The sequence below is a fragment of the Pseudomonas sp. ICMP 8385 genome (assembly GCF_002699915.1).
Lineage (GTDB): Bacteria > Pseudomonadota > Gammaproteobacteria > Pseudomonadales > Pseudomonadaceae > Aquipseudomonas > Aquipseudomonas gessardii.
This window is the reverse complement of sequence record NZ_LKBY01000102.1, coordinates 115,112-225,380: the sequence shown is the minus strand read 5'-3', so window position 1 is coordinate 225,380 and position 110,269 is coordinate 115,112. Positions and strand designations below refer to the sequence as shown.

Sequence of the window (110,269 nt, the reverse complement as noted above, 5' to 3'; positions counted from 1 at the left end):
CCACACCACGCCGAGCCGTGGGCTGGTGTTGTGGCTGTCGACGTTTTGCCGGGTATTGATGATCTTATTGGTGGTGTCCACTTCAAAACGGTCGTAGCGCAAACCGGCGAGTACTTGCCACTGATCGTTCAGGCGCAGTTGGTCCTGCACATACAGGCCCTGGCTTTCGACTTCGGTGTGGTTGTTGCTGGAGATCCTCATCGGCCCGGTATGGCTCAGGTGCCGGTTGGGGTGGTTCAGATCGAGGCCGGGCACTGTTGCCGTTACCGCGCTGTACAGCTTTGGGTCACGGCGCTGGCTGCCCAGCTCCACGCCGGTCAGCAGGCGGTGTTCCAGGCCAAAGGTGCTGAAGCCACCTTCGAGCTCGACGTTATTGAAGACATTGCGGGTCGTCAGGTCTTGCTGCCAGCGCTGGCGCCCGACCTTGTTGGTCACCGGGTCGTAGCTGGTCTGGTAGGTATTGTCGAAGTCACTGTCGAGCTTGAACACGCCCAGGGTATGGCGCAGTTGCCAGCTGTCGTTAAGTTCATAGGCGAGCTTGGAGCGCAGCGATTGGGTGGTGTCGTCGATGTAGTCGCGAGGGTCGCCGTAGGTGGTATCGCGGCTCACATCGGCCGGGCGCCCGAGCACGCCAGGAATGCCACGGTCCGGGGTACGGTCATAGCGGCTGTATTCGTATTGCACCAGCCAGTTCAACTGCGGGGTCAGTTGCCAGCTGATCGACGGCGCGAACAGTTTACGGTTGCCGCTGACATTGTCGCGAAAACTGTCAGTGTCTTCGTTACCCATGTTCAGGCGCAGGCTGATGTTCTCGCTGGGGTCAGCGCTCAAGTCGGTGTACAGGCTGCGCAGCCCGTTCGTACCGCCCTGGGCTTCGATACTGGAAACGCGCCCGGCCTGGGGCAGTTTGCTGACACGGTTGACGATCCCGCCCTGGCCACCACGGCCGTACAACACGGCGGCGGGGCCCTTGAGTACGTCGATGCGCTCGATGTTGTGCAAGTCGCGCACGTATTGGCTGTCGTCACGGATGCCGTCGAGATAGAAGTCGCTGCTGGCTTCAAAGCCGCGGATACGCAAACTGTCAAAGCGTGTATCGGCGCCGCTGCTGACGTTGGGGATGCCGCTCAAGGCCTGGCCCAGGTCGTTGGTGCCGTAGGCGCGCAGGCTCTCGGTCTTTACCGAATCGATCGCCTGGGGCACATAGCGCACCGGTGTGGCGGTGCGCGTGGCGGTGTGGGTGTCTTTGATGCGCGGGTCGTCCTCGTCGGCTTCGGCGCTGATGGAGGTGGCGGGCAGGGTCGTCGCGGCACTGGCAAATCCGGCGCACAGCAATGCAGAAAGCCCAAGGGTCATGGGCGTCAGGCGAAGGGCAGGCATTAAGGGAGGGCATCCGTAAGAGGGAGAAAAATAACGCGCTAATGATAATGCTTGCTATTTGCGCGCGTGATTCATTCTTGTACTCTTGGGGCGGATAAATGTTTCAAAATGTGTTTTTTGTGGAATTTTACGCCACACTGGAAAATGCGTTACCCACCAGCGGCTTATTCACGGGATGAATTGGGCGAGCGTATAGTTTGCGTAAATAATGGCTAAATAATATCGCTTAGACTTTTTTTGCCTAAATACAGACGATTCACGAAATTGACATGCGGTTCAGGGCACGGATAGGATTCGCCCAACGCCTGTGGCTAACCGCCATGACTTCCCTATAAAAAGGCCCGCGGCACATTCGTTCGTCCGCGGGCCTTTTTTTATCCAGGGAAAGTCGATACAAAAAAAGCCAAATGGAGTCAGGTGTCACAGCGCGTACTCAACCAGTAATAAGGAATAAGAAAATGTTGAATAAACGGATGGGTCTGATTGCTCTGGGGATTTTGAGCGCTACTCAGGCAATGGCAAACGACCAGGAGCAATCCAAAGGCTTCGTGGAAGATAGCCACTTGAACATCGCGGCGCGTAATGCGTATATCAGCCGCGATTACAAAAATGGCAAGCAAGACAAAGCTGAATGGGGTCAGGGCTTCATCGGTAAACTCGAGTCTGGCTTCACCCAAGGCACCGTTGGTGTAGGTGTGGACGTGATCGGTCAGTACGCCATCCGTTTGGATGGTGGCCAAGGTCGCGCTGGCGCTGGTGGTATCGACTTCTTCAAGCAAGGCAACGGCACTGTTGATGCCAATGGCAAGCCAAACCCTGGCCCGGCACCACATGACCTGGCCAAAGGCGGCGCTGCCGTGAAGTTTCGAGTGTCCAACACCGTGCTCAAGTACGGTGATCAGTTCCCTGCCGTACCTGTACTGCAGTACGACAACTCCCGTCTGTTGTCGGAAACCTACACCGGTACTTCGATCGTTTCCAAAGAGATCGCTGGCCTGCAACTTGATGCTGGTCACTTTACCAAGGAAGCTCGCAAGAGCATGGAAGGCACCGACAGCGGTCGCCTGAAGAGCATCGACTACATCGGTGGTAGCTACAAATTCACCGAAAGCCTGTCGGCCGCGCTGTACGCTTCCGACATGCAAGATGTACTGAAGAAGCAATACATCAACGTCAACTATGTGTTGGCCCTGCCACAAGAGCAGTCGCTGACTTTTGACTTCAACGGCTACAAAACCAAGCTGGACAAGAGCTTCGCTCTGGAAAACCAGAAAAACGAAGACGCCCGTGACAACAAGATCTGGAGCCTGGGCGCTACGTGGGCCGTTGGCGCGCATAGCTTCACCGTTGCTCACCAGCGCAGCACCGGTGACACCGGCTACCTGTACGGCGGCTACCGCAACGCTGGCGGCATTGGCGACGGCGGCAACACCATCCTGTTGGCCAACTCCTACTGGTCTGACTTCAACGGTAAAGACGAACGCTCCTGGCAGGTTGGCTATGGTCTGGACTTTAGTGCCTTCGGCGTACCAGGCCTGACCTACAACGTCGCTTACGTGCGCGGTACCAACATTGACGACGGTACCAACCGTGGCGATGGCTCCGAGCGTGAAATCTTCAACCAGTTCAAATACGTCGTACAAGCTGGTCCAGCCAAGGACCTGAGCCTGCGCGCTCGGGCGTCCTGGTTGCGGGTTTCCAACAACGCCAGTGAATACAACGTTGGTGGTAACGAAATCCGTCTGTTCGCCGACTACCCGATCAACGTGTTCTAAGATCGTACGTCGTGCCTGATACCAGGCCATAAAAAACCCCGACGTGTCGGGGTTTTTTTATAGCGGCGAAACGTCAAGCCTAGGCTTTGACCTGCGCCAACTTTTGGCAGTTGGCCTTGCGCGCCGGGTACTGCCCACACTTGCGCAGCACGCTTTGCACCTGCTGGGCATTCTGCAATTGCTGGTTGGCCAGCAGCTTCTCGGTGATAAACAACTCTTCCGAACCCAGGTGGCGCTCGGCTGTGTCGATCATTGCCAGCGCAGCCTTGCCGTCGCCGCGCTTGAGGTAGTAGCTGATCATCAAGTCATAGGTCGAAGGCCCGGCCAGGGACCAGTCCTTGATCGCCTGCAACTCCTTGAGCGCCTCGGCGTTCTTGCCCTGGGCCAGGCGCACGGCGTAGGCGGTGCGGCGGATGTTCGGCTGGTCCTTGACCGGTGAGCGCAAGGCCCGCCGGATAAACGCATCGGCCTCGGGCACCTTGTTTTTGGCCAGGGCCGCAGTGGCGGCATAGGCGTCCTTGTAACCCTGCATGGCCTTGGCCACTGGCGCGGCGTCACGCACCTTTGGCCAACTCGTGGTGTTGACCCGGGCGCGGCGCTCCTTGCGGTACTCGCGTTGCAGGTATTGGCGCAGCTCGGTGTCACGGTCAAGGGCGGACATGTGGGAGCGGTTGAAGTAATCGGTGGTGGCGGTGATGGTATTGGTCAGGCCGTTCTTGACCAGCACGTCCAGCTCCTTGGTAAAGCGGTCGAGGTTGAACTGCTGCAACGAGTCTTGCATCGCGTTCTTGCGGGCGGTGAGAAAGCCCGTCAGCAGCGGCTTTTGTTTACCCTGGAAATCATTCAGCCGTTCCAGGCTATGGGTGGCTGCACGGGGAGCGTAGCCGGCCCGGATCATCAGGTCGGTGCCGAGTAGATCTGCCTGATCTTCCTGGCTGCGGCCCCACGCAGTGCTCCAGACGTTGTCGGAAAAACTGTTGGCCAGCGAGGTATACAGCACAGTATTGCCGATGGTTTTTTGCGTGCCGGCCGGGTCTTTGCTGAACAGTTTCATGGTGCCCGAACTGCGGTCCACCCCGGTGTTGGCCGCCACGGTTGCCAGGGCCACGGTAGAGGCCACCGTGGTAAACATTTCCTTCTGCTGCTGGAAAGCGGCGGCGCGATCATGGTGATGCAGCAGCACATGGCTCATTTCATGGCCGAGCATGGCGGCGATTTCATCTTCGCTACCGACGTTTTCCAGCATGCCCAGGGGCACGAAGATATTGCCGTACGGGTCCGCCGATGGCCCGAAGCTGTAGCTGTCGGTGATCTTCACCTGCAACAGCGGCAACTGCCCCGGCCAGCCCTTGGACAGGCGCGTGACGATGCCCTGCAAGTACACCTGCAGCATCGGGATATCCACCAGGTTCTGCTGGCGTGCCTCGGCGGCAGGCACGGTGCGGCCGTCGTAACTCAGGCGCTGCTGGCCCGCGCGCTGCGGGTCGAGCTTGTAGTACTGGCGCACGTCGGCGTCATTTACATAGTGGCCCTGGACCTGCGACTGGGTTGATGGCCCCACCAGGTTCAGAAACGCCTGGTCTGCACCTTTCAGGGTGGCGCAACCACTGAGCAATGCACTGGCCAGCAATAGATATCCCTTCACCGCGATACTCCTTTATTGGCTGCAGCCGGCGCCGTAGCCGAGCGTGGATTTGTTGTGCGTGTCGCTGGCCAGGCTCTGGGGCATTTGCTGGCACGGTAGCTCCATGACGTTGAGTGGCGGCTCGATGCGCAGGTCTCCAACATCCAGCCAGATTTTCTGGCCGGCCAGTTCCACCTGCACCAGATCCAACGCCTTGTTGAGCTGCAACACCGCAATGGGCTGCTTGGGTGTGTCCTTGCGGGCGATTTCCCGCTGCAGCTTGCCTTGCTCGTCCACCACCTCCACGGGGTCGGCCAGGAACGCCTTGATGACGTGGGTTTCGGCCAGTACCGCCTGGCTGTAGAGCGCGACGAGCAACACGATGAAAATTCTGGTCATCCTTGGTTTCCTTGAGTGAGACGACATGGCGGCACCCTTTAGCGGCCACGGTCGAAGAAGGCTTCGATCCGTTCGCTGAACAGCGCCAATGACAGCAAAACAATACCCAGCACGTTGACCAGGGTGATGTGGTTCAGATACAGCACCCCACACACCGTCAGCAGCATCAGCATGACCAACCCCCACGACGGGTAGGGCGAAGTGAAGAAGCGGACCTCTTGCTGCCGCCAGCGTGTCCAGGCAGGCAAGCCCGCCAGGCGCCGGGCATGCAGGGCCTTGAGCACGATAATCAGCGCCAGCAGCCCAAGCTCCAGCACGTCCACCCAATGCAGGTTCCATCCGGGGAAATTGGCCGGCTCGCGGTCGTAATCCATACCCTTGTTGATCAGGTTGTCCAGGGCCATGGCATGCAGGTAAACCCCGGGGATCAGCCCATGCACGGGCGACTGCACCAGGTCGCCGGTGGAGGTGATACTGGCCCCGACCATCACCAGCCGGTCGCGCAACAAACCGGCCACCAGCGCTTGATCCTCCGGCGCGCTGACCTCCAGGTCGCTGGCCGACAGGGTCAGGCTATACGGGCAACGGGCCTGGGCGGAGTCGTCGAGTTTCCAGAACACCGCCTGGAAAAACTGCGCCACCCAATCCAGCACAAAATTGCGCGGGGGTGCGCAATGCCGGATATCCGCAATCTGCGCCTGCCCGGGTGCCAGCTTCAGGCCCCACTGCACGGCGATCGGCTGCAACTGCGCAGCCGCTTCGGCATCCCGGGGCAGGTCTGCACACGGCCGGTCCTTGCAGAACTGGCGGTACAGCGCCAGGGCCGGGGTCTCCATCAGCCCCAACGCGGTCGGCATCGCCAGGGGGTACTTGTCATCCACCCCCGACCACATCACCAGCCCCGGCTGGCTGAACGCGGCAAATTGCTCGAGGGTATTGGCCTGCCCATTCTCGCCCCGCGTCACCCCGGTATTGGCCAACAGTAAGGGAATACCCCGGCGTTGATAGCGCTCGAACACATTCGCCAACACCTGACTGCCCCGCGTCGGGTCGCCCTGGGAGTGATCGTGGCTGTACAACAAATCCACAAACACCGCCTTGGGCTTGTAGGCCAGCAAGCGCTTGAACAACTTGCTCTGCTCGCTATATGGCATTGGCCACGAGGTGTTATTGCGCATCAGGTAGGCGTCATCGACCAACACCACGGCAATGTGTTGCTGACCGGTGCTGGGGTACTTGCTGGAGAACATCCGGTTGAGCCACTGGGCGGATGCCTTGTCACTGGAGCTGGCCAGGCCGAAGGGGTCGAGCACTGCCAGCAAGACGATAAAAAACGCGAGCAAATAACGGCGGCGATTAAACAGCGGCGGGTTCTTCGACATCCATGTCTCGATAAAAAACGGCGGGTGCTGTTGGGGGCAGGGTTTCCCGCAGCGAATGCATGGGGTTTTAAAGGACGGGGAGGGGGGTGTCAATTAGAAATATGGCTAAGTGCCATCTTATGCTCGCCGCCCTTGGCATCAAGCGGGAGATGACGTCCTCGCTGGGCGCGATTTCACCGTACTCGCGCAGCAGCAGGTTCCTTCGTCAGCAGGCGGGTATCAGTTTTGTGGCGTGGCCCCAGCAGGCGTGCCTGTTGGCAGTGGTGGTCAGGTTGGGGAGTCGGTGACGCGGGGGGGCGATTGATTTGGGGTATAGCCGTGATCCTGCTCATCCCTGTATTTATCGCTGCTCAAGCTTTGACTTGCAAGGGAAAAGGGGACGGATTTATTTTCACGTAATATGCAGGCCGTGAGTACCTCGGGTGGTAAATAGCCAGGTGAGGACGCCGAGGACGTACACGGCAGAGTGGAAAAGGCGGGTACGCTCACCCCCCCAGAAACAACAAAGCCCCCACATTTCTGTGGAGGCTTCGTTTTGTATGGTGCGGCACCAAGAGTCGAATCGCATTGCTATTGAGTTAAAAATCAATGGTTTAAGGTAATAACCTTTGAGGCGCTACCTCTATTTATACCCTGATCGTGGATCAAATAATGGAGGGTGTTCGTTATTGATATGAGCGACTATTCGTGATCTGAAAGAGGAATGAGCTAAAAATTCTTAAATTTCGCGTATGGCATATTGACAGCGTCAATGCCGTTTGGGATATTCGACCCGTTCTTTACGCGTACAAGCTCGGTCTCGGTACCGATGCTTAGTCGGGCGATTAGCCAGACTCTAGAAAATTGCTTGGATTTATTCCGCAGAGAATATCTGCGGCCCTCCAATCGCGGGCTCATTACGGTCCACAGATATTCTCTGCGGCTGTTTCTTGGTAAAGAACCTCTTCTAAATGACAGATCCTCGACTTGCTGCTCTATCATCGATAAAAATAGAGTCATCAAGAGTCGAGTACTGTAAGTCTCACATCGTTCTTCTGTGTGGTGGCCGGTCGCCTGAAAAGGGGCATCCGGACGATCCCACCCCTTCGGTACAGTCGCTACGTCACGCGCTTGAGACAGACCTCAATAATAGAATTGAGTTCTTCAAGCCTGAGGATGTCACTAATTGGCAAGTTGACGCTATCTTTAGAAATCTGATTGATCTCGAGGTGGAGTTGGCTGCAATGTGCTCTCTGGTGGTTATCATACTAGAGAGTCCCGGAGCAATAGCTGAGCTTGGTGCGTTTTCTCAGTTGAAGGAGTTCAACGACAAAATTGTTGCTGTTTGCTCGGAAGGTCACTTTCAGAATGACTCATTCATAAAATTAGGTATTTTTCGACATATCTCAAACGATAAGCGAACTGCAGTAAAAAGTTATCCATTTGAAGTCGGATTTCCACTTACTATAACTGCTGAGATCATAGAGGATGTTGTGGTTGATGTTCAGCGCGAGTTGGACGAACTACCGAAATCGCAGCTTCTTAAAGTATCCAATAGCTCCCATGTTTTTGTTCTCTTGTATGAGCTTATAAAGCTATTTGTTGCCGTTAAAGAGAGCGAGCTATTGGATTATCTTTCCAGGCTAGGAGTTGACGCTGGCAGGGATCAACTAAGGGGCAAGCTTTTTTTGCTTCAGCGATTCAGGCTCATTAGTCTTGAGATTTATAGTGATTCCCAATTTTACGTCGCTAGAAACTCTGAGTTCCACAGGGTTAATTTTTCTGCGAGCTCTTCTGTGCCGATAGATAAGCTACGTATTTCTACAGAGTGTAAAGAGTTCTATAATACTTCGGGAAAAGATAATCACCGGCTTAGAGTTATTCGTCGGCTGTTTGGGGGTGGGAAGTGATCGCCCATAAAACGCTTGAGAAAATGTTGGCTGATTTGTCATTGTCAAGCGAACAGTTAGTACGTGTGGTTTCGAGGGCTCCTTATTCTTATAAAACTTATAGTATTCCAAAAAAGAATGGCGGGTTGCGAATAATCTCTCAACCTGCCAGGGAAACAAAGTATGTTCAACATTGGTTGATTCATAACGTTTTTCATCTATTGCCAATTCATGAGGCCGCGTCGGCATATGTAAAAGGTGCAAGCATTAAAAAGAATGCCGAGGCACACAGAACAAACGAGTACATGGTTAAGCTGGATTTTAAAGACTTCTTCCCGTCTATTAAAATTGATGACCTGATAGCGCACTTTCAGAAAAGCTTGCCTTTTCTTGATTTGCTAGAAATTCGATATATTGCAAGACTGTCATGTATTAATAGAGGGAATGGCGGTGCTCTGAGTATCGGCTCTCCAGCTTCACCAATACTATCGAACTCCATCATGTATGAGTTTGATAGTGTAGTAGCTGATTGGGCATCTCAAAACAAATTTGTTTATACTCGCTATGCTGACGATTTAACATTTTCCACGGCTTTACCTTACGCTTCTGAGTCAGTCGTGCCTGTAATAAAAGATTTGTTGTCTAGTTTGAAATACCCACGCTTAAGCTTGAATGTTGATAAGACGATACATTTGTCTAAGCGAGGGAGCCGCAGGATTACCGGATTAGTAATCACAAACGATGATAAAGTTTCTCTTGGTCGTGATAGAAAGCGAGAAATTAGCGCTCTTGTCCATAAGTATGGTCTGGGACTGCTTGAACAAAAAGACGTGTTTAGGCTTCAGGGATTGCTCGGTTTCGCTGCTGATGTAGAACCGTTGTTTTTATCGCGTTTAGGTAAGAAATATGGGATGAAAACCATATTGAATCTTCTGAGGAAGCGTCAGTGAGACCCGCGGGCATTATTATTCAATCTCCGTGAAAGCGTTCATGGTCTTTCTACTTTGGCGGCGGCTGATATTTTTACGGAGTAACCTCGCTGGGAAAGACTATCATATGCCCTAACAAGGTTTACTTTACTGAAGAAGGGCAGATTGCTTTTCACGTTTGCGGCATCGTCGCCCAATATCAGAAAAACCACTTCATATTCTGCGCTTCGAAAGTTGTCGAGTGGAATGATTTCGCGTGCAGCGTTACTGAAAGTACTCAATACCTTTCTGGCTGATTTTCTAAATTCTCGGTCTCCGAGCAATATCTCTGCGGCGACGCTCCCTTGTGCGAAAAGATGGCTTAGTCCAGCAGATCCCCCTTTGCGATGTTTGACGTGTATGAATTGCTTCTCAGTTGAAAGAAGATCGCACAGTTCAACTGAACTAGTCGATTTGTTGCTTTTGATCAGTCTCTTGTCTAATAGGTGATATCCGTGCATCTGAGAGGCCCTAATATTGTAATCACCTTCAGCCTCTATTTTTGCTTTCTCACCTTCTTGCCACACGTAGACCCCTGGAAATTGAAGTTCAGAAACACCTATATTCGCTAAGCTAGAATTGATTCTCCCTATGAATGAGTTGTCAATTTCATACCAGGTTCCTCCAAATATTATGTTGGTTTTGTTCGCGTTTATTATTTCATAGTAGATGCATTTGTATATTGAGTGATCAAATTCGTTTTCATGTATATCGAAAACATACAAATGATCTCTTTTGACTGACTCGATAGATAATTTTGTATTGTCAATCGTAGATAGATATTTTTCCGATGATACAGTTGGTGATCGATCACTTTTGGCTCGGGTAAAGCTGAAGCCGGTTATCGAGTCCCATTTCTCTATTTCTGGTAGTGTTATAACTATACTCGGATCACGGTCTTTAATTGCTTCAAGCAGAACCCGGTCTAACTGGTCTATGTGTGATTTTTCCTTGATTCTTCTGACGTTGTCTACCCATAGAAAGTCTGTTTTATAATCATCTTTTAGGTAATGGGTTTTTAAATTCTCAGTTATGGTTGGTAAATCGCTGATCTCCATTTCAATACCAAATGAAAACATTGCGTCACCGCCAGAGATATTTTTGAAATCTATACCTGGTTTAGGTGTTCCAGTCACAGCTCTCAATATATCTCTAGATATATCAATGCCAAACACACTAATTTCTGAGTCGCGTGCGGCCTGTGATCTTTTTTGAACCGGTTGGTCTTCTAATGTATGAATATCTACGCTTCTTAAACTTTCGTGATTAAGAGTATTTAAGGCGGTTTTTAGCCCGAAGTCTTGGGCAAAGTTTGCAAGATTTACTAGGTGTCGGCCATAACCAAAAGTTATGGCGAATATGTCGGTATCTGTTTTTATGAATAATACCGCAGAGCTTGATTTGTTTCCGATCTGTATTACGTTGGTTCCGGTAATTGTGTCAACCAATTCGCCCCAATTCGGCCTTTTTTCAACTGTGCGCTTTACATATAAAACTCCTTCTAAGCCAAAATCTGCATCGAGTTCATATGGGACTACGTCCTTATCCAAAACTAGTAGATCCGAGAAACCGTTGATAACGGTATCTGGTTTCATCATGAACACATTTAAGTGACGATATTTCATTCCTGGTATTCTCCCTTCCCTAGGTGATATCTCGTGCATGGCATAACGCTACTCCACCCCTCTGGATATTGCTATAGTTGAAAGAGCTTAGCAATTTTTTTGGAAGGCTGAGTTTTCCAGTGTGGCGAATGTCCATGGTCGTCGAGAGCTGGCTCATTAATGATAGTTGTTCGCGTCTGATGGCGCGGGATTTTTCGATTGGTCACGCCGCAGTGTTCGGCATTACGTATTAAGGAAAAAAGATGAATAAGCCAGACGTTGCACTAATCTATGAAGAGGGCATGCCAAGTGAATTGTATATTGATTTCGAGAAGGCATTGCACAACCCAAATATCCGTATAGCGATTGAGTCTAGGCCCCCTAGTGGACCTCAAGCATGTCTTGAGTGGTTTATTTTTCCAATTGTCGCGGCTTACATAGCAAAACCTTACTTTAAGGCACTTTTTGGGGAGATGGGTAAGGACCATTACTTGCTTCTGAAGGAAAAACTTTCCGAAACAGCAGGCAAGGTGATGTCGCAACCTAAAATAGAGCCAGTCCTCTTAGGATCAGCAGGTAAGCTGAGTACGGAAAATCCATACTCCCTCGCTTTCTCCATATATGCGGAAGCAAATGATGGCAAAAAATTCAAACTACTTCTCCCAAAGAAATCGTCAGTAGAAAACGACTACAACGAAATAGTTAATGTTTTTTTGGATTTCCTATCAGAGTATCATGCAGGAATAAAGCAGCTTGACGAAATTGGTTTTGGCTCTAATGCCAATCCGCCGAGTGGACTTATATTTGTTCGCGTTGATCCAATCACTAAGAGCATCGAATGGCTAGATCACAGACGCAATGGATAATGTAGGGAAGGAGAGCCCGCATAAAAAGATCGGACATCGTCAAAGATGCCTCCGAACTTCCGACGGGCGAGTTTATTCTTGCGAATACTATGACAAGGATTGGAGCTTTTAAAGGTTTTGGCAACCTACTATGGCCTTGATTTTTTTAAAATATGCGCACAAATTTTTTATGTTTTTTATCGGAGTAGTTCGATATGTTTGAGATATTTAACTCTTTAATCGGCCAAGTTGGTGGCGCGGCAATCGTCATTACCGGACTTTCGGCTTGGCTGGGGAGTATTTGGAAGGATCGCATCAGCTTGAGAGAGAAGGCGACTTTTGAAGTTCTTATAGAAAAACTTAAATCAGAGCACTCTCGCCAGACACAGAATCTGGAAAGCGCATTGCAAACCGAGCGTCACCTAGTTCAATTGGGGCATGCAAATCTGATCGAAAAAAGAGCTGTATTTATCGACGAAAGCTACAAGCTTCTCGTTGATCTGCACGAAGCGATATATGAAACTATTCGACCCGATTATTTTGGGAGACAACGACCTTCAATCACGCAGGCATATGAATCGGCATTGCCAAAATTCGATGCCTTCGTTGAGGTTTATGAGAAAAATAAAATTTATTTTTCTAAGGCAACGTCAGAAAGAATTTCAGACTTCTATGTTTCGGCTGCTCAGACATTGGATCAGGCTAGAGTAGCCATGCGGTCAGGGGAGGCGCTGGGGCACGGTGAGACGCCTCACCTTCAAAAATTGTTCGAGAAAGTGAATTACGAAATGCATGAGACTCGGACGGCCGTCGAACAGGAATTCAGACAACTAATGCACGTGCAATGAGTAATATCTATTTTTATAGAGGGGTTTTAATGTTTGGCTTAGACTTATGTCAGTCTTTTTACAACTCTACGGATTGAAAACTTCCAGCCAGAAATGTCAGGGTGTGACCGTTGGTCAGTCGGCCACTTTTGGCCGATTGCTGACCTTCGCCTAACGCTTGAACTGCCAGGATTTCCCTATACGAAGAGTTAGCAAATGGATGGTCAGGAGATAGTAATAGCGCGTCGATTCAGCGTGCTGATTCAGGTGGTGATTTAGAAACCAGTCGAGATGCTTTTGCTGCCAGGTCCATGGATTGTCACGGTGCCAGCGATTAGACATCGCCGCTTGAATGGCCTTTGCTTGGCGTAGGTGACGCTCGCGTGTGGCATGCGACCCGGTCAGTACGCTTGCCAGGAACAGCTCCATATCGAATGGCTTGCTCAAGCTCGTCCCCCGATATACGCCGATACTACGTCGATACGGCCGTGCCCGAGTTCATAGCTGATTTGGTCTCGGGCCGCCTGATCGAGGCGTCGGTCGAGCTGGTAGCAACTGCCACCGTTGATGGGCGCAGGATGCTGGGTGATTTGCTCATAGCGTTCGCACGCATAGGCTGCCCGCAGTTCGTGGAAGCCTTTTAGGTTGTGCGCATGAAGGGTGTCCCGGGCTGGACGGACGATTCGCTTTTGGAAATCGAGGTAGCTTTCGTTCGGTGCAAGCAGGTTGCGGCTGCCGTCGGGCGAGACCTGATCGGCAAACTTCAGCGCGTCACGAATATGATCATCTACCGTAATCCAACGAGGAGCTGATACGCCCGAGCGGCCACCTTTGGTGCCGTCCTGAATGTTGATCTTACCGAATTGCTTGGCTTCACGTTTTAGACGGGATAGGTCCGCCAAAATGGCCTCACGTAAGCGCATGCCGGTGGCTCGCGCTAACTGAGCGATGGCCGCGGCGCGTGGCTTCTGGTGTTCGTAAAGTACGTCGACGATCCGCTGCACGTGTTCGCGGTCTTGGCCTTGTGGAACTGTCGTGCGGATGGTGGTGCGCTGCATTTCCAACGCCTTGCTCGGACTCGGCACCTTCACATACTGATCACCGCGAAGTGCCGCCATGGTTCGGTTGACGCTGGACAATCGGTTTTGTGCGGTGGCGATAGCGAGGTCGCCGCGCTCGACTAAGTGACGTAGATGCGCCGCGTAATCCGACAAGATCTGGCGATCTATCTGCCGTGCATCGTTGAGTCTTGGTCCATCATCTGAGCGACACCAGCGCACAAACGCCTGCCAGCGATCACTGTGCGCCTTGACCGTGCCGTAATGCCCGCCGCCAAACAGATCGCGCAACGCCTGTGGCCCGGCATAACTCAGTTGCCGTCCATATCCAAAATTCCGCCCATCCCGTCTACCTACCAATGCCATGATCAAACTCCTGTCGAAGCCAAATCTTTGAAACTTTCCCCACGTCATCCCGCCACGAATGTTGAGTGTTATCAGGGATCAAGGCCCCTGCGACCTGTGAGGGTTGTCCACTAACGCGGGACTGGCGGCTCTTTACGACCGGGAGCTTGGGCATCTCATGACCTGGCCTCCTGAGCACCTCTGAAGAAGTGGGCGGGTGGAGGCTGCACTGGCTGACGAGACCAATGCCGCGAGATCCTGAGTCGGGTGAAGGCAGCGAAGTGATGACCGGGGCGTGCCTGACTGTCAGTCAGGTGCAGTCCATTCCGTGGGCTGCGGCACCATCATCTGCATCGCTGTTGCTGGTGATTTCGGTGTTTGTCACGCCGATTGTCACGAGGGGGAATGCCGCAAAGCCTTGTACGAGTTGGGCTGCAGCAGCGGTAGGAGCGCCCGTCTCTTTCCGGAAGAAAGAGACGGGCGCAGGTTGGCGCAGTGAAATGGCCAAGCGGATAGGTTGCTGCAGGGCAGCTATGCAAGGGGATGAGTTGCCGCAGTGGGCACACTGGTAAAAGTAGGCATCCATCACATCGCTGTGACCGTGCGAGCCGCCGGACGCTAATCGCACTTTGGGGGAACCACCACCGTGTGGCGTAGCCTTAAAGGTTCTGGCTACCTGGGTTGCTGTCGACGACAGCGATTTGCCCGATCTTTTCTACGCCTGTGGATAATTCGGGTCAAGACTCCAATTTTCGGGAGTTCTGCGGCTGTGGATGAAATTATCCACCGGTGGAAATCAGTGGTTTTCCACAGACAGTTGTGTGGGCTTTAGATTTTTTAAGTGAGGCCCATCCAAGCAGGGCGGCTTTGCAGCCCTGTTTGGATGGACCCGCGTGGACAAGCGGATCGCTGAGATATGAAGACCGAGCGCTTACTCAGTTGCGCCACGTTTTGCTTTTAGGCGAGTGACGTTCGCTCCTGTCTGGTTCGCGAATTCGTGTGGAGTGACATGCTCCTGCCCATTGGCCTCCAGGTACCGGCTCCACCAGTTCATGATCAGCCTGCGCTCCTCAATAAACTCGGCCTTGTGGATGTAAGCGGCACGGACGTTGTTGCGCTCCTTGTGGCTCATCTGCCGTTCAATGGCTGTCTCCGACCACAATCCTGACTCGATCAGTGCGCTGCAGGCCATCGAACGAAACCCATGCCCGCAGATATCGGTTTTGGTGTCGTATCCCATCGTCCGAAGCGCGTTGTTCACGGTATTTTCGGACATGGGCTTCCAGGGTTTGGCATCCCCTGCGAAGACCAATGCGAATTTGCCTGTGAGTGCATGGATTTTTTCGAGTAGCGCCACTGCTTGCGGCGATAAGGGTACTAAATGGATATCCCCAGCCATCTTCGTACCCCTTGTTGAAAAGGGTACTCCCTCCAACGCGGGTCGAGTGTCCGGTATCTCCCAGGTGCCGCGCTTGAGGTCGAACTCGCTCCAGCGTGCGAAACGCAGTTCGCTGGATCGTACAAACACATGCAGTGACAGCATCACCGTCAGACGGGTAAGTGCCCGGCCTTTATAGGTGTCGATCCGCTCCTGCAGTTCCGGCAGTCGCGATAAGGGTAGAGCGGGGCGATGGATCACCCGCGGGGCCTTGATCGAGCCTTCGAGGTCGTAAGCAGGGTTTATGGTGATAAGCCGGAGGCGCTTTGCCTCGCGCATGATGCTCTGCAGGTAGTTTTGTACCCTTAAAGCAACGTCGATCGTTCCGCGCTTCTTGATCGCTTCCAAGGGCTGCATAAGGTCATGGGTGTCGAGATCAACAATGGCGCTTGCGCCGATCAGCGGGAATACGTGGGTTTTGAGGCGGCTCATCACTGTCTTGGAATGGCCTGGTGCCCACTTGGCCGACATTTCCGTGTGCCAGTCCAGCGCAACGCTTTCAAAGGTTCTGCCTTTGATCACGGCTTCCGCCTTGGCTTGGTGCTTGGTCTCTATGGGATCAATGCCATCCGCCAGCATTCGCTTGACCTCCAAGCGCTTGCGACGCGCATCGGCGAGGCCAATGACGGGGTAGTTGCCGAACGAGGTCAGTCCTTCCCGTCCGTCGGGTTTGACGTAACGGAGCCGCCAGCCTTTACGGCCATTAGGTTGGACTAGGAGGTAGAGGCCATCGCCGTCGAAAAGCTTGTAGGCGCGGTCTGTAGGTTTTGCCAAGCGGCAAGCTGCGTCGGAGAGCGGAGCTGTGGTGCGCGACATAAGGGTACTCCCTTTTATCGAAGTGACCTGTATCCCAAACTCTACCCTTAAAACGGTTGGAATCCACCAGTTTCTGACGGAAACCGATGGAACGCCAAAACGAAAAAACCCGCCAGAAGGCGGGTTTTTCGGGGGTTCTAGAGATTTTGAAAGCCTTCTCTGGAACCTTGTATGGTGCCGGCACCAGGAGTCGAACCCGGGACCTACTGATTACAAGAACCATGCTCACAGCATGTAAATCAATAGGTTACGCCATTCTCTGGTACGTGATGGGCTCGCGGAAAGCCAGAAACCATGCAGTCTCTGGCCGTGTTGGTACGCGGGAATCAGTCGGCGGAAGGGGATACGCGGGGAAGGCTGAAGTCGTAGATATCGAGCATGGCTTCGTCGCGGTGGCCGCTGGCGTCTTGCTTCTGCTTGCGGTCGCCAGGTGTGTCGGTGATACCGCGACGCTTGAGGTCGTGCAACGCGAAGCGCTGCTCCTCGCTCAGGACGCCCTCCTTGATCGCTCTGGTGATGAAGCGCTGCCAGGTGCTGTCCAGACTGCTCTTCTGCAGCTGCCCGCCGTGTGCCGCCACGATAATGAAGCGACGCTCTGCTGCGGCTGGAATAGGGTAGGACTGACTGACCCAAACGCGGCGCCTGTACGCTTTGGCTCCTTCCCAGGCAGCCCTGAGCCGAGGCGTCCAGCACACCACGTTGTCACGGCTGCCCTTGCGCCTGTTCGTCTGGACTCCGTCTTCCAGCTCATTCGCATCGGTGAGGGTGACTGTCTCGATGCCGCGCAGGCGGCACAGGTAGGCCAGCTCCATCACGTAGCCCAGGTAGGCCGGGCATGCCCCCGGCTGCCCTCGCGTGAGCTGCCCCATTGCGTGCGCCCTTGTGATCAGTTCCCCCATGACCTTTGGGTTCGGCAGGCGGCGCTGCTTGCGCTCGGCCGGCGCTTCGATGCCCAGTGCAACATTGATTTCCAGGTAGCCGCGGTTGCGGCCCCACTGCATGACTCGTCTCAAGTATCGAAGGACATGCGCTGCCTTGGACGGCGTCCCCTCGTCGGCGATCTGGTCGACCAGGCGTTGCACTAGAGCAGAGGTAAACTTGCGCACTGAAAGTTCGCCGAGTGGCTTCTGCAGTTTGGTCGGGATAGCCAGCAGCACGTCGCGGGAGTACTCATAATCGTCGCGGGTTTTCTTTGCGAGCCTCTTGCATTGAGCGCTTGCGTGAAACTCCTTGCACAGGTGATAGAGGCTTTCCCGGTCGACCCCCTTTCTTTCCTCCATGATCCGGTGCAGGTCACTGAGGGTGGCGGTGCGGCCGGCAATGTTCATGCGCTTGCGGTTGCCGCCTTCGTCTCGCCAGGAGGTGTACCAGGTGCCCTCCCAACGATGATCAAAAAAAACGGCCGCCGGAATGGCGGCCTGGTCAATGTGCGGGGGGATGTTGGGATTGTGCTTCCTGGATCGCCTCATAGAATCTCGACGCCGTATTGTTCCTGGTTACCGGCTTTCAGGCCGCCGGCCTGGTTGATCAGCTCCACGGTGGTCCAGGGACCGGTGCGGCCCCGGAAAATGCGGATGCCCTGCTCGTGCAGGGTCCGCTCCACGTCTGCCCGTCGGGCATATCCGGTAATGCGCTTGAGGTCGTCGAATGTCAGCACACGGGAGACTTCGCTCATGGCTGGGCCTCCAGTGTACTGCCGACGGCCTGTGGCCACCGCCGAGAATCGTAGCTCCGGCCTTCTCGCCGCACGTCGTTACCCATGCTCCCTCCCTAGCCATTCGTGGCGGCGACGCCACTGGTTGCGCATTTCCTCGATCAGCCGGGTGACGGCCTGCTCGCCGCGCTTCTTGAGGTGGGTTTCTTTCAGCTCGGCCACCTTCTCCGGCGTGGTGTTCCCACGCCGGAGCCAGTACCTAGCCTCGCATTCCAGCATGTGCTGGCGTTCGTCCTGGTCAGCCATGGTAGATGGCCACCCCATGCGAAAGCTCCACCACAGTCATCCGGTCGGCTCTGGCCAGGAGGGCCAAGGCGTTGTGGACAGCACGCCAATCGCTCGGCGTACTGCTGGTGTGGATGATTGGCCGCTCAGGCTTGGTAAAGCGCAGGTGTCCGCCGTTGGTGTAAAGGACTGACCAGCCGTTGCCCTGGGCGTACTGGAGCAGCGGCAGCAGGCGTTTAAAGCGACCACAGCGGCGGCCGCCCTGGACCATCAGACGGCGGCTCATGGCGCATTCCTCGCGCCGCAGTTGGGGCAATCCTCGAAGCGTTGGCGGTCACTGAGGAAGCGGCCGCAGCCGTCGCAGTTGAGTCGGTCGCTGTAGCGCTGGGAGCGCGGGCGCTTAAGCTTGGGCAGCTTGAGGCCGACCGAGCGCAGTGCTTGCTTGTGGTCGAGCATGGAGGCCAGCACAACCGGCCGGCTGTGCTGGTCGATGTAGCCTTTCGGCCATGGCAAATAGCCGCGCCCGGTGAAGCCCGCCGCATGCTCCAGGCTCCAGGTGCTGGCGTCCGTCAGGTTGGACGTGGGGCCAATGCCCAGCGCCATCCAGATCAGGCAGTTGCCGTCCCATGCCTGTTTGTAGGCGACGTAGATGCGGTCGTCCGCCGGCGCAGCGGCCAGCGCCTGTTCCGCTGGCACGTCCAGGTACTGATGATCGACGCCGACCTGTGCCCGGGTGCGGACGTACTCCACCGGCCAGGGTAGGTCGGTTTCGCGGCACTCGTACTGCTTGACTGCGGACTCGCGTTTGAACTGCTCGGCCTCGTCCAGGTTCGAGGTGTAGCCGCCGCCCTCGCGCCAGAACATCGCCCGGCTGCCGACGTTGCTGCGGCTGTCCTGCAGGTAGAAGAGGTCAGACATTGGCCACCTCCATGTCGGCGCAGAAAGCTCGCCACTTGGCGGCGTCTTCATGCAGAGAAACTTCAGCCTCTAGCCGCGCCTTCTCTCGAAGAGCCCGGTTCATCCGCCACTCGCATGGTTCAACCAGATACTGGACGACGCGCTCGTCATCGCCGCACTGGTTCAGGCAGTCGCACGGTTCAGCCATGGGCCACCTCCTGATAGTCGATATCGAAGAAGCCCAGTTGGCCCTTGTATGGGAGAAACGGCAGGGGCTTGGCGTCGGCCAGCCCGAAGCCGAACTTGCCGAAGAACCAGGGCGACAGGCAGTCGTCGCAGCAGCCGGTGACTGTGGCCTGGCCGACGATGCCGCCGCGCTCCAGGTCGTTGAAGTGCGGGATGGTGATGCCCTGGTCGAGGGCGAAGAAGTAGGCGTCGTTGTATTCGGCGCTGGTCATGCCCTTGGCGGCGTGGATCAGCACCGTTCCGCGGAAGCGGGTCAGCCAGCTACGGTTTTCGATGTCCTTGTGACCGTTGACGATCAGCCAGGCCCAAGGCTGACGGATGCTCAGTGCTTTCATGCTGCACCTCCGAAGCGGGCCTTGGCCTCGATGCAGGTTTCGGTGCGTGTGTGGCAGATGCCGCAGTTTGTGCAGTGCGCACTGTCGCTGGTGTTGGTGGCCAGCTCGCCGGGGTGTGTGAAGCGTGAGCAGCCGTAGCCGAGTCCGTCACGTTGCTGCTCCTGGATCATGCTGGGGGCCAACCCGATCTTGCGTGCCAGCGACTCGGCCGCCTGGATCGGGCCGGTGGTGCAGCTTGCGGTTGCCTTGTGGCCATTGGCTTTGGCGATATAGGTGCCGGTGCTCTGGCGGACGCTGATGGTGATGGGCGAGGTGTTATCAGTTTGCATGGCGGCTGCCTCCCTGGGCTTTCTTGGCGGCGATGTTGTCCATGTAGCTGGCCCACTCTTCGCGCTTGAGTTGTTGGCGGGTGCGGCTGCAGGCGGCGTGCTTGCGGGTGGATCGAGCCTTGCCGCAGATGTCGCAGATGCTGGGCAGGTCCAGGCGGTGGCTGGCCATGGCTGGGCGCTCACGCATGGGGCACCTCCTTGGTCGAGAACTCGACGAGCCATTGGCGGGCACCGCCCTCCGGCACCTCGCCGTTACGGTCGCCGTTATTGGTGTCGTACAGGGTGTGGCTGATGAACACGTCGACGGCCCCCAGCGTGTGGAACCACTTGGCCACGGCGGTGGAATCGTTGAAATTGGCGTCCCAGATATAGAGTGCGGCCGTCCAGCAGTTGTCGCTGCGCCACATAGCCGCACACTCGCCCAACGAGCCGGCAGTCGGACACCTACCACCAGTCATTTGCTCTTGAATCTGCTCGCAAGTGATCGGTGCTGGGTCTCGCTTGGCGTCAGTCGGCGCATGCTGCGCATTAGGCTGAGGGACCACCAGCATCGGCCAGTCCTCGGGCTGCTGGAGTAATTCCTCGATCAGCTTGAGCTGCTCCTGGGCGCCGGTGACGTAGGCCGGGTCGAAGCCGTTGGGCACGCGCGGGCGACAGCCGGCCAGCCAGATGACTTTTTGGCAGGCGTCGAGCTCGCGGTGGATCTTCTGCAGTTGTTCAACTGACACAAGACGCAGGTCGGCGGCTGCCGTGGTAGCCTTATCGGCGCTGACTTCTTGGGGGTTCACTTGCATGGTGCTTCTCCTTGGGGTTGGTCGGTCTCGGAGGGTTGCCGCCCTCCGGGGCCATCTTTTATGCCGCCACGTAACCGGCGGCGGTCTTACTCAGCAGGCCGGCTTCGGCTGCCTTCTGCATCAGCCTGGTGGCTCTGTCGCTGCCTATCCGCAGACCCTTGGCGACCTGACGTACTGCCACCTTCGTTCCTCTTTCCGTACTGGCTATGAGCTGCAGCAAATCGGTCGGCAGCCCTTCGCTGGCTGTTGGTACCTGCTCCGTTTTCTGGCGTTCCTGTTGCTGTTCCTCGGTCCGTTCCTGTTCCGCTGCTACTGGTACCGGGGCGCGTTCTTGCGCGGGTGCTGGACGTAGGGCGGAAAGGATCAGGGCCGGCACAATCTCCAGCGCAGTGGCGAAGCCGAGGCAGAGCAGGGTGGCCAGTTCAAGCGGCAGGCCAGCGGCCTTGGCTGGTAGGGCCAGTAGGGCAGTGAGCTCTTGCGACGCCTGGTCCCGACGCACCTGAGCGCGCTCCCGTTCTGCGTCGATGCGTGCCATGGCGGCTGTCTCCAGCTCCAGGGCCCGGGTGACCATGCCTCGCTCGCGCAGTGCGTTGGCCTGCTGGTGGACGGCGGCCGTATCGCTGTCGAGCTGCCCGATGCGGGCGGCGTCTGCGTCGCGCTGCTCCACCAGGTCTATCTGGCGTTGTTCCTGGTGGGCCTGGTGCTCGGCGCGGCTGTTGATGATCGAGGACATGAGCCGGTCGTAAGTGGCCCAGCCGGAGACGGCGCCCAGGGCCAGCGCGCAGGCCATCATCAGCAGCGCGCAAAGGGTTCGACGAACGACCAGCAGGCCGAGGGCCAGCGGCCAGGCGACATACTTGAACAGGTCCAGGACAACCGCGGCCGAGGCGAACAGAACGGCGAGCAGGGTGTTGTCGATCAGCGCTGCGATGGCCAGAGCCACCGACGTGGCGGTCACCCCCGCCAGTGCGGCGACCATGGCGAGTAGCGGCCAGCGGTGGTGTTGTTGAAAGTGGTGCATGGTGCTTCTCCTTGGGGATAGGCCCTACCAAGTTGCCGCTCGGCGGGGCCCTCTTGTTTCGAGGCTTAGCCCCAGGCGCGTTTCAGGTGCGACCAAATTTCGTCGCCGTTCTCGATGTACTGGTGCACTTCCTGCTCCGGCCGCCGGTCCAGGCGGAGTACGGCGAGGCAGTCGTCCCAGAGGGCACTGTCGAGCCCGCGCAGATCGGTAAGCGAAAAGGGGAATGCGCTGCCGTTGTAGAGGCCCAGCAAGAAGCGTCCGACGATGCGGCTCTGCCCGGTGCAGCGTTGGGCTACTGGCAGCAGTCGCTGGAGGGCTTCAACGCCGGCGATGCGGACGTATGGGCGTTCTGCCTCTTCCACCGCTAAGCGGTTCAGGTCATCCCGGATACGGTCTTGTGCGGTGCTCATGCGCGCTCTCCCAACTTGGCCACGCGGGCGGCCTCGTATTCGCTTGGCAGAATCTCCACAGCGCCGGTGATCCAGCCGGCCGTTGGTTTGCCGGCTGCGACGTTGGCTTCGTGCTGGGCCTGGTTGATATCGAAACCGAGGCAGAAATAGGCCATTTCCTGGTGCTCAAACTTGATACCTCCGCCGAGCATCAGGTTGCCGGTGTTCACATTCAGCCTGTCCCAGTAGCCATGGGTGTTCAGGCGAGGCGGGCAGTGTTCCTTCCATAACTCGCGCAGGCGCTCGTGCTCGGCTCGAATAGCTGCACGCTGCTCCTTGGTGATGCCCTTGGGTGGTACTGCCTGTTGGCGGAGGCTGCGGTAGCCGTAGTCGTCAGGACGGCACCAGTGGACGTCCAGATCGCGGCTGGCGGACAGCTTCACGCCGCCGGCGAAGAGCGAAGTGATGTCGCGCATCGGGGCGATAGCACCGCCGAACAGCTCGCCCAGCTTGGCCAACTGCTCATTCAGCAGGTCTTTCGCCTGGTAGAACTCCCGGACGATGGCCACCACCTCTGGGGCTTCGGACTTGTAGAAGTAGTTCGACATGGTTGTCCCCTCAGTTAGCCACGACGGCGTGGATGGTCAGGTTGCCCGGCAGGCGGCGCTGCAGACCCTGCAAAAGCGCAATCTGTTCTTCGCTGCATTCGTCGATGCAGATGACATTGGCGCCTTGGCCCGCGAGCCACCTTACCGAGTGCGCCAATGCGTCCGGCGTGCAGTGGCGGCCTACCAGAATCTCTTGCTCGCTTTGCCCGTCGGCCTTGGCGATCTGGCGCAGGCGGATGGTCTTGCCGGTGGCGGGTGCGCCGCGTTCTACGTTCAGTTGCATGGTGCTTCTCCTTGGGTTGGTTGCCCGGACGTTGCCGCGTCCGGGCGTTGGGGTTAGTGCAGGGCCACGGCCAGCAGGGACGGGGCGTAGTAGCCGGCCAGCGCGAGGGCCAGCAAGGTCAGGCCGCTAATGACCAGGGTGAGCAGCGTGTCGCCGCGGTTGCTGTAGAAGTGGTCGTTGTCGTCTTGCATGGTGCTTCTCCTTGGGGTTGATGCCGGCGTTGCCGCGCCGGCGGGGTTATACGAGCTGGAACAGCCAGCAGCGAACCGTCCTTGCCGCGCCGTGGGTGTCGACGGCGATGACTGAGTTGATCGGTTTGTTGGTTTCCAGGAACTTGGGTGACTTGCTGGTCTTGAGCACGCGCTTTAGCTCGCTCAGGTTCGGCAGTTGCTGGCGCTTGTTGGCCGCCGTCTCGACGAACTCGTTGAGGTTGACGGCGAAGAAGGCCGACTTGCGGGAGTGGTTCAGCTTGCCGCCGGGCTCGGCCAGAGGGCCGTTGAGGAACTCGACCATGTCCCAGAACTCACGCACGAGTGGGTGGTCGGCGTTGATGGCCTCCTGACGTTCCTGGGCCATGCGTTCCACCTCGGCATGCACCAGGGCGGCACGTTCGTCGCTAAGCGGTACGACCAGCTGCAGGGCGTCCACCAGGCTGCGCAGTTGTGCGTGGTTCTTGGCGATACGCACAGTGCGGATGCCCGGCAGCGCCAGGAGCTGCTGCTCGTAGCTGGAGGTGCGCTCGTCCAGCAGCTTGAGGACCTTAGCCTCGGGCTGCAGCGCCTTGATGATGAAGCCGCTGAGCTGCTCCACCGGCATGCGTTCCAGGCGCTCGGCGAAGAGCTTGGTTTCCGGTGTCTGGTGCTCGCGGGTCAGATGCACATGGCCCAGGCGCTGGAGGATCGGCTCGGAGGCGTTGACGGCGTTGTTCTGCGCGATCAGCAGAGCGCCACGGAACGGTGGTTCGCGGGTGTCGTTACCGTTGTTCTTCACACCGGTGGACCGCACGCTGCGGCCGTTGTAGGCGGTCTTGAGCTCGTCCCAGTCGAAGTGCTTCACCGGGGCGCCTTCCTTCTGTTCGCGCTCGGACTCGATCAGCACGACCGGCAGGTTGCCGACCTGGGCGAAGTTCCGCGCGCGGCTGGCTGGGGTGGCCTTGGACGGGTCGAAGCCCTCGTATTCGATGCGGCCGGTGAGTTTCCAGAGCAGCTCCACCAGCGTGGTCTTGCCGGAGCCGGCTTCGCCGATCAGCTCCAGAAACAGGTAGGACTTGTGCAACTGGCGGATTTGCTCGGCATACAGGGCGCCCAACCACCAGGTAAGCACGATCACGCCGCGCACGCCAAAGCACCGCCAGAACAGCTCGAACCACTCTTCGTCGTAGTCGGCCAGGTCGGCGTTGATGTGCAGGATAGGGGACAGGCTCTGCGATTTGATGCTCAGGGACCCTACGTCGAAGAAGTCCTCTACGTTGAGCTTGTGCACCTTGCCGCCGGCGATGGCCAGGTCGTTGAACACGTAGACACCGTGTTCGCGGGTGTAGCCGATCCAGTCGATGGTGTTGACGGTCTTGAGGTTGTCGAGCTGGAAGCCGAGCATGCGCTCCAACTGCTGCGGAGTGCCGGTGAACATAGCCCCGTTGCACTCGTTGAGCAGGCGTTTTTTGAACTCTGGTGCGGCAGTTATCTGCGAAGCGGTGAAGGTTGTCTTGATTGCTCGGGTGTCTGGTCGATCCACGCGGAAGTAGTACCAGGCCTCTTGGGTCACGTCGTTGCGCATGTAGTACAGCGCCTGGAAAGCGCAATTAGCGATGCGCACCACGGAGGTACTTTGACGCAGGGCCTTGTCCCGACGTTGCTTGTCGCTGAGCAACTGATCTTCCTGGCGATCAGAGCCTTCCAGCTCGCGGGCGGCGCGCTCGTACTTCTCCAGGTCCAGGTGGAACCAATACAGGCGGGAGCGGTACGTAAAGTGGAATTCCTTGCGCTCGTCCCACTCGTACATGAGCAGGCCCTTTTCCTCGGCCGAGTCGGCCAGCAGCAGGGCGCCTTGGTGGCGGGCCTCGTCGAGGTCTTGCTCGATGCGCTTGGCGCGCTCGTCGTCGCCCTCGATGAAGGCCCAGCGCTGATGCAGGTCATTCCAGTCGGCCTTCTTGGCGCCGCGCTGCGGGATAACAGCGGCGTCGCACTTGAAGCCCAGGGCGCGGGCCTCCTTGGCCCAGCGGCGCATGTTGGCCTTAGCCACCGGCTCGTTGTCCAGCGCCCAGACCAGGTGCGGCAGGCGCTTGTCCGCTTCCTGGCAGGCCTTCTTGAGGGCGCGGATTGATTCCTCGGGGAAAGGGGCACTGCTCATCATAGAGACGGCGGGGATGCCCTGGTGCAGCAGGGCGATGGCGTCGAAGATGCCCTCAACAATGAATAGCTCGTCGACGTCGACCAGGGTGAGCGAAGGCGGGCACCACCAAACGCCCTTGTAGCTCTCGCCCGGTTTGAAACGGGCTTTCTGTTTGCCGAAGCGCTCGGGGCGGTCGATCAGCCTTTCCCAATAGCCGCCCTTGTCCAGGGCGAAGCGCACGGTGGCGCTGCCGGCGCCGATGTCGCGGCTCCAGTAGTTTTCCTGGGTGAACCAGCCGTCAATGAGCTCAAGGCGGAAGCCCCGGGCAAACTGAAGGTAGGCGCGTGCGGTGGCGGTTGGTTCATCGGCGGTGGCCGGCGCCTGCTCGCTCCAGTCGTTGAACAGGTCGCTATAAAGGTCCTTGACATGGACACGGTGGTTGCACGCTTCTGGCCGGCCGCAGATCAGCATCCAGGGCGAGTCGTGGAAGGTGTATAGGGTGTTTTTTCCGCACTTGTGCGATGGGCATTTGCCTTTGCGCATGTAGTTGGTGCCAGCCATATGCTTGAGGCCGAAGTCGGACTCGATACGGCGGAGCACCTCGCCCCTGAGTTTCTCTTGCATCGTCATGGAACTGCCTTAATGGTTGGCGGCAAGGGCGGCTTGCAGCGCGCCGATGGTGCGTTTGTGGCCGGCGAGGGCCGGGTAGTCGTCGAGGATGCGGTTGCTGCGCAGGCCAGCCGGCACGGTGCGGTAGCGGTCGTCATACCAGTGCTCGGTCATGCTCCGGCGCAGCTCGGCGCGCAGGCTGCTGAGCAGCGCTTCAGCCCAGGGTTTGGGCAGGTCCAGCTGGATCGCAACGGCGTTTTGCATGGCGCGTCCTCGGATTACGGATGCAACTTCCCCAAACCCACGGGAGTGGGGCAGGGTGTTTGTGGGTTAGCGTGGGGCCGGGTTGGCCAGGTCTTGCAGGAAGCTATGCAGCCTGTTTGAGCTCGGCACCTGAACGATCTTGTTGGCGCGGCGGTCGTGGAAAACGCAAAAGTCCGGGCCGCTGGCCATGTCTATGCCGATCCAGCGGCGGCCCTTGGGCAAACGCTCGGTCATGGCCAGGTGGACGAGGCGGTCGGCCATGAACACGGGCACGTCCCACACGTCGACCAGGTGGTTGACGGCGCGGTCGAACAGACTGTCGTCGTGCAGGTGTTCCTGCTGGTGGCGCTCGATGAAGGCAGCGGCGTTGCGCTGCATGCCGGTGCGGTAGTCGTTTAGTTGCGTGGCTGTGGGCTGGGCGAGTTCCATGGCTTAGGCCTCCAGGATCGCGAGCATGTCGAGTTGGTTGGTTTTCTCAGCGCTGTCACGGATGGCTTGCATGCGCTTTACCGAGGGGGCAACCGGGAGACGAACCCGGGGGCGGTCCAGGCCCGAGGTGGTTAGTTCGTACTCCCACGACAGGGAGCCGCCATAGGTGGCGCCGCATCCCAGGTTGGTGCACTCGCCATACATGGTCTTGAAGATGGGTGTTTGCTCTTCCGAATTGCGGATACGCATCCGGCTGCCGCATGCCGGGCACAGACATTTGTAACCGCCGCCGTGATTGGTGCTCATGAACTCTCCCCGCCGCGAGTGCGGCATTGGCCGAAGCCGAAAAATGCGACGCTTCGTGCGCCTACTACTGTTCCTGATTGCCCGGGATTTTCCGGTGCAACGTGATAACGGCCCCCACCTCGGCATGCCTGGCGGCAATGTGCGCACGGTGGGCAGCGATGATGTCGGCGAGCTCGGCCTCTTCTAGGCGGCCATCGGCCAATGCCTTGGCAATGATCTGGTCGACCCGGCCCTCGGCTACGTCGGTGACCAGGGAGCGCTGGTAGAGGTCCAGGTTGTCGAGCGGGGTGTCCTCCGGCATGGGGACGAAAACGCCGCCGTAGAGGCCTGACAGGTAGTCGGGTAGGAAGCTGGTGCCGGCGACGCGCTCTAACTGGCGGACCTGCTCGTCGGTCAGCGGCCGGTGGCCGGTGTTCTCGTACAGCTTGTTATCGAACTGTTTGAGGTCCAGCCCCAAGTGGGCGGCAGCGCACTCACGGCCACCAGGAAAGGCGGCGACGGCGGACATTACGGCCTTGCGGCGGCTATCAAGAATCGGGCGTTTCATGTTCTCGTTTCCCCCCTGAGCCGGCCGCACTACTGTGCGACCGTGCCCTCCTTGATGCCGAGCAGGACGGCGGCGCGATGAGACTCTCCGCGCAGACACTTCTTCTGGCCATTGAGCACGGCGTAGACGGTGGAGGGGGACAGGCTGTTTTCCTCAGCCCATTCCTTGGCACTGAGTCCCTGCTTGCTGATCAGGGTCCGTGCCTTTTCTAGCGCTTGCTCGGTGGGGTATCCGTTCGGCATAGTCTCGTTTCGTGTGATTTCGTGTGATGACGGGCGAAGTATTTCCCTCAATTGTGGGAATGTCAACTGCCAATGGAGACGTTTGTGGGAATTGGGGAACGCCTGAAAGAAGAGCGCGAGCGGCTAGGCCTGAGCCAAACTGATTTCGCGGCGCTGGCTGGCGCCTCAAAAAACTCTCAGTACAACTACGAGAAAGGCGAGCGGAGCCCTGATGCGGCGTATCTGGCAGCCGTAGCAGGTGTTGGCCTAGACGTCCTTTATGTCGTCACCGGTGAGCGCGTCCCGAAATCCGCTGGCAGCATCAGCGCCCGGGAAGCCGCGTTGCTGGGTCACTTTCGGCAACTGCCCGAGGGCGAGCAGGCCAACCTGGTGCGGACGGCATCCGCGCTGGCCGCGACCCTCGATTACTAGCGAGGCGCTGCGATGCCCCTGCACTTGGATGAAGACCCCGACTTCGGCGCTCGCCTGCAGGAAGAGCGCGAGCGCATTGGGTTAGAGGTTCACGAGCTCGGCCACCTGGCCGGCAAGCCCGTCAATATCCAGAAGCGCTACGAGAAGGGTACCTCCACCATCCCTATCCGCTATCTGCAGGCTATCGCCCTGCGCACGGACATTTCCGTCCAGTACATACTGACCGGCAAGCGCGGAGGCGCTGCCTTTGATTCCCTACCGCTCAAGGAGTGACGCAATGACCCTAACTGCCTGTAAAGACTGCTCAGCGCAGATTTCCACCGATGCTAAGGCATGCCCCCAGTGCGGCGCGCACAACTCGGCTGCCTTCAAGGGCGCGCGGATCGGCGGGCTGATCTACCTGGGGTTGTTCGCCCTGGCCTTCTGGTGGATATGGGGCTTGATGACCCCCTCGACGAAGGGCCAGGCGGTGACCGAGGCGGACTTCGGCGCGGCCTGGCCGCTGACGGTGCCGGCGGCTGAGTTGCTGTGCGAAGGCTCACCGCCGGCAGCACTGGCGAAGGTGGACGGCAAGCTGTACGCGCTGAACGGCAGCGCTCGCACAGCTGCTGCAGAGAAAGGCTGGCTGGATGGCGCGGCGCTGACCAAACCTAACCCAGAAGTCCCAGGAATCCCGATGGATGTCAGCCCTCTGGTGGAGCGCGCCCAGGCGTTGTGCAAGCGCTGAGTGGTACGCCTCGACCTGGAGCCCGGCCCTAGCGTCGGGCTTTTTTGTGACCTTATGTAGCCAAAGGTCCTATCCGTGCGAGCGGCGGCATACCTGTCGTTATGGTCAATGTTCATTGCCATTAACGGAGTATGCCGATGAGTTGCGAGGTAGCTGTTGCGGATGCGGTACAAGAGATTGACGTAGCGTCGGCGCCTGAGCTTGACGCTCTGATGCCAGATGAGTGGATGATGATTCGGCTCTACCGTGGCCTTGGTGAACACGACCAAGCCTGGGTGAGGCGGGTGCTCTCGGCGTTAGCCGCGCGATCAGTACCCGATTGATTCAAGAAGGCCCCTTTACGGGGTCTTTTGTTTTTCCTGCATCCGCTTCCACTCTCGATCTAGGGCACGCTTGGCAGCTGCTTTGCTCTGGTAAAGGTGGGTGAGCCGGCGGGGCTTGGTTTGGTCGCCCTCGGTGACCTTATGCTGCTGGCCGGTCTTCTCGTCGCGGTACCAGGTTACGAGGCCGGTGTAGTCGCTGTCGTCGTCGGCCAGGCTGGCCAGGTCGTCGCCCTCTGGTAGTTGCGACTCCAGCTCCATGGATGTCGTGAGGCTGTCGGGCGTGAAGCTGTGGCGCAGGTTACCGCCGAGCCAGATGATGGCAGCGATTTCGGCCTTGATACCGGTGAGGCTGTAGGTCTGGTCTGGGATCAGCTCTGGTCGGCCCCTGGCCAGGGTATAGCTGAGCGTGGCGGTACCGCGCTGCAGGCGGTTCCACTCGGCGCGGGCGGCCTGCAGGGCGCTGGCCTGGTCGGTGAAGCTGTGGCGCAGCTCCTTGATGTTCTCGCCGCCACCGGTGATAGCTTCTTTTTTCTCGGCGCTGTTGACCTCGTAGTAGTAGGCCTTGACGCCGGTATAGGCGTCGCGGTCGGCCTGCAGGAAGCGGTGCTGATCGCCGTCTGCCCTGGTGAGGGTGACGTGGGGCAGGGCAAGGCCGCTGGCGGTGGTGGCCTTGCCGGTGGGCAGGAACAGCAGGCGGTCGGCCTTCACGGTGGCGATGGCGTCATGCTCTCGGCCGAGGCGGCTGAGCAGGTTGGCGTCTGACTCATTGGCCTGGTCCAGGTGCAGCAACTCGATGCCGGCGAGCACAGCGCTGACCACGGGGGTAAGGCCCTGAGCGGTGGCGATGGCGCCGATGACCGTGCCCAGGGTAGTGGCGTCGAAGCTGCGCTCTTTCTTGGCCTTGAGGCCGCCGCGTAGGTCCGCGCTGCGGGCGCGGATGCTGAGTATGTCCGGTGCGCCGCTGTGCTCGGTTTCGTCCACGGTGAAGCTGCCCTTGTCGATAAGGCCGGTGTCATCCCAGCCCAGCCAGAGGCGCACGGTGGCGCCCCGAGGAGGGATGGCGAGCAGGCCGTCGTGGTCGCTGAGGGTGATGTCGAGCTGATCGGCCTCCAGACCGCGGTTGTCGGTAAGTTCGATGCTGACCAGGCGTGGCTGCTGCCCGCCGAGCAACAGGGCGGTGATGTCGTTGCCGTTGACCACCACCTTGCAGATGGGCCGCGGGTAGGCGGTGAGCTCGCGGTACTTCTGGGTAGCTTGGCCGAGCAGCTCGCCGGCCTGGTTCAGCAGGCTCACAGCAGGCCCCCGAGGGCACCGCGCAGGATGCCGCCGACTGAGCCGATGAGACTGCCGAGCATGTCGATGCGCCCGTCGTCGATGCGCTTGAGGCTGATGGTGAACTCGTAGCGGCGCGGTGTGCCGTCCTCGAAAAAGACCTGCTGAGTCTCGCTGATCGAGGTGATAACCCAAGTGCCGTAGATGCGGCCGGTGCCGCCGATTAGGGGCCAGGCCTTGCCGGTGTCGGCCATCTTGCGCAGCACGTCAAGGCTGAGGGGCGAGCCGACCAGGCCGGGCAGCAGGGTGCCGGGTAGCGTGATGGTGTCCTCGCCGCGGCCCAGGAACTGGCTGGCAGGGTTGGTACCGATGCGGCTGGTGGAGGAGTGGCGCCATTCGGTGGTGCGCTGGAGCTCCTGGTAGGCGAGCGTGGGCAGTCCGAAAACGAACATGCCGAGGGTCATCATCATGGTGTGTTACTCCTGGTCGCCCAGGCGCGAGCGGATGCGGGCGGCTTTGGCGCGCTCGCGTTCGTCCAGCAGCTGGTTGAGCATGTTGCGCAGCCCGTCAGTGTCGGTGCCCGGGGTGGCGCTGATTTTGATTTCGATGGTGTCGCCCTGGACAACGATGCCGCTGCCCGCGTTGGCCGACAGCGGAGGGCGGTTGTCCATGGCGATGGCGCCGCCGGCAGCCCCGAAGCCAATGGCGCCGGTTGCGGCCATTTGCTTACCCATGTTGTTAACGGCAGTCAGCGGTCCTTGCTGGTTGTTTGTCAGCCCCTGCTCGAGTCCGGCCATGGTGTAGCCGCCCAACTCGGCGAATACGCGCGACGGCGAGTGGATGCCGAGCTTCTCCTTGAACCAGGTAATGCTGCTGTCGGCGGCGCCTGTGATGGCATCTTTCACGGCGGCCAGGCCATTGGTGATGCCTTGCACCATGCCCTGCATGAGCATGGTGCCGAACTCGCTGAATTTGCCGGGCATCTCGACGCCGAAGTAGTTCATCACGCCGGCGAAAGCGCGATAGAACAGGCCCAGCGGGGAGAAGTTGAGGATCAGCGCGGCGATGCCGGCGAAGCCGCCGTTGAAGCCTTCCTTCACCTCTGCCCACAGGCCCAGGAAATAGGCCTTGATGGGGTCCCAATATTTGTAGATCAGGTAGGCGGCGGTGGCGATGGCCATCACGGCTAGGCCGATGGGATTCATCATCAGCGCGCGGCCGAGCAAGAGCACGGTCTTGCCGGCCCACAGCAGGGCGCTACCAAGGCCTTTCAGGGCGGTGACGGCGCCGAGGCTCTTAATGCCGAAGAAGGTGAGTGCGTAGCGGGCCATGGCGAAGGGGCCGAGGAAGCTGGCCATCATCAAAGTTACGCCGCCGCCGATGGCCAGCAGCATGGCCAGGCCTCCCGCGGTCTTGACGAGGGCGGCCGTGAGGCCGGGGTTTTCCTTGACCCAGTTCTTGACGCTGACGGCGAGCTCGCCGAAACCGTTGATGAGTTCCTTGAGCTCGGGCGCGATGGTCGCGCCGATCTCGCTCATGGCGTTGGTCCAGCTGCCTTCTGCTGCCTCAATGGTGTTGGTGAGGGTGCCGAGCTGCTCTTTTACGCGAGTCTGCAGGTCGGCTTGGTCGCGCATCTTGTCGGCGACTTCCTGGTAGCCGGCCAGCCCCTTGTTCATCAGGGTGTTGACCACCTGTAGTGTCTCGGAGTCGTCGCCAAACAGCTCCTTCATCACGCTTGTGCGTTGCACACTGGTGAGCTTCTTAAGTTTTTCCAATTGGGCGAAGAGCTGGTCCATGCCGCCGAACTCGCCCTTGCCGTTGGTGAAGTCGAGGTTGAAGCCGGCCTTCATTTCGGCGAGGGCGGCATTGGCTTTGGTGAAGCGCTTCTCGTCCACTCCGGACTGGAACACTTTGCGTATGGCGTTGCCTGCGGACTCTCCGGCCATGCCGGTCTGATCCATCATCACCAGCAGCGGTGCCAGGGTGTTGGCCGCCTCGAGGCCTTCCTTCTTGATGATGCCCATGACCGGGCTGAGCTTGGTGAAGCCCTGGAGCATGTTGTTGTCGTCGACGCCCAGGTAGAAGGCCCGCTGGATGGTGTCCATCAGGCCCATCATGTCCTTTTCGCTGGTTCGGGTGGCGTCCTGCATCTTGGCCGCGAACTCGGCGGCCTCGGCCACAGGTTTCTGCAGCTGGACGCCCAGGTAGGCTGCTGCCTCGCCGGTACCGCCCAGGATCGATTGGGCGCTGATGCCCTGACGGCGCAGCATGGTCATCATGTCCTGGAAGTCGGCGGTGCTACCTGGCAGGCGGTCGCCCAGGCCGGTGGCCAAGTCGCTGATCTTCTGGAAGTCGGCCGGGACCTGGCCAGTGCTATCCATCATGGCCACCTTGAGTTGGGTGGCGGCGTTCTCGGCCGGTGCGAATGCGTCCACGATGCCCTTGAGAGGCCTGGAGATAGCGTAGGCAGTACCGAGCCCCGCGGCGCCGCCGGCGGCCATGCTGCCGGCAAGCTGCTGTGACTTGTCATACTGGGCGCGGGCGTTGGCGAGGCGTTTGGATTGGGCAGCCAAGCGCTGCATGCGCTGGGTCTGCTCGCTGATCTGCTGATTGGTACTGGCGATGCGGTCGCGGAGCTCGCGCTCGCCCTGCACGAGATTGCGCGTGCTGATCCCAGCGGCGCTGAGCTTGTTGCGCAACCCCTGCAGCTCGGCCTGCTGTCCCTGGTGCTGTTTCTTGAGATTGGAGGCGGCGCGGATTGCGGCTTGCATGTCCGCCGTCATCTGCTTGGTCGGCGCGCCGGTGGCGGCCATCTGGCGGCCGAGTTCCTTCACTCGATCACGCGCGCCCTGGAGTGCGGTTTCGGTGTTGGCGCTGATGGCGCGCAGGCGCTGCCAGCTGCTGACATCATTCTGCGTTGCCTGCAGTTGCTTGAGCTGGTCGCGGGACTCCTTGAGTGCACGACCGAGGCCGACGCTTCCTTGCATCACTGCACGGATGGGGCGGGTGGCGCGGTCGATAGCCTGGAGGATCACCTCCATTCTCAGATCATTGGCCATCGCTCTTCTCCCAGCGGCTTCTGGCCCGCTCGCGCCATTCCATCAGTTCTGACAGGGGCAACGGGTCCAAGTCCGCCGGCCCCCAGTGAAAGACCATGGCCAGGTCGGCCATGGCGTCCTCTACGCGACGAGGACAGCTTCCTTCGCCGACTTCTGCAGCAAAAAACTTGCAACAGCCAGCCCGCACTGGAACAGGTCCGCCGGGTCCATGCGGCCGACCTCGATGTCGGTGAGGCTGGGCGTGCTGATGCGCGGGAGTACCTTGCGCAGGGCGAGCACATCCATCTGTGCTAGGTCGGACAGAGTCACGCCGCGCAGTTCGCCGCTCATGGGCTTGCGCAGTGTTACCTGCTCGATCTTCTGATCGCCGCGGATGATCGGGGTGTCGAGGTCGATGACTTCCTCGTTGGGGTTCTTGGTTGGGGCCGGTGCAGCCGCTGCAGCGGTGGTGCTGTCGTCGTGCTTGGCTTCTGGGGTCTGCATGAGGTGGTGCTCCTTGGTTCAGGGGGAATGCCGGCATTGGCGCCGGCGACTAGCGGATTAGAGGCCGATGTTCTTGCGGTGCGCGGCAAGCAGGTCTTCGCCGTCGACGATGAACACGAGGTTCAGGAGGTCGATTTCGATGATGACCTCGCTGTCGACGGTGAGCCTGTAGTAGGTGCAGGTGGTGTTGATCTGGTGCTCGGTGTCTTCGCCCGGGGTGGACTCACCGAAGTCGATCTCTTCATGCCGGCCGCGCACGAAGATTTCCACGGAGCTAGTGCGGCCGTCGTCTTCGCGCTGGACCGAGCCGGCGAAGCGCAGAGCAACGCCATCGGCACGAACCGCGCCGAACTGGCGCAGGGCGAGCAGGTCCCAGCCGCCTAGGGTCCACGCGAGGACGATGCCGTCGTCGCCGAAGCCGAGGTCAACCTTGACCGGGCCGTCCATGCCTCCGCCGCGATAGGCCTCCATCTTGCGGGCCAGCTTGGGCAGAGTGACGGTCTTGGCGATGCCGCCGTAGACGTTACCGTCGTTGAACAGGTTGAAGTGCTTGAGCTTCTTGGCTAGGGCCATGGTATGGCGCTCCTACAGCGCAGCCGGGGCCGCGCGGGTGAATGGGATCAGGCCTTGACGCTCTCGGCGAAGGTCATGAGGTAGCGGTCGGTGATGCGCTGGCGGAACAGCAGGTTTTCCAGCGGCGGGACCGGGGTGTAGTCGTAGTCGAGGAACAGCTTGCCGGCCTTGAGAGTGGTGGCGTCGTTGGCAGCCGGGTCGAACCAGCACTGTCCGTCGATGAGGTAGCCGCCGGTTCTCAGCTCGCGGAACTTGGCGTTCACGCCTTCAATGATGTCTTTGACCAGGCTGGCGTGCATGGGCTTGTCCACAGCCCAGAAGTGGGCCTCGGCCATGGTGTCGGCCAGCACCTGGGCGGTGCGGGTGTAGTTCTCGAAAGCGAACAGCGGGTCGGCGCTGGTGGTTCGGTTGCCCCAGAAGCGGAAGCCTTCGCGACGGATCAGGGTGGTGACCTCGGCTGCGTTGAGCAGGCCGGCGTCGGTGGCGGGGTTCTGCAGGTCCCAGAAGATGTCCTTGGACAGACCCGACACACCGTTGACCGGCACGTTGGACAGGGTTTTGTGCCAGCCGACTTGCTCGTCTATCTTGGCGCGCAGGCCCAGGGCGCGAGCGACGGCCGAGGCCGGGGTATTGGTACTGGTGGCGGTGTCCCAGTTGACGAAGTCCGGCCAGATGAGCATGAGCTCGCGGGAGCCGAAGCCGTCACGATAGGCGATGGCTTCGGAGACGTTCTCGCAGTCCCAGGCGCTGGCGTAGGAGAAGGCACGCATCTGCTCGGCAATGGCCGCCAGTTCGGTTGTGACGGCGAGGTTGTCCAGGCCCGGCACACCCAGGATGCGAGGACGCACGCCGAGCTGCACTTCGGCCGCCAGCAGGGCCTTGAGGCCGGTGTACTGACCCTGGGCTGTGACGCCGCCGATGATCTTGGTGGTTTGGTTCGCTTCCTTGGCGGCATCGTCAGCGCCTTCGCCGTCGGCCACGCGCACCACGACGGTGACGGGGCTGGCCTGATCAGCGATGGCGTCCAGGCTACGGGCCAGGGTGCCCAACTCGCCGGCTTTGCCGGAGGCGGTGAGCACGTCTGTGAGCAGAACCGGGGTGTTGAGTGGGAAGGTAGCCGCATCGGCGTCGCTGCCGGTGCAGACCATGCCCACCACGGCGGTGGCAATAGTGCGAATGGGACGTACGCCCCCGTTGATTTCGAGGACGCGAACGCCGTGATGGTAGTCGGTTGCCATTGGGCAGCTCCTGGTGGGCGTGATGCCGTTTCAGTGAGCCTTGAGAGTGACGCGCGCGCGCAAGCGGGGCGAGCAGCGGGCGGTGTAACGGGGCGCGCTACAGCACGCGCAAGGAAAAGCCCTGGCTTGGGGGTCTTGTTTCAGATGGGGGAGATCAGCGGGCGTTGTTGCCGATGCCGGCGACAGTCGTGCAAAAAAGGCCGATGACTGCGGTGGAGATGGTGCGAATGGGGCGGGTGCCGTCGTTGAGTTCGATGACCCGCACGCCGTGGAGATAGTCTGAACCGGCCATGGGTGGTTGCCTGCGCTGTGAAGGAATGAAAGTGCACAGGCTGCCGCGCGCGCGCCGATTGGGCGAGCGCGCGGGCTTGTAGTCGCAACGCTTACAAGTTCTTGGCAGCGACCCAATCTGGTATTACTGGCCGGAATTGTCTGTCTGGAAAATGTTCCGCGAGGGGCCAGACTCGCAGGTCCAAGCGATAACGCTGCAACTGCTGGTACTGTTCAGTTGTGAGCGTTGTAGCCTGTTGAAGCTCTAACTCGTCACGATGGCGCACAACCAAACCGTCGGTATTTGCCAGCGCTGAGTCGCGCCAAATTCGCTCGCGTCGCTCAAGCTCTACGTCACTGGGTGGCGGTGGATCAACAGCAACAGGCTCTCCCTTTGAATTGGCCTGAATGACTTTACCTTGGGACTGTGCGACTAGGAGCGCCAGGTACTTGTCTTGGGGCAAGTCCCGCAGTTCGGCTTTAGGGGGCAGCGAGCATTTAGGGTTCGGCACTTCAATTAGAGGCGGAACCGCGTCAGGGTCGGGGATGCTAATCAGTGGAGCCTCTGCGCCTTCTTCATCATCGTCACCAGGAGCCCAATCGGGATCAGCAACCTTGATTTCTGGTTGTTTCCACTTGGGATCAGCTACCTGGATAGTCCGGGGACCGTGAACCTCATCGGTATAGAACCCGACGCTTTTTGAGTGAAAATACGCGCTCATCTTAATAACCCTCCGCTTCTACGATAAGTGTCAGCCCGTACTGCGGATTTAACCCCCATTCATCTACGCGCAAATTGCATCCTGTACGGGTCAGGTCGGCATACGCACATGAGACGGTTGCCGGCGAGCCATTGGTATGAAGAAACGAAAGTTTCACTGAGTCAGCTTGCTCTGCAAAGGCAACAGGCCAAGTTACCGCACCCGCCCATGCCGTCGAGACATCACCGATATAGATGGAAACCCGCTGACGTAGCAGGCCGGTATCGGCGCATTTCCACCAGCCTGGAATACCTTTTTGGCAGGTGTTTTTCGGCAGGGTGGTTTGGGTGATGAAGTAAACCGGCTGTTCATCAAAAGCCCTCCTGAAGTACGGAAGGTTGATGTCGCCGCCCCATAATCCAGCCACGCTAATCGCATCGCGGGTCAGCTTTTGATTGAACTTTACATCTGACTGAGATACGGAGTAGACGTCGTAGATCCCATGCCCAACAGCGGTAGGCGGAAGCCCATCCAGATCGGAAAATGCGTGACGATGCACTCGGCGAGCAAGCTGCAAAAGAGCGCCGGTCGAAGTCTGCAGGAAGTAAGGAAGGTCCGGGTTATCCGAAATCAACCCTGCGTGAGATATCCAATCGCTGACAACTCGCTGCGATAAACGGACATCTGTTTGCCCAATGGTGTAGGTATTGGACTTGTCTGCCTTCGTGTCAGGATTGAAGTTCGACGTCAGCCATAACGCACCGAGGTCAGTAACATCAACAGCGGCTTTTAACCCCTCCGCAGCCCAGGAAAGAGCAATGCGGTTTTCCGAACCGGCTGCAACAAAACCGGCTCGTGTTTCGGTCTTTGTAAAAACATCGCGGAGGTTATAGCCATCTCGTGTTGTTGGCTTGTCACTCAAGCTATCGAAGGTGTGACCATGAGATGACAATGACAGGTTGATGATATGACCCACAGAGCCATCAGGTTTCTTGAACCTGAAATATGGCGCGCCTGGGTCTCCATTCACCACACCTGCCGCCAGTATGCTGTCTGCGGCAACCCGCTGATCGAGCAGGCTATCGGTCTGGTCTTTGGTGTAAGCGTTTTTAATGCCGAATCCGTCGAGCGTGGTTGGATTGCTTCCCGACACTACAATGCCCCGAGCATTGATCGTAACCCGATGATAAGTACCAGGCGCTTTATCCGCCGGCAGCACTTCACCAATCGAGCGGTCCACATAATCCCGAGTTGCTAGGACTACTGATGGATCAATCTTCAACTGAATGTTGGCCGTGCTACTGGTGAGGATGTGCATCCGCACTACTTGGTTGCGGCCGGAGTTCTGGGCGAGCAATGGTTTGTAGCTCGGCGCACAGTTGGCTACTGCGGAGAACACGCCGGCTTCGTCCTCCAGGGCCAGCTCACGAATCCACCAGCCACCGACGTCCGGCGGCAAGACCAACTCAGCGATCAGCACGTTCGGATCAGTGGGCGAGGCGTAGAGCTGGTTGAGGGGCGCCCTGTGAACTTGGTGTACCAGTTGAGTCTGGCCGGGGGCCGGCACGGGGTCCGCCCCGTTGGCGTCACCTAGGAGCATGTGGGTTAGCTTCCACGGCACGCCGAGCGCGTCGCAGTTGGTTTTCTTGGCGGCGCCCTGGGTGGTCAGGAAGCCTCCGAACTGGGTGTTTACGTCGACCATGGGTACACGTCCATTTCGTCATTGATTGAGTCGGTCACCCCCACGTAGGCGCGGACGGCGACTTCGATGTCGCTGTTCTGCCATGGGTAAACATCGAGTTCATCGCCATCGACAACGGCGACTCCTATGTAGGCGGTGAGTTTGCTTTCGAGGCTGATAGCCAGCTCGATGAGGTGGCGACTGAGCGGCTTGGCGTCGTCGATCAGCCAGGACAGTTCCTGGTACATGGCCTCGGTGATGCCGGTTTCGAGCACGCCTATCAGCAGTCGGAAGGTGCCAGGCACGCCCAGCGGGAGTTCCTCCCACCACTCGCGCACCTCGATCAGGTAGCCCAGCGGTTCGACCACGCGGCGCAGTGCGCCGATGGTTCCCTTGCGGGAGTGGATGAAGTAGGCGGCTTTGATAGCGTTGCGCTTCGCGCTCTCGGGCCAGGACTGGGACCAGCGGTCGACCGAGAAGGCCCAAGCCAAGTAAGGCAGCAGCTCGAGGGGGCAGGCGTCTGGATTCCAGAGATCGCGCAACGGCACAGGCACGCGCTCGATCTGCGCCAAGGCCTGGGCGGAGAGGCGCTCCAGCTCGGTGGCGTTGCCAGGTAGCAGGCACGCGACCATTACTCGGCCACCGTGACGCTGTAGGCGGTGCAGTAAGGCGCCTGGGTGAGGCTAGCGACGACGTCAGACCAGCCGGGCAGCTCAACGCGCTTGACGCCCTCGATGTGTAGGGCGGCATCCAGGGCGGAGCGGTTGACCTCCTGACCAAGGCGGCGGCGAGAGTTGACCAAGGCAGCAAGGCGGGCCTCGGCGGAGGCGCGGACCGGCTCGGACTCGGGGCCGGAGCTGTTTAGGTAGAGCACGGCCTCCACGGTGTAGGGCAGTACCTGTGCGCTCTGCACGGTGAGGCGGTCGGCTACTGGACGGCGGTCCTCGTCGCTGAGGTAGGCGGCGACCACGGTGAGCAGATCGGCCGCCGCGGTGCCGTGGCCCAAGGCGCTCTGTACGGTGACGACGACCTCGGCCGGGGCCGGGCTGATCGCCGAAGCATCGGCGACGCGACCGTCTGCGCTGCGGGCATGGAATATGTAGGCGTTGCGGGGGCCGGCGGTGCTAAGACCTTCCATGGCCATCTGGATGCGCTCGCGCAGGCTCTCATAGTCCTCCAGAACAGCCGCCACCGGGGGCACCGCGGACGGGTTCGCCGGGGTGATGACCAGGCGCGCGACGTTGAAGCGGGCGCCGATCTGCTCCAGGTCCGCGCCCTGGGCGAAGGGCAGCAGCACGGCAAGGGCCGCTTCGTTGACGCGCTGGCGGAGCAGCGTTTCGCGATAGGCGCTCTCCTGGAGCAGCTTGGTGAGCGGCTCGGATTCCAGAGCGAGGGTGGCGGCCACCTCGGCTTGCTGATCGGCCGGCCACAGGCTGACGGCGTATGCCTTGCGCTCGGCGAGGATCGCCTCGTAGTCGATCTGCTCGACTACGACGGGCGCTGGCAGTCGACTGAGGTCGATAGGGGTAAAGGTGGTGGTCATGTGGAGGCCCCCAGGCTCAGCGGTACGCGCAAGCTGAGCGCTTCATTGGTGTCGGTTACGGTCCCCTCGATGTCCAGCACGGCGCCGCCCGGAACGTCGGTGGGTGTGAGTTGCACGCGGCTGAGGCGGATGCGCGGCTCCCAGCGCATGAGGGCCATAGTGATGGCGGCATAGGCCTGCAGGCGGGTTGCGCTGTTGAGCGGCCAGTCCATGAGGTCGGCCATCGGACTGCCGTACTCCCGGCGCATGACGCGGCTGCCGAGCGGCGTGGTGACGATGTCGGCGATGGATTGAGCCAAGTGCTGGCGGTCGCGGAGGGTGCGCCCGGTCTTGACGCTCATGCCGATCATGGGGTTGGCCCTTCCGAAACGGCGGTGCCTGTGGTGATGCCCTTGGTGCGGTGTTTGCGCAGGCTGATGTCGGCGGCGATGACGTCCTCGCTGACGTTGACGGTGCCGGTGACGTGCTGGTTACCGGTCTGGGTGTAGTCACCGGTGTGGTTGATAGGGCCTTCGATGTTGATGCCGCCGGTGCTGACCAGGTCAGTCACGCCGCCTTCTGGCAGGGTGGCGCGGAGCACATGCGCAACAAAGTCGTACTCGACAACAGCGCCGTCTGGATAGGTACGGCGATGCAGGCCCTCGCGGTCGCCGTTCGCCGGGTTGGCATCACTGAAGAGGCCGACCAAGGCGACTCCTTGGGCGAGCACGCCGGATGGGCTCAGCAGGACGACTTGCTCGCCGACGGTGGGCGGGTCCCATTCCTTAGAGGTGCCTGCGCGCAGAGCCAACCAGGGCAGCCAGATGGTGGTGATTTCGCCGGATTTCACGCGGACACGGGGCTTGGCGACGTCGACCTCGGCGATGGTGCCGAGACGGACGAGGTTTTCGATGAGGCGGGCAAGTTCGGCGAGTTGGTTCATGCCGTTGATGCTGCAGCTCGCGCGCGCGGGGTGCACTTGGCGTGGGCTGTAGCGGGGCGCGCTACAGCGCGAGGTCAGGCGGTGAGGTGGGTCAAGAGGCGGTCGCGGATCATTTCGAGGTCGACATCGGTGAAGCCGAGCAGCTCACGGCGGTCGTACTGCACGTCGGCCTGGCCGCGCCCGGGGCGGTCGCGCAGGCCGTACTGGTGGACGCGGGCGATGCGCGAGACGCGCCCGGCGAAGGCGATGGCGATGGTATTGGGGGTGCTCTGCAGGCGTAGGTACTTAGCCTGGCGCAAACGGGTGAACATCTGGCGCTTGATGCGGCCGACCTTGCCGCGCAGTTGACGGGGCTTGCGTGCGGCGTAGGGGGTGCCGTCCGGGTTGCGCTGGACGGCGATGCGCTTTTGCTGATTGCGGCGCAGCTCGCGGCCGATGTTGTTGCCAAGTTTGCGGCGCTCGCCTGGGGAGAGCTTGGCGAGCAGCGGGCTGACCCACTCTTCCAGGGCGTGGAGATTGTCTGTCACAGCTCGAAGTCCGGCTCTTCGGGGTGGCTTATGTCGAGGCTACCATCGTCCAGGCGTTTGACGATGACGCGCTCGGTGAGTGGCAGCTTTAGGGACATATCGACCTTGCCGCCGTCCAGGATGTCGGCCTCGAAGGCGATGGCATCCTTTCCGCGCTCCAGGTTGGTGAGCAGCTCCGGCTGCTGGCGGCGCAGCCACTCCAGCACCGGAATGAACACGCTGTCCGGGTGGCCGGCGAATTCGGTAAGCAGGACCTGCAGAGTGTAGGTGTACTCGAAGGACAGGCCCTTAGCCGCCGTGCAGCGGACGCTGCCGGCGTCGATGAAGATGAGCATCCGGTCTGGGTTTTTCTTGAGGCCTGCGACGGCGGTGAGCAGGTGCTCGCGGAGGCTGTTGGGTTTTTTCATGGATTGGCTGCCTTCTGCTGGCACTCGTAGACTATGTCGACCTTGGCGGCGCAGGCTGCCCAGTCGGCCTCGGTAATGTCCTGGTCGTCGAGGAGCTCGCCGTTGGTGGCTGGATCAGTCGCGCTCAGGGTGCAGCGCGTTACGGCCGGACAGCCAGTCACGATATGCGTCTGCTCCGGTGATGGCGGGGCGCTGCCGCAGGCGGCGAGCAGCAGCAGGCAACTGAGCAGCAGCCCACTCGCGTAGTTCGGCGTTTTCACGTTTCAACTCCTTGATCTGTTGCTTGCGGACGTCCAGTTCGCGGCGCAGGTCCTGGCCAGTTTGTTGCAGCGAGGTCTGGGCCTGACGTTCGTCAGCGAGGGCGGTGCGAAGGGTGGCGATGGTTGTGGCGTCGCGTTCGACGCGAGCGTTAACGGTGGTCAGCTTCTCCTGGACCAGGGCGGTGCGCCCCTGCTCTGCCTCGCTGCGCTGGTAGGTGCCCCACAGCAGCAGGGCCAGGGCGCCGAGCAGGGCGCCGCCGTAGAGGGCCTGGCGCAGGGTGGTCATTTGCGGTACCAGCCGGCAGCATTCATGTCTGCCTCATCGAGGACCTGAAGGTCGCCACAGATAACGAGTGGCGGTACAGGCATTACGTGCTTGAGGGCATCGGCCAACTTTTGGCACTGGTCAATGGGCGTTCCGGCCGGCAGAAGAACAGCTCCGCACCCCCCGGTGGGCGACAGGCTTGTCATTCGCTGCACTAGTTCGCTGTATGGGAAACGCTCCGCTTGGCTCTTTACCTTGTTCATGCCGCCTCCTTGCTGCAGCCACAGTTGGCGTGCTGCTCGTAGGCGCGTTCGAGCTTTACGTCGTAGAGGTTACGGGCGTAAGCCGGGCCGTTGTAGGCCTTGGCGAAGGTTGCCCACTTCTTGCCCTTGAGGGCCTTGAGCAGGGCCGGGTCGGCCTCGATGAAGCGGACGAACGCCTCGAACTGCTGGTTCTCGTCCTGGCTCATCAGCCGGACGAACTCGTCGACGCTGGCGTAGCCCAGGCGCACGGCGTGGTAGCCCATGATCTGGAAGGCGCCCCAGCTGGCCGACTCGTTGGCACAGAGCGCGTCGATCATGCGGGCCTGGGCCAGGCGTTGGTGTTCCGCGGCGCCGCCGATGTAGCCGCCGGGCTTGGTGTTGACCAGGGCGGGATACTGGGCGGCGAGCTCGTCGGCGTGGCGGCGCAGAGCGGCCTGGTCGTCACCTTCGACGCGCGGCAGGGCCAGGCGTTGGTGCATAACGTGGCGCTCGAAGAGGATCTTCGGCTTGCCGGTGGCCAGGAAGCCGGAGCCGGCGCTCTCCACCTCGTTGACGGCGTAGATGGCGGCCAGCTCGACGCCCAAGCGCTTAGCCGCTGCCGCGAGGGTGGCATTGCGCAGCAGCTTGCTGCAGTCGGTGCCGGCCAGGGCGGCGAGGGTCTTCTCGCCGGCCTTGCCGTCGACCACCAGGCCGATCTTGGCTTGATACGCGCGGACGGCCTTTTCGGTTTCGTCGCCGTAGTCGCCATCGGTGGCCAGTTGGGCGCCGTGCGCGTTGAGTTGTTGCTGCAGGCGGCGGACGGCGAGGCCTTTGTCGCCGTGCTTGAGGGCTTCGGTCATAGCTGGTCTGCCTTGCGGGTAGCGATGCGTTTGAGGCTGGAGCGCACGAAGTCGGCGCCGAGCAGACCGACCACGCCGCCGAAGAAGGGCGCGAACTGTTCGGGGATGCCGAACAGGGCCAGGCCGTTGCTCACTGCCAGGGTGATGAGGCCGCAGATGAAGCCTTCGCCCAGGGCACGGCGTAGACTGCCGCCGGAATAGATGAAGCGGGCCGAGGCAAGCAGTGCCGAGAGCACTGCGGCATATATGAGTGGGTGGTGCTGCTCCATCCAGGCGAGCAGCATGGCCCAGGTTTCGGGGCGATCAGGCATCTGTGACATTCCTTGCGTCCTGTGGAAGAGAGTTGGCGAGCGGCACGAATGGCCGGCGGCTGAAGAGCTTGCCTTTGCTTTTGTAGACGGCGAGGTAGATCAGTCCCATAGGTTCACCACTTGGCGCTGTTCGGGTTGAGGGGCTGCGTCCGGCAGGATGACGGTGGTGCCGTGGGGGATGATCGGGCCGAGGTCGGCGAGGCCTGGGTTGGCGTCGAGAACGGCCTCGGTGACGCCCGCAGTGCGGCCGTAGTAGTGCCAGCAGAGGCTGTCGACGGTGTCGCCTTGGGCGGCGATGACGGTGGCCATCAGTCGCCCCCCTGTTGTTGGACTTGGTCGGGATAGACCCAGGGGCCGTCCTCGGAGACGAGCGCACCTGGAGAGCGGCCGGATTCGACTTCACGGCAAACGGCGTATCCCAGCGGGTGCATGATTTCTCGGTTGATTCGCTCCAGCAGACCGAGGCGGGAAATTTCGTTCCAGTCGATGACTTTCGGCTTGTTCATCAGAGCAGCTCCACGGTGGCGTGGCTGATGCCGAGGATGGTGCGCAGGGCCTTGCGGGCGTCGCGGCGCAGTTGGTCGGGGCTGCTCTCTTCCTCAGTGACCTTCTGCTCGCCGCTGTTGGTTGCGTCGAAGCTGTTGTAGCGCTCGATCAGCTCGGCCAGGGCGCCGCAGTAGATGACGCGGCAGTAGAGGTGCAGCAGCTGGCTTTTGCCCTTGATCTGCTCGGCCGGCACTTCGGCCAGGGTGGCATGGCCTTCGGCCTGGCGGGCGGCGCGGTAGGTGGCGAGCTCGCGGTTGGCCTCGATCATGGCATTGACGGTGGCCACCTCGAGACGGTCGTCGGTGACACTGGAGTCAATACGCATGGCGGCGCGCAGTTGCTGGCCGTCGATCTCCGGCCAGAAGTCCGCGTTGCTGATCGGGTAGGCGGCGCTGGTGTCGCCGCCCGCAATGAATCCGCTCATGCAGGCGCTCCCAGCCGATCTACTCGGCCAATTTCGCGCAGCAGCTCACTACGGCTGAACAGGTGGGCATGCTCGCCGGCAATCCTTGTCAGCAGGAAATTAGCGTTTCGATTTATCTGGGCGCGCTCGCGCGGGGTAGCCGGTAGGATGCCGTCCTTGCCGATAGGGCCGGTACAGACCGTTCGGTCGTAGGCTTCTGCCTCGCTCACATAGCGCTCAGCTGCCTGACGTAGTGCCGCCTCTGCAGGTGTCAGCCGGAAGGTGCACAGGTACTGGTCTGCAAATCCGCTCATGCTCAGGCCTTGAATAAGTCGGCGGTGGTCGGGGTATCACAGCGAGGCCAAGGAGTTAACCTGCTGATCAACCCCGAGCCGCCGGGGTTGCGGGGGACCGCTCGTTTAGCTGGCGGGGCCAGCGTGTTTCTTGAGGAGGCGCTCAGCGCGCTCCAGGTCTTTCTTGCCGCCGCAGCTGTTGTGCTGCTGGATGGCGCTTTTCAGTAGGTCAATGCCGGCCTGAATCTGGCCGGGTTGACCGGGGTTGTTCTCGTTTAGGCCGACCAGCGTGGAACGGCCCAAGGCGAGGGTGAGTTTGGCGCGAGCTTCGTCCGGCATGTCCTGGTCCGCGGTGAGCACAGCAGTGCGGGTCAGGATGTCGTGCGGGAATACGCCGCCTGCTTTTTGAACCGTCAGAGCGGCTTCTGCCACTTCCTCGGCCACCAGGCAGCCAGTGGTGCGGTTGAAGCGGTTAGGTGTCTGCAGGTTATGGCGGATGACGTACTCGGCGATGTCCAGACCGCCGGCGTAGTCGCCCGCGTCGAAGCGCCAGACCATGATGGTGACCAGCACGTCGTCCTGGGCGCCCTGGCCGGCGGCAAGGATACCGTCGACGTAGGGCACGTATTCCGGGAGCAACTCGGCCTTGACCTTCGCCTTGTTCTGTTGTGACTGGACCTGTTTGAGACGCAGTTGATCCTGCTGGAGCTTGGCGAGCATAAGCTCGTAGCTGGTGAGGCCATCCATAAGCGCGGCGGGCGCGGTGCGCGCCGCCTCCTGGGCGGCACGCTTGCGCAGTTGTGTGCTTTGGGCAAGGGTCAGGGCCATGGCTTATGCCTCAGTCGGGGCTGGGTAGGTCATGGCCTCGACGTTCTCCACCAGGGCAACCGCCTCGAAGTCCTCGATGACGTAGGCGTCATTGCTGGACTGGTAGTCAGCAATGCGGTCGTACTCCGGTTCGTCTTTCAGGTGGCGTCGGCGGGCGTCTTCCTGCCAGTAGATGGAGAGGTTCTTGAGGAAGGTGACCAGCACGGTTCCCTCCGGGAAAAACGGGGCATCGACCACTGGCAGGCCGCCGAGACGGGCGCGGCTGACGATTTCCTGTGCGGCGTTCTCTTCCTGGTTGGCGGCTGCGCCTTTTTCCACGGCCTTGAGCAGCTTCTCGTGCATCAGGTCGCGGCTGACCAGTACCACCAGGTCGGGACGGCTGCGGTGCCACGGGGCGAGCATCTGGATGGCGTCGAACACCAGGCCGTCGAGGGTCTGGTAGTCGCCACTGATTCCGGTGTCGACGCCGGCCACCTTGATCACTTTGGTGCCGCCTACGGTAACTTTGCCAGCGACGGCGCCCTCGTCCATAACGTGATCCGCGGCGCCTTCCCGGATCTTCTGCAGCCAGCCTTTGTTGACGTCTTGCAGCAGGGGGTTGTTAGCGCGGTCGGTAGCCAATGCCGCACTGGTACCGTTGAAGCCGATCATGATGCGGTCGAGGGACTGGCGCTCGATGATGGCGTTGGTCAGGCGTACCTGGAAGTCAGGGAACTTGGCCCAGGCGTCGAGTAGCGCGTAGGGGAACGCCGTGTCGAAGTTGGTTTGCTTGCAGGCGTACACGTCCTTGGTCAGGTCGGAAACGTCGGCCGGGTTGCGGCGGTTGCCCGCTGCAGTATTGGTGCGGCTGGCGATGGGACCATTGACCCCGGCGAGCAGGGCTTCGCCTGTCTGATCGTTGACGCCGATCAGGTTGATGGCCTTGAGGAAGGCGCTGGATTCCTGCATGGCAGTTTCCAGCGTCTGCTGAACGCTGGGGGCGACGTTGAATTTCTCGGTTGCACTGGCGACGCCATTGAGCAGAGCGATCTGCGCGGCCAGGGCGGTGAAGGCGAGGCGGGTTACGTTACGCATTAGTTGTTCTCCGGGATGCGGGCTGGGTGGTGTCAGAACGTGGTCAGCACTTTGCCGTCACCGCCGGTGGCTGGCGGGCGTTGATGCTGGCTGTGGTCTTCGGTGTCACCCAGGCGCTTGAGCAGGTCAGCGAATTCGCCGGCCAGTTTTTCGTGGGCGGTTTGCAGAGTGTTGAGTTTGGTCTGCTCGGTGGTGAAGGCTTTGCCCTGGTCCTTGGCGTGGTTGGCGAGCGCCTCAACGGCTTCCGTCAGCTCGGAGAATTGGGCGTCATCCTTGACAGACTTGTCCTTGCTCTTGCCGAGGGCATCCATGACCCGGTTAAACAGGCCCAAGGCCTTGTTTTCCGTTTCTGCGACTTCCTCGAATTTGATTTCAGCCTCCAGGGCCTCGGTGAACATCGAGGTCGCGGAGTAGTGGCGATCCTTGAATGGGCTGGCGTCTGGCTTCTGCGCAGAGAATGCGAGCACGTCGGTACCCAGGCTTGCTGGCGAATCGGTCACGGCCAGGCCGACGATGTAGGCCTCGCCGCTGTCGGCGAAGCTCTCGTCGATTTCGATGGAGGTATAAATCTTCTGCTTGGCCTTGTTCATGGCCACCAGCTCAGGGGTTGGTTCGATCTGGGCGAAGAGGGCGAGCTTCTTCTGACCGGCGATCTCAACCTCTTCAGTCTTGACCGCCGTGATGTCGCCGTAGGCTTTGAAAGGGCTGTCCGGTAGCAGGCTGCGGAAGTGTTCCAGCCATACGCGGGCTCCATAGGTGTTCTGGCTGAAATTTTTGGCGGCTTGCTCCAGCCAAGTGCGCTCGATCTTGCGCTTATCGCTGGTGGCGCCTTCAACGGCGACACGGAACCAGTTAGAGCGGAATTTCTGGGCGGGGGCGTTGCTTGCGGCCATGTGGGCTGTCCTCGATGCGTTGGCGGCGGTTGCCGTTGCGTTGAGGGCATGGTCGACAGTGGAGGAACGCGCGGCAACGCTCTGAGCTTGTAGCGGGGCGCGCTACAGGGCGCGGAGTTAGGGGCTCGCGCGCGTGAGCGGCAGCATCTGCGTCATGAATGCAATCGCCCAGCCGACCACCGATCCGCGCCGCCACGCCAAGTTCCTGTATTGGACGGGCTGGCGCATCACCGATATCGCCGATTATCTCAGCGAGAAAGAGAAGACCCTGCACAGTTGGAAAACACGGGACGAGTGGGACCGGGCGGACAACGTTGAGCGGATCGGCGGGGCGCTGGAGGCGCGTCTGGTGCAACTGATCCTCAAGGACGGCAAGACCGGCGGTGACTTCAAGGAAATCGACCTGTTACATCGGCAGTTGGAGCGGCAAGCCAGGATTCAGCGTTACCAGGACGGCGGGACCGAGACGGACCTCAACCCGAACATCGCCAAGCGAAACGAGGGGGCCAAGAAGGCACCCAAGCGCAACGAGCTGGACGAAGGGCAGATCGAGACACTGGTCGAGGCGTTCCGCGACAGCTGTTTCGACTATCAGCTTGACTGGCACCGCGCGGGGAACATGCGCACCCGCATGATCCTGAAGAGCCGGCAGATAGGCGCGACGTTCTACTTCGCCCGCGAGGCGCTGATCGACGCTATCACCACGGGCCGCAACCAGATTTTTCTGTCGGCCAGCAAGGCGCAGGCGCACCAGTTCAAGACCTACATGCAGTCCTTCCTCAACGAAGTGCTGGGGGTAAAGCTGAGTGGCGACCCCATTGTCCTGTGGAACAACGCCGAGCTGCACTTCCTGGGAACCAACTACCGCACGGCGCAGGGGCGCAGCGGAAACTTCTATTTCGACGAGTTTTTCTGGGTTCATGGCTTCGCCGAGATCAACAAAGTGGCCTCGGGTATGGCTCTGCACAAGAAGTGGCGTAAGACCTACTTCTCGACGCCCAGCAGCATGGCGCACCCTGCCTACAACTACTGGACGGGCGAGCGCTTCAACAAGGGCAAGCCAACGGCCCAGCATATCCAGCTGGATGTGAGTCACGAGGCGCTGCAGCAGGGCCGGTACTGCGAGGACCGCATCTGGCGCCAGATTGTCACCATCCTCGATGCGGAGGCACGCGGCTGCGACCTGTTTGACCTGGACGAACTGCGTGAGGAATACGACGCGGCGGCCTTCCAGAACTTGCTGATGTGCCAATTTGTCGATGACGGGCAGAGCATCTTCCCGCTGTCGATGCTGCAGCCGTGCATGGTGGAAAGCTGGGATTGGCCAGACTACAGCCCCTTTGCGATGCGGCCCTTCGGCGAGCGGCCCGTCTGGGTTGGGTACGATCCCGCCGAGAGCGGCGACTCTGCCGGCCTGGTGGTTGTGGGACCGCCGCTGGTGGCTGGTGGCAAGTTCCGTGTACTGGAGCGCCACCAGTTCCGGGGCATGGACTTCTCCGCGCAGGCCGAAACGATCCGGCAGGTTACCCGCCGCTACAACGTGGCCTATATCGGGATCGACACAACGGGCATCGGTAGCGCCGTTGCTCAGTTGGTGCGCCAGTTCTTCCCGGCGCTGAAGACGTTTTCCTACAACCCCGAAGTCAAGACCCGCCTGGTGATGAAGGCGTGGGACGTGATCAGCAAGGGTCGCCTTGAATTCGATGCCGGCTGGATCGACATCGCACAGTCGCTCATGGCCATCCGCAAGACCATCACCCCAGGCGGACGCCAGTTCACCTATGTCGCGGGCCGCAACGACAGCACCGGCCACGCCGATCTGGCATGGGCGCTCTTTCACGCATTGCACAACGAGCCGCTGGAGGGCCGGACAGCGGCCAACACCGGCATCATGGAGATCTACTGATGAGCAAGAATCGCAACCGCCGCAGCCAGGACCTGGCGGCAACTACCCAGGCGCGAGAAGGCGAGCTGCTGGTCAAGGATCAGGGTGGCCAGTCGATGGCCTTCACCTTCGGCGATCCGGTGCCGGTGCTCGATGGTCGGGAAATCCTCGACTATCTGGAGTGCTGGGCCAATGGCCGGTGGTATGAGCCGCCAGTATCCCTGGACGGCCTGGCCCGCTCGACGAAGGCGAGCGTTTATCTGCAGTCTGGGCTCAACTTCAAGCGCAACGCACTGGCGCGCACCTTTATCCCTCATCGGTTGCTGAGCCGTGCGGCGTTCGAGCAGATAGTCATGGACTGGGGGTGGTGCGGCAATCTGTACCTGGAGAAGCGCGACAACATGCTGCGCCAGGCGCTTGGCCTGAAACCGTGCTTGGCGAAGTACATGCGACGCGGTACCGACCTGGTGACCTACTACCAGGTGCGCGGATGGAAGGACGAGCACGAGTTCAAGACTGGTAGCGTCTGCCACCTGCGTGAGGCGGATATCAACCAGGAGGTCTACGGCCTGCCGGAGTGGCTGGCATCCCTGCAGAGCGCGCTGCTCAACGAGTCGGCCACGCTATTCCGCCGCAAGTATTACCAGAACGGCTCGCACGCGGGGTTCATCCTGTACATGACCGACGCGGCGCAGAACGAGGATTTCGTCACTAACCTGCGCGACGCGATGAAGAGCAGCAAGGGGCCCGGCAACTTCCGCAACCTGTTCATGTACGCCCCGGGCGGCAAGAAGGATGGTATGCAGCTGATCCCGATCAGCGAGGTGGCGGCCAAGGACGACTTCGCCTCGATCAAGAACATCAGCCGCGACGATCTGCTGGCGGCGCTGCGCATCCCGCCCCAGCTCATGGGTATCGTGCCGCAGAACGCGGGCGGGTTCGGGTCGATCCGGGACGCCGCCCAGGTGTGGGCGCTCAACGAGCTGGAGCCGGTTCAGGCTCGACTGGCGCAGATCAATGATTGGCTTGGAGAAGAGGTGGTGCGGTTCAACCCGTATGAGCTGCCTGCCGCGGTCAACTGACTGTCGATCGCACACGAAAAAGCCGCCCTTGAGGCGGCTTTTTTTTGGGCTCCACGCGCGGAAGTTTGCGGCTTCTTAAACATGAAAAACCCCAGTTAACACTACCACTTCCAGGCACTTCAAGCCAGCGTTACGGGGGCTGCGGGCCAGTATTTCCGGGGCTTCCAGCGAGGCAGACGACGAGCGGCCAGCAGGTGGCGCGACGCTGCGGGCGCGTGGCTGGTCGAGGGCGCTGGCCTGTGGCTTGGGGGCCCGGCCTGGGGCTGCTGCCGACCCCGGTTTTCACCCGGCGCGCGCGCTCGTCCCCCCGCCACGCCCGCGGGCTAAACGTGGCGCATTTTCTGCGCCCCTGCAGACCACCCAGCGCGGCCAAGGCAGCGGGCTGGAGGCAGGGTATGAGGCGAGGCAAAAACCTGCGATTCCCTGCACTGGAGGGGCATTTACGGGGTATGGGGTGCATCCAGCTTCGAGGGGGTGGTCGGGGGCGATTTTCTGAAAGAGTAATTTCAGCAACCTGCGAGCAAACCGACCCTGGAGGCCGCGCCGTCCGTGGGTTCTGACATTACAAACAGAGGTAACTTAGGAGTAATCAAAAAGGTAATTTTTTATAAGGTGCTGATTTATAAGGCTTTTTTGTGGCCTCAATATCACCTTAATAAAGAGTAATCAGATTACCTTTTAGTTACTAGATAGTTACCTTTGGCCGCTGCCGGAAAACCTTTGCAGTTCAAGGCGTTGCGCCTCTTTCCCGGCATGGGTTACAGAAATTACTCTTTTTGCGCACCCCCCACTACCTGAAAAAATCATCCAGTCTGAGGCGTGTGCGTATGCGCGCGTTCTAAGGTTTTCTTGTGCACGTTCATGTCGCTTAGTGCGAATGAAGGTAAAGCGGGGAGGCTTGGTACGTGCGTTGGTACGTGTAGCGAATAAACGAAGGGCCTGCATCGCTGCAAGCCCTTGTTTTAAATGGTGCCGGCACCAGGAGTCGAACCCGGGACCTACTGATTACAAGTCAGTTGCTCTACCAACTGAGCTATACCGGCGTGTTAGGGCGACGATTATAGCGATTGGAAAGGTTCTGTAAACCCCTGAATTCTGACTATTTTTCAGCGTGCGATTTTTCCACGGCCGGTCGCGGGCTTCAGCGGTTTCGCAACGGATGATGAGTGCCGCCTTGAGGCCAGGGTTTGAGCGTGGTTGGTCATCAGGGGCCTTGACAGTGAGCCGGACAATCTCAAGCCGGAATGGGTCGCACCGGGGGTGGAGTATCCCGTCGACCTGGCGCGGGTCAGTGCGTCCAGTGCCGGGCAGGTTGCCGAGCAGTGGGCGTACATAAAAAGTCATTAATTTGACGAATGTCCGCTCGTCGAATTGAGTGAGATAAAAAACAGCAAAATAATGACACTCCCCACATCCTGTCACACACTGCTTGAACAACAAGTGCACCCATGCTCTGCAAGAGGTGCCGTGACAAGGGAGGATGGGCTGTGAGCCAGGACGACGAGGTTTTTGCAAAAAAGACGGCCAGTCATGATCGCCCGATGATGTCGACACTGCAGTTTTTTGAAGATACCCCCATCGACGCTGCCTCTTCCCCCGCTGAACAACCCCAGCCTACCGTTATGCCGGCCTGCCGAGCGCAGGTGGTGGTGTTGGCGTCGGTCAATGGCGGAGTGGGTCGCAGTACCCTGGCGACGGCCTTGGGCAGTGGCTTGCAACGCCTGGGGCGCCCGGTGACGGTCCTGGAGCTGGACCCGCAAAATGCCCTGCACCTACACTTTGGCCTGCCCCACGACGCCTTGGGCATCGGTCGCGCCAGCCTGGGCAATCAAGCGTGGGATCATCTCGCCCAGCCCGGTTTCTGCGGCTGTCGGGTGCTGGTCTTTGGCGAGACCGACAGGCAACAGCAGGAAGACTTGCAGCGCTGGCTCAAACAGGACCCGGATTGGCTGGCGCAGCATTTGTCGCACCTGGGCTTGAGTGAGCAGCACAGCGTCATTATCGACACTCCGGCCGGTAATAACGTGTACCTGCACCAGGCGTTGAATGTCGCCAATACCGTCGTCATCGTTGCCCTGGCGGACGCCGCATCGCTGAGTGCCCTGGAGCCGATGCAGCGGTTGCTGGCGCCGTACCTTGCGCGGCCATCGGCACTGCGCTGTCACGTACTCGTCAACCAACTGGATGAGGGCAGTGCCTTCAGCCTGGATATGTTGGACGCATTCAAGCGGCGCCTTGGGGAAGATGGCATGGATGTGATCCATCGCGACCCATTGATCAGTGAGGCGCTGGCTTTTGCCGATGACCCGCTGGACTGCGGGGCCGTGAGCATGGCCTGTGAGGATATCCACGGGCTGTGCCAGCGACTGAATGGCGCTTGAATCGCGCCCTGGGCGACGTCTTATACGGTTGTCTGCAGATGCTTATGCACAATCTGTTGCTCGGACAGGTGCTGAAACCGTCATTTTGTGGAGCTGTTCTCATTACGCTGCAACTGCCTGTTTTGCGTGCGTTTTATTTTGTGAACAAAAAATGATCAGTCAGCATTTTCCTCTGTAGCGCCCGCCTCTACGGCGTCCTACAGAAATTCATCAACAGAGTTATCCACAGGGCGCCTTGCCCTTTAATCGCGCTCGGCGAGCACCATCAGGTTGCGCGGGGTCAGGGCTGTTTCGCAGAAGCGGCCCACTTGAGCCTTGTAACCGTTTTCTTGCAGGAACAATGCCCGATCCAGAACCAGCCACACTTCCAGCGGGCGACGAAACAAGCTACGCACCAGTTCCAGGTTTCGTACATGGGCCAGACGTTGCCAGCCATGCTGTTCCAGGGCTGCCCAATCCTGCGCACCTGTGGATAACCCTTTGAGCGTCGCCAGGTGCTGGCAGTAGTCTGCGAAGGAGCGGTGCAGCCATTCGCTGGGCAGCGAAGGCGTGGGCAGGTACTCATCGCGCCCACGCAATTGCCGTTGTAACTGATCGAAGCCCAGGCGCCGGGCCATGGAGGTGTCGCGTTGCAGGCGCACCCGGGCGCCAGCGGTGACGGTTTCGCTCAGGGGCAAGCCAAGGTCCTCCCGTGACAAGCGCAGCGCCGAAGCGCGGGCCGCGGCCGACAGCGCCTGGTATTGCTCGCCGGCGATGCGGTTGTAGCAGCAGGGCGCCACGGCCAGGTGTTTGCAGCCGGCGGCGCTGGCCAATTGCAGCAGGCGTACGTGCAGGTCGCCACAGGCGTGCAGGGCCACAGGCGTGTGTTCGGGATTGATCGCTACATCCGCCATCACGTCTTGCCAGCGGTGGGTGGCGGGCAAGTGGTGGTGCGCGCTCAAGGCCTGACCAGCAGCGATCAGTGCCGGGTCGTACTCCAGACAGGTCAGGTGTTGCCCCGGTTGCAGCAGCCGACGGCCGAGGTGGCCTTTACCGGCGCACCAGTCGAGCCAATGGGTCGGGCGCTCGGCAAACTGCAGTGCGCTGCCAAACGCCTCGATTTGCTGCCATTTGCGGCCCGGTACATCCACATTCAGGCGCGACGACGGCGCATGCAGCACGCCCGACGGTAACTTATCCACAGCACTCAGGCGCGCGGCCAGCTCCGCCCATTGCGGAAACGGCGCCGGCGCCTGTAGGGCAGTGGGCAGGTTATGGCTGCTTTCGGCCTGTGCCAGCGAGCGCCGGCGCAGCCATTGGGCCAGCGCTGGATGCTGGGCTTCCCAGGGTAATTGCAGGTGGGTGAAGGGGCGTGGTCGCCACAGCCCTTGATGTTCGGTGAGGAACGCATCCAGTGCGAGAAAACGGGCCAACAGTCGCTCGCCCGTCAATCCGCTGTCAGCGTCCTTGGCAGGCATCGACCCGCAACCAGCGTTCCAGCAGCTTGAAGCCGCGCACCAGCACATAGGCCATCAGCAGGTAGAACATGCCGGCGGCAAAGAAGATCTCTACCGGCAGGTAAGTGCGGGCAATGATGGTGCGGGCCATGCCGGTCAATTCCAGCAGGGTCACGGTACTGGCCAGGGCGCTGGCCTTGAGCATCAGGATCACTTCGTTGCTGTAGGCCGGCAGGCCGATGCGCGCGGCACGCGGCAGGATGATGTAGAACAGCGCCTTGGGCTTGGACATGCCCAGCGCCCGCGCCGCTTCGATCTCACCGGGCGGGATGGCCTGGATCGCGCCGCGCAGGATCTCGGCGATGTAGGCGGCGGTGTGCAGGGTCATGGTGACGGTGGCGCACCAGAACGGGTCCCGCAGATAGGGCCACAGGGCGCTTTCGCGCACGGCGTCGAACTGCGCCAGGCCGTAGTAGACCAAAAACAGCTGCACCAGCAACGGTGTGCCACGGAAGAAGAAAATGTAGCAGTAAGGCAGGGTGCGCACGTACCACCGGCGCGAAGAACGGGCGATGCCCAGGGGGATCGCCAGCAGTAGCCCGGCGATCACCGCGATGGCCACCAGTTCCAGGGTCAGGGTCGCGCCCTGGGCCAGTCGTGGCAGCCACTTGATGATCACGGCCCAGTTCAGGCCCAGGTCGAAATGCGCCAGCCAGCTGTAGTCGCCGTTCATTGCGTGCTCCTCGCAAAGCCGCGAGCGGCGCGTTTTTCCAGGAAGTACATGCCGGCCATGGCCAGGACGGTGAGGCCCAGGTACATAAAGGCCGCGACCATGAAGAAGGTGAAGGGCTGCTTGGTAACGGTCACGCCGATTTGCGCGTGGCGCATGATTTCTTCCAGGCCGATCACCGAGACCAACGCGGTGTCCTTCATCAGGATCATGAACAGGTTGCCCAGGCCCGGCAGGGCGATGCGCCACATCTGCGGCATGATCAACCGGGTGAAGATGCGCAGCTTAGACAGGCCCAGGGCAATGCCCGCTTCACGGTGGCCCTTGGGGATCGCCAGGATCGCGCCACGGAACACCTCGGTGGCGTAGGCGCCAAAGCACAGGCCCAGGGCAATCACCCCGGCGGCGAAGGCGCTGAGCGACAGGTCGGGGTTACCGAAAAACTCCCCCAGGGCCCGCATCATATTGACCGTGCCGAAATAGATCAGCAGCACCCACAGCAGTTCGGGAATGCCGCGGACAATGGTCGAGTAAGCGCCGCCAAGCCATTGCAGGAACTTGTACGGGGAAGTCTTGGCCAAGGCGCCGGCCAGGCCGAGCACCAGCCCCAGGCATAACGCCGTGAGTGCCAGTTTGACGGTCATCAGCGCGCCGGCAGCGAGTGCGGGGCCGAATCCGTAGAGATCGAAATTCATGGTTTTTTCATATCGCGCAAGGCATTGCGAAAAGCCGGCGCGCTCAAGCGAGCGCGCCGGTCTGGCCAGTCAGGATCATTCGATGCTGAAAGGGAAGTACTTGTCGTTGATCTTCTTGTAGGTGCCGTCGGCCTTGATTTCCGCCAGGGCCTTGTTCAGGCGCTCGCGCAGTGGGTCGCCTTTGCGCACGGCGATGCCGATCTTGTCGCTTTCTACAACCGGATCGCCCTTGAACTCGTAGGCCGAACCGTCTTTGCTCTTGAGCCACTCGTATTGCACGTACTTGTCGGCGAGCATCCCGTCCAGGCGGCCGGACGTCAGGTCGAGGTAGGCGTTTTCCTGGGTGTCATAGAGCTTGGCGGTGGTGTCTGGCAGTTTGTCTTCCAGGTAGGTCCCGGCCAGTGTCGCGCGCTGCGCCCCGATGATCTTGCCTTTGAGGTAGTCGGCGTCGGTCTTGAAGTCCTTGATGGACTTGGCCGCGATGAACTGCAGCTTGTTGGAGTAGTACGGGTCGGTGAAGTCAACGGCCTGCTTGCGCTCGTCGGTGATCGACAGCGACGACACCAGGAAGTCGAACTTCTTGGCGTTCAGGGCCGGGATGATGCCATCCCAGTCGGAAGTGACTACGCTGCATTCGACTTTCATCTTGGCGCACAGGGCGTCGCCGATGTCTTTGTCGAAGCCGACCACGTTGCCACTGGCGTCTTTATTGTTGAAGGGCGGGTAGGCCGCCTCGATCCCCATTTTCAAAGTCTCGGCCATGGCCGTGGCGCTGAACGCCATGGAAACGGCGGCGGCCAGGAGGAATTTTTTATAGTTCTGCATGCATGTTGCTCCGTTAGCGGTTGCTGGACATGAATTGTTTGCAGCGCGCCGAAAGCGGGTTCTCAAACACCTGCTGTGGCGATCCTTGCTCTTCGACCAGCCCCTGGTGGAGGAACACCACTTCGCTGGACACTTGGCGGGCAAAGCCCATTTCGTGGGTGACCAGCAGCATGGTGCGGCCTTCTTCGGCCAGCGCGCGGATCACATTAAGTACTTCCTGAACCATTTCCGGGTCAAGTGCCGAAGTGGGCTCATCGAACAGAATGACTTTGGGTTGCATCGCCAGGGTGCGGGCGATGGCGGCGCGTTGTTGCTGGCCGCCGGACAATTGCGCCGGGTAGGCGTGGCGCTTGTCGCCAATACCGACCTTGGCCAGCAGGGCCTCGGCCACTTCGATGGCTTCGGCCTTGCTCTGGCCGAGCACGCGGCGTGGGGCCTCGATGATGTTGTCGAGGATGCTCATATGTGGCCAGAGGTTGAAGTTCTGGAACACAAAGCCGATTTCGCTGCGCAGGCGGTTGATCTGCTTGCCGTCGGCGGCCATCAGCTCGCCGTTTTTCGCGGCTTTGAGCTTGAGTTCTTCGCCGGCCACCAGGATCTGGCCCTGGTGCGGGTTTTCCAGCAGGTTGATGCAGCGCAGGAACGTGGATTTGCCGGAACCGGAGGAGCCCAGGATCGAGATCACATCGCCGTCGCGAGCGGTCAGCGAGATGCCTTTGAGCACCTCCAGCTCACCATAGCGTTTATGCAAGTTGCGGATTTCAAGCGCGGGCGCGGCCAAAGCCATGAGCGGTCCTCATTGTGTGCATTGCGTTCCTGCTGTTGGGTCGCCTTCCTGGCGTGGCGCCAAGCTAGCATAGCGTTCGGATGACAGCCAACAGCGCCACGGGCGTTAAACAGACAGTGTGTGACAGGTTGTCGCATCGGCACAGCAGCGTGTCGCGCCATCAACAACCGAACAGCCGTTTTAACCGATAAACCCATGGCAGTCGCGTAAAAAAGGGCGCGATGTTGCCAGCTTTGGCCGGGTGTTGGAAGGGTTAAACGGGTAAACGGTGCCTATGGGCCCTTTAATTGGGTGTCACATACTTTCTGTGTGGGTTTTTGGTGGGCCCATTGGTTCTGGATGTGAGTCGGCCGGTAACGTTGTGGCGGATTGCCAGTAATCTCAATGGCTTGCGAGCGCTGAAGGATTTTCCTACAGCCCGCGTCAACCTTGGTTTTGTAACATTTTGGCGCAAATCTTGCGTAAAGAATAAAGAACGCCCTGTTTGTTTCTTTTCACGAAAGCGCAGCAGGCCGGGCGGACCGTATTCGCAATTCCTCGCAAAGGTGTGTCAATGAGTCGTACGCAAAGCTCCAATGACCTCGAACAGGGGCTCAAACCGCGGCATGTCACCATGTTGTCAATTGCCGGTGTGATCGGCGCCGGTCTGTTTGTCGGCTCCGGCCATGCGATTGCGGCAGCCGGGCCCGCCGTGCTGCTGGCCTATGCCGCAGCCGGTACGTTGGTGGTGCTGGTGATGCGCATGCTGGCCGAGATGGCCGTCGCCTCACCCGACACCGGTTCATTTTCTACCTACGCCGACCGGGCTATCGGCCACTGGGCCGGCTTTACCATCGGCTGGCTGTACTGGTGGTTCTGGGTATTGGTCATTCCCCTGGAAGCCAACGCCGCCGCGACCATCCTGCATGCCTGGTTCCCTGATGTGGCGATCTGGGCCTTTACCCTGGTCATTACCTTGTTGCTGACGGCCACCAATCTGTTCAGCGTGAAGAACTACGGCGAGTTCGAGTTCTGGTTTGCCTTGATCAAGGTTGTCGCGATCATTGGTTTTGTGATCCTCGGCGTGCTGGCGATCTTCGGCTGGCTGCCGGGCAGCCAGGTCAGCGGCGTCTCGCACCTGTTCGATACCCAGGGCTTTTTGCCCAACGGCATGGGCGCGGTGTTGGCGGCGATCCTGACCACCATGTTTTCGTTCATGGGCACCGAGATCGTGACCATCGCGGCTGCAGAATCGAAGAACCCGGGCCAGCAGATCACCAAGGCCACCAACTCGGTGATCTGGCGGATCGGCTTGTTCTACCTGGTGTCGATCTTCATCGTCGTGGCCCTGGTGCCATGGAACGATCCGACCCTGGCGGCCGTCGGTTCCTACCAGACTGTGCTGGAACGCATGGGCATCCCGAATGCCAAGTTGATCGTTGATCTGGTGGTATTGGTCGCCGTGACCAGTTGCCTGAACTCAGCGCTGTACACCGCGTCGCGCATGCTGTTCTCCCTGGGACGTCGTGGCGATGCCCCGGCGGTCGCCAAGCGTACCAACAAGAGCGGCACGCCTTATTGGGCGGTAATGCTGTCCACGGGCGCGGCGTTCCTTGCGGTATTCGCCAACTATGTGGCCCCGGCGGCGGTGTTTGAATTCCTGCTGGCCAGCTCTGGCGCGATTGCGTTGCTGGTGTACCTGGTGATTGCCGTGTCGCAACTGCGCATGCGTCAGAAACGTACCGCGGCGGGCGAGAAAATTGCCTTCAAGATGTGGCTGTTTCCGGGCCTGACCTATGCGGTGATCGTGTTTATCGTCGGCGCGTTGACCATCATGCTGTTCCAGGAGGCGCACCGGGTGGAGATTATTGCGACCGGTGTGTTGAGCCTGCTGGTGGTTGCGGCGGGGTTGCTGGTGGCAAGCCGGCGCCGGGCCCAGAAGTTGGGGGCTGCGGTGCTCAACTGACGAGTCGAAATGCGTGTTGCCTAGCGCCAAAAAGCACTGTGGGAGCGGCGGTTCGACGATTCGACTTGCCCGCGATGGCGGTGGTTCAGTCGACTACGATATTGACTGGCCCACCGCCATCGCGGGCAAGCCCGCTCCCACATTTGATCTTCACTGCTTTGAGCATTGCGCTCGCTTAACTGATCGGCATTAGGGCAAGCCCGGCTCCCACATTGGTGTTGTATCAATCCTGCGCGCTGGTCAGCGTCTGGGATGCCGCCACGTAGTCCGCCTGGAACTGCGGCGATTCAATCCACGCCAACGCCGCCGTTTCATCGTCGCTGTCGGTGGACCACTGCCGATACTCGATCAGCGCCGCCAGGATAAAGTCCGTGGCGTTTTCTTCGCCTTCCTGCTCCAGCACCAGCGCCAGCAGCGGGTGCGCCAGGAATGCCGCACACAGCGCCTGCTGGCTGGTCTCGCCGGCCGCGCGCATTTGCACGAACAGTTCGGTCAAGTCCACCGACTCAAGGTCAATACGCTCGTCGTCACCGGCAAACGCATCCTGCTTCGGCGCATTGGCGCGCTGGGTGCGGTTCTGCTTGGCCTTGGCTTTGGCCCGTTGGGCACGTTTTTGCTGCTTGTCTGGCGAAGCCATGGGCTCACGTCCTTGGTTCAGGATCTGGGTGGCGTATTGAAACGCAGGTCTGGCGAAATCCCAAGGGTTTCTACAGCTGCGTACCCGGTGTGTCGCTCGCCAGTTGGCCGTGCTGCAGCCACGCCAGTGCAATCGGCCACAACCGATCCTGATATTCACTACGGAAAAACGCGAAATGCCCGACGGCTTCTTCGCCAATATCCATGGGGGCGATGCGCAAGTGCGTGCGTTCGCTGGCCTGGAAGTAATTCAGCAGGCGCTCAATGGCGGGCACCGTGCCAAACGGGTCGTCGCTGAGGCTGATGGCCAGGATCTGCGCCTGTACCCGGGCAAAGGGCAGTTCGCCCAGGACGCGCCCGCTGGGCCGTGTCTCATAGGTGGGCGTGGGTGTGCTCCAGTCGCGCACCACCCCGGCGGGCGTGTCTTCCAGCCAGCCCAGGCGCTTGCCCGGGAAGTACCCGCAGAGGGCGGTCACCAGTGGCATCACCAGGTGCCACTTGGCAAACATCCGCCAGCGCCCGTTCGCTTGATAGTCCCGCCAGTAGGCAAACTGCGCGCCCACGGTAACCAGGCGCCTGATGGCCGCCCCCGACGCCCCGAGACCGGCCGCACAGCCGCCAAAGCTGTGGCCGACCACATCAATGGGCTGCCCGGCAAACTCGCGCTGCGCGCGCTGCACCATGGCCTCGAAATCCAGCCGGCCCCAGTCCGACCAGGAGGCCTTGAACCCACGCAACGAGCCACTACGCGACTCGCCGATACCGCGATAGTCGTAGGTGATGACGTCCAAACCATTGGCAAACAGATAGTCGGCAAAGCGCGAATAGTGGCGGCAGCGCACCGAGGTGGCGGCGTTGATGATGACTACCGGGCGCTCGATATCGGTGCGGATATGGCGCCAGGTGAAGCCGCCGAGAAGGTAATCGTCCTCGGCGGTCTCCTTGAATGATTCAGGCTGGCCCGCTGCGGGTATTGTCGATGGCCCAAGCGAGGGGGCACTGTGCAGATTCATCGTTTTCAACCTATGTCCTGGGGGAATGGCCTTAGCGCGCTGCCTGTGTGATCAGACCTGTTCCGGCATCCGATTGGCCCCCGCTCTGTGCGGGACAGTTTGTCTAGAGTTTGTCTAAAGTTTGTCTAGCCGTGCGAGTGTTTCAAAGGTTTTAGAATCCACCGGCCTTTGTGCAATCCCCCTGATTTTTCAATGGTTTGGTCACGAGTCGACATCGCATTGAGTAGGTTGCGAAATTTGTTCTGCTTCTGCTTTTCGTCTAAGGCATCGGAAAGTTTGTCTAGGATCAATGTCACCAGCTCTCCCCGCGTAGCTGAGCCGTAGTGCTTTAGATAGTCGAGGATCATCGCCTTGTAATGGGCATCATCAAACGCCCTGTTACGGATGTAATCGCTCTTGGTGCCTGAGTTATGAGCAATTTGAGCTGCGGTGTAATAGTTGGGTTTGCGCCCTTCGATCAGGCCTTGCTTGCGCAGTAGGGCGGCGGCATCGTCGGTGATCGCCTGTTTCTTCTGCACTCGATCCAACAGCATGACGGTATTCAGTGGCAAATCTTGATGCTCAAGGAGCAGGCGGGTGTAGTTTTCATCGATGACATGGCCGTAGATCTCCAGAACTACCTTTTGTGCCTCTGATTTGCTGTAGTCCGGTAGTGGGAAGTAACGGTTGCGCTGTGACAGCGTCATGGTGCGGATACCAAAACCCATTGTGTCGATCATGTTGAGGCTGACCATGGCCTGGGTTAGCCAAGGGTTGCGGTAGCGGCTGGGCGTCTGTTCACCGCTGAAGTAATCCTCAGGCTGCCCCTGAAAAAAGCCACCGGTACTTTCAAACACTAAGCGATCTACCCGCTCGGTGACGATAATCCGCGAGCGAAGCTGATAGTCCTGATGCGCAATGCAGTTATGCAGGGCTTCGAGGATGACACGGGTGTCGTACTTGCTGACTTCGGTCGCCAGTAATTGATTTTGCGGGAACAACTTGTAGCTGATGTTGCGGATGCGGTGCAGCACCTGGGTGGTTGCCAGCAAGAAGGGAGGCGCGAAGTGCTCGTAAGCCTGCTCTTCGCCCATCAGCTTCCAGGTGATTTGCGCCAGTGTCGGTAAAAAGTGGCTGGATTGGGCATTGCCCAGTAACAACAAGGCGGTGTGCGTGAGCTGCCCCTGGATGGTGATTTTGGCTTTGTCCAGGAAGGTTACGGTATCCCACCCGGCTATCTCGGCGGCAAACGGTGCATTGCGGTACTTTTCGGAAAATTTCTCCCGAGCAACGACCAATGCTTGTTCATCCAAGTCCGTAAGGGTGGCCGTGGGCACTGTTTCGGCGGACCAGTCACTAGTGTCTATCGGTTCGTTGATAATCGCCGCCAATCGCTCCGGGCGCATTTCAACCAATGCGTCGTCCAGGCGTTGCCAGGCTTTGTCGTGGGCGTACACCGGTAGTCGCGGAAGATGCTGCGGGATATGAAACACCCAAACAATCTTATTGGTATCCGTGGTGGTAAAGCTCTCGACCCGAAAACCTTCGGAGTCGAGATGACTGCAACGGCCAAGCAGACGCTGACGAATATTTTGTGGGGTGTAATCGTGGAATTGCTGAATACCGACAATCCGTAGCGAAATATCCTCAACGCCGACTACCAAGTGCCCGCCGGCCATATTGGCAATGGCCGACAGGTAACTGGCAATATCTTCCCCTTTGCGACCAGATACCGAGTGGGTCAGGTTCTTGAACTCCTTCCACTCGCAGGCGGCATCTTCTTGAGGGAAACGCTCGCGTAGATAGTGTTGAAGGGCGGATTCGTTCATGGACTATTCCCGGGGCGTCAAATCGTCAGGAGGGGATTTGAGTGCTTCAAGTTGTTGATCTTGCCATGCGCCGTAGGTAATTGCGGTGTCTTGCACCTTCCACTCTTTACGGCCATTGGCAGGCCGGCCCAGCACCACGGCTGCAGCCGCGCTGGGGCTGTCGAAGGGGTAGTCCATGGCGAACAGGCGCAAGCCACTGCCTGCTGACGGGAGTACCCCTTCACTGACAATGCGGTTGTGAAGGCTCTGATAGCTGTGAGGTGAACTGCTCCAGTTTTCACTGGAGGCAGAGTTTTTGAGTACAAAGAATTCTCCGTCAATTTCCTGGGCAAAAGCTTTGACCGATCGGCTTTTGCTCGTTAGCTCAAAGACTGGAGACTGGCTGACAGTTACGTTGTAGAGACCAAGTGTTTCCTTTACCTGAGATGGCGTAGTGACTTCCCGCAGGAAGTCAAAGCCCAGTGCGGGCAGCACGATACGGATTTGTTCCAGGAAATACGCCATATCGGCGCGATCCGACTCGGGCAGGTTGTCGTACTCATGGGCCGTGCCGTTCACGACAATGCAGTGCCCGGCATTGCGAGCAATCTGCATCAAGGCGCTTTCCAGATATTTGACGTGGGCCTTGGTCAGATTCAGGTCTTTACTGGTGACCAGGCATACACGCTCCCAGAAATCCTTACCGCCTTGGTCTTCTTCCCGGTTGTGCTGCTTGAGTCGTTGCGCCACTACATCGGACTCACCAATGTAGACCTGACTGCGCAGACTGCCGTCCGGATCTGGGCCCATCAAAAAGTAGATGCCCGTGCGGCTGCATTCAGGACGTTGTACTAACTCGGCCAGCTTGCTGCGCGGGCCGGTCAGGACGTGACCAGACCAGTTGATGATCTCGGCGGTGAGCAGGCCGTTGGGCGTGCCATCGACGAGGAACAGGCGAATACTGCGGCCCTGAGTCATGGGGAGGCTCGTAGGTAGATTTGGCCGGTGACGGCGGCGGTGATTGGGGCGAACCGGCGTTTTAGTCGTTTGAGACCGAGTTCATTCTTGATGATGAGGATGCCAGTAAACGCCGGCTGAGACATCCCTTGATGCCCGCATATGTGTAATCAGAAGTGCTGTCAGGCTTGTCTTTTGAAATGACTGTTGGGCTCCTCAGTAGTTGTTCGGTTTTGGGCGGGTTTGGCGTCTGTTGGCAAATCCTTTATTGCTGGACCTTATCCATACGTCGCCCATCAGATAGATATTCAATTTGATTCAGGCGTTATTCAGGCGGGCAGTCGGCATCATGAGGCGGTGCCCCTACCTGACAGGCTTACCGATGGAACACCGCAACCGTTTTCGTCTGGAGGCCCTGGGTGTTTTCCTGGTGGCCTTGTTGTTATTTACGCTGGGCATCTGGGATCAACAGCCGCAAGGCTTTGACGGACGCTGGGCGGTGTTCATGCAGGAGATGTTCCGCCACGGCGCGAGCCTCTTCCCCACCACCTACGGTGAGCCTTACCCGGACTATCCGGGCACCGCCACCTATTTGAGCCTACTCTTTGCCCGATTGTTCGGTGCGCCCAACGACCTGGCCAATGTCATGCCCACCGCCCTGGCGTCGGCCGGGGTCATGGCCCTGGTCTACCGTTTGCTGGTGCCCTCGGGGCGGACATGGGCGTTGCTGACGGTATTGCTCACGGCCTTGACGGCGCAATTGCTGGAAAAGTCGCGCTCGGTCTGCCTGGACCAGATGGTCTCCCTGCTGTGCCTGGGCTGTTTCTACCTGCTGCACACCGGCGAGCGTTTGGGTTCAAAGCTGCGCCAGTACGCAATCTTTCCCTTGTTCGTGGCGGCGTTTGCCATTCGTGGCCCTTTGGGGTTGATCGAAGTCTGTGGGGTTGCCTGTGTGTACTGGGCGCTGGGGCCTGCCCGCTCGCGGGAAGAGAAGATTGGCCTGCTGAAAAAGGTGATGGCCCACGGTGTGATCGGCCTGGTCCTGCTCCTTGCCTGTTGGTGGGTGCTGTTGAAGCTGGCGCGGATCAGCGGTGGCGATGGGTTTGCCGACGAGGTGATGAAGATGCAGGTGGCCGGCCGCCTCGATGAAAGCGGCGAACCGTTCTACTTTTACTTCAAGCTGAGCTTGTACCGTTATTTCCCGGTGATCCCGCTGGCGCTGGCGACGTTGATTGCCCTGCGCCACACCTGGTCGGCGCGCAATGAGGATGCCGATGTGCAGTTGATGCTGCGCCTGGGCGGTTGTGGCTTGATGATCCTGCTGGGGCTGTCGGTGCCGAACTTCAAGCGTGCCTACTACATCGTGCCCATGGTCCCGATGTTTGCCGCTGTGGCGGCCTATGGGCTGCTTCAGGCCCGCGGCTGGTTGCTTGGCGTGCGGCGGGGGTATGAGTGGCTGGTGGCGATCCTGCCGCTGCTGGGGGTTGTCGTGGTCTTGGTCTGCCGGCAGCTGTGGAGCAAGCACGGTTACTGGCCTGATGTTTCAGTGCCGGGATTGATTGCGCTGCTGATCGTCCTGCAACTGGCGGCGGTGGCTGCCTGGCGTCGTATGCGCGGCCGTGTGGGGCCGCGATTGGTGGTGCTTAGCCTGATCGCGTTGGCCACTCAATGGCTGGTGCTGGTGACAGTCGTGGAGCCGGCCAAGGATCTGCAATTTGACACCAAAAACTTTGTTGGCGCGGTGGAAGCCCTGCGCGCCGAGCGCCCCGGGCCGCTGGTGTTTCTCAACCTCGGCAAGGACACCTGGGCCATCCGCTACATCATGAATCTGGATCATGACGAGCAGCCGCTGTTTGTCGGGCGTGACGACCTTGCGCGCCTGAACGCACTGCCGCGTTCGTCCTGGGTCATTGTGGCGCGCAAAGAAACCGAATTACTGCGGGGAACACCGCTGGAGCATCTGACGCCCGTGTTCAATGGGCGTCTCAATGACAACCCATTGCTGGTGTTCCGGGTGCCGTGATCAGCCGCCGTATGCGTCGTGGCGGCGCATCCAGCTGTAGGGCTCGGTCTGTGGCCAGCCCTTTGGCGAGTCTTCCCAGGTTTCCTGGCGTCCCCAGGGCGTCAGGTCCAGGTAGGTCCAGTGGCTGCCCAGGTGCTCCACGCCTCGCGCGCCAGTGAAGTAGGTGCGGTAGACCGTGTCGTCGTCTCGCAGCAGGACGCTGACGCCATGCTTTTCACCCTTGGCGGTGGTGGCGCCAAGGTCGGCGTTGAACTCGCTGCCGAACGACGAATACCAGGGCAGGTCCCAGCCCATGCGTTTCCTGTAGTCCTCTAGTTTCTGCAAAGGCGCCCTGGACACCAGTACCAGCGAAGTATCGCGGGCATTCAGGTGGGCGGGGTGAGGCATTGCCTCCACCACCCAGGAGCAGCCATCGCAGCCCTGAGTCCAGTCCGGCGCAAACATGAAGTGATAGACGATCAGTTGCCGGCGCCCGTCGAACAGATCCAGCAGGCTTGCCTTGCCGGTCTGGCCGTCGAAGAGATAGTCGTTCCTGATCTTGACCATGGGCAGGCGTCGACGCTCGGCGTTGAGGGCGTCTTGGGCGCGGGTCAGGGCTTTTTCCTTGATAAGCAATTGCTTGAGTGCGGTGTCCCATTCCTGGGGCGAGACGACGTCGGGCAGTGCGGGTTTGGAGATGGTCATGGGGAGTCCTCATTCCTGGCGGCGCAAGGGGCGAGTGGCAGCCATTACAGGGTTGAGGATAGATCAAGGAGGTGTGGGGGCGGCTCTCCTGCCACCCCTCGACTACTTGCAGCGATACCCCTCGGGCATCGTGACGCTGTAGTTGCGCTGCACACGGTCCTGGAAATTCAGGTTCTGCAGGCCCTGCTGCACCACAAAGGCTTCGACTTTGGCGGCCTGGCAGTCATCGTTATAGGACGTGACACGCAGCAGGTACACCGCGCGTTTGCTCGCTTCATCCCGGGCGGTGGCGGTGAAGGTGGTGAGGGTGGTGTAGCCGGTACGCTCCGAGCTGCCCACCGGGCCATAGGTGGTGTTGGGCGTGCTGGTGCAGATCATCTGGTCGCTTTTTTTCTTGCTGTTCTTGCACACCGTGGAAGTGCTGGTTGGCACCTGTCCATAGTCGGTGGCGGTGTAGCGGTAAGTCTCCCGACGGCTGTCGATATCGAGGGTGACGGTCATTTTCGGTGGTCGATTCTTGGGGAGGGTCATGTCGGTATAGACCTCGCGAAAGCCCTGGTCCTTCATGGCGCTGACCATATCGCGCAGGTAGTAGCGGGCATTGAGCGCACGCTCGTCATTGCCACCGACCGACGTCACCAGCACCGTTGCCTGGCGGTCAAAGCGATAGTCCGGGTCAGGTGTGGCATTGATCGCCACGTCCATTTGCGTGGCGCATCCGCTGAGCAGCGTGGTCAGCAGGCAGAGTACGCAGAACAAGTACCGGGTCATGAGGTCATTACCTTGCAACTGAAAATTGAGTAAAGGCTAAACGAGGGAGCCTCGCAATAAACAACTCTCAAACCTGTAGCCATTAAATCGCAGGCAATAAAAAACCCCAAGGAATCATCTTCACTTGGGGTTTTTCGGTATTAGTGGTGCCCAGAGACGGAATCGAACCGCCGACACGGGGATTTTCAATCCCCTGCTCTACCGACTGAGCTATCTGGGCAACGGGGCGCATTAAACGGGTTTTTCAGGGGGTCGTCAAGCAAGTTTTCAAAAAATATTTAATTATTACCGTCGCTTACGTGCCAACCCCGGTTTTTGCTCAATTATTGAGCAGGCGGCACGTAGCCGTCGGCCTTGGCGTAATCCTCGCCGGAAAAGTACTTGTCCATCTCGCCCTGCAGATATTTGCGGTCTTCGGCGTTCATCATGTTCAGGCGTTTTTCGTTGATCAGCAGGGTCTGGTGCTTCTGCCAGTCGGCCCAGGCCTTGGCGGAAACGTGGTCGAAAATGTCCTGGCCCTTGGCGCCCGGGAATGGGGCGCGTTCCAGGGCGGGCAGTTCTTCGTGGTACTTGCGGCAGATGATGGTGCGGGTCATGACGAAACTCCTGCGTTCAATACGTCGGCCGCGCGCTTCAACAGTTTTTTCACCGGGGCGGCAAGGCCCAGGCGCGGCGGGGTGGCGAGGTTATACCAGAGCCAGTCGGCCTCGGCCACGTGATGGGCCGATTCCTCGACCTGCACCAGCCAGGGTTCGATCGCCAGCTGGAAGTGGCTGAAGGTGTGCACCAGCCCCGGCAGTTCCTGGTGTTTGCCCAGCGCCAGCGAGTGCTGGTTGGCCAGGTGTTCCAGGTCGTCCAGGTCGTCCAGCTCCGGCAGGCTCCACAGCCCGCCCCACAGGCCCGTGGAGGGGCGCCGGTAAAGCAGGATCGCGCCCTCCTGGTTGGCCAGCATCGGCATCAGCGTGCGCTTTTGCGGGATGGACTTGCGTGGCTTGGGGATCGGGTAGCGGGTTTCCAGGCCCAGCATGTGCGCCTCGCAGCCCTTTTCCAGGGGGCACAGCAGGCAACTGGGCTTGCTGCGGGTGCAGAGGGTGGCGCCCATGTCCATCATGGCCTGGGTGTAGGCATTGACGCGGGTCTGCGGGGTAAAGCGCTCGGCGGTGGCCCACAGCTGCTTGGCCACCTTGGGCTCGCCCGGATAGCCTTCCTGGGCGGTGAAGCGTGCCAGCACGCGCTTGACGTTACCGTCGAGGATCGGCGCGCGCAGGCCCATGCTCAGGCTGGCGATGGCGCCGGCGGTGGACAGGCCGATGCCCGGCAGTTCGGTGAGTTTCTCGACGTCGCGCGGGAATTCGCCACCGTATTGGGCAACCACGATCTTGGCGGTCTTCTGCAGGTTGCGCGCCCGGGTGTAGTAGCCCAGCCCGGTCCACAAGTGCAGCACTTCATCTTCCGGCGCGGCCGCCAGGGCCTCGACCGTTGGCAGCGAGGCCATGAAGCGGTCGAAGTAGTTGAGCACGGTGCTGACCTGGGTCTGTTGCAGCATGATTTCCGAGACCCACACCCGATACGGGGTGATGCCCTGTTGCCAGGGCAGGTCATGGCGACCGTGGCGGTCGTACCAGTCCAATACGGCCGCTGAAAATTGTTCGTTTTTCATCGGTTGAACAAACCTTTGAGGGCGTCTTTGAGCTTGGGGTTGACCTTGTCGAGCTTCTCTTCAATTTTCTCGCTGAGCTTGTTGCCCGCCATCTTGGCGGCCACCTGGCCCAGGCCGTCCTTGTCCAGGCGGCAGGCCTTGGCGCCCAGTTCCAGCGGGCCACGGCAGCGCAGCGGCACTTCGATGCCCTGGAAGTTCGAGCCGACCTGGCAGGCCGGGTCCGGCATGTCGCGCTTGTCGCCTTCGACGATGATGCCCACGCGGTAGTCCATGCCCAGCACGCGCAGGTCCACGTCGCCATTGCCGTTGACGGTCAGGCCGGGGATGCGCACTTTCAGGTCCGGGTTGCTGGCCACGCCGTTGCGCAAGGTCAGGTTGCCCTTGAGTTCCTGGAACGGTGTGTCCTTGCTGCGTGGCGTGGTGGCGAGCGTCTTGCGGTTGAGCAGGGCAATGCCGGTGCACAGCTGTTGCTCAAGGTTGGCATTGAGCAGCACGCCATTGTTGATGACGAAGCTGGCGGTGCCGTTGAGGCTGTCGACCAGGGCTTTCTGGCTGTTGCCGCGCCCGGTCAGGTTGCTGTCGAGGGTGATTTGGCCCTTGACCGGCGGGGTCTGCCCCTGGGCCTGCAGGATGCGTTCGACCGGCACTTGCTTGATTTTGGTCTGCAACGCCAGCACCGGCACATCTTCGCGGGCGTCGAGGCTGCCGCTGGCCTGGAACGTGCCGTTGTAGAGGCCGCCGCTCAAGGTGTCGAGCTTGAGCTGACCACCCTGGCCGGAGGCCTTGAGGGCTGCATTCTCGATAGGCAACTGGCTCAGGGTCAGTTGGCCGAAGGACAGGTCGGCAATCACGTCCAGGCTGCGCAGGCGCGCCAGGGGCAGCAGTTTGTCGGTGCTCCAGGCGCCTTGGGTCGGCGCATCCGGCAACGGCGTGGTGCCACCGGCGGCCATGGCCCCGGCTTCGCTGCTCTGCACTTGGGCCTGGCGCGCGACGGCGGCGCTGTTGGCGGCCTCGGACTTGGCGGGCAGGTAGTGGTCGGCATTGAACGTGTCGGCCTTCAACTGCACGCGCAGGGCTTGCTTGGCAAAGTCTTCCACCGCCAGGCGCCCGGTAAAGGTGCTGCCATCGAGTTTCAGGTTGAGGTCTTCCAGGGCCAGGCTCGACGGCGTGCCTTGCAGACGGCTGACCAGTTCGACCTTGCCCAGGCTCCCTGGGGCCATGGCCGGCAGGGGCTGGCCGACGCTGTCGAGGAACTTGGCCAGGTCGAACTGGGCAATCGACAGGGCGCCGCTGAGCTGCGGGGTTTTATCCAGGTCGTTGACCTTCAGTTCGCCCAGTGCCCGCAGTTGGTTAAGCGAGAGCTTGAGGCCGGTCCACTCGGCAATGTTCGCCGACAGGTCCACCAGCAACTGGCCCTGGGTGGCAAAGGTCACGGTCTTGCCTTGCAGTGGCTCGCCAGTGGCTTCGCCGGAGAATTTCATGTCTTCAAACTGGTAGCGCTTGAGGGCACGGTCAAAACGCAGCTCGCCGTTGAGCTCGCTCTTGACCCGCATCACCGGCTGGTTGCTGCCGAAGAAGGCGGTGAGCTTGACCGGAATGCTCGCGCCTTCATGCACGGCGCCGGTGCTCAGTTGGATGCTTTCGGCGCTGAACTGCTTGCCGGTCTGCTCGTCGTTGTACTCGATACGGGCGTTGTTGACCGTCAGGCTGTCGATATCCAGGCGGATCGGCTGGGCCGGCTTCTCTGGCGCTGGCGCCGTGGTTGGCGCGCTCGTCGCGGGTGCCTCGGGGGTGCCGGTGGCCGCAACGGGCGGTGCCTTGCCGATATCTTCCCAGTTGCCGTGGCCTTGCTTGTCACGGCTCAGGCGCAGGTTCAGGCCTTCGACGCGTACATCGCTCATCTGCACTTCGCGGCGCAGCAGCGGCAGCACGCGCACCGACAGGCCGAGCATCTGCAGGTCGGCAAACGGTTGGGCAGGGTTGCTCAGGGTGGCCACGCTGGCTTCATGCAACTCCAGGCCCAGCCAGGGGAACAGGCTCCAGCCGATATCGCCATTGAGCGTCAGCTCGATGTGGGCCTTGTCGCGGGCAATCTGGCGAATCTCTTCTTTGTAGTCGTTGGGATCGAAGAGGTGGGTCAGGGCAAAGCCCAGAGCCACAATGATCAGCAACAGCCCGAGGAGTACCAGACCCAGGATTTTGCCGAACGCTTTCATGGGCGAGTCCTTGTATGTCGATTTTAAAATTTAGCCGCAGAGTATAACGCCGCCAGGCCCATGGCTGTTTACGCATCGTTACATAGTGTCAAACAAAACAGATGAGCCGAAAAAGGTAGTGTCAGTTTGGTTTTTCTCGCCGCGCCAAGTGCTAATCTTTGCGCGTTCGCCCGCCTTCTGCGACGAAACGTCGCGCCTACAGGGAGCTTTAACTCAACAAAACGGCCACGCATTGCGTGCAAAGGCCGAGGAGGAGAGCGCCTGGCGAACACAGACTAATAACTGGGGGAAACACCAATGAGCACTAGCACTGCGGCGGGCATCTCTGCTGCGCAGCCTGCGTTCCTGTCCAAGGAGCGCATCATCGCCAAGCCCGGGTTCAACCGCTGGCTGGTTCCGCCGGCCGCCCTGGCCATCCACTTGTGCATCGGCATGGCCTACGGCTTTTCGGTGTTCTGGCTGCCACTGTCCAAGGCGCTGGGTGTCACCGCGCCGGTGGCCTGTGCGCCGGACATGAGCTTTATCGCCCAGGTCTTCTCGTCGTCCTGCGACTGGCCGATCTCCATGCTGGGCTGGATCTACACCCTGTTCTTCATCTTCCTGGGCTGCTCGGCGGCGATCTGGGGCGGCTGGCTGGAACATGCCGGGCCGCGCAAGGCCGGTGTGGTCTCGGCCCTGTGCTGGTGTGGTGGCCTGCTGATTTCGGCGTTGGGGATTTATACCCACCAGATCTGGCTGATGTGGCTCGGCTCCGGGGTCATCGGCGGTATCGGCCTGGGCCTGGGTTATATTTCGCCGGTCTCGACCCTGATCAAGTGGTTCCCGGACAAGCGCGGCATGGCCACCGGCATGGCGATCATGGGCTTTGGCGGTGGTGCGATGGTCGGCGCGCCCCTGGCGGCGGCGCTGATGGGCCACTTTGCCTCGCCGGCCGGCGTGGGCGTGTGGCAGAGCTTTTTGGTGATGGCCGCGATCTACTTCGTGTTCATGATCGGCGGTGCCTTGTCCTACCGCGTGCCGCCGACCGGCTGGAAGCCTGAGGGCTGGACCGCACCGGCGAAAAAAGCCAGCAACGCGATGATCACCCACCGTCACGTCCACGTGAACGTGGCCTGGAAAACCCCGCAATTTCGCCTGGTGTGGCTGGTGCTGTGCCTGAACGTGTCGGCCGGTATCGGCATCCTGGGCATGGCGTCGCCATTGTTGCAGGAAGTGTTTGGCGGCAAATTGCTGGGCGTGGATGTGCCATTTGGCCAACTGGATGCCGGGCAACTGGCCTCCATCGCGGCCATTGCGGCGGGTTTCACCGGGTTGTTGAGCCTGTTCAACATTGGTGGGCGGTTCTTCTGGGCCTCGTTTTCCGACTACCTGGGCCGCAAAAACACCTATTTCGTGTTCTTCGCCCTGGGCTTTGCCCTGTATGCGCTGATCCCGAACCTCGGCCACCTGGGCAATGTCTCGCTGTTCGTGGCGGCGTTCTGCATCATCCTGTCGATGTACGGCGGCGGCTTCGCGACTGTGCCGGCCTATCTGGCGGACCTGTTCGGTACGCAAATGGTCGGCGCGATCCATGGTCGCCTGCTCACCGCGTGGGCTGCAGCCGGGGTGCTGGGCCCGGTGCTGGTGAACTACCTGCGCGAGTATCAGTTGAGCATCGGCGTCGACCGCGCCGCAGCCTATGACATCACCTTGTATATCCTCGCCGGCCTGCTGGTGCTGGGCTTTATCTGCAACCTGCTGGTGCGTCCGGTGGCCGATAAGTACTTCATGACCGACGCGGAACTGGCGGCCGAACAGGCCCTGGGCCATGACAAGGGCGCCGATGCCAGCACGTCCCTGGAGTGGAAAGCCGCGTCCGGCACCGTGCCATTGGCCATTGCCGCCTGGCTGGTGGTGGGGATTCCGCTGGCGTGGGGTGTGTGGGTGACCTTGCAGAAGACGGCAGTGTTGTTCCACTGATCACCGCGCGATAATTGATCGTTCCCACGCTCCCGCGGGGGATGATCGTTCCCACGCTCTGCGTGGGAATGCCAACCCGGACGCTCTGCGTCCCGATCATGGGGTGACGCCGAGCGTCACGGGATGCATTCCCACGCAGAGCGTGGGAACGATCTTTGCGGTTGTATGGACATGTCTATGCCCGACAGGCCGTCAGTCTTATCCCCTTCGATGTTTCTGTTTAGCGCCCGCAGCCCCTATAATGGCCACCTTTTTCGCCCAATGATTTTGCGGAGCTGGTGATGGCCGAACGTAAGGCGTCCGTCGAGCGCGACACTCTGGAAACCCAGATCAAAGCCTCGATCAACCTGGATGGCACCGGAAAGGCCCGATTTGATATCGGTGTTCCTTTTCTTGAGCACATGCTGGATCAAATCGCCCGTCATGGGCTGATCGACCTGGATATCGTCAGCAAGGGTGACCTGCATATCGACGACCACCATACCGTGGAGGATGTCGGTATCACCCTCGGCCAGGCGTTTGCCAAGGCCATCGGCGACAAAAAAGGCATCCGCCGTTATGGCCATGCCTATGTCCCGCTGGACGAGGCGCTATCGCGTGTAGTCATCGACTTCTCCGGCCGCCCAGGCCTGCAGATGCATGTGCCGTACACCCGTGCCACCGTGGGCGGCTTTGATGTGGACCTGTTCCAGGAATTCTTCCAGGGCTTCGTCAACCACGCCCTGGTCAGCCTGCACATCGACAACCTGCGTGGCACTAACACCCACCACCAGATCGAAACCGTGTTCAAGGCTTTCGGCCGCGCCCTGCGCATGGCCGTGGAGCTGGATGACCGCATGGCCGGGCAAATGCCGTCGACCAAGGGCGTTCTGTAATGCAGACGGTCGCGGTTATCGACTACGGCATGGGCAACCTGCATTCGGTGGCCAAGGCCCTCGAACACGTAGGCGCCGGCAAGGTGCTGATCACCAGCGACGCACAGGTGATCCGCGAAGCCGACCGGGTGGTGTTTCCCGGTGTGGGCGCGATTCGCGATTGCATGGCTGAAATCCGCTGCCTGGGCTTTGACAGCCTGGTGCGCGAAGTCAGCCAGGACCGGCCGTTCCTCGGGATCTGCGTGGGCATGCAAGCCTTGCTCGAGCGCAGTGAAGAAAACGGCGGCGTGGACTGCATCGGCCTGTTCCCGGGGGAGGTGAAGTTCTTCGGCAAGGACCTGCACGAAGACGGCGCACACCTGAAAGTCCCGCACATGGGCTGGAACGAAGTGCGCCGCACCGTCGACCACCCGTTGTGGCACGACATCCCGGACATGGCGCGTTTCTACTTCGTGCACAGCTATTACATTGCCGCCGGTAACCCGCGCCAGGTGGTGGGTGGCGGGCACTATGGCGTCGACTTTGCCGCAGCGCTGGCCGAAGGTTCGCGCTTTGCCGTGCAGTTCCACCCGGAGAAGAGCCATACCCATGGCTTGCAGTTGCTGCAGAACTTCGCCAGTTGGGACGGGCGCTGGTAATGGCCAAGAAGATCAAGCCGCCGATCCTCAATCTCACTCCCCAGCAGGAGAGTGAGGCGACCGACAAGGTCAAGCGCTTCATGGAAGACCGCTTCGAGCTCAAGCTCGGGTCGTTCGAGGTGGCTGAGATCCTCGAACTGTTCACCACTGAAATTGCTCCGCACTATTACAACAGGGCGATTTTCGATGTGCAGACGCACCTTAAAGAAAGGTTCGAGAGCATCGAAAGCGACTTGTGGGCGCTCGAAAAACCCTGATTTTCCGAGCAATGCTGAATATCGAATAAGGTTTGCCAGATGCTGATTATCCCCGCTATCGATCTCAAGGACGGCGCTTGCGTACGTCTGCGCCAGGGCCGCATGGAAGATTCCACAGTGTTTTCCGATGACCCGGTGAGCATGGCTGCCAAGTGGGTGGAGGGCGGCTGCCGTCGCCTGCATCTGGTGGACTTGAACGGCGCCTTTGAAGGCCAGCCGGTCAATGGCGAAGTGGTCACCGCCATCGCCAAGCGCTACCCGAACCTGCCGATCCAGATCGGCGGCGGTATCCGTTCCCTGGAAACCATCGAGCACTACGTCAAGGCGGGTGTGAGCTACGTGATCATCGGCACCAAGGCCGTGAAAGACCCGGCCTTTGTCGCCGAGGCCTGCCGCGCGTTCCCGGGCAAGGTCATCGTGGGCCTGGATGCCAAGGATGGTTTTGTCGCCACCGATGGCTGGGCGCAAATCAGCACCGTGCAGGTGATCGACCTGGCCAAGCAGTTCGAGGCCGACGGCGTGTCCGCCATCGTTTATACCGATATCGCCAAAGACGGCATGATGCAGGGCTGCAACGTCCCCTTCACCGCTGCGCTGGCGGCCGCCACCAAAATCCCGGTGATCGCTTCCGGCGGTATCCACAACCTGGGCGATATCAAGTCGCTGCTGGACGCCAAGGCGCCGGGGATCATCGGCGCGATTACCGGCCGCGCGATCTACGAAGGCACCCTGGACGTTGCGCAAGCCCAGGCTTACTGCGATGCCTACAAAGGCTGAGGACTGACCATGGCGCTGGCCAAACGCATCATCCCTTGCCTGGACGTCGACAACGGTCGGGTGGTCAAGGGCGTCAAGTTCGAGAACATCCGTGATGCCGGCGACCCGGTAGAAATTGCCCGTCGCTACGACGAGCAGGGTGCCGACGAGATTACCTTTCTCGACATCACCGCCAGCGTCGACGGCCGCGATACCACGCTGCATACCGTGGAGCGCATGGCCAGCCAGGTATTTATCCCGTTGACCGTGGGCGGTGGCGTACGCACCGTGCAAGACATCCGCAACCTGCTCAATGCCGGTGCAGACAAGGTCTCGATCAACACCGCGGCGGTGTTCAACCCGGAGTTTGTCGGCGAAGCGGCGCAGCACTTCGGTTCGCAATGCATCGTGGTGGCCATCGACGCCAAGAAAGTCTCAGGGCCCGGTGAAACCCCGCGCTGGGAGATCTTCACCCATGGCGGGCGCAAGCCTACCGGCCTGGATGCGGTGGAGTGGGCGATGAAGATGGAAGGCCTGGGCGCCGGTGAGATCCTGCTGACCAGCATGGACCAGGACGGCATGAAAAACGGCTTCGACCTGGGGGTGACCCGCGCTATCAGCGATGCGTTGGGTATTCCGGTGATTGCGTCCGGTGGCGTGGGCAACCTGCAACACCTGGCCGACGGCGTTATCGAAGGCCACGCCAGCGCGGTGTTGGCCGCGAGTATTTTCCACTTTGGCGAATACACCGTTCCCGAGGCCAAGGCCTACATGGCTGCACGCGGCATCGTCGTACGCTAAACGCCACTGGACACCATGGCAGGCTCGCGGCACTCTTGGGCCTGCCATGGATTCCGGTAACCCTACATGCTCAAAGACCTGCTGCTTGCCCTCGCCAGTTCTTCCATTCTGTTGGCGGGCTCGGCCAACGCCGCCGAGCCTTCCGGCACCTCCCTGGTGCTGCTGACGGAAAACTTTCCGCCCTACAACATGGCGAAAAACGGCAAGAACTTCGCCAGGGACGAGAACATCGAAGGCATCGCCGTGGATATCGTGCGCGAGACCTTCAAGCAGGCCGGCATTTCCTACAACCTCACGTTGCGCTTCCCCTGGGAGCGGATCTATAAACTCGCCCTGGAAAAGCCAGGCTATGGTGTGTTCGTCATGGCGCGGCTGCCGGAGCGCGAAGCCCTGTTCAAATGGGTCGGCCCCATCGGCCCGGATGACTGGGTGCTACTGGCCAAGGCCGACAGCAAGATCCAACTGACTGACCTTGAGCAAGCCCGTAGCTACAAGATCGGTGCCTATAAAGGCGATGCCATTGCCCAGACCCTGGAAAAACGCGGTCTCAAGCCGACCATCGTGCTGCGCGACCAGGACAATGCGCAAAAGCTCATGGACGGGCAGATCGACCTCTGGGCCACTGGCGACCCTGCCGGGCGCTATCTGGCGCGCCAGGTGGGGGTTTCCGGGCTCAAGACGGTGCTGCGTTTCAACAGCGCGCAGTTGTATCTGGCGCTGAACACGGAGGTGCCGGATGAGGTCGTGGCCAAGTTGCAGGCTGCGCTTGATCAGCTACGCCAGGACGGCGTTGTGGACCAGATCATGGCGCGCTACCTATAGGTTTCAGCGGTAAACCCCATCCTTGCCGTGCCCAGCCATGGCCCGGTTGCTGCGCACACTGATCATCAGCTTGAGATCAATCCACTCGACGCCCTGGGCCTTGAGCTTGGGCAGCTCGCGCTCCAACACCGCCAGGGTCTGTGGGTAAGGGTGGCCGATCATCACCGCCGAACCCTGTTTGTGCGCCAGCTTTATCGCGGTCTGCAGCTGCGTGGTGATGGCTGCTTCGGTACGTTCATCATCGAGGAACACATCCCGTGAGACATGGGCCAGGTTGATTTTCTGTGCCTCGGCGGCGGCCACGGTCTTGGCGCTGGTGCGGCTGTCGACGAAGAACTTGTACCGACGCTGCAACTCGCCCATCAACCACGCCATGGCGCCAGGCTCGGCGGTCATGCGGCTGCCCATATGGTTGTTGACCCCGGCGGTGTAGGGCACGGCCTTGAACGCCGCATCCAGGCGCTTGCCCAGTTCTTCGACAGGCAGCTCGGGGTGCCAGGCGAATGGGCCGGTGGCCGGATCCATAGGCATGTGCAGGATCACGATCTTGCCGGCGCGGTGGGCCTCGCGGGCGAATTCGGCGGCGTGGGGCGTGTCGGGCATGATCGCTGCTGTCACTGGGCCGGGCAGGGCCAGCACACGACGATCCCGGGGCAGGTTTTGCCCAAGGTCGTCGATGATCAGGGTCAGGTAGGCTTTGTGAGACTTATCGGCAGGGGTCGCTGGGGCGCCCCCTGCCAGGCTGCACAGCACCGCGATGATCAGGGCAAAACGCATATCAACGATTGCGCGTAATGCTCAAGCCCTTGAGCAGGCTCAACGCCTGGGCCAGCTGGTAATCGTCGTCCTGCGGCATCGGCTTGGCTTTCGGGCCGCTGCCGGTCGGCTGGTCGGCGCCGCCGTTGCCATTGCCCAGGTGACCTTGCAGGTCGGCTTCCTTGAAGTACTCGTTGTCGCTCTCGTTGGTGATCTTGGCTCGGCGTACCTCGATATCCGGCACGATGCCCTGGGCCTGGATCGAACGACCATTAGGCGTGTAGTACAGCGCCGTGGTGATCTTCAGCGCGCGCTCGTTGTTCAGCGGCAGCACGGTTTGCACCGAGCCTTTGCCGAAGCTGGTGGTGCCCATCAGTACCCCGCGTTTCTGATCTTGCAGGGCGCCGGCGACGATTTCCGAGGCCGAGGCGCTGCCGCCGTTGATCAGCACGGCCAGCGGCACGTTTTCGCTGAGGTCGTGGCCGGTGGCCGAGAAGCGCAGTTCGGAGTTGGCGATACGGCCCTTGGTGTAGACGATCAAGCCCTTGGTGATGAAGTGGTCGACCACTTCCACCGCCGATTGCAGCACGCCGCCGGGGTTGTTGCGCAGGTCCAGGACGATGCCGTTAAGCTTCTTGCCGTTGTCCTTGCGCAGCTTGGCCAGGGCCTTGGCCACTTCGTCGCCGGTCTTGACCTGGAATTGGGTGATGCGGATATAGCCGTAGCCCGACTCCAGCAACTGGCTCTTCACACTCTTGACCACGATGGTGGCGCGGGTCAGGGTCACGTCAAACGGGCTGCCGCCGTCGCGTACCAGGGTCAGGGTGATTTTCTGGCCGACCTTGCCGCGCATCTTGTCGACGGCTTCGGTCATGGTCTGGCCACGGGTCGGCTGGCCGTTGATCTTGACGATCAGGTCACCGGCCTGGATGCCGGCCTTGGACGCCGGGGTGTCGTCGATTGGCGACACCACCTTGATGATGCCGTCCTCGGCACCGACCTCAATGCCCAGGCCGCCGAATTCGCCGCTGGTGCTTTCCTGCAACTCGGCGAAATCTTCCGGGCCCAGGTAGGCAGAGTGCGGGTCGAGGTTGCTGAGCATGCCTTTGATGGCGTTTTCCAGCAGGGTCTTGTCGTCCACAGGTTCGACATAGGCTGCCTTGATCCGGTCCATGACCTCGGCGAAGGTGCGCAATTCGTCCAGGGGCAGCGGTGCCTTGGTGGTCGCGGCCGTGGCTGATGGCGCGGTCTGGTCGGCGAATGCCAAAGGCGCGCCGATCACCAGGGCGATCGTCAGGGCCAGCGAAGTGAGGCGGGACAAATGCAGCATGTCGAACGAACTCCTAATGTAGGTGCGGCCTATCCTTGGGCGCGACACCATTGTGCAGGGTCGCTCGGGCGGCCCTGCTGACGAATAGCGAAGTACAGCGCCGGGGTGTCCTGGCCACCACTGTTACCGACAGTGGAGATGGATTCACCGGCTTTTACAACATCACCTGCGGCCTTGAGCAACGTTTGATTGTGGCCGTAAAGGCTCAAATAGCCATTACCGTGGTCAAGAATCACCAATAAACCGGCGCCGCGCAGCCAATCGGCAAACACCACGCGCCCGCCGTGCACGGCATGCACCTGGCTGCCCGCAGAGGCGCTGATCATCACGCCGTCCCACTTGGTGCGGGTGTCATCGCCACGGGTTTCACCAAAGCGTGCCAGTAGTCGACCATTAACTGGCCATGGAAGTTTGCCGCGGGCAGTAGCAAAAGGCCCGCCAAACGACTCGCCGGCGCTGGAAACCAGGGGGCCAGGTGCTGCACGCGCCGGTTTACGCGGGGCGTCGCTGGCGAGCGCCTCGGCTTCACGCTGGCGCTTTTTTTCTGCTTCCTGCTGGGCGATCAGCGCTTTTTGCCGCGCCTGCTCCGCCTCGCGGGCCTGGCGCGCCAGGGTTTCCTCGATGGTTTTCAACACTTTGGCCAGATCGGCCTGGTCCTGTTGCCGCGCCTGCAACTTGGCATCACGGGCTTTTACGTCGCTGTTGAGCTTGGCCAGGGCCTGCTGGCGCTCCTTGCGCACCTTGTCCAGTTCGTCGCGCTGGGTGTCCAGGCTGCTTTTTTGGGCCAGCAGTTGGCTTTGCTGGTCGGCGATTTCCTGCTCGACGTTGGCCAACTGGCGCAGGGTCTCGTTGAAACTCTTGAGCTGCTCCAGCCGCGCGGTGCTCAGGTAGTCGTAGTAGGTCAGGGTGCGGGCGAATTTTTCCGGGTTCTGCTGGTTGAGCAGCAGCTTGAGGTATTCCTGGCGGCCGTTCTGGTAGGCGGCACGGGCCTGGATCGCGATCAGGCGTTGCTGTTCAACGCGCGCGCTCTGGAGTTTTTTTTTCTCACCGTCGAGTCGCTCCAGTTCCGACTCGCTCTTCTTTAGTTCTTTTTGCAGCTCCTGGACCTGCTTCTCCAGCTTGCCCATTTCGGTTTCCGTGCCGCGCAGGTCTTTCTGCACCCCGGATTTTTCTTCCTGGAGCTTGCCGAGCAGTTTCTTCAGCTCGGTAATGTCCTGACGCGTAGCGTCCAACTGTTGTTGGGTTTGCGCACGCTCGTCGGCCAGGGCCGGTTGGAGCACGCAGACAAGAGCAAGGGTAATCAAGGCGCGAAGCATAGAGGCGGGCGACACCAGGGAAAGGGACGGCCTAGTATGCCCGCCCCACGCTGCAAAAAAAACGCCCAATTCGGGCTGGCGGGCAAGTTAGGCGCCCGATGGCTGCGATAGGCGTTTGAATCGGGTCGAGCATGCGGGGCGTCTTGGCCGACGAGTGGTCATCAGTACTCTGCTTCAGGCAGATGCTCGGTATCCACGCCGCAGGAAATTCTTTGCAATGCACCGGCTGCGCTGATTTTTTCCTCTGATAATAGACTCGCGGGCCCACGAGTCAGGTAGTCGGCGCTATCGGTAATGCCCTGTGTTCAAGAATTAAAAGGCCAGCAGACATGGCTCGATTATGGTTTGCCCGACCTGCGTAGCCTTGACCGGGCTCTGCGCTCTTGCGCGCTTGAGGAGGTGCCAGCGGGCGAGAGCATTACCGAAGCGCTTGCAATCATCGCTTCACACCTGGGGTTCATCGATTCGCTCGCTTCCCAGGTGCGTATAGGTTCTCCATTAGGGGGCGTGTTGATTCAGCGCGCATCTTTGCGGCATATCGTTGAAAAGCGCCAGGACGCCAGAGAGCGATATGTAAAGTTCGCGCTGGATACACTGACAGGGCCTTTGGAGATCTGGCGTGTTGCTTACAGCGATGGTTCTGCTCGTCTGGCGTTCATTGGCGCCTATGAAACCAAGCGGCAAATGCTGGTTGTCGTAAATATACAGGCCGGCAATGTGCTATGGAACTTCATGCACACCGACGCCAAGGCACTGAATAAACATCGCCATGGCGAGCTGCTTTACAAGCGCTACCAACTTTTGTCGCTGGCAAAGAAAAAGGGCAGTTCTCTCGAACTGCCCTAAATGACGCGCTTGATATTCATATACACACCCTCAAGCAGGGGTGTGGAGGTCTCACCCTACGCTGATGTCCAACCATCAACGGGGTTCCTACGCCGGTTATCGCCGCTGGAGGCAACCGGTTTCGCGCCCGGACCTATTATTGACGGGCTCCTCGCTTTGAGCAACCCCCCAACTATTTCAGACCAGAATCGAGGTGCCGGTCATCTCGGCAGGCTTCTCGAGCCCCATCAGCATGAGCATGGTCGGCGCCACGTCTGCCAGCACGCCGCCTTCGCGCACCTTGAGGTCGCGCTTGCCCACATAAATGAACGGCACCGGCTCAGTGGTGTGGGCGGTGTGGGCCTGGCCGGTGGATTCGTCGGACATCTGCTCGCAGTTGCCGTGGTCGGCAGTGATCAGTGCTTCGCCGCCGACCTTTTCCAGGGCCTCGACGATCCGGCCTACGCACAGGTCCAGGCATTCCACGGCCTTGACCGCCGCTTGCAGGTTGCCGCTGTGGCCGACCATGTCGCCGTTGGCGTAGTTGACCACGATCACGTCATAACGCTGGTGTTCAATGGCGTCGACGATCTTGTCGGTCACCTCCGGTGCGCTCATTTCCGGCTGCAGGTCGTAGGTGGCGACTTTCGGCGATGGGATCAGGATGCGCTCTTCGCCCGGGAACGGTTCTTCACGCCCGCCGGAGAAGAAGAAGGTGACGTGGGCGTATTTCTCGGTTTCGGCAATGCGCAGCTGGGTCTTGCCGTTTTTGGCGAGGTAATCGCCCAGCACGTTTTCCAGGCTGCCCGGGGCGAAAGCCGACGGGGCCGGGATGTTGGCGGCGTATTGGGTGAGCATCACGAATTCGACTTTCGGCTGGCGCGCGCGCTCGAAGTCTTTGAAATTGTCATCGACAAACACATGGCTCAGTTCGCGGGCACGGTCGGCGCGAAAGTTCATGAACACCACGGCGTCGCCATCTTCGACTTTCACCGGCTCGCCGAGGGTGGTGGCCTTGACGAACTCATCGCTCTCGCCACGGGCGTAGGCGGCTGCCAGGCCTTCCTGGGCGGTGGCTGCGTTGAATTCGGCGTTGCCGTCGACGATCAGGTTGTAGGCCTGGGACACGCGGTCCCAACGGTTGTCGCGGTCCATGGCGAAGTAGCGGCCGACCAGGCTGGCGATGCGGCCCTTGCCGAGGGCGGCGAAGGTGGCGTCCAGCAGCTCGATGGACGATTGCGCGCTTTTGGGCGGGGTGTCGCGGCCATCGAGGAAGGCGTGCAGGTAGATCTTCTCGGCACCGCGCTGGTAGGCCAGTTCGGCCATGGCCACCAGATGGTCCTGGTGGCTGTGCACGCCACCGTCCGACAACAGGCCCATCAAATGCACGGCCTTGCCGGCGGCGACGGCTTTATCCACCGCGGCGCAGAGGGTCGGGTTCTCGAAGAACTCGCCATCGCGGATGGCTTTGGTCACGCGGGTGAAGTCCTGATAGACCACTCGTCCGGCGCCCAGGTTCATATGGCCGACTTCAGAGTTGCCCATCTGGCCGTCCGGCAGGCCGACGTCCATGCCCGAGCCGGAGATCAGGCCATTGGGCACGCTGGCGCAGAGGCGGTCCAGCACGGGCTTGTTCGCCGCGAATACAGCGTTGTCGTGGTGGTTTTCACTGTGACCGAAGCCATCGAGAATCATCAGGACCAAAGGTTTAGGCGTGGTAGTCATAGATCCTCTCGCGGCGGTATTAAAGGAAGGCGATTGAAAAGGGAGTGGCAGTTTAAAGCGAAGTTCCGATGCCGTCACCGCTTTACGGGGGTTGGCCCCCCATGGCGGCTGTGTATACTTACCGCCATTTTAACACCCTGGAACCTCCTTGATGGTTGATCACCTGATTGCATTTGCTACCTCTCACTATTTGCTGGTCGGTGCCTTCGTCGTACTGCTGGCGCTGCTGATTGCTCATGAAGTGAGCCGTGGCGGCCGTAGCCTCAGCACCGCCGAGCTGACTGCGCTGGTCAACAAGGACCAGGCCGTTGTCGTCGATATCCGCCCAGTCAAGGACTTTGCCGCCGGTCATATCGTCGGCGCGCTGAATATTCCCCAGGATAAGCTGATTGCCCGCATCGCCGAGCTGGAAAAGCACAAGGCCAAGACCATTATCCTGGTCGACGCCCAGGGCCAGCACTCCGGTGGCCATGCCCGCGAAATGCTCAAGAGCGGTTTCACCGCCGCCAAGCTGTCGGGTGGTATCTCCAGCTGGCGCGCCGATAACCTGCCGTTGGTGAAGTGATATGAGCCAGGTTGTCATTTATTCCAGCGATTATTGCCCCTATTGCATGCGAGCCAAGCAGTTGCTCCAGAGCAAACAGGTTGCCTTCGACGAGATCAAGGTCGATGGCAAGCCGGCGGTGCGTGCCGAGATGACCCAGAAGGCTGGGCGTTCATCCGTTCCGCAGATCTGGATCGGTTCCAGGCACATCGGTGGATGCGACGACCTGTTCGCCCTGGAGCGCGCCGGTAAATTGGACGCGCTGCTTCACGTCTGACTCCAATACCCTAAAAGACCCCAAGATCAAGAAGGATCTGCGCGATGACTGACCAACCGAACACCGAAGCGGCAGCAGAAGAGGCTCAAGGCCCACAATTTTCCCTGCAGCGTATCTACGTGCGTGACCTGTCGTTTGAAGCGCCGAAAAGCCCGGCGATCTTCCGTCAGGAGTGGACCCCAAGCGTCGGCCTGGACCTGAACACCCGTCAGAAGCAGTTGGAAGGTGACTTCCACGAAGTCGTGCTGACCCTGTCGGTCACCGTCAAGAACGGCGAAGAAGTGGCCTTTATCGCTGAAGTGCAGCAGGCCGGTATCTTCCTGATCCAGGGCCTGGACGATGCGTCCATGAGCCACACCCTGGGCGCGTTCTGCCCGAACATCCTGTTCCCGTATGCCCGCGAGACCCTGGACAGCCTGGTCACCCGTGGCTCGTTCCCGGCCCTGATGCTGGCTCCGGTGAACTTCGATGCCCTGTATGCGCAAGAGCTGCAGCGCATGCAACAGGAAGGCGCACCGACGGTTCAGTAAGCGGTTCTGAACGACGACGCTGATCCAGTGTGGGAGCGGGCTTGTGTGGGAGCTGGCTTGCCTGCGATAGCATCACCTCTGTGTGACTGACACACCGAGGTGCCTGCATCGCGGGCAAGCCCGGCTCCTACACAAGCCCGCTCCCACATTTGGTTTTGGGGGGTTATTTGAACCCGAGCTGGCGCCAGCCCTCGTAGACCGCGACGGCCACGGTGTTGGACAGGTTCAGGCTGCGGCAGCCCTCACGCATCGGCAAACGCAGGCGCTGGCCGTCGGGCAGGGCGTCGAGTACGTCTGCCGGCAGGCCACGGCTCTCAGGGCCGAACAGGAAGGCGTCCCCCTCGGCAAAGCTGGCATCATGAAACGGTCGCGAGCCCTTGGTGGTGAACGCAAACAGACGCGGCTGGCCCAGGCTCTCCAGGCAACTGGCGAGGTCGGCGTGGCGCTGCAGGGTGGCGTACTCGTGATAGTCCAGGCCCGCGCGGCGCAGGCGCTTGTCGTCCATCTCGAAGCCCAGCGGCTCGATCAAATGCAGGTGGCAGCCACTGTTGGCGCACAGCCTGATAACGTTGCCGGTATTCGGCGGAATTTCTGGTTGGAAAAGGATGACGTGAAACATGCACGGCTCCGAAGATAAAGATGCAGCGCATTCTACCCCTGAAGACGACCCCAGGCCGAAGCTATTGCCCAGGGTCCTGGGCTCGCTGGCGATTGTCGGCCTGATGGTGGGCTTGATGATCGGTCGCCTGACCACCCCGGACCCAACCGCCTTGCTGCAGGTAGAGCCTGGCAGCGATGGCCTGGTGGTGTGGTTCAACAGCGAGCCAAAGCTGCACGGCGAGCATATCGACGGCACCGTGGCGCTGCTGTTCGACGCCCAGGGCCAGGCCCAGGCGGGGCAATTGAAGGTCAATGACAAGGATGTGAACTGGCGCGTGCGCAAGACCGATGCTGGCTTGCTGCTGAACCTGGTGGCGGCACGGCCGCTGCGCGGGGAATGGTCAGGCCAGGCGGTCGCTGACCGCTGGCGACTGGAGATTCATCTCCTGGAGCAATAAAAGAGGGAGTTCCCGGCCTGCCTGTACCAGGGCTCCCAAAACGGTTTGAAGCGCGAATTAAAGAGGGGATTCTCGGCCTGCCTGTACCAAGGTCCCCGAAACTGGGTAGTACCAGGGTTATTGCAGGGGGCGTGCCAGAGTTGGGTGGTGGCCCAAAAATCTTATTCAGAAAGCGCAAAGCCCCGGATTACGGGGCTTTGGTGTTTTCGGGGTTCAGTGGGTATTTCATCCGGGCGTTGAATGTGTGCGCGATGCCGGTTCATGGTGCGTTGAAGCGGTGCACACGAAACAACTGTGGGAGCTGGCTTGCCTGCGATAGCGGTGTATCAGTGCCATATTTACTGGCTGACCCAGCGCCATCGCAGGCAAGCCAGCTCCCACACAAGCCCGCTCCCACAGGGGATCTTTACTGGCCTGGAGGGCTGTGTTCAGCCCTCTTCACCCTCGTCATCATCCCCACCATCGACCTTCATCCCCAACTCCTTGATCTTGCGGGTCAAGGTATTGCGGCCCCAGCCCAGCAGCACGGCGGCGTCGCGCCGCCGGCCAGCGGTGTGTTTGAGGGCGGTTTCGATCATGATCCGCTCAAAGGTCGGCACGGCGCTGTCCAAGAGGTTGGACTGGCCACGGGCCAGGGCCTGGTCGGCCCATTGGCGCAAGGCCTGTTCCCAGTTGGTCACCGGCGCCGAATCCTGCGGCAGGTTCAACAGCTCCGGCGGCAGGTCGCTGATATGCACTTCGCGCCCGGACGCCATCACCGTGATCCAGCGGCAGGTGTTCTCCAGCTGGCGCACGTTGCCCGGCCACGGCAGGTTCTTCAGGTATTCCTCGGTCTCGGTCTTCAGCAGCTTGGGTTCCACCGCCAGCTCCTGGGCGGCGCGGCTGAGGAAGTGGCGGGCCAGGGTCGGGATATCTTCGCGACGGTCCGACATGCGCGGGATATGGATACGGATCACATTCAGGCGGTGGAACAAGTCCTCGCGAAACTTGCCGGCGTGTACCAGGGTTTCCAGGTTCTGGTGGGTCGCGGCAATGATGCGTACATCGACCTTGACCGGCGTATGACCGCCGACACGATAGAACTCGCCGTCGGCCAGCACCCGCAACAGCCGGGTCTGGGTGTCGGCCGGCATGTCGCCGATTTCATCGAGAAACAGCGTGCCGCCATCGGCCTGTTCAAACCGGCCCCGGCGCAGGTTGGCCGCGCCGGTAAACGCGCCTTTCTCATGGCCGAACAGCTCGGATTCCATCAAGTCCTTGGGAATCGCCGCCATGTTCAACGCGATGAACGGCGAGGCGGCCCGTGGGCTGTGGCGGTGCAGGGCATGGGCCACCAGCTCTTTGCCGGTCCCGGACTCACCGTTGATCAGCACGGTGATGTTGGAGTGGCTCAGGCGCCCGATGGCGCGAAACACTTCCTGCATCGCCGGTGCTTCACCGATGATCTCCGGGGTGCGGGTCAGGGTCGGCGCCACGGCCTGGCCTTGCTGTTCCTGGGCGTGCTGGTTGGCGCGCTTGACCAGCGCCACCGCCTCATCGACGTCGAACGGCTTGGGCAGGTATTCAAAGGCGCCGCCCTGATAGGACGCGACAGCACTGTCCAGGTCTGAGTGCGCGGTCATGATGATCACCGGCAAGCGCGGGTGCTGCTCGCGGATCCGCGCCAGCAAATCCAGGCCACTGGCGCCGGGCATGCGGATATCGGAGATGATCACGTCGGGCTGCTGGCGCGCCAGGCGGCTCATCACCCCGTCGGCGCTGTCGAAGCTCTGGGTGGTCATGCCCTCCTGTTGCAAGGCTTTCTCCAGGACCCAGCGGATGGAACGGTCGTCATCGACGATCCACACAGTTTCACTACGGCTCATGTCGATGGGGCTCCTTGTTCCAGTGGCAGAAAGATCGAAAAGGTCGTGTGGCCGGGATGGCTGTCACATTCGATCAGGCCCTGGTGCTGGCTGATGATGTTCTGGGTAATGGCCAGGCCCAGCCCGGTACCGTCCGGGCGGCCACTGACCATCGGGAAGAAAATGGTTTCTTGCAGTTCGGCCGGGATGCCCGGGCCGTTGTCGATGATCTCGACCTTGGTCACCAGGCGATGGCGCACATGGCCGATAGTGAACTGGCGCAAGGCGCGGGTGCGCAGGCTGATGCGGCCCAGGCGCAGCTCGTTCTGGCTGCTGATGGCCTGCATGGCGTTGCGCACGATATTGAGCACCGCCTGGATCATCTGCTCACGGTCGATCAACACGTCGGGAATACTCGGGTCATAGTCGCGCACCAGGGTGATGCAACCCTGGCTTTCGGCCTCCACCAACTGGCAGACACGCTCCAGCACCTCGTGCACGTTGGTCAGCGCCAGCGATGGCAGCTTGTTGGAGCCCAGCATGCGGTCCACCAGGTTCCGCAGGCGGTCGGCTTCTTCGATGATGACGTTGGTGTAGTCCTTGAGGTGCTCATCCGGCAGCTCGCGGGCCAGCAACTGCGCGGCGCCGCGAATCCCGCCCAACGGGTTCTTGATCTCATGGGCCAGGCCGCGCACCAGCATCTTGCTGGTTTCCTGCTTGGACAGCTGCGCCTCTTCCTTGGTGATGCGCAGCAGGCGGTCGCGGGGGTGCACCTCCAGCAACAGCAACGTGGTGCCGTGGCTCAGGATCGGTGTTACCGCGTAGTCGACGGTCAGGGTCTGGCCGGTGAGGGCCGTGAGCATCGCTTCACGCTTGGTGAACGGGTGGGCCTGCTCCACGGCCTGGCGCAAGGAACTCAAGGCCTCGGCGGACTCGGTGAACAGCTCGCTGATAAATTGCCCATGGCTGCGCTGGCCGCTGATGGCCAGGAGCATTTCCGCCGCGGGGTTCATGTACTCAAGGCGCAGTTCGCCGTTGAGCAGGATGGTCGCGGTGGTCAGGTTGTCGAGTAGCAAGCGGTGCAGTGCGTCGCTGATGGTCATTAGGACCTCTTTTGGAGCAAGGCGCGGGCTTGAGGCTCACGCTGATACCAGGAAAATGCAAAAAACAAACCAAGGCTCCGAAAAGAAGCGTAAAAGCCCTGAAATGGGGGCTTTAGGCGCGAAATTATGGCGCTCTGCCAGCCTGCACGGGAGATTTCGACCCAAAATGGGTTGGTAACGGGGCGTTTGTGCAACCTATTGCACCAATATAGTGCGAATCCAGCACTTTGTTCAGCCTCCCTGCATTGGCAGCAGGCCGGCGGTTCAAACAGGGGGCTGGCCTGTGCCTGTGATAGGGCCCCGGCCATCCGTGAAGCGCGAAAAAAAAGGTTGACCTTCCTGACGTGTCAAGCCCGATAACCGGTGCGAAAGCTGTTTCATCTCAGCGAACCCAAGTCGAATCCAGCCCAGGAAGGCACACGATGAAGCTCACTCACATAACCCTGATCTCTGCGGCGATAGGTGTCGCGCTCACGCTGGCTGGCTGCAAGGAGACAGTGCCCTCCGCCGGGCCGCCACAACCCCCCAGTGTCCCGGTTGCACAGGTGATCGTTCGCCCGGTGACGCCATTTGTCGAGTTCACCGGTTCACTCACCGCCATCGAGCGGGTCGAACTACGTCCGCGCGTCGCCGGCTATATTCAGGACGTCAGCGTGCCGGAAGGGCGCCTGGTGGAGAAAGGCAGCCGGCTGTTTCTCATTGACCCGCGGGTATTCCAGGCGGCGGTGAATGTGGCCACGGCGCGCCTGCGGGAGGCTGAGGCCGCCTCATTGCTGGCCCAGGCGGAACATGTCCGGGCTGAACAGTTGTTCGTCAAAAAAGTCGTCGCCCGCGATCGCCTGGACACGGCGATTGCCTCGCGTAATGCAGGCAAGGCCCAGGTGGACGCCGCCAAGGCGGCGCTGGAGGCGGCGCAACTGGACCTGAGCTTCACCCGCGTCACCGCACCGATCAGTGGCCGTGTTGGGCATGCGCAAGTCACTGAGGGCAACTATGTCACCAGTGGCGTGACGCCCCTGACTACGATCGTCTCGGTCGACCCGCTGCATGTGTATTTCGATGTCGACGAACGCACCTACCTGAGCGCCCTTGCCCCCGGGCGAGCCAAGGCAACGGCCAAGGCCTCGCAGGCGCCGAAGGTCATGGTGGCGCTACTGAGCGACAAGACCTATTCACGCGCCAGCCGCCTCGACTTCCTGTCCAACACGGCCGATCGCGGGACAGGCACGGTGCGGGTCCGCGCGATTGTCGACAACCCGGATGGCCAACTGACGCCGGGGCTTTTTGCCAAGGTCAAGCTGGACACCGGCGCCGCGCAGAATCAGGTGCTGGTGTCCGATCAGTCAATTGGCACCGACCAGGGCAGCCGCTATGTACTGGTGGTCGGCGACGGCGACAAGACCCAATACCGGCCCGTGGAACTGGGGCCGATGGTCGATGGCTTGCGTGTCATCAAGCAAGGCCTGCAAGCCGGGGAGCGCATTGTCGTCAAGGGGCTGGTCCGCCCGGATATGCAGATCACGCCGAAGCTGGCCGAAATTGATGGCACGCCGATCGATCTGTCGCAAACCGTGGGAGTCACGCCATGACTTTTCCACGTTTCTTCATTGATCGCCCGATCTTTGCCATCGTCCTCTCGGTATTGATGATGATCGCGGGCGCAGTGGCCTTCTTCCACTTGCCACTGAGTGAATACCCGGCCGTGACGCCCCCCACGGTGCAAGTGACCGCCGCCTATCCGGGCGCCAACCCCAAGGTCATCGCGGAAACCGTCGCGGCGCCCCTTGAGCAGGCGATCACCGGGGTGGAGGGCATGCTGTACATGTCGTCGCAATCGGCAACCGATGGCCGGATGATCCTCACCGTCACCTTTGCCCAGGGGGTCAACGCCGACATGGCCCAGGTCCAGGTGCAGAACCGGGTCTCGCGGGTGCTGTCGCGGTTGCCCGAAGAGGTGCAGCGCCAGGGCGTGGTGACGCAGAAGACCTCGCCGGACATCTTGATGGTGGTTCATCTGCTGTCGCCCGACAAACGCTACGACCCCCTGTACATCTCGAACTATGCCTACCTCCAGGTTCGCGACGAACTGTCCCGTATCCAGGGGGTCAGCGATGTGCTGGTGTGGGGTGCCGGCGAGTACAGCATGCGTCTGTGGCTCGACCCGAACCTGATTGCCGCACGCGGGCTGACCGCTGGCGATGTGATTGCCGCCGTACGCGAACAGAACGTACAGGTGGCGGCCGGCTCGGTTGGCCAGGCGCCTGATTCCACTGCGGCATTCCAGATCACCGTGAACACCCTTGGGCGCTTGAGCGACGAAGAGCAGTTCGGTGACATCATCATCCGCACCGGTCAAAACGGCCAGGTGACACGCCTGCGCGATGTGGCACGCATCGAGATGGGCGGCGATGCCTACGCACTGCGCAGTTTGCTCGATGGCGAACCGGCGGTGGCACTGCAGATCATTCAGAGCCCGGGGGCGAATGCGCTGGATGTTTCCCAGGCGGTGCGCGAAACCATACAGCGGCTTGAAGGCAACTTCCCGGCAGGGCTCACCTCGCGCATTGCCTATGACCCGACGGTGTTTGTCCGCGCCTCGCTGGAGACGGTGGCGACCACGTTGCTGGAAGCGATCCTGCTGGTGGTCATCGTGGTCGTGGTGTTCCTGCGCAACTGGCGGGCTTCGCTGATCCCGTTGATGGCCGTGCCGGTATCACTGGTCGGTACTTTTGCCGTCATGCACCTGATGGGGTTTTCCCTCAACACCTTGTCATTGTTTGGCCTGGTACTGTCCATCGGTATTGTCGTCGACGATGCGATCGTGGTGGTCGAGAACGTCGAGCGCCATATCGAAAATGGCGAGCCTCCCACCCAGGCCGCCAGGCGTGCCATGGATGAGGTGACCGGGCCGATCGTTGCGATTACCTCAGTGCTCGCGGCGGTGTTTATCCCGACCGCATTCCTGAGTGGCTTGCAGGGCGAGTTTTATCGCCAGTTCGCGCTGACCATCGCCATTTCGACCATTCTCTCGGCGGTCAACTCGCTGACCCTGAGCCCGGCACTCGCCGGCATGCTGTTGCGTCCACGTCAGGCCCAGGTCGCCCGCGACCCGCATAGCCTTGCAGGGCGCGCGGTGCGTGTGTTGCAAGTACTGGGGCGGCCCTTCCAGGGTGTCCCGGGGGCTTATGGCGACATCGTGCGCAAGGTCGTGCGGGTCCGTGGGGTGGCACTGCTGGCGTACGTGGGGCTGCTGGGGCTGACGTTCTTCGGTTTCCAGGCGGTTCCGCCGGGCTTTGTGCCGATGCAGGACAAGTATTATCTGGTCGGCATCGCCCAGTTGCCGAACGGGGCATCGCTGGATCGCACCGAGGACGTGGTCAAGCAAATGTCCAGGATCGCGCTGGCGGAACCTGGCGTTGAAAGCGTCGTTGCCTTCCCCGGGCTGTCGATCAATGGCTTTGTCAACGTGCCGAACGCGGCGGTCATTTTCGTCATGCTCGACCCGTTCAAGGACCGTGCGACGCCTGACCTCGGGGCGACCGCCATTGCCGGGCGCCTGCAGGCGCAATTTGCCACAATCCCCGACGGCTTTCTCGGCGTGTTCCCGCCACCGCCGGTGCCTGGCCTGGGGGCTACCGGTGGTTTCAAAATGCAGGTCGAAGACCGTGGTGGCGCCGGGCTTGAAGCCCTGGTCCAGCAGACCCAGATCCTGATGATGAAAGCCACCGAGACCGGCCAGCTGGCGGGGCTGATGACCAGCTTCGACATCAATGCGCCGCAGCTCGATGTGGTCATTGACCGGACCCAGGCCAAAAGCCAGGGGGTGAAGCTGGCGGATGTGTTCGAGTCGCTGCAGGTCTACCTGGGCTCGCTCTACATCAATGACTTCAACCGCTTTGGCCGCACCTACAAGGTGACCGCACAAGCCGATGCCGACCATCGCATGCAGGCCGAGGCCATCGGCCGCTTGCAGGTTCGCAACGAGGCGGGGGCGATGTTGCCGCTGTCTTCGTTTGTCACGGTTTCGCCGAGTTCCGGCCCGGACCGGGTGATCCGCTACAACGGCTACCCCTCGGCCGACATCACCGGCGGCGCGATGCCCGGCGTCAGTTCGGGGCAAGCGGTTGCGGTCATGGAGCGTCTGGCCAAGGAGGTGCTGCCAGAAGGGATGAGCGTTGAATGGACCGACCTGACCTACCAGCAAAAACTGGCCGGTGATAGCGCGCTGTTTATTTTCCCGCTGTGTGTGCTGCTCGCCTACCTGATCCTCGCGGCGCAGTACAACAGCTGGCTGCTGCCGCTGGCGGTGCTGCTGATCGTGCCGATGTGTCTGTTGAGCGCAATCATCGGTGTGTGGCTGGTGGATGGCGACAACAACGTCTTCGTCCAGATTGGCCTGGTTGTGCTGGTCGGCCTGGCGGCGAAGAACGCCATTCTTATTGTCGAGTTTGCCCGAACGCTGGAAGCCCAGGGATCCAGCACGCTGGAAGCGGTGGTCGAGGCCTGCCGGTTGCGGTTGCGGCCAATCCTGATGACCTCGCTGGCCTTTATCGCCGGGGTCGTGCCGTTGGTGCTGGCCAGCGGCGCCGGGGCCGAAATGCGCCAGGCCATGGGCGTCGCGGTGTTTGCCGGGATGCTCGGGGTGACCGTGTTCGGCTTGCTCCTGACACCGGTTTTCTATGTGGTGATCCGCGGCCTGACGGTTCGTTTCGAGCAGTACAGAGCCAAATCGCAGCCGCGCCTGGAGGAGAGTACGTCATGAGAAGCCCCTTTCAGAACCTGCTGATGCCGCTCGGCGCGGCCTTGCTGCTGGGCGGTTGCGCGGCGGTAGGGCCCGACTATTCTGCGCCTTCGGCGACGGCGCACTATCCCGTCAGTTTCGGCGAGACCTCCGCGGGGCTCGGCCCGGGGAATGTGGAGGTGCAGTGGTGGCGCGCCTTTGATGAGCCGGCGCTGGTGACCTTGATTCAGCGCGCACTCGCCGCCAACCATGACATTGCCATCGCCGCCATGCGCCTCGAAGAAGCCAAGGCCATTTTGCGCGAGAACCGCCAGAGCTTCCTGCCGAGCGGCGGGCCAGCCATGGGTTATGAGAGCTTCAAGCGGAGCGACGCTGAAACCCCCGCTGGGCAGGATCGGCATATCGAAACCTATCGCGCGTCAGTCGATGCCGCGTGGGAAATCGACCTGTTTGGCCGTGTGCGGCGCTCCGTGGAAGCGGCGCAGGCACAAGCGGGGTCGCGCGAGGCGTTGCTGCGTGAAGTGCAGGCCAGTGTCGCGGCGGCGGTGGCACAGACCTGGTTCGAGCTGCGCGGTCTTGAAGTCGAGCTGGCAGTGGTTGACGACATCAGTCAAAACCAGCGCGAAAGCCTGCATATGGTCGAGCGCCTTGTCAGCGCAGGCTCTGCCCACGAGTTCAACCGGCTGCGTGCCGAGGCGTTATTGCGCAATGTCGAGGCCACCGCGCCGGACCTGGAGCGCCGTCGCGCCGCCGCCAACAACGCCTTGGCGGTACTGCTCGGCGAGTCGCCGCAGACATTCCGCTTGCCGGCTGCCCCGCCAGAGGCGCAAACCCTGGTCATTCGCACCATCGGGGTCGGGGACCCCGCCGGGCTCCTTTCGCGACGCGCCGATATTGCCGCAGCCGAACGCAACCTCGCGGCAGCGACGGCCCAGATCGGCGTGGAGACCGCCGGTCTGTATCCCGAGGTTCATGTACGCGGTTCGCTCGGGCTGGTGGCCGGCAGCCTTGATGGGTTGAACGACTCTGGCGCGCCCTCGAACTTTATTAGCCCGGTGATTCGCTGGTCGCTGCTCGATCGCGGGCGGGTGCGTGCGCGGATTGCCGCCAGCGAGGCCCGCAGCCAGCAAGCGCTGCTGCTCTACGACCAGACGCTGTTGCGCGCCCTGCAAGAAACCGACGATGCCTTCAAAGGCTATGGCGCTGCGGGCAAAACCCTGGAGCTGCGGCTGCTTGAGTCAGCGGCTAATCGCGAGGCCGCGCGTCTTGCGCGGGAGCGTTTTTCGGAAGGCGAGGGCTTTTACCTGGATGTGCTGGAGGCCGAACGGTCCGACTTCACCAGCCGGCGTGCACTGGTGGTCGCCCGCACCAATCAGCGCCTGGCGGTTGTCAGCATCTACAAGGCACTGGGGGGCGGTTGGGAGGTTTGTGCGGGTGGGGATCAGGACTGTAGCGGCGCGGGAGGCAGTGAAAACCTGTCTTTTGTGGAGAAAATCAGCACCAGGCCTTGACCTTCCCCTCTTGGGAAGCTTCAAGCTCTTCGTCAATAGCACATTAGAGGAGTAATCCAATGGCTTCTGTTGCGGTTCAACCAGGTTCCAAATCACCCATGGCCTCCAGTCGCCTGAGTCTGCCGGTCGAGGGCATGACCTGCGCCTCCTGCGTCGGTCGGGTCGAGCGTGCCTTGAAAGCAGTGCCCGGCATCGATTCAGCTGCGGTCAACCTTGCCACCGAGCGCGCCGATATCACCTTCAGCGGCCAGGCGGATCCGCAGGCGGCGGTCAGTGCCATTGAGCGCGCGGGGTATGCGGTTCGCGAGGAGACCCTTGAACTGGCAATCGAGGGCATGACCTGCGCCTCGTGCGTTGGTCGTGTCGAGAAGGCGCTGAAAAAAGTTGCGGGGGTGCTCGAAGCCAACGTCAACCTGGCCACCGAGCGCGCTCGCGTGCGCTACCTGGCTGGAATGGTCGCGGCCGCCGACCTGGAAGCGGCGGTCAAACAGGCTGGCTACAGCGCCCGCCGTTTGTCTTCTGAAACACCGGGTGCAGACGATCCAGACAGTGACCGCCGTGAACGCGAAGCCCGTGGATTGCGCTGGTCCTTGCTGATTGCGGCGCTCCTCACCTTGCCGGTGTTCATCCTGGAGATGGGCTCGCACCTGATCCCCGGGATGCACCATTGGGTGATGGAAAACATCGGCCAGCAGACCAACTGGTACATCCAGTTTGGGCTCGCCACCCTGGTTCTGTTCGGCCCGGGGCTGCGTTTCTTCCACAAGGGCGTGCCTGCGTTGTTGCGTGGCGCGCCCGACATGAACTCGCTGGTCTCGGTCGGCACGGCGGCCGCCTATGGCTATTCGGTGGTCGCCACCTTCGTCCCCAAAGTGCTGCCGCCAGGCACCGCCAACGTGTATTTCGAGGCGGCGGTGGTCATCGTGACCCTGATCCTGCTGGGGCGTACCCTGGAGGCCCGGGCCAAGGGCAAGACCTCGCAAGCCATCAAGCGTCTGGTCGGGCTGCAAGCCAAGACTGCGCGTGTCGAACGCGATGGCAAGACCCTCGAAGTTGCCCTCGATGAGGTCACCACTGGCGATATCGTATTTGTGCGTCCGGGCGAGAAGGTGCCGGTCGATGGCGAAGTCATCGAGGGCTCTTCCTACGTTGACGAGAGCATGATCAGTGGCGAACCGGTGCCCGTGTCCAAAGGGGTCGGCAGCGAAGTGGTCGGCGGTACGATCAACAAGACCGGCGCATTCAGCTTCCGCGTCACCAAGATCGGCGCCAATACCGTGCTGGCCCAGATCATCCGCCTGGTGGAGGAGGCACAAGGCTCCAAGCTGCCGATCCAGGCACTGGTCGACAAGGTGACCATGTGGTTCGTGCCGGCGGTGATGGTCGCAGCCACGCTGACCTTCCTGGCCTGGCTGGTATTCGGCCCGGAGCCGGCGCTGACTTTTGCCCTGGTCAACGCCGTGGCGGTGCTGATTATTGCTTGCCCCTGCGCCATGGGCCTGGCCACACCGACCTCGATCATGGTCGGTACCGGACGGGCCGCCGAGCTCGGCGTGCTGTTTCGCAAGGGCGAAGCCTTGCAAGCGCTGCGCGATGTGACCGTGGTTGCGGTCGACAAGACCGGCACCCTGACCAAAGGCCGCCCGGAACTGACCGACCTGATCACCGCCGAGGGCTTTGAATACGACGAAGTGCTGGCCCTGGTTGCCGCGGTCGAGACCCGCTCCGAACACCCGATTGCCGAAGCTATTGTGGCGGCGGCAGAGCAGCGCGACCTCAAGGTCGCCCCGGTTGAGCGCTTCGACGCCACACCCGGCTTCGGTGTCTCTGCCACCGTGGCTGGCCGTACCGTCGCGGTTGGCGCGGATCGCTTCATGACCCAGCTCGGTCTTGATGTGTCGAGTTTCCTGCCCACGGCCAAGCGCCTCGGTGAGCAGGGCAAGAGTCCGCTCTATGCAGCGATCGACGGCCGGCTGGCCGCGGTGATTGCGGTCGCCGACCCGATCAAGGAATCGACGCCCGAAGCCATCAAGGCGCTGCATGCGCTGGGACTCAAGGTGGCGATGATTACCGGCGACAACGCGGCCACCGCCGCCGCGATTGCCAAACAGCTGGGCATCGATGAAGTGGCCGCTGAAGTCCTGCCCGACGGCAAGGTGGCGGTCCTGAAGAAATTCCGCAGTGAGGGCGCCCGGGTCGCGTTCGTCGGTGACGGCATCAACGACGCCCCGGCCCTGGCCGAAGCCGATGTTGGGCTGGCCATCGGTACGGGGACTGATGTGGCAATTGAAGCGGCCGACGTGGTGCTGATGTCGGGCGACCTGCGCGGCGTGCCGAATGCCATCGCCCTGAGCCAGGCGACCATTCGTAACATCAAGCAGAACCTGTTCTGGGCCTTTGCCTACAACGCGCTGTTGATCCCGGTCGCGGCCGGGGTGCTGTACCCGGTGAACGGCAGCTTGCTGTCGCCGATTTTCGCCGCAGCGGCGATGGCGCTTTCCAGTGTCTTCGTGCTTGGCAACGCATTGCGCCTCAAGCGCCTGCAGGTTCCGCTGTCGGTTGACTCGCGCCCTGAGGCCGCCGTCAGCAGCCCTGTGGCCGTACCGGCGAATTAATCCTTGATCATTGACCCCGGCCTGCGGGCCGGTTGATCCCGCCCCCCTGAGAAGAGCGTCCTGATGAAACAGATCGAAATACGCCAGGCCGCACGGACCATCGCTGTGCCAGAAGGCATGACGATACTGCAAGCGGCCCTCGCCAACAGTATCGCTTACCCCCATGGCTGCCGGTCCGGGCGCTGTGGCTCATGCAAGTCACGGCTGATCAGTGGCGAAGTGGAGTTGCTGAAACACAGCGGCTTCGCGCTCTCGGACGAGGAGAAAAGCCAGGGGCTGATCCTTGCCTGCTGCGCCCTCCCGCGTACCGATGCGATCCTGGCCTGGGTGAGCGGCGACGAACAGCTCCCGGACCACCCCCGTCGCCAGCTCGATTGCCGGGTTAAAGCCATCGACAATGCGACCCACGATATCAAGCGGCTCCAGCTCGATATCGGTGAGGCCGAGCCGCTGGTATTTACTGCCGGCCAATATGCGCGGCTGACGTTTCCGGGTGCACCTGCTCGCGATTACTCGATGGCGAACGGGCCTGGTGAGCGAGTGCTGGAGTTTCACATTCGACGGGTGCCGGACGGTGCCACCACCGAGCACGTTCATCAGCGGTTGAGGCCCGGCGACCCGGTCGTGCTCGAAGGGCCGTTCGGTTCTGCCTGTCTGCGCGAGCAGCACGCCGGGCCGATCTTGTGCATCGCCGGTGGCTCGGGCCTTGCGCCTATCAAGGCGATCGTCGAGACGGCCGTTGCCCAGGGAATGAAGCAACCGATCCACGTTTATTTTGGGGCGCGCAGCGAGCGTGACCTCTATCTGGTCGAGCATTTCCAGGGGCTGACGCAACGGTACGCAAACCTGAGGTTTATTCCGGTGCTCTCGCAGGCCTCGGTCACGGGGCACTGGCGTACCGGTTACGTCACCGATGCGATTGCCCACGACCTAACATATCTCGATGGCTGGAAAGCCTATGTGGCAGGGCCGCCCTTGATGGTCGAGGCGGCTATGCAGATCACCCGGGCCCGCGAGCTGCGTGCCGAGGACCTGCATGCCGATGTGTTCTTTACGCCGACAGAAAAACTTGAGGAGACATGAGGTGAAAAAGTTAGTTGCTGCTTTGATAGTTGCCAATATTGCACTGGGTTCCACGGCAGTCATGGCAACAGGAGGCAACCCGTATAACAATGGTCATTATGAATTGATGAATAAAGACACTACGCCAATGCTGGTCTGGCGTAATGGGAAGTTGGTCAAGAACCCTGAATACGCAATCGAGCGTAGCAACGCCCAGGAGTCGCGTCAGAACGTCCCCCCTACCAGTGACGGCTCCAAGCAAGATGAATAACAGAGTGGTTTTTTTCATTTGAAAGTATTTGACCTTGCCACACAGGGAAGGACTATATTTTTAACGTCGTCAATAATCAGGAGGTCCAGATGTATAGTTTCAATGTTCCCAACATGACATGCGGCGGCTGCGCCAGGGCAGTCACCAGTGCCCTGAAAAGTGTTGATCCAGATGCCCAGATAAAAACCGACCCGCCCACCCGCGAAGTCCAGATCGAAAGCTCGCGGGACAGGAGCGTTTTTGTGCAAGTGCTCAGCGAGGCCGGCTATCCCGAAAAACCGTAACCCCCAACATTAACGCCACTGCAAGCGCGTCCGGGCCCGGATCCACCGCATGTGTGCGTGTTTTTCCTGATTGCGGCTGAGCGCGAAAAAAATTGTATTAATTGCTTGACCTTTCCACCGTGGGAAGCTTTAGGCTCATCCTAACAACAATAAGAGGATAGTCCGATGCGTTCCGTTACTTTACAAAATCGCTGTAACTCCGCCCCCTATTCCGCTGTTCTGTTTATCCACTCGGATCGACCGAATAAAGGTGTATCTGCGTCCCCTATATTGAACTTACGCCACACTTATTAGTGTGCACTAACGTTCATATAACCACGGTTCAACTCACTGCTTCGCTCGCCAGAGTGGCGTTCGCGTAGGCAGGCATCATGCTCATGATCAGGGATATAGCCGTAGCCTTGAATATGAAGTCATGGTGAAAGGGAATGTGTGTGTCGCTAATGGAGCTCTACATGGATAAGTTAAGCGAAAATCGCAATACCGTTGTCTCAGAAAATACCTTGGGCAAAATGCACACCGCTGTGCCGGATGTGCCGGCGCTGTTGGCCGAAGCCTTGAAGCCAGGCGCCAGCTACTCGCGGGTTGCACAGGCACTTGAAGCCCTTCTTGAACTGACTGCCAATGGATTGGCCGGAGACGCAACTGCCTACGCGCAATACCAGGCATTGCTGCTCGAACTGCACGTTCCGGGTGAGGCTAGCACCGAGCCAACCCGTCGCTGGATGGCGAGCCAGGTGTACCTGATCGAAGACGAATTTGCCCCCCCGTTACCCGACTTTGAAGTGGTCTCGGTGGACGAATTCCGTAAAAAGATCGATGCCGAAATCGAAGCACGCAGCCGTGTGAACCACCCGATGTCGGTTCACCTGTTCCAGGGCACGCCGCCGCATGAAGACGTGCGCTTCTTCCTTGAGCACCACTGGACCCGTTCCTACAACTTCTACAGCCTCCTGGCCGAGCTCGCGTTCCGCTTTGAAGCGATTGAAGATGCCTCTGTGTTCTACCGCAACCTGTATGGCGAAGCGGGTGCAGAAACCCCGGATCGTTCGCATCCGGCATTGCTCTCCCATCTTATGACGCATTTCAACATTCCTCTGCGCATCGATTTTCCTGCGCTGCACCCCTTGGAAAAGGCTTACCTCAACAACCGCATTCGTTGTGTGCGCCACACCGACGTGGCCTGGGGCCTGGCCTTGCTCTACGCGGTCGAGTCGGTCAGTTGCGTCAACCATCGACGTATCTACGAGATGTTGCAGCGCCTGGGTGTTCCAGAAGAGCCCAGCGAGTTTCATCGCCTTCACGGTACTCAGGATGAGATCGATACCGAAGAGATGTGGGCACTGATTGCCAAGTTCGCGCCGAGCCCCGCGTTCCAGCACTCGTTCATGCAGGCACTGGCACGCCACTTTGAAATCAACAAGGCGTACTTCGACATGCTGTGGCAACAAATGCAGGCGCAATCGAGCCACAAAGCCTGAGCCAATGCGGTGCACGTAGAACGAGATAAGGAGCACACAGGATGAATTTTTCTTTGCAGCAACTTCAGCAACTTGATACCCGCGAAGCACGTATTGTCGTCGACGCGCTCGGCCCCGATGCAACGCCTGGCCAAATCGAAACCGCGGCCAGCATGCTTACCGTTTTGACCGAGACCGCCCTTAAGGGCAATGCTTCGGCCCAGGCCGAGTATCAGCAACTGCTTTATATCCTCTCGCTGAGCGATGACGTGGCAACCGCGCTGACCCGGCGCTGGCTGGCCAATGCGGTCTACCGCGTAGAAGAGCGCTTCATGCCTTCTACCGATCTGACGTCACCGCTGTCCGAAGAGGCGTTCGAGCAACGGCTCAAACAAGAGATTGCCGCGCAATCGCGGGAAAACCACCCAATGTCCCAGTATGTGTTCGCAGGCTCTGCCTCCCGCGCACAACTGCAGGTCTTCTTGCGCCACCAGTGGTTTCGCACATTCCGCCTGTACCGGGATGCGGCAGACCTGCTGGTGAACCTGACCGATGTCGACGAGGCGGCAGCGCTCGCCCGCTACCTGTACGGAGAGCTGGGCGAAGAAGACGAGCGGGCGTCACACCCGCGCTTGCTGGCCAGGCTGCTCAACGCCATTGGCCTGGAGGCTGACTTCGAGGCGATCTCGACGATGCCCGAAGAAATCGCCTACCTCAATAACCGTGCCCGCAGCTTCCGTAATCCAGATGCTGGCTGGGGCCTGGCGGTGTTCTACATCACTGAGCTGGTCGTTCCCGGCAACCACGAGAAGCTCTATCACGCGCTGCTCCAGGCCGGGCTCAGTGAAGAGGCGGCTGAGTACTACAAGATTCACATCAGCCTCGTCCCGCCTCGCGCCAAGCGTGAATGGCAACTGATCGCGCGACGCATCCCCGACGTGGCGTTCCAGAATGCCTTCCTGACCTCATTGTCGCAGCACTTCCGTGTGGAACGGGCGTATTACGACGCGGTCTGGAAGCAACTGCAAAGCCTTCAGTGACCGTCCCCGGGACCTAGCGAGCAAGCAGACATGCCGAGTCACATAACAGAATCCCGTATCCACGGGGGCGCTTACTCGTCCCCGGAATTTGCCGCGATCTTCTCTGATAGCAATCAGGTGCAGACGTGGCTTGATGTCGAGCAAGCATTGGCGGCAACCCAGGCCGAGATGGGCATCATTCCCCATGAGGCCGCGCGGGAGATCGCCCGCGTGGCCAAGGTGGAACTGTTCGATCTGCAGGCCCTGGGCCAGGAAAGCATGGAGACAGGACATATCCTGGTGCCCACCATCCGGGCACTGGCCAAGGCCTGTAGCGCCCACTGGGGGGAATACGTGCACTACGGCGTGACCACCCAGGACATCCTTGATACAGGGCTCATCCTGCAGATCAAGGACGCCTGGGGGCACACCCTGAGCCGGCTGCATTCGATCCGTGAGCATCTGCGCGTCCTGGCGTTGCGTTACCAGCACACGCCGATGGTTGCGCGAACCCATGGCCAGCAGGCGCTGCCCACGACGTTCGGCTACAAGGTGGCGGTTTGGCTCGATGAAATCGACCGTCACCTGGAGCGTTTTGACGAGGCCCAGGCGCGGGTACTGGTGGGCAACCTGACCGGGGCGGTGGGCACCATGGCCGCGTTTGGTGCGCAGGGTTTTGAGATTCAGCGGCGCACGCTGGCCAGGCTCGGGTTGGCGGCACCGCTGACCAGTTGGCACAGCGCACGAGACCGGGTGCTGGAGGCTGCATGGCTCCTGGTCCAGACCTCGATGACCCTGGGCAGGGTGGCGAATGAAATCTATCACCTGCAACGCACCGAGATAGACGAAGTGCGCGAGCACAGCCGAGCGGGGCAGGTTGGCAGCAGCACCATGCCGCACAAACAAAACCCGTCGACGGTCGATCTGATCAGCGCTCTGTCGCGGCTGGTCCGGGCGCAGATGGTGGCGCTGACCGACGCCGCGTTTCAGTTGCACGAACGGGATGGCACGACCTGGCGCATCGAGTGGGCGGCGTTGCCCGAACTGTTCATTTATGCCGGTGCCCTGCTCACCCGCATGGATGGTGTGCTGGCGGCAGGGCTCGATGTCCGGGAGGAGCGCATGCGTTCCAACCTTGACCTGCTGGGCGGCCTGATTCTGTCGGAGCGGGTGATGCTCGCCCTGGCGGCGCAGTTTGGCAAACAGACGGCCCATGAACTGGTGCATGAGGTGTCCCTGGCGTCACGGCGAAGCGGGATTTCGTTTCGCGACGCCTTGCTCAAGCACAAACGCCTGCAAGGCTGTTTTACCCCGCAGGCGCTCGAAGATCTGCTCAACCCCGCCACCTATACCGGGCTGGCGGCGGACATGGTCGAGCAGGTCGCTCGCAAGCCGCTGTCCACCCCTTTACATGGAGCTGGTGAAGGGGCGATCTCAACTCAAGGAACTCTCAGTCAGTCTCAGTACGTGATGGAGGATATGTGATGGATTCACAAACGCTGGAAATGGTCGGGCGTTCGTCGTGCACCGTACATTCGGACAACCTCGGCACCGATCAGGCCGAATCGGCGTGCCGGCACGAGCATAGCCACATTCTCGATTCGCAAACCCATGGAGGAGGGTATGCCGGCCCCGTCAGCCGGAGAATTTTCTGCAGCCACTGCCGCCTGCAGCGCTGGCTCGACGTGGAGGCCGCGCTGGCGATGGCGCAGGCGGATGTCGGCATCATCCCGCAACAGGCCGCGCTCGAAATTGAGAAGGCGGCACGGCTCTCGACCGTCAACTTGCTCCAGATCGCCGAGGGCGTGGCCAGTACGGGCCACTCGCTGATGCCGCTGCTCAGTGCCTTGCAGCAAAACTGTAGCCCGAGTGCCCGTGAATACGTGCACTTCGGCGCCACCACCCAGGACATCCAGGACACCGCCCAGTCCCTGGAAATGCGTGATGTGCTGGACGCCATGGAGGGTTCGCTCGAAGGGCTGTTGCTCAAGCTGACCACGTTGGCGAACGAGCAGCGCAATGCCCTTATGGTCGCCAGAACCCACTCGATTCCGGCCTTGCCCACTACGTTCGGGCTGAAAGTGGCGGGCTGGATCGACGAACTCATGCGCCATCGCGAGCGCCTGGGGGAAGCCCGCAAGCGGGTTCTGGTGGTGCAGCTGTTTGGTGGCGTCGGCACGATGGCGGCGTTTGGCACTGAGGCCATGCCCATGCTTGAGCGCTTTGCGCAGCGGCTGTCGTTGGATGCACCCCTGGCCGGTTGGCATGTGTCCCGTGACCGCGTGGCGGAATTCGTCAGCACCCTGGCGATGGTCACCGCGTCGCTGGCGCGGATTGCGGATGAGATCCGCACCCTGAACCGCTGGGAGATCGGCGAGCTTGAGGTGGGCTGGAGCGCGCAGCAGATCGGCAGCAGTACCATGCCGCACAAGCGCAACCCTGAAGGCTGCGAACAGGTGGTCGTGCTCGCGCGTTTGGCCAAGGTCCAGGTCATGCTCGCTCTGGATGCAATGATTTTGGAGCACGAGCGCGACTATCGCGGCACGCGCCTTGAGTGGTGCGCGGTTGCGGATGTCTCCCACTATGCGCTGATGGCGATCTCGCTGCTGACCGACACGATCATTGGCCTGACCGTCAACGACAAAACCATGGAACGCACGGCAAACGCCTTCAGCGAGGCCATTTGCACCGAGGCATTCGTGTTTGAAATGGCGAAAAAACTGGGCAAGAGCAGCGCCTACGCAATCATCTTTGAGATCACCCAGGCGAGCCAGCGCAACCGGGTGTCGATGCGTGAGGCCATTGAGTCCGATCCGCGGGTCAGTGCGGTCATGGGGGAGGAAACCCTGGCAAAGCTGTTTGAGCCTAGAAGTCATCTGGGCATGGCTGAAAAAATCGTCGACAACGTGCTGGGCAAGGCTGCCGGGCATTACTGAGTCACCCACCGCTTATGCGGGCGCAGAAATAATCCAGGAGAGAGAAATGTCAAAGGCTATGGAAGTGGATAACGCGAAGGTCGAGCAGTTTTCTGCGAGAATCATGGAAGATTATGGCAACACCCTGCGTGGGGCCATGCTCTACATCGGCGATCAGTTGGGCTTGTTCAAGACCCTTGCGGACAGTGAGTGGGTGACCTTGGAGGAGCTGGCGCAAAAGAGCGGCTACAACGCGCGTTACCTGCGTGAGTGGCTGGGCAGCATGGCGACCGGCAACTACGTCACCTACGATCCGCAAACCAGGCGCTACCGCATGCCGCCCGAATTTGCGCCCGTGCTGGCGGACGAAGAGTCACCGTATTTCGCCGGTGGCATCATCCAACTGAGCGTTCCTTTTGTGAGCATGGCGCCGAAAGTTATCGAGGCCTTCCGCAATGGGGGTGGCTGCGCAGAAGAAGCGTTCCCGCTTGAGACCTGGGAGGGGATGGAGCGCATGACCATGCCCTGGTACAAGCACTACCTTGTCCAACACTGGATCCCGTCGCTGGACGGCGTCGAAGAAAAGCTGCGCACCGGTGGCAGCGTGCTTGATTTTGGCTGCGGCAGCGGCCTGGCCGCGATCACCATGGCCAAGGCGTATCCTGAGGCTCAGGTCTATGGCTGTGACTTCCATGGGCCGTCCATCGAACGTGCGCGGGCCAACGCCAAGGCTGCCGGGGTGGCTGACCGGGTGCATTTTGAAGTCAGTGATTCCGATGCGTTGGTCGGTAAGAAATTCGACTTCGTCACCACCTTTGTGGTGATCCACGATGCCACCGATCCACAGCAAATGATCAAGGACCTGCGCGAATCGACCGCTGATGACGGCACCTTCCTTATGGTCGAGCTCAACCTCTCCGATGAGCTGCATGAAAACATGAACCTGTTCGGTCGGGTGATGTACCCGCAGAGCACGCTTTACTGCATGACCTGCTCGCTGTCCCATGGCGGTGAAGGGCTGGGTGCCTTCATGGGCGAGGACCGTGCGCGGCAGATGGCCGAGAAGGCGGGGTTCAGCCGATTCCGCAAAGTCCCCTCGGCCCGACCTGCGCTGCCCGCGTTGTTCGAGCTCAAGCCTTAACGCCAGCCCAATCCTGGTGTGAGCGAGACCTGCTCACTCACACCAAGGATCGCCCACAGGTATTTTGAACAAAAAAATAGCCCTCGAAACGAGGGCTATTTTAGTGGGGCTTGGTGTCACGCCACGTCAAGCAGCGCTACCGGATCAGCAGCTGTAGTACAGCTCGTATTCTAGTGGGTGTACGAAGGTGCGGACCTTGATTTCTTCTTCGCTTTTCAGGGCGATGTAGGCATCGATAAAGTCGTCGCTGAACACGCCGCCTTTGGTCAGGAACGCACGGCCCTTGTCCAGCTCTTCCAGGGCTTCTTTCAGGCTGCCGCACACTTGTGGGATCTCTTTGGCCTCTTCAGGCGGCAGGTCGTACAAGTTCTTGTCGGCGGCGTCGCCTGGGTGGATCTTGTTCTGGATGCCGTCCAGGCCAGCCATCAGCAGTGCAGCAAAGCCCAGGTACGGGTTGGCGGCTGGATCCGGGAAACGTGCTTCGATACGGCGAGCGCGAGGGCTGGACACGTAAGGAATACGGATCGACGCGGAACGGTTGCGTGCCGAGTAGGCCAGCATGACCGGCGCTTCAAAACCTGGCACCAGACGCTTGTAGGAGTTGGTCGACGGGTTGGTGAAGCCGTTCAGGGCCTTACCGTGCTTGATGATACCGCCGATGAAGTACAGGGCGGTGTCGGACAGGCCGGCATAACCTTCGCCAGCGAAGGTGTTCTTGCCATCTTTGGCGATGGACAAGTGAACGTGCATCCCCGAACCGTTATCGCCGTACAGAGGCTTAGGCATGAAGGTCGCGGTACGGCCGTAGGCTACAGCTACGTTGTGTACGCAGTACTTGAGGGTCTGTACTTCGTCAGCCTTGGCCACCAGGGTGTTGAACTTCACACCGATTTCGTTCTGGCCGGCAGTCGCCACTTCGTGGTGGTGAACTTCGATGACCAGGCCCATGTCTTCCATGGCGTTGCACATGGAGGTACGGATTTCGTGGTCATGGTCGAACGGTGGCACCGGGAAGTAGCCGCCTTTGACGCCTGGACGGTGGCCATGGTTGCCGCCTTCCACGTCCTGGTCGGACATCCACGAGCCCTGGTCGGAGAAGATCTTGAACATGGAGCCGGAGATGTCGGACTTGAACTTCACTTGGTCAAAGATGAAGAACTCAGGCTCAGGACCCACGAATACGGTGTCACCGATACCGGTGGACTTCAGGTATTCCTCGGCACGCTTGGCGATCGCACGTGGGTCGCGGTCGTAGCCTTGCATGGTCGAAGGCTCGATCACGTCGCAGACGATGATCAGGGTCGGCTCTTCGGTGAACGGGTCGAGTACGGCGGTGGAGTCGTCCGGCATCAGGATCATGTCGGAGGCTTCGATGCCTTTCCAGCCGGCAATGGAGGAACCGTCGAACATTTTGCCTTCTTCAAAGAAGGCGTCATCCAGCGCGTCGCGAGCCGGCATGGTCACGTGGTGCTGAGTGCCTTTGGTGTCCGTGAAGCGCAGATCAATCCATTTAACGTCATGATCTTTGATGAGTTGAACCGACTTCGACATAGTGTCCTCCGGGTGGCTTCGGGCTGGGGTAGTGGAGTAGCCCTTAGAATGTGGGTGATGCCGGCGCGGATAGTCCGCCATGGCAACCTGCCTCACAAGAGAGCAAATTACATGCCAGTGCCCCGACATGGGTTTTTTGCCTCAAAATGGCCCCTATAAAGGTGCAAATCGTTAAAGCGGCAAAAAATACGCACTGCAATGTAGCGTAACGCTTTATTAATGCACTTATTTGGTGCGCGATACGCCGTTTGTATATTAACTGGTTAAACCTTGAGCGATTTCCGCTATAATCCGCGCCCCCCTTTTTCGGCTGGCCCTGTGCGCGCTGTTTCCATGAAATTAATCGTTAAAGTCTTTCCCGAGATCACCATCAAGAGCCGACCGGTACGGATGCGTTTCATCCGTCAGTTGGCCAAGAATATCCGCGCCGTGCTCCGTGACCTGGACCCGGCCGTGGTGGTGAACGGTGTGTGGGACAATCTCGAGCTGGAAACCCGCGTTACCGACCCTAAGGCCTTGAAAGATATGACCGAGCGCCTGAGCTGCATGCCGGGCATCGCGCATTTCCTGCAGGTGGACGAGTACCCCCTGGGCGACTTCGACGACATCACGCAAAAATGCAAACTGCACTTTGGCAGCAGCCTTGAAGGCAAGATTTTTTCGGTGCGTTGCAAGCGTGCCGGCAAGCACCCGTTCAGCTCCATGGACGTCGAGAAATACGTCGGCAGCAAGCTGCGTCGCGAGTGCGGCGCCGCTGGAATTTCGCTGAAAGAGCCGCAAATTGAAGTGCGCATCGAAATTCGCGACCAACGGTTGTTTGTGATCCACAGTCAGCACAACAGCATCGGCGGCTACCCGCTGGGGGCGCTGGAGCAGACCCTGGTGCTGATGTCCGGCGGTTTCGACTCCACCGTGGCGGCCTACCAGATCATGCGCCGCGGCCTGATGAGCCACTTCTGCTTCTTTAACCTGGGCGGGCGTGCACACGAATTGGGCGTGATGGAAGTCGCGCACTATATCTGGAAGAAGTACGGCAGTTCCCAGCGCGTGCTGTTTGTCAGCGTACCGTTCGAGGAAGTCCTGGGAGAAATTCTCGGAAAAGTCGATAACGGTCATATGGGCGTCGTATTGAAGCGTATGATGTTGCGTGCAGCGTCGAAAATCGCCGACCGCCTGCAAATCGAAGCGCTGGTGACCGGCGAGGCGATTTCCCAGGTCTCCAGCCAGACCCTGCCGAACCTGTCCGTGATCGACTGCGTGACCGACAAGCTGGTATTGCGCCCGCTGATCGCCAGCCACAAGCAGGACATCATCGACCTGGCCAACGAAATCGGCACCGCTGATTTCGCCAAGCACATGCCAGAGTACTGCGGGGTCATCTCGGTGAACCCCAAGACCCATGCCAAGCGCCACCGCGTGGAGCATGAAGAGAAAGAATTCGACATGGCGATTCTGGAGCGAGCGCTCGAGAACGCCAAACTGGTGCCGATCGATCGGGTCATCGACGAGTTGGGCCAGGATGTGCAGATCGAAGAAGTCAGCGAAGCCCTGGCCGGCCAGATCGTCATCGACATCCGTCACCCGGATGCCGCTTGCGACGAGCCGCTGGAAATCGCTGGCATCGACGTGCAAGCGCTGCCGTTCTATGCACTGAACGCGCGTTTCAAGGAACTGGATAACAGCCGTCAGTACCTGCTGTATTGCGACAAAGGCGTGATGAGTCGCCTGCATGCCCACCATTTGCTCAGTGAGGGGCATGCCAATGTGCGCGTTTATCGACCGAGCTAAGAGCCCGGGGCTGTTTGCCTGTGGCCTGCGTCACCGGCCCCCCGACTCTGCCGTCAAGCTGTAACGGCAAGGCCTGACTCTACTGTTAATCGCTGCCACGACCTGTCAGCACACCGAATCCTCTGATCGAGATACACAAGTGATCGAAAATCTACGTAACATCGCCATCATTGCCCACGTTGACCATGGTAAAACCACCCTGGTAGACAAACTCCTGCGTCAATCCGGCACCCTGGAGCGCAACGAGCTCAACGACGAGCGCGTGATGGACTCCAACGACCAGGAAAAAGAGCGCGGTATTACCATCCTGGCGAAAAACACCGCCATCAACTGGAACGGCTACCACATCAACATCGTGGACACCCCGGGCCACGCCGACTTCGGCGGCGAAGTTGAACGTGTAATGTCGATGGTCGACTCCGTTCTGCTGCTGGTTGATGCCCAAGACGGCCCTATGCCGCAAACTCGTTTCGTGACCAAGAAGGCTTTTGAAGCCGGCCTGCGTCCAATCGTGGTGATCAACAAGGTTGACCGTCCAGGCGCGCGCCCGGACTGGGTTCTGGACCAGATCTTCGACCTGTTCGACAACCTGGGCGCCACCGAAGAACAACTGGACTTCAAAGTCGTCTACGCCTCGGCCCTGAACGGCATTGCCGGTCTGGAACACACCGCCATGGCTGAAGACATGACCCCGCTGTACCAGTCGATCGTCGACAACGTACCTGCGCCGAAAGTCGACCGTGACGGTCCGTTCCAGATGCAAATCTCGGCACTGGACTACAACAGCTTCCTCGGTGTTATCGGCGTTGGCCGTATCGCCCGTGGTCGCGTCAAGCCGAACACTCCGGTCGTGGCTATCGACGCCACCGGCAAGAAGCGTAACGGTCGTATCCTGAAGCTGATGGGTCACCACGGTCTGCACCGTATTGACGTTGAAGAAGCGGCGGCTGGCGACATCGTGTGCATCAGCGG

118 protein-coding genes and 2 tRNA genes (2 of these 120 cut by a window edge) are annotated in these 110,269 nt (G+C 60.5%); 39 read left to right on the top strand and 81 right to left on the bottom strand.

The genetic code is table 11. The features are described 5' to 3' along the window. Positions 1-1,380: the 5' portion of a TonB-dependent receptor gene (locus AO268_RS16760; protein ID WP_099169311.1), read on the bottom strand. Its footprint begins 693 nt before the window's first position; 1,380 of the gene's 2,073 nt are visible here — the first part of the coding sequence; the start codon lies at positions 1,378-1,380; its stop codon lies off the left edge, out of view. Between the two features lie 458 nt (positions 1,381-1,838). Here AO268_RS16760 and AO268_RS16755 point away from each other — a divergent pair, with 458 nt between their 5' ends. Further along, positions 1,839-3,155: an OprD family porin gene (locus AO268_RS16755; protein WP_076961628.1), complete on the top strand. Its 1,317-nt coding sequence runs from the start codon at positions 1,839-1,841 to the stop codon at positions 3,153-3,155. Between the two features lie 79 nt (positions 3,156-3,234). Here the strand turns inward: AO268_RS16755 and AO268_RS16750 are convergent, their stop codons facing one another. From AO268_RS16750 to AO268_RS16740, 3 genes are read right to left on the bottom strand one after another with little or no spacing between them, the layout of a single operon-like run. Further along, entirely contained in the window at positions 3,235-4,800 is a 1,566-nt protein-coding gene (locus AO268_RS16750) for a M48 family metallopeptidase (protein ID WP_099169310.1), read from the bottom strand. Positions 4,801-4,812: 12 nt separating this feature from the next. Next, positions 4,813-5,178, bottom strand: coding sequence for a hypothetical protein (locus tag AO268_RS16745; protein WP_076961630.1), 366 nt, complete (start codon positions 5,176-5,178; stop codon positions 4,813-4,815). 38 nt (positions 5,179-5,216) lie between these two features. Then, a complete protein-coding gene (locus tag AO268_RS16740) occupies positions 5,217-6,560 on the bottom strand; it encodes a CHASE2 domain-containing protein (protein ID WP_076961631.1) in 1,344 nt (447 codons plus the stop codon). Between the two features lie 950 nt (positions 6,561-7,510). Here AO268_RS16740 and AO268_RS16730 point away from each other — a divergent pair. Together AO268_RS16730 and AO268_RS16725 are read left to right on the top strand one after the other, a co-directional pair. Next, positions 7,511-8,449, top strand: a complete 939-nt coding sequence (locus tag AO268_RS16730) for a retron St85 family effector protein (protein ID WP_069553459.1) — start codon at positions 7,511-7,513, stop codon at positions 8,447-8,449. After that, complete coding sequence (locus AO268_RS16725; RefSeq protein WP_141562821.1) at positions 8,446-9,378, top strand: retron St85 family RNA-directed DNA polymerase; 933 nt, start codon at positions 8,446-8,448, stop codon at positions 9,376-9,378. The genes AO268_RS16730 and AO268_RS16725 overlap by 4 nt, the downstream gene beginning before the upstream one ends. Positions 9,379-9,416: 38 nt before the next feature. Here AO268_RS16725 and AO268_RS16720 read toward each other — a convergent pair whose 3' ends face one another. Beyond that, positions 9,417-11,021, bottom strand: coding sequence for a DUF6119 family protein (locus tag AO268_RS16720; RefSeq protein ID WP_099169308.1), 1,605 nt, complete (start codon positions 11,019-11,021; stop codon positions 9,417-9,419). 242 nt (positions 11,022-11,263) lie between these two features. Between AO268_RS16720 and AO268_RS16715 the strand changes: the two genes are divergently transcribed. Beyond that, a complete protein-coding gene (locus AO268_RS16715) occupies positions 11,264-11,866 on the top strand; it encodes a hypothetical protein (protein WP_099169307.1) in 603 nt (200 codons plus the stop codon). A gap of 194 nt (positions 11,867-12,060) precedes the next feature. Then, a complete protein-coding gene (locus tag AO268_RS16710) occupies positions 12,061-12,693 on the top strand; it encodes a hypothetical protein (RefSeq protein ID WP_069553461.1) in 633 nt (210 codons plus the stop codon). Between the two features lie 150 nt (positions 12,694-12,843). Here the strand turns inward: AO268_RS16710 and AO268_RS16705 are convergent, their stop codons facing one another. The 24 genes from AO268_RS16705 to AO268_RS16590 form a co-directional block, all read right to left on the bottom strand. Further along, a complete protein-coding gene (locus AO268_RS16705) occupies positions 12,844-13,119 on the bottom strand; it encodes a hypothetical protein (RefSeq protein WP_099169306.1) in 276 nt (91 codons plus the stop codon). Then, entirely contained in the window at positions 13,116-14,096 is a 981-nt protein-coding gene (locus AO268_RS16700) for an integrase domain-containing protein (RefSeq protein WP_099169305.1), read from the bottom strand. Before AO268_RS16700 ends, AO268_RS16705 begins: the two co-directional genes overlap by 4 nt. Positions 14,097-15,006: 910 nt before the next feature. Continuing rightward, a complete protein-coding gene (locus tag AO268_RS16690) occupies positions 15,007-16,329 on the bottom strand; it encodes a tyrosine-type recombinase/integrase (RefSeq protein WP_099169303.1) in 1,323 nt (440 codons plus the stop codon). A gap of 326 nt (positions 16,330-16,655) precedes the next feature. Then, complete coding sequence (locus AO268_RS16685; RefSeq protein ID WP_099169302.1) at positions 16,656-17,798, bottom strand: site-specific integrase; 1,143 nt, start codon at positions 17,796-17,798, stop codon at positions 16,656-16,658. After that, complete coding sequence (locus tag AO268_RS16680; RefSeq protein ID WP_099169301.1) at positions 17,795-18,004, bottom strand: hypothetical protein; 210 nt, start codon at positions 18,002-18,004, stop codon at positions 17,795-17,797. Before AO268_RS16680 ends, AO268_RS16685 begins: the two co-directional genes overlap by 4 nt. 78 nt (positions 18,005-18,082) lie before the next feature. Further along, positions 18,083-18,289, bottom strand: a complete 207-nt coding sequence (locus AO268_RS16675) for a DUF7696 family protein (RefSeq protein ID WP_099169300.1) — start codon at positions 18,287-18,289, stop codon at positions 18,083-18,085. Beyond that, positions 18,282-18,554: a hypothetical protein gene (locus AO268_RS16670; protein ID WP_019817889.1), complete on the bottom strand. Its 273-nt coding sequence runs from the start codon at positions 18,552-18,554 to the stop codon at positions 18,282-18,284. The genes AO268_RS16675 and AO268_RS16670 overlap by 8 nt, the downstream gene beginning before the upstream one ends. Continuing rightward, entirely contained in the window at positions 18,551-19,186 is a 636-nt protein-coding gene (locus AO268_RS16665) for a hypothetical protein (protein WP_099169299.1), read from the bottom strand. The genes AO268_RS16670 and AO268_RS16665 overlap by 4 nt, the downstream gene beginning before the upstream one ends. Then, on the bottom strand, positions 19,179-19,373 hold the full coding sequence (locus AO268_RS16660) for a hypothetical protein (RefSeq protein ID WP_099169298.1): 195 nt from the start codon (positions 19,371-19,373) through the stop codon (positions 19,179-19,181). Before AO268_RS16660 ends, AO268_RS16665 begins: the two co-directional genes overlap by 8 nt. Beyond that, complete coding sequence (locus AO268_RS16655; protein ID WP_099169297.1) at positions 19,366-19,746, bottom strand: ASCH domain-containing protein; 381 nt, start codon at positions 19,744-19,746, stop codon at positions 19,366-19,368. The genes AO268_RS16660 and AO268_RS16655 overlap by 8 nt, the downstream gene beginning before the upstream one ends. Continuing rightward, the gene (locus tag AO268_RS16650; RefSeq protein WP_099169296.1) at positions 19,743-20,075 is read right to left on the bottom strand and encodes a hypothetical protein; all 333 of its coding nucleotides are present in this window, start codon (positions 20,073-20,075) and stop codon (positions 19,743-19,745) included. The genes AO268_RS16655 and AO268_RS16650 overlap by 4 nt, the downstream gene beginning before the upstream one ends. After that, a complete protein-coding gene (locus AO268_RS16645) occupies positions 20,065-20,262 on the bottom strand; it encodes a hypothetical protein (RefSeq protein WP_099169295.1) in 198 nt (65 codons plus the stop codon). The genes AO268_RS16650 and AO268_RS16645 overlap by 11 nt, the downstream gene beginning before the upstream one ends. Then, a complete protein-coding gene (locus AO268_RS16640; protein WP_099169294.1) occupies positions 20,255-20,869 on the bottom strand; it encodes a hypothetical protein in 615 nt (204 codons plus the stop codon). Before AO268_RS16640 ends, AO268_RS16645 begins: the two co-directional genes overlap by 8 nt. A 58-nt stretch (positions 20,870-20,927) precedes the next feature. Then, positions 20,928-21,890, bottom strand: coding sequence for a hypothetical protein (locus AO268_RS16635; protein WP_099169293.1), 963 nt, complete (start codon positions 21,888-21,890; stop codon positions 20,928-20,930). Positions 21,891-21,955: 65 nt separating this feature from the next. After that, positions 21,956-22,300 (bottom strand): DUF7673 family protein, encoded by a 345-nt coding sequence (locus AO268_RS16630; protein ID WP_176561381.1) that lies wholly within the window; start codon positions 22,298-22,300, stop codon positions 21,956-21,958. Next, complete coding sequence (locus tag AO268_RS16625; protein WP_099169292.1) at positions 22,297-22,887, bottom strand: hypothetical protein; 591 nt, start codon at positions 22,885-22,887, stop codon at positions 22,297-22,299. The genes AO268_RS16630 and AO268_RS16625 overlap by 4 nt, the downstream gene beginning before the upstream one ends. Before the next feature lie 10 nt (positions 22,888-22,897). Then, positions 22,898-23,170 carry a hypothetical protein gene (locus AO268_RS16620; protein ID WP_099169291.1) on the bottom strand — a complete coding sequence of 91 codons (273 nt, stop codon included), beginning with the start codon at positions 23,168-23,170 and terminating at the stop codon, positions 22,898-22,900. Positions 23,171-23,223: 53 nt separating this feature from the next. Continuing rightward, positions 23,224-23,361: a hypothetical protein gene (locus AO268_RS32755; RefSeq protein ID WP_176561380.1), complete on the bottom strand. Its 138-nt coding sequence runs from the start codon at positions 23,359-23,361 to the stop codon at positions 23,224-23,226. Positions 23,362-23,407: 46 nt separating this feature from the next. Further along, positions 23,408-26,125 carry a toprim domain-containing protein gene (locus AO268_RS16615; protein ID WP_176561384.1) on the bottom strand — a complete coding sequence of 906 codons (2,718 nt, stop codon included), beginning with the start codon at positions 26,123-26,125 and terminating at the stop codon, positions 23,408-23,410. A gap of 15 nt (positions 26,126-26,140) precedes the next feature. After that, complete coding sequence (locus AO268_RS16610) at positions 26,141-26,374, bottom strand: hypothetical protein (protein WP_099169289.1); 234 nt, start codon at positions 26,372-26,374, stop codon at positions 26,141-26,143. Positions 26,375-26,440: 66 nt separating this feature from the next. Then, entirely contained in the window at positions 26,441-26,803 is a 363-nt protein-coding gene (locus AO268_RS16605) for a hypothetical protein (protein WP_099169288.1), read from the bottom strand. Positions 26,804-26,806: 3 nt separating this feature from the next. Continuing rightward, entirely contained in the window at positions 26,807-27,109 is a 303-nt protein-coding gene (locus AO268_RS16600) for an ogr/Delta-like zinc finger family protein (RefSeq protein ID WP_019817900.1), read from the bottom strand. Positions 27,110-27,173: 64 nt separating this feature from the next. After that, positions 27,174-27,656 (bottom strand): YmfL family putative regulatory protein, encoded by a 483-nt coding sequence (locus tag AO268_RS16595; protein WP_099169287.1) that lies wholly within the window; start codon positions 27,654-27,656, stop codon positions 27,174-27,176. 29 nt (positions 27,657-27,685) lie between these two features. Then, positions 27,686-27,898: a DNA-binding protein gene (locus AO268_RS16590; protein WP_099169286.1), complete on the bottom strand. Its 213-nt coding sequence runs from the start codon at positions 27,896-27,898 to the stop codon at positions 27,686-27,688. 84 nt (positions 27,899-27,982) lie between these two features. Here AO268_RS16590 and AO268_RS16585 point away from each other — a divergent pair, with 84 nt between their 5' ends. Genes AO268_RS16585 through AO268_RS16575 form a run of 3 tightly spaced genes read left to right on the top strand, consistent with a single transcriptional unit; the run spans position 27,983 to position 29,036 of the window. Next, positions 27,983-28,309 (top strand): helix-turn-helix domain-containing protein, encoded by a 327-nt coding sequence (locus tag AO268_RS16585; protein WP_099169285.1) that lies wholly within the window; start codon positions 27,983-27,985, stop codon positions 28,307-28,309. A 12-nt stretch (positions 28,310-28,321) separates the two neighbouring features. Further along, positions 28,322-28,582, top strand: coding sequence for a helix-turn-helix domain-containing protein (locus tag AO268_RS16580; protein WP_099169284.1), 261 nt, complete (start codon positions 28,322-28,324; stop codon positions 28,580-28,582). A gap of 4 nt (positions 28,583-28,586) precedes the next feature. Then, entirely contained in the window at positions 28,587-29,036 is a 450-nt protein-coding gene (locus tag AO268_RS16575) for a DUF2511 domain-containing protein (RefSeq protein WP_099169283.1), read from the top strand. Positions 29,037-29,374: 338 nt separating this feature from the next. On the opposite strand, the gene AO268_RS16565 is transcribed toward AO268_RS16575, so the two are convergent. The 28 genes from AO268_RS16565 to AO268_RS16440 all read right to left on the bottom strand — a co-directional run bounded on the left by AO268_RS16565 (position 29,375) and on the right by AO268_RS16440 (position 48,010). Further along, a complete protein-coding gene (locus AO268_RS16565; RefSeq protein ID WP_176561379.1) occupies positions 29,375-30,652 on the bottom strand; it encodes a phage late control D family protein in 1,278 nt (425 codons plus the stop codon). After that, a complete protein-coding gene (locus AO268_RS16560; RefSeq protein WP_010213956.1) occupies positions 30,649-31,101 on the bottom strand; it encodes a phage tail protein in 453 nt (150 codons plus the stop codon). The genes AO268_RS16565 and AO268_RS16560 overlap by 4 nt, the downstream gene beginning before the upstream one ends. 6 nt (positions 31,102-31,107) lie before the next feature. Then, complete coding sequence (locus AO268_RS16555) at positions 31,108-33,690, bottom strand: phage tail tape measure protein (protein WP_257154410.1); 2,583 nt, start codon at positions 33,688-33,690, stop codon at positions 31,108-31,110. Continuing rightward, entirely contained in the window at positions 33,680-33,802 is a 123-nt protein-coding gene (locus AO268_RS16550; RefSeq protein ID WP_010213954.1) for a GpE family phage tail protein, read from the bottom strand. Before AO268_RS16550 ends, AO268_RS16555 begins: the two co-directional genes overlap by 11 nt. An 8-nt stretch (positions 33,803-33,810) precedes the next feature. Further along, a complete protein-coding gene (locus tag AO268_RS16545; protein WP_099169280.1) occupies positions 33,811-34,173 on the bottom strand; it encodes a phage tail assembly protein in 363 nt (120 codons plus the stop codon). Between the two features lie 57 nt (positions 34,174-34,230). Next, complete coding sequence (locus AO268_RS16540; RefSeq protein WP_099169279.1) at positions 34,231-34,746, bottom strand: phage major tail tube protein; 516 nt, start codon at positions 34,744-34,746, stop codon at positions 34,231-34,233. Positions 34,747-34,793: 47 nt separating this feature from the next. Then, positions 34,794-35,984 carry a phage tail sheath protein gene (locus AO268_RS16535; protein WP_099169278.1) on the bottom strand — a complete coding sequence of 397 codons (1,191 nt, stop codon included), beginning with the start codon at positions 35,982-35,984 and terminating at the stop codon, positions 34,794-34,796. Between the two features lie 154 nt (positions 35,985-36,138). Continuing rightward, complete coding sequence (locus AO268_RS32750) at positions 36,139-36,276, bottom strand: hypothetical protein (RefSeq protein ID WP_176561376.1); 138 nt, start codon at positions 36,274-36,276, stop codon at positions 36,139-36,141. Between the two features lie 91 nt (positions 36,277-36,367). After that, on the bottom strand, positions 36,368-36,976 hold the full coding sequence (locus AO268_RS16530; RefSeq protein WP_257154409.1) for a phage tail protein: 609 nt from the start codon (positions 36,974-36,976) through the stop codon (positions 36,368-36,370). Position 36,977: 1 nt separating this feature from the next. After that, positions 36,978-38,657: a phage tail protein gene (locus tag AO268_RS16525; RefSeq protein WP_099169276.1), complete on the bottom strand. Its 1,680-nt coding sequence runs from the start codon at positions 38,655-38,657 to the stop codon at positions 36,978-36,980. Further along, on the bottom strand, positions 38,645-39,268 hold the full coding sequence (locus AO268_RS16520) for a phage tail protein I (protein WP_099169275.1): 624 nt from the start codon (positions 39,266-39,268) through the stop codon (positions 38,645-38,647). The genes AO268_RS16525 and AO268_RS16520 overlap by 13 nt, the downstream gene beginning before the upstream one ends. Then, positions 39,268-40,179, bottom strand: coding sequence for a baseplate J/gp47 family protein (locus AO268_RS16515; RefSeq protein WP_099169274.1), 912 nt, complete (start codon positions 40,177-40,179; stop codon positions 39,268-39,270). The genes AO268_RS16520 and AO268_RS16515 overlap by 1 nt, the downstream gene beginning before the upstream one ends. Further along, positions 40,176-40,529 (bottom strand): GPW/gp25 family protein, encoded by a 354-nt coding sequence (locus AO268_RS16510; protein WP_099169273.1) that lies wholly within the window; start codon positions 40,527-40,529, stop codon positions 40,176-40,178. Before AO268_RS16510 ends, AO268_RS16515 begins: the two co-directional genes overlap by 4 nt. Then, positions 40,526-41,101: a phage baseplate assembly protein V gene (locus AO268_RS16505; RefSeq protein WP_099169272.1), complete on the bottom strand. Its 576-nt coding sequence runs from the start codon at positions 41,099-41,101 to the stop codon at positions 40,526-40,528. The genes AO268_RS16510 and AO268_RS16505 overlap by 4 nt, the downstream gene beginning before the upstream one ends. A 74-nt stretch (positions 41,102-41,175) precedes the next feature. Then, on the bottom strand, positions 41,176-41,628 hold the full coding sequence (locus AO268_RS16500) for a phage virion morphogenesis protein (protein WP_099169271.1): 453 nt from the start codon (positions 41,626-41,628) through the stop codon (positions 41,176-41,178). Beyond that, on the bottom strand, positions 41,625-42,035 hold the full coding sequence (locus AO268_RS16495) for a phage tail protein (protein ID WP_099169270.1): 411 nt from the start codon (positions 42,033-42,035) through the stop codon (positions 41,625-41,627). Before AO268_RS16495 ends, AO268_RS16500 begins: the two co-directional genes overlap by 4 nt. Next, positions 42,032-42,247: an Rz1-like lysis system protein LysC gene (gene lysC, locus AO268_RS32940; RefSeq protein WP_252193700.1), complete on the bottom strand. Its 216-nt coding sequence runs from the start codon at positions 42,245-42,247 to the stop codon at positions 42,032-42,034. The genes AO268_RS16495 and lysC overlap by 4 nt, the downstream gene beginning before the upstream one ends. Next, a complete protein-coding gene (lysB, locus tag AO268_RS33220) occupies positions 42,150-42,581 on the bottom strand; it encodes an Rz-like lysis system protein LysB (RefSeq protein WP_099169269.1) in 432 nt (143 codons plus the stop codon). Before lysB ends, lysC begins: the two co-directional genes overlap by 98 nt. Next, positions 42,578-42,823: a hypothetical protein gene (locus tag AO268_RS16485; protein ID WP_099169268.1), complete on the bottom strand. Its 246-nt coding sequence runs from the start codon at positions 42,821-42,823 to the stop codon at positions 42,578-42,580. Before AO268_RS16485 ends, lysB begins: the two co-directional genes overlap by 4 nt. Further along, positions 42,820-43,662 (bottom strand): N-acetylmuramidase domain-containing protein, encoded by an 843-nt coding sequence (locus AO268_RS16480; RefSeq protein ID WP_099169267.1) that lies wholly within the window; start codon positions 43,660-43,662, stop codon positions 42,820-42,822. Before AO268_RS16480 ends, AO268_RS16485 begins: the two co-directional genes overlap by 4 nt. Beyond that, entirely contained in the window at positions 43,659-43,973 is a 315-nt protein-coding gene (locus AO268_RS16475) for a phage holin, lambda family (protein ID WP_019817924.1), read from the bottom strand. Before AO268_RS16475 ends, AO268_RS16480 begins: the two co-directional genes overlap by 4 nt. Before the next feature lie 99 nt (positions 43,974-44,072). Continuing rightward, the gene (locus tag AO268_RS16470) at positions 44,073-44,282 is read right to left on the bottom strand and encodes a tail protein X (RefSeq protein WP_010213927.1); all 210 of its coding nucleotides are present in this window, start codon (positions 44,280-44,282) and stop codon (positions 44,073-44,075) included. Next, positions 44,282-44,479: a DUF7415 domain-containing protein gene (locus tag AO268_RS16465; RefSeq protein ID WP_099169266.1), complete on the bottom strand. Its 198-nt coding sequence runs from the start codon at positions 44,477-44,479 to the stop codon at positions 44,282-44,284. Before AO268_RS16465 ends, AO268_RS16470 begins: the two co-directional genes overlap by 1 nt. Then, positions 44,479-44,943 carry a head completion/stabilization protein gene (locus AO268_RS16460; RefSeq protein ID WP_010213925.1) on the bottom strand — a complete coding sequence of 155 codons (465 nt, stop codon included), beginning with the start codon at positions 44,941-44,943 and terminating at the stop codon, positions 44,479-44,481. The genes AO268_RS16465 and AO268_RS16460 overlap by 1 nt, the downstream gene beginning before the upstream one ends. Continuing rightward, entirely contained in the window at positions 44,940-45,236 is a 297-nt protein-coding gene (locus AO268_RS16455; protein ID WP_099169265.1) for a hypothetical protein, read from the bottom strand. The genes AO268_RS16460 and AO268_RS16455 overlap by 4 nt, the downstream gene beginning before the upstream one ends. Before the next feature lie 105 nt (positions 45,237-45,341). Beyond that, entirely contained in the window at positions 45,342-46,043 is a 702-nt protein-coding gene (gpM, locus tag AO268_RS16450) for a phage terminase small subunit (RefSeq protein ID WP_099169264.1), read from the bottom strand. Positions 46,044-46,046: 3 nt separating this feature from the next. Continuing rightward, positions 46,047-47,117 carry a phage major capsid protein, P2 family gene (locus tag AO268_RS16445; protein ID WP_099169263.1) on the bottom strand — a complete coding sequence of 357 codons (1,071 nt, stop codon included), beginning with the start codon at positions 47,115-47,117 and terminating at the stop codon, positions 46,047-46,049. 32 nt (positions 47,118-47,149) lie between these two features. Further along, on the bottom strand, positions 47,150-48,010 hold the full coding sequence (locus tag AO268_RS16440) for a GPO family capsid scaffolding protein (RefSeq protein WP_099169262.1): 861 nt from the start codon (positions 48,008-48,010) through the stop codon (positions 47,150-47,152). Between the two features lie 154 nt (positions 48,011-48,164). Between AO268_RS16440 and AO268_RS16435 the strand changes: the two genes are divergently transcribed. Both AO268_RS16435 and AO268_RS16430 read left to right on the top strand, forming a co-directional pair. Further along, the gene (locus AO268_RS16435) at positions 48,165-49,916 is read left to right on the top strand and encodes a terminase ATPase subunit family protein (RefSeq protein ID WP_099169261.1); all 1,752 of its coding nucleotides are present in this window, start codon (positions 48,165-48,167) and stop codon (positions 49,914-49,916) included. Further along, positions 49,916-50,977, top strand: coding sequence for a phage portal protein (locus tag AO268_RS16430; protein WP_099169260.1), 1,062 nt, complete (start codon positions 49,916-49,918; stop codon positions 50,975-50,977). The genes AO268_RS16435 and AO268_RS16430 overlap by 1 nt, the downstream gene beginning before the upstream one ends. Positions 50,978-51,944: 967 nt before the next feature. Here the strand turns inward: AO268_RS16430 and AO268_RS16425 are convergent. Beyond that, positions 51,945-52,020 (bottom strand) — tRNA-Thr (locus AO268_RS16425). Between the two features lie 498 nt (positions 52,021-52,518). On the opposite strand from AO268_RS16425, the gene bcsQ reads away from it, so the two are divergent. After that, positions 52,519-53,358, top strand: coding sequence for a cellulose biosynthesis protein BcsQ (bcsQ, locus tag AO268_RS16415; protein ID WP_099169356.1), 840 nt, complete (start codon positions 52,519-52,521; stop codon positions 53,356-53,358). Positions 53,359-53,600: 242 nt separating this feature from the next. Here the strand turns inward: bcsQ and AO268_RS16410 are convergent, their stop codons facing one another. The 5 genes from AO268_RS16410 to AO268_RS16390 form a co-directional block, all read right to left on the bottom strand. Then, entirely contained in the window at positions 53,601-54,815 is a 1,215-nt protein-coding gene (locus tag AO268_RS16410; protein WP_076961639.1) for a methyltransferase, read from the bottom strand. After that, positions 54,796-55,485: an ABC transporter permease gene (locus AO268_RS16405; protein WP_076961781.1), complete on the bottom strand. Its 690-nt coding sequence runs from the start codon at positions 55,483-55,485 to the stop codon at positions 54,796-54,798. The genes AO268_RS16410 and AO268_RS16405 overlap by 20 nt, the downstream gene beginning before the upstream one ends. A gap of 38 nt (positions 55,486-55,523) precedes the next feature. Beyond that, entirely contained in the window at positions 55,524-56,219 is a 696-nt protein-coding gene (locus tag AO268_RS16400) for an ABC transporter permease (RefSeq protein WP_076961640.1), read from the bottom strand. Between the two features lie 75 nt (positions 56,220-56,294). Beyond that, positions 56,295-57,044, bottom strand: a complete 750-nt coding sequence (locus AO268_RS16395) for an ABC transporter substrate-binding protein (RefSeq protein ID WP_076961641.1) — start codon at positions 57,042-57,044, stop codon at positions 56,295-56,297. Between the two features lie 13 nt (positions 57,045-57,057). Next, the gene (locus AO268_RS16390) at positions 57,058-57,831 is read right to left on the bottom strand and encodes an ABC transporter ATP-binding protein (RefSeq protein WP_029295861.1); all 774 of its coding nucleotides are present in this window, start codon (positions 57,829-57,831) and stop codon (positions 57,058-57,060) included. A gap of 553 nt (positions 57,832-58,384) precedes the next feature. On the opposite strand from AO268_RS16390, the gene gabP reads away from it, so the two are divergent. After that, complete coding sequence (gabP, locus tag AO268_RS16385; protein ID WP_099169259.1) at positions 58,385-59,776, top strand: GABA permease; 1,392 nt, start codon at positions 58,385-58,387, stop codon at positions 59,774-59,776. A 223-nt stretch (positions 59,777-59,999) separates the two neighbouring features. Here the strand turns inward: gabP and AO268_RS16380 are convergent, their stop codons facing one another. The 4 genes from AO268_RS16380 to AO268_RS16365 form a co-directional block, all read right to left on the bottom strand. Then, the gene (locus AO268_RS16380; protein ID WP_076961643.1) at positions 60,000-60,413 is read right to left on the bottom strand and encodes a hypothetical protein; all 414 of its coding nucleotides are present in this window, start codon (positions 60,411-60,413) and stop codon (positions 60,000-60,002) included. A 70-nt stretch (positions 60,414-60,483) separates the two neighbouring features. Next, on the bottom strand, positions 60,484-61,425 hold the full coding sequence (locus tag AO268_RS16375; protein ID WP_099169258.1) for an alpha/beta hydrolase family protein: 942 nt from the start codon (positions 61,423-61,425) through the stop codon (positions 60,484-60,486). Positions 61,426-61,550: 125 nt separating this feature from the next. Then, positions 61,551-63,233 (bottom strand): ATP-binding protein, encoded by a 1,683-nt coding sequence (locus AO268_RS16370; RefSeq protein ID WP_099169257.1) that lies wholly within the window; start codon positions 63,231-63,233, stop codon positions 61,551-61,553. A gap of 3 nt (positions 63,234-63,236) precedes the next feature. After that, a complete protein-coding gene (locus AO268_RS16365; protein ID WP_099169256.1) occupies positions 63,237-64,190 on the bottom strand; it encodes a GIY-YIG nuclease family protein in 954 nt (317 codons plus the stop codon). Positions 64,191-64,551: 361 nt separating this feature from the next. On the opposite strand from AO268_RS16365, the gene AO268_RS16360 reads away from it, so the two are divergent. Beyond that, complete coding sequence (locus AO268_RS16360) at positions 64,552-66,192, top strand: ArnT family glycosyltransferase (protein ID WP_076961645.1); 1,641 nt, start codon at positions 64,552-64,554, stop codon at positions 66,190-66,192. On the opposite strand, the gene AO268_RS16355 is transcribed toward AO268_RS16360, so the two are convergent. The 6 genes from AO268_RS16355 to AO268_RS16330 form a co-directional block, all read right to left on the bottom strand. Further along, positions 66,193-66,876: a DUF899 domain-containing protein gene (locus AO268_RS16355; RefSeq protein WP_099169255.1), complete on the bottom strand. Its 684-nt coding sequence runs from the start codon at positions 66,874-66,876 to the stop codon at positions 66,193-66,195. A gap of 102 nt (positions 66,877-66,978) precedes the next feature. Beyond that, complete coding sequence (locus tag AO268_RS16350; protein ID WP_076961646.1) at positions 66,979-67,647, bottom strand: hypothetical protein; 669 nt, start codon at positions 67,645-67,647, stop codon at positions 66,979-66,981. Positions 67,648-67,791: 144 nt separating this feature from the next. Beyond that, a tRNA-Phe gene (locus tag AO268_RS16345) sits at positions 67,792-67,867 on the bottom strand. 103 nt (positions 67,868-67,970) lie between these two features. Then, complete coding sequence (locus AO268_RS16340) at positions 67,971-68,243, bottom strand: oxidative damage protection protein (protein WP_038445278.1); 273 nt, start codon at positions 68,241-68,243, stop codon at positions 67,971-67,973. Next, on the bottom strand, positions 68,240-69,307 hold the full coding sequence (gene mutY, locus AO268_RS16335; protein WP_099169254.1) for an A/G-specific adenine glycosylase: 1,068 nt from the start codon (positions 69,305-69,307) through the stop codon (positions 68,240-68,242). Before mutY ends, AO268_RS16340 begins: the two co-directional genes overlap by 4 nt. Then, positions 69,304-71,523, bottom strand: a complete 2,220-nt coding sequence (locus AO268_RS16330; RefSeq protein WP_099169253.1) for an AsmA family protein — start codon at positions 71,521-71,523, stop codon at positions 69,304-69,306. The genes mutY and AO268_RS16330 overlap by 4 nt, the downstream gene beginning before the upstream one ends. A 297-nt stretch (positions 71,524-71,820) precedes the next feature. On the opposite strand from AO268_RS16330, the gene AO268_RS16325 reads away from it, so the two are divergent. The 7 genes from AO268_RS16325 to AO268_RS16295 all read left to right on the top strand — a co-directional run bounded on the left by AO268_RS16325 (position 71,821) and on the right by AO268_RS16295 (position 77,631). Next, positions 71,821-73,482 carry an OFA family MFS transporter gene (locus tag AO268_RS16325; RefSeq protein ID WP_076961649.1) on the top strand — a complete coding sequence of 554 codons (1,662 nt, stop codon included), beginning with the start codon at positions 71,821-71,823 and terminating at the stop codon, positions 73,480-73,482. Between the two features lie 281 nt (positions 73,483-73,763). Beyond that, entirely contained in the window at positions 73,764-74,357 is a 594-nt protein-coding gene (gene hisB / locus AO268_RS16320; RefSeq protein WP_003218037.1) for an imidazoleglycerol-phosphate dehydratase HisB, read from the top strand. After that, the gene (gene hisH / locus AO268_RS16315) at positions 74,357-74,995 is read left to right on the top strand and encodes an imidazole glycerol phosphate synthase subunit HisH (protein WP_099169252.1); all 639 of its coding nucleotides are present in this window, start codon (positions 74,357-74,359) and stop codon (positions 74,993-74,995) included. Before hisB ends, hisH begins: the two co-directional genes overlap by 1 nt. Then, on the top strand, positions 74,995-75,252 hold the full coding sequence (locus AO268_RS16310; RefSeq protein WP_076961651.1) for a DUF2164 domain-containing protein: 258 nt from the start codon (positions 74,995-74,997) through the stop codon (positions 75,250-75,252). Before hisH ends, AO268_RS16310 begins: the two co-directional genes overlap by 1 nt. 39 nt (positions 75,253-75,291) lie before the next feature. Further along, the gene (gene hisA, locus AO268_RS16305; protein ID WP_099169251.1) at positions 75,292-76,029 is read left to right on the top strand and encodes a 1-(5-phosphoribosyl)-5-[(5-phosphoribosylamino)methylideneamino]imidazole-4-carboxamide isomerase; all 738 of its coding nucleotides are present in this window, start codon (positions 75,292-75,294) and stop codon (positions 76,027-76,029) included. Between the two features lie 9 nt (positions 76,030-76,038). After that, positions 76,039-76,809, top strand: coding sequence for an imidazole glycerol phosphate synthase subunit HisF (gene hisF, locus AO268_RS16300; RefSeq protein WP_003171107.1), 771 nt, complete (start codon positions 76,039-76,041; stop codon positions 76,807-76,809). A gap of 66 nt (positions 76,810-76,875) precedes the next feature. After that, positions 76,876-77,631, top strand: a complete 756-nt coding sequence (locus tag AO268_RS16295) for a substrate-binding periplasmic protein (RefSeq protein WP_076961653.1) — start codon at positions 76,876-76,878, stop codon at positions 77,629-77,631. 3 nt (positions 77,632-77,634) lie between these two features. On the opposite strand, the gene AO268_RS16290 is transcribed toward AO268_RS16295, so the two are convergent. Genes AO268_RS16290 through AO268_RS16280 form a run of 3 tightly spaced genes read right to left on the bottom strand, consistent with a single transcriptional unit; the run spans position 77,635 to position 81,033 of the window. Continuing rightward, positions 77,635-78,408 (bottom strand): divergent polysaccharide deacetylase family protein, encoded by a 774-nt coding sequence (locus AO268_RS16290; RefSeq protein ID WP_099169250.1) that lies wholly within the window; start codon positions 78,406-78,408, stop codon positions 77,635-77,637. A gap of 1 nt (position 78,409) precedes the next feature. Further along, positions 78,410-79,717 (bottom strand): S41 family peptidase, encoded by a 1,308-nt coding sequence (locus AO268_RS16285; RefSeq protein ID WP_099169249.1) that lies wholly within the window; start codon positions 79,715-79,717, stop codon positions 78,410-78,412. 29 nt (positions 79,718-79,746) lie between these two features. After that, a complete protein-coding gene (locus tag AO268_RS16280; protein ID WP_076961656.1) occupies positions 79,747-81,033 on the bottom strand; it encodes a murein hydrolase activator EnvC family protein in 1,287 nt (428 codons plus the stop codon). 294 nt (positions 81,034-81,327) lie between these two features. Here AO268_RS16280 and AO268_RS16275 point away from each other — a divergent pair, with 294 nt between their 5' ends. Further along, complete coding sequence (locus AO268_RS16275) at positions 81,328-81,879, top strand: PBECR2 nuclease fold domain-containing protein (protein ID WP_099169248.1); 552 nt, start codon at positions 81,328-81,330, stop codon at positions 81,877-81,879. 177 nt (positions 81,880-82,056) lie between these two features. Here the strand turns inward: AO268_RS16275 and gpmI are convergent, their stop codons facing one another. Beyond that, on the bottom strand, positions 82,057-83,583 hold the full coding sequence (gene gpmI / locus AO268_RS16270; protein WP_099169247.1) for a 2,3-bisphosphoglycerate-independent phosphoglycerate mutase: 1,527 nt from the start codon (positions 83,581-83,583) through the stop codon (positions 82,057-82,059). A gap of 151 nt (positions 83,584-83,734) precedes the next feature. On the opposite strand from gpmI, the gene AO268_RS16265 reads away from it, so the two are divergent. From AO268_RS16265 to secB, 3 genes are read left to right on the top strand one after another with little or no spacing between them, the layout of a single operon-like run. Then, positions 83,735-84,148, top strand: a complete 414-nt coding sequence (locus AO268_RS16265; RefSeq protein ID WP_076961658.1) for a rhodanese-like domain-containing protein — start codon at positions 83,735-83,737, stop codon at positions 84,146-84,148. A 1-nt stretch (position 84,149) separates the two neighbouring features. After that, positions 84,150-84,404 carry a glutaredoxin 3 gene (gene grxC, locus AO268_RS16260; RefSeq protein WP_076961659.1) on the top strand — a complete coding sequence of 85 codons (255 nt, stop codon included), beginning with the start codon at positions 84,150-84,152 and terminating at the stop codon, positions 84,402-84,404. A 44-nt stretch (positions 84,405-84,448) separates the two neighbouring features. Beyond that, positions 84,449-84,934 (top strand): protein-export chaperone SecB, encoded by a 486-nt coding sequence (secB, locus tag AO268_RS16255; RefSeq protein ID WP_029295909.1) that lies wholly within the window; start codon positions 84,449-84,451, stop codon positions 84,932-84,934. A 163-nt stretch (positions 84,935-85,097) separates the two neighbouring features. Here the strand turns inward: secB and AO268_RS16250 are convergent, their stop codons facing one another. Beyond that, positions 85,098-85,553 (bottom strand): tRNA (cytidine(34)-2'-O)-methyltransferase, encoded by a 456-nt coding sequence (locus AO268_RS16250; RefSeq protein WP_057437141.1) that lies wholly within the window; start codon positions 85,551-85,553, stop codon positions 85,098-85,100. Between AO268_RS16250 and AO268_RS16245 the strand changes: the two genes are divergently transcribed. Further along, on the top strand, positions 85,552-85,992 hold the full coding sequence (locus AO268_RS16245) for a hypothetical protein (protein ID WP_099169246.1): 441 nt from the start codon (positions 85,552-85,554) through the stop codon (positions 85,990-85,992). The genes AO268_RS16250 and AO268_RS16245 overlap by 2 nt on opposite strands. Before the next feature lie 428 nt (positions 85,993-86,420). On the opposite strand, the gene ntrC is transcribed toward AO268_RS16245, so the two are convergent. Together ntrC and glnL are read right to left on the bottom strand one after the other, a co-directional pair. Beyond that, entirely contained in the window at positions 86,421-87,857 is a 1,437-nt protein-coding gene (gene ntrC / locus AO268_RS16235) for a nitrogen regulation protein NR(I) (RefSeq protein ID WP_076961661.1), read from the bottom strand. Further along, complete coding sequence (glnL, locus tag AO268_RS16230) at positions 87,854-88,939, bottom strand: nitrogen regulation protein NR(II) (RefSeq protein ID WP_076961662.1); 1,086 nt, start codon at positions 88,937-88,939, stop codon at positions 87,854-87,856. The genes ntrC and glnL overlap by 4 nt, the downstream gene beginning before the upstream one ends. Positions 88,940-89,361: 422 nt before the next feature. On the opposite strand from glnL, the gene AO268_RS16225 reads away from it, so the two are divergent. The 12 genes from AO268_RS16225 to AO268_RS16170 all read left to right on the top strand — a co-directional run bounded on the left by AO268_RS16225 (position 89,362) and on the right by AO268_RS16170 (position 105,958). Further along, a complete protein-coding gene (locus tag AO268_RS16225) occupies positions 89,362-90,528 on the top strand; it encodes an efflux RND transporter periplasmic adaptor subunit (RefSeq protein ID WP_076961663.1) in 1,167 nt (388 codons plus the stop codon). Continuing rightward, complete coding sequence (locus tag AO268_RS16220; protein ID WP_076961664.1) at positions 90,525-93,701, top strand: efflux RND transporter permease subunit; 3,177 nt, start codon at positions 90,525-90,527, stop codon at positions 93,699-93,701. The genes AO268_RS16225 and AO268_RS16220 overlap by 4 nt, the downstream gene beginning before the upstream one ends. Next, positions 93,698-95,191 carry an efflux transporter outer membrane subunit gene (locus tag AO268_RS16215; RefSeq protein ID WP_099169245.1) on the top strand — a complete coding sequence of 498 codons (1,494 nt, stop codon included), beginning with the start codon at positions 93,698-93,700 and terminating at the stop codon, positions 95,189-95,191. Before AO268_RS16220 ends, AO268_RS16215 begins: the two co-directional genes overlap by 4 nt. A 59-nt stretch (positions 95,192-95,250) precedes the next feature. Beyond that, the gene (locus AO268_RS16210; protein ID WP_099169244.1) at positions 95,251-97,806 is read left to right on the top strand and encodes a heavy metal translocating P-type ATPase; all 2,556 of its coding nucleotides are present in this window, start codon (positions 95,251-95,253) and stop codon (positions 97,804-97,806) included. Between the two features lie 63 nt (positions 97,807-97,869). After that, positions 97,870-98,889 (top strand): 2Fe-2S iron-sulfur cluster-binding protein, encoded by a 1,020-nt coding sequence (locus tag AO268_RS16205; protein ID WP_099169243.1) that lies wholly within the window; start codon positions 97,870-97,872, stop codon positions 98,887-98,889. 1 nt (position 98,890) lies between these two features. After that, positions 98,891-99,139, top strand: a complete 249-nt coding sequence (locus AO268_RS16200; RefSeq protein WP_099169242.1) for a hypothetical protein — start codon at positions 98,891-98,893, stop codon at positions 99,137-99,139. 89 nt (positions 99,140-99,228) lie between these two features. Then, positions 99,229-99,423, top strand: a complete 195-nt coding sequence (locus AO268_RS16195) for a heavy-metal-associated domain-containing protein (protein WP_076961669.1) — start codon at positions 99,229-99,231, stop codon at positions 99,421-99,423. Between the two features lie 512 nt (positions 99,424-99,935). Next, on the top strand, positions 99,936-100,904 hold the full coding sequence (locus tag AO268_RS16190; RefSeq protein ID WP_076961783.1) for an HOASN domain-containing protein: 969 nt from the start codon (positions 99,936-99,938) through the stop codon (positions 100,902-100,904). 41 nt (positions 100,905-100,945) lie between these two features. Next, positions 100,946-101,923 (top strand): HOASN domain-containing protein, encoded by a 978-nt coding sequence (locus AO268_RS16185; protein ID WP_076961670.1) that lies wholly within the window; start codon positions 100,946-100,948, stop codon positions 101,921-101,923. A 30-nt stretch (positions 101,924-101,953) separates the two neighbouring features. Beyond that, a complete protein-coding gene (purB, locus tag AO268_RS16180) occupies positions 101,954-103,387 on the top strand; it encodes an adenylosuccinate lyase (RefSeq protein WP_099169241.1) in 1,434 nt (477 codons plus the stop codon). Further along, positions 103,387-104,838 carry a class-II fumarase/aspartase family protein gene (locus AO268_RS16175; protein WP_076961672.1) on the top strand — a complete coding sequence of 484 codons (1,452 nt, stop codon included), beginning with the start codon at positions 103,387-103,389 and terminating at the stop codon, positions 104,836-104,838. Before purB ends, AO268_RS16175 begins: the two co-directional genes overlap by 1 nt. A 46-nt stretch (positions 104,839-104,884) precedes the next feature. Then, positions 104,885-105,958 carry a class I SAM-dependent methyltransferase gene (locus tag AO268_RS16170; protein WP_076961673.1) on the top strand — a complete coding sequence of 358 codons (1,074 nt, stop codon included), beginning with the start codon at positions 104,885-104,887 and terminating at the stop codon, positions 105,956-105,958. 144 nt (positions 105,959-106,102) lie between these two features. On the opposite strand, the gene glnA is transcribed toward AO268_RS16170, so the two are convergent. Then, positions 106,103-107,509 carry a glutamate--ammonia ligase gene (glnA, locus tag AO268_RS16165; RefSeq protein ID WP_029295916.1) on the bottom strand — a complete coding sequence of 469 codons (1,407 nt, stop codon included), beginning with the start codon at positions 107,507-107,509 and terminating at the stop codon, positions 106,103-106,105. A gap of 333 nt (positions 107,510-107,842) precedes the next feature. Between glnA and thiI the strand changes: the two genes are divergently transcribed. Together thiI and typA are read left to right on the top strand one after the other, a co-directional pair. Continuing rightward, entirely contained in the window at positions 107,843-109,297 is a 1,455-nt protein-coding gene (gene thiI, locus AO268_RS16155; RefSeq protein ID WP_099169240.1) for a tRNA uracil 4-sulfurtransferase ThiI, read from the top strand. A gap of 139 nt (positions 109,298-109,436) precedes the next feature. Continuing rightward, positions 109,437-110,269, top strand: partial view of a translational GTPase TypA gene (gene typA / locus AO268_RS16150; RefSeq protein ID WP_076961675.1) — the start only. 988 nt of this gene lie beyond the right edge of the window; 833 of the gene's 1,821 nt are visible here — the first part of the coding sequence; the start codon lies at positions 109,437-109,439; its stop codon lies off the right edge, out of view.

Coding starts and splice junctions, on each gene's coding strand:
- AO268_RS16755 (WP_076961628.1), top strand. CDS start 1,839: ATGTTGAATAAACGGATGGGTCTGATTGCTCTGGGGATTTTGAGCGCT.
- AO268_RS16745 (WP_076961630.1), bottom strand. CDS start 5,178: ATGACCAGAATTTTCATCGTGTTGCTCGTCGCGCTCTACAGCCAGGCG.
- AO268_RS16740 (WP_076961631.1), bottom strand. CDS start 6,560: ATGTCGAAGAACCCGCCGCTGTTTAATCGCCGCCGTTATTTGCTCGCG.
- AO268_RS16730 (WP_069553459.1), top strand. CDS start 7,511: ATGACAGATCCTCGACTTGCTGCTCTATCATCGATAAAAATAGAGTCA.
- AO268_RS16720 (WP_099169308.1), bottom strand. CDS start 11,021: ATGAAATATCGTCACTTAAATGTGTTCATGATGAAACCAGATACCGTT.
- AO268_RS16715 (WP_099169307.1), top strand. CDS start 11,264: ATGAATAAGCCAGACGTTGCACTAATCTATGAAGAGGGCATGCCAAGT.
- AO268_RS16710 (WP_069553461.1), top strand. CDS start 12,061: ATGTTTGAGATATTTAACTCTTTAATCGGCCAAGTTGGTGGCGCGGCA.
- AO268_RS16700 (WP_099169305.1), bottom strand. CDS start 14,096: ATGGCATTGGTAGGTAGACGGGATGGGCGGAATTTTGGATATGGACGG.
- AO268_RS16690 (WP_099169303.1), bottom strand. CDS start 16,329: ATGTCGCGCACCACAGCTCCGCTCTCCGACGCAGCTTGCCGCTTGGCA.
- AO268_RS16685 (WP_099169302.1), bottom strand. CDS start 17,798: ATGAGGCGATCCAGGAAGCACAATCCCAACATCCCCCCGCACATTGAC.
- AO268_RS16680 (WP_099169301.1), bottom strand. CDS start 18,004: ATGAGCGAAGTCTCCCGTGTGCTGACATTCGACGACCTCAAGCGCATT.
- AO268_RS16675 (WP_099169300.1), bottom strand. CDS start 18,289: ATGGCTGACCAGGACGAACGCCAGCACATGCTGGAATGCGAGGCTAGG.
- AO268_RS16670 (WP_019817889.1), bottom strand. CDS start 18,554: ATGAGCCGCCGTCTGATGGTCCAGGGCGGCCGCCGCTGTGGTCGCTTT.
- AO268_RS16665 (WP_099169299.1), bottom strand. CDS start 19,186: ATGTCTGACCTCTTCTACCTGCAGGACAGCCGCAGCAACGTCGGCAGC.
- AO268_RS16660 (WP_099169298.1), bottom strand. CDS start 19,373: ATGGCTGAACCGTGCGACTGCCTGAACCAGTGCGGCGATGACGAGCGC.
- AO268_RS16655 (WP_099169297.1), bottom strand. CDS start 19,746: ATGAAAGCACTGAGCATCCGTCAGCCTTGGGCCTGGCTGATCGTCAAC.
- AO268_RS16650 (WP_099169296.1), bottom strand. CDS start 20,075: ATGCAAACTGATAACACCTCGCCCATCACCATCAGCGTCCGCCAGAGC.
- AO268_RS16645 (WP_099169295.1), bottom strand. CDS start 20,262: ATGCGTGAGCGCCCAGCCATGGCCAGCCACCGCCTGGACCTGCCCAGC.
- AO268_RS16640 (WP_099169294.1), bottom strand. CDS start 20,869: ATGCAAGTGAACCCCCAAGAAGTCAGCGCCGATAAGGCTACCACGGCA.
- AO268_RS16635 (WP_099169293.1), bottom strand. CDS start 21,890: ATGCACCACTTTCAACAACACCACCGCTGGCCGCTACTCGCCATGGTC.
- AO268_RS16630 (WP_176561381.1), bottom strand. CDS start 22,300: ATGAGCACCGCACAAGACCGTATCCGGGATGACCTGAACCGCTTAGCG.
- AO268_RS16625 (WP_099169292.1), bottom strand. CDS start 22,887: ATGTCGAACTACTTCTACAAGTCCGAAGCCCCAGAGGTGGTGGCCATC.
- AO268_RS16620 (WP_099169291.1), bottom strand. CDS start 23,170: ATGCAACTGAACGTAGAACGCGGCGCACCCGCCACCGGCAAGACCATC.
- AO268_RS32755 (WP_176561380.1), bottom strand. CDS start 23,361: ATGCAAGACGACAACGACCACTTCTACAGCAACCGCGGCGACACGCTG.
- AO268_RS16615 (WP_176561384.1), bottom strand. CDS start 26,125: ATGCAAGAGAAACTCAGGGGCGAGGTGCTCCGCCGTATCGAGTCCGAC.
- AO268_RS16610 (WP_099169289.1), bottom strand. CDS start 26,374: ATGCAAAACGCCGTTGCGATCCAGCTGGACCTGCCCAAACCCTGGGCT.
- AO268_RS16605 (WP_099169288.1), bottom strand. CDS start 26,803: ATGGAACTCGCCCAGCCCACAGCCACGCAACTAAACGACTACCGCACC.
- AO268_RS16600 (WP_019817900.1), bottom strand. CDS start 27,109: ATGAGCACCAATCACGGCGGCGGTTACAAATGTCTGTGCCCGGCATGC.
- AO268_RS16595 (WP_099169287.1), bottom strand. CDS start 27,656: ATGAAACGCCCGATTCTTGATAGCCGCCGCAAGGCCGTAATGTCCGCC.
- AO268_RS16590 (WP_099169286.1), bottom strand. CDS start 27,898: ATGCCGAACGGATACCCCACCGAGCAAGCGCTAGAAAAGGCACGGACC.
- AO268_RS16580 (WP_099169284.1), top strand. CDS start 28,322: ATGCCCCTGCACTTGGATGAAGACCCCGACTTCGGCGCTCGCCTGCAG.
- AO268_RS16575 (WP_099169283.1), top strand. CDS start 28,587: ATGACCCTAACTGCCTGTAAAGACTGCTCAGCGCAGATTTCCACCGAT.
- AO268_RS16560 (WP_010213956.1), bottom strand. CDS start 31,101: ATGATGATGACCCTCGGCATGTTCGTTTTCGGACTGCCCACGCTCGCC.
- AO268_RS16555 (WP_257154410.1), bottom strand. CDS start 33,690: ATGGCCAATGATCTGAGAATGGAGGTGATCCTCCAGGCTATCGACCGC.
- AO268_RS16550 (WP_010213954.1), bottom strand. CDS start 33,802: ATGGCCGACCTGGCCATGGTCTTTCACTGGGGGCCGGCGGACTTGGAC.
- AO268_RS16545 (WP_099169280.1), bottom strand. CDS start 34,173: ATGCAGACCCCAGAAGCCAAGCACGACGACAGCACCACCGCTGCAGCG.
- AO268_RS16540 (WP_099169279.1), bottom strand. CDS start 34,746: ATGGCCCTAGCCAAGAAGCTCAAGCACTTCAACCTGTTCAACGACGGT.
- AO268_RS16535 (WP_099169278.1), bottom strand. CDS start 35,984: ATGGCAACCGACTACCATCACGGCGTTCGCGTCCTCGAAATCAACGGG.
- AO268_RS32750 (WP_176561376.1), bottom strand. CDS start 36,276: ATGGCCGGTTCAGACTATCTCCACGGCGTGCGGGTCATCGAACTCAAC.
- AO268_RS16530 (WP_257154409.1), bottom strand. CDS start 36,976: ATGAGCGCGTATTTTCACTCAAAAAGCGTCGGGTTCTATACCGATGAG.
- AO268_RS16525 (WP_099169276.1), bottom strand. CDS start 38,657: ATGGTCGACGTAAACACCCAGTTCGGAGGCTTCCTGACCACCCAGGGC.
- AO268_RS16520 (WP_099169275.1), bottom strand. CDS start 39,268: ATGGTCGCGTGCCTGCTACCTGGCAACGCCACCGAGCTGGAGCGCCTC.
- AO268_RS16515 (WP_099169274.1), bottom strand. CDS start 40,179: ATGACCACCACCTTTACCCCTATCGACCTCAGTCGACTGCCAGCGCCC.
- AO268_RS16510 (WP_099169273.1), bottom strand. CDS start 40,529: ATGATCGGCATGAGCGTCAAGACCGGGCGCACCCTCCGCGACCGCCAG.
- AO268_RS16505 (WP_099169272.1), bottom strand. CDS start 41,101: ATGAACCAACTCGCCGAACTTGCCCGCCTCATCGAAAACCTCGTCCGT.
- AO268_RS16495 (WP_099169270.1), bottom strand. CDS start 42,035: ATGAAAAAACCCAACAGCCTCCGCGAGCACCTGCTCACCGCCGTCGCA.
- lysB (WP_099169269.1), bottom strand. CDS start 42,581: ATGACCACCCTGCGCCAGGCCCTCTACGGCGGCGCCCTGCTCGGCGCC.
- AO268_RS16485 (WP_099169268.1), bottom strand. CDS start 42,823: ATGAACAAGGTAAAGAGCCAAGCGGAGCGTTTCCCATACAGCGAACTA.
- AO268_RS16480 (WP_099169267.1), bottom strand. CDS start 43,662: ATGACCGAAGCCCTCAAGCACGGCGACAAAGGCCTCGCCGTCCGCCGC.
- AO268_RS16475 (WP_019817924.1), bottom strand. CDS start 43,973: ATGCCTGATCGCCCCGAAACCTGGGCCATGCTGCTCGCCTGGATGGAG.
- AO268_RS16470 (WP_010213927.1), bottom strand. CDS start 44,282: ATGGCCACCGTCATCGCCGCCCAAGGCGACACCGTCGACAGCCTCTGC.
- AO268_RS16465 (WP_099169266.1), bottom strand. CDS start 44,479: ATGAACAAGCCGAAAGTCATCGACTGGAACGAAATTTCCCGCCTCGGT.
- AO268_RS16460 (WP_010213925.1), bottom strand. CDS start 44,943: ATGAGCGGATTCATTGCGGGCGGCGACACCAGCGCCGCCTACCCGATC.
- AO268_RS16455 (WP_099169265.1), bottom strand. CDS start 45,236: ATGAGCGGATTTGCAGACCAGTACCTGTGCACCTTCCGGCTGACACCT.
- gpM (WP_099169264.1), bottom strand. CDS start 46,043: ATGGCCCTGACCCTTGCCCAAAGCACACAACTGCGCAAGCGTGCCGCC.
- AO268_RS16445 (WP_099169263.1), bottom strand. CDS start 47,117: ATGCGTAACGTAACCCGCCTCGCCTTCACCGCCCTGGCCGCGCAGATC.
- AO268_RS16440 (WP_099169262.1), bottom strand. CDS start 48,010: ATGGCCGCAAGCAACGCCCCCGCCCAGAAATTCCGCTCTAACTGGTTC.
- AO268_RS16435 (WP_099169261.1), top strand. CDS start 48,165: ATGAATGCAATCGCCCAGCCGACCACCGATCCGCGCCGCCACGCCAAG.
- AO268_RS16430 (WP_099169260.1), top strand. CDS start 49,916: ATGAGCAAGAATCGCAACCGCCGCAGCCAGGACCTGGCGGCAACTACC.
- bcsQ (WP_099169356.1), top strand. CDS start 52,519: ATGATGTCGACACTGCAGTTTTTTGAAGATACCCCCATCGACGCTGCC.
- AO268_RS16410 (WP_076961639.1), bottom strand. CDS start 54,815: ATGCCTGCCAAGGACGCTGACAGCGGATTGACGGGCGAGCGACTGTTG.
- AO268_RS16400 (WP_076961640.1), bottom strand. CDS start 56,219: ATGAATTTCGATCTCTACGGATTCGGCCCCGCACTCGCTGCCGGCGCG.
- AO268_RS16395 (WP_076961641.1), bottom strand. CDS start 57,044: ATGCAGAACTATAAAAAATTCCTCCTGGCCGCCGCCGTTTCCATGGCG.
- AO268_RS16390 (WP_029295861.1), bottom strand. CDS start 57,831: ATGGCTTTGGCCGCGCCCGCGCTTGAAATCCGCAACTTGCATAAACGC.
- gabP (WP_099169259.1), top strand. CDS start 58,385: ATGAGTCGTACGCAAAGCTCCAATGACCTCGAACAGGGGCTCAAACCG.
- AO268_RS16380 (WP_076961643.1), bottom strand. CDS start 60,413: ATGGCTTCGCCAGACAAGCAGCAAAAACGTGCCCAACGGGCCAAAGCC.
- AO268_RS16375 (WP_099169258.1), bottom strand. CDS start 61,425: ATGAATCTGCACAGTGCCCCCTCGCTTGGGCCATCGACAATACCCGCA.
- AO268_RS16370 (WP_099169257.1), bottom strand. CDS start 63,233: ATGAACGAATCCGCCCTTCAACACTATCTACGCGAGCGTTTCCCTCAA.
- AO268_RS16365 (WP_099169256.1), bottom strand. CDS start 64,190: ATGACTCAGGGCCGCAGTATTCGCCTGTTCCTCGTCGATGGCACGCCC.
- AO268_RS16360 (WP_076961645.1), top strand. CDS start 64,552: ATGGAACACCGCAACCGTTTTCGTCTGGAGGCCCTGGGTGTTTTCCTG.
- AO268_RS16355 (WP_099169255.1), bottom strand. CDS start 66,876: ATGACCATCTCCAAACCCGCACTGCCCGACGTCGTCTCGCCCCAGGAA.
- AO268_RS16350 (WP_076961646.1), bottom strand. CDS start 67,647: ATGACCCGGTACTTGTTCTGCGTACTCTGCCTGCTGACCACGCTGCTC.
- AO268_RS16340 (WP_038445278.1), bottom strand. CDS start 68,243: ATGACCCGCACCATCATCTGCCGCAAGTACCACGAAGAACTGCCCGCC.
- mutY (WP_099169254.1), bottom strand. CDS start 69,307: ATGAAAAACGAACAATTTTCAGCGGCCGTATTGGACTGGTACGACCGC.
- AO268_RS16330 (WP_099169253.1), bottom strand. CDS start 71,523: ATGAAAGCGTTCGGCAAAATCCTGGGTCTGGTACTCCTCGGGCTGTTG.
- AO268_RS16325 (WP_076961649.1), top strand. CDS start 71,821: ATGAGCACTAGCACTGCGGCGGGCATCTCTGCTGCGCAGCCTGCGTTC.
- hisB (WP_003218037.1), top strand. CDS start 73,764: ATGGCCGAACGTAAGGCGTCCGTCGAGCGCGACACTCTGGAAACCCAG.
- hisH (WP_099169252.1), top strand. CDS start 74,357: ATGCAGACGGTCGCGGTTATCGACTACGGCATGGGCAACCTGCATTCG.
- AO268_RS16310 (WP_076961651.1), top strand. CDS start 74,995: ATGGCCAAGAAGATCAAGCCGCCGATCCTCAATCTCACTCCCCAGCAG.
- hisA (WP_099169251.1), top strand. CDS start 75,292: ATGCTGATTATCCCCGCTATCGATCTCAAGGACGGCGCTTGCGTACGT.
- hisF (WP_003171107.1), top strand. CDS start 76,039: ATGGCGCTGGCCAAACGCATCATCCCTTGCCTGGACGTCGACAACGGT.
- AO268_RS16295 (WP_076961653.1), top strand. CDS start 76,876: ATGCTCAAAGACCTGCTGCTTGCCCTCGCCAGTTCTTCCATTCTGTTG.
- AO268_RS16290 (WP_099169250.1), bottom strand. CDS start 78,408: ATGCGTTTTGCCCTGATCATCGCGGTGCTGTGCAGCCTGGCAGGGGGC.
- AO268_RS16285 (WP_099169249.1), bottom strand. CDS start 79,717: ATGCTGCATTTGTCCCGCCTCACTTCGCTGGCCCTGACGATCGCCCTG.
- AO268_RS16280 (WP_076961656.1), bottom strand. CDS start 81,033: ATGCTTCGCGCCTTGATTACCCTTGCTCTTGTCTGCGTGCTCCAACCG.
- AO268_RS16275 (WP_099169248.1), top strand. CDS start 81,328: ATGCCCTGTGTTCAAGAATTAAAAGGCCAGCAGACATGGCTCGATTAT.
- gpmI (WP_099169247.1), bottom strand. CDS start 83,583: ATGACTACCACGCCTAAACCTTTGGTCCTGATGATTCTCGATGGCTTC.
- AO268_RS16265 (WP_076961658.1), top strand. CDS start 83,735: ATGGTTGATCACCTGATTGCATTTGCTACCTCTCACTATTTGCTGGTC.
- grxC (WP_076961659.1), top strand. CDS start 84,150: ATGAGCCAGGTTGTCATTTATTCCAGCGATTATTGCCCCTATTGCATG.
- secB (WP_029295909.1), top strand. CDS start 84,449: ATGACTGACCAACCGAACACCGAAGCGGCAGCAGAAGAGGCTCAAGGC.
- AO268_RS16245 (WP_099169246.1), top strand. CDS start 85,552: ATGCACGGCTCCGAAGATAAAGATGCAGCGCATTCTACCCCTGAAGAC.
- AO268_RS16250 (WP_057437141.1), bottom strand. CDS start 85,553: ATGTTTCACGTCATCCTTTTCCAACCAGAAATTCCGCCGAATACCGGC.
- ntrC (WP_076961661.1), bottom strand. CDS start 87,857: ATGAGCCGTAGTGAAACTGTGTGGATCGTCGATGACGACCGTTCCATC.
- glnL (WP_076961662.1), bottom strand. CDS start 88,939: ATGACCATCAGCGACGCACTGCACCGCTTGCTACTCGACAACCTGACC.
- AO268_RS16225 (WP_076961663.1), top strand. CDS start 89,362: ATGAAGCTCACTCACATAACCCTGATCTCTGCGGCGATAGGTGTCGCG.
- AO268_RS16220 (WP_076961664.1), top strand. CDS start 90,525: ATGACTTTTCCACGTTTCTTCATTGATCGCCCGATCTTTGCCATCGTC.
- AO268_RS16215 (WP_099169245.1), top strand. CDS start 93,698: ATGAGAAGCCCCTTTCAGAACCTGCTGATGCCGCTCGGCGCGGCCTTG.
- AO268_RS16210 (WP_099169244.1), top strand. CDS start 95,251: ATGGCTTCTGTTGCGGTTCAACCAGGTTCCAAATCACCCATGGCCTCC.
- AO268_RS16205 (WP_099169243.1), top strand. CDS start 97,870: ATGAAACAGATCGAAATACGCCAGGCCGCACGGACCATCGCTGTGCCA.
- AO268_RS16195 (WP_076961669.1), top strand. CDS start 99,229: ATGTATAGTTTCAATGTTCCCAACATGACATGCGGCGGCTGCGCCAGG.
- AO268_RS16190 (WP_076961783.1), top strand. CDS start 99,936: ATGCACACCGCTGTGCCGGATGTGCCGGCGCTGTTGGCCGAAGCCTTG.
- AO268_RS16185 (WP_076961670.1), top strand. CDS start 100,946: ATGAATTTTTCTTTGCAGCAACTTCAGCAACTTGATACCCGCGAAGCA.
- purB (WP_099169241.1), top strand. CDS start 101,954: ATGCCGAGTCACATAACAGAATCCCGTATCCACGGGGGCGCTTACTCG.
- AO268_RS16175 (WP_076961672.1), top strand. CDS start 103,387: ATGGATTCACAAACGCTGGAAATGGTCGGGCGTTCGTCGTGCACCGTA.
- AO268_RS16170 (WP_076961673.1), top strand. CDS start 104,885: ATGTCAAAGGCTATGGAAGTGGATAACGCGAAGGTCGAGCAGTTTTCT.
- glnA (WP_029295916.1), bottom strand. CDS start 107,509: ATGTCGAAGTCGGTTCAACTCATCAAAGATCATGACGTTAAATGGATT.
- thiI (WP_099169240.1), top strand. CDS start 107,843: ATGAAATTAATCGTTAAAGTCTTTCCCGAGATCACCATCAAGAGCCGA.